Origin of the sequence: Lysobacter sp., from assembly GCF_035655815.1 — a bacterium.
GTDB lineage: Bacteria > Pseudomonadota > Gammaproteobacteria > Xanthomonadales > Xanthomonadaceae > Lysobacter_J.
Genome location: NZ_DASRTS010000018.1, coordinates 1 through 90,254, shown reverse-complemented (window position 1 = coordinate 90,254; position 90,254 = coordinate 1). Strand labels below are relative to the sequence as shown.

71 protein-coding genes are annotated in these 90,254 nt (G+C 67.5%); 37 read left to right on the top strand and 34 right to left on the bottom strand.

Translation table 11 applies throughout. The annotated features are described in order from the left end of the window. Together VFE83_RS04645 and VFE83_RS04640 are read left to right on the top strand one after the other, a co-directional pair. A partial coding sequence (locus tag VFE83_RS04645) for a murein hydrolase activator EnvC family protein (protein WP_324903715.1) occupies positions 1–427 on the top strand: 427 nt, incomplete at its 5' end. Between the two features lie 126 nt (positions 428–553). Continuing rightward, the gene (locus tag VFE83_RS04640; protein WP_414674687.1) at positions 554–1,888 is read left to right on the top strand and encodes a S41 family peptidase; all 1,335 of its coding nucleotides are present in this window, start codon (positions 554–556) and stop codon (positions 1,886–1,888) included. A gap of 86 nt (positions 1,889–1,974) precedes the next feature. Here VFE83_RS04640 and VFE83_RS04635 read toward each other — a convergent pair whose 3' ends face one another. Together VFE83_RS04635 and VFE83_RS04630 are read right to left on the bottom strand one after the other, a co-directional pair. Further along, a complete protein-coding gene (locus VFE83_RS04635; RefSeq protein ID WP_324903714.1) occupies positions 1,975–2,295 on the bottom strand; it encodes a DUF1820 family protein in 321 nt (106 codons plus the stop codon). Between the two features lie 71 nt (positions 2,296–2,366). Beyond that, positions 2,367–3,059, bottom strand: coding sequence for a rhomboid family intramembrane serine protease (locus tag VFE83_RS04630; RefSeq protein WP_324903713.1), 693 nt, complete (start codon positions 3,057–3,059; stop codon positions 2,367–2,369). Positions 3,060–3,301: 242 nt separating this feature from the next. Here VFE83_RS04630 and VFE83_RS04625 point away from each other — a divergent pair, with 242 nt between their 5' ends. After that, entirely contained in the window at positions 3,302–4,654 is a 1,353-nt protein-coding gene (locus VFE83_RS04625; RefSeq protein WP_324903712.1) for an OmpP1/FadL family transporter, read from the top strand. Between the two features lie 375 nt (positions 4,655–5,029). On the opposite strand, the gene putA is transcribed toward VFE83_RS04625, so the two are convergent. Beyond that, a complete protein-coding gene (gene putA / locus VFE83_RS04620) occupies positions 5,030–8,254 on the bottom strand; it encodes a bifunctional proline dehydrogenase/L-glutamate gamma-semialdehyde dehydrogenase PutA (protein ID WP_324903711.1) in 3,225 nt (1,074 codons plus the stop codon). A 350-nt stretch (positions 8,255–8,604) separates the two neighbouring features. On the opposite strand from putA, the gene coxB reads away from it, so the two are divergent. From coxB to VFE83_RS04595, 5 genes are all read left to right on the top strand, one after another. Next, entirely contained in the window at positions 8,605–9,546 is a 942-nt protein-coding gene (gene coxB, locus VFE83_RS04615) for a cytochrome c oxidase subunit II (RefSeq protein WP_414674686.1), read from the top strand. Positions 9,547–9,572: 26 nt separating this feature from the next. Continuing rightward, positions 9,573–11,189, top strand: coding sequence for a cytochrome c oxidase subunit I (gene ctaD / locus VFE83_RS04610; protein WP_324903710.1), 1,617 nt, complete (start codon positions 9,573–9,575; stop codon positions 11,187–11,189). A gap of 66 nt (positions 11,190–11,255) precedes the next feature. Continuing rightward, positions 11,256–11,390: a hypothetical protein gene (locus VFE83_RS04605; RefSeq protein ID WP_324903709.1), complete on the top strand. Its 135-nt coding sequence runs from the start codon at positions 11,256–11,258 to the stop codon at positions 11,388–11,390. After that, positions 11,387–11,986 (top strand): cytochrome c oxidase assembly protein, encoded by a 600-nt coding sequence (locus VFE83_RS04600; RefSeq protein WP_324903708.1) that lies wholly within the window; start codon positions 11,387–11,389, stop codon positions 11,984–11,986. Before VFE83_RS04605 ends, VFE83_RS04600 begins: the two co-directional genes overlap by 4 nt. Before the next feature lie 40 nt (positions 11,987–12,026). Further along, positions 12,027–12,905 carry a cytochrome c oxidase subunit 3 gene (locus VFE83_RS04595; protein WP_324903707.1) on the top strand — a complete coding sequence of 293 codons (879 nt, stop codon included), beginning with the start codon at positions 12,027–12,029 and terminating at the stop codon, positions 12,903–12,905. Positions 12,906–13,035: 130 nt separating this feature from the next. Here VFE83_RS04595 and VFE83_RS04590 read toward each other — a convergent pair whose 3' ends face one another. Beyond that, complete coding sequence (locus tag VFE83_RS04590; protein WP_324903706.1) at positions 13,036–13,251, bottom strand: twin transmembrane helix small protein; 216 nt, start codon at positions 13,249–13,251, stop codon at positions 13,036–13,038. Between the two features lie 66 nt (positions 13,252–13,317). Between VFE83_RS04590 and VFE83_RS04585 the strand changes: the two genes are divergently transcribed. The 5 genes from VFE83_RS04585 to VFE83_RS04565 all read left to right on the top strand — a co-directional run bounded on the left by VFE83_RS04585 (position 13,318) and on the right by VFE83_RS04565 (position 18,142). After that, positions 13,318–14,040, top strand: coding sequence for an SURF1 family protein (locus VFE83_RS04585; RefSeq protein ID WP_414674688.1), 723 nt, complete (start codon positions 13,318–13,320; stop codon positions 14,038–14,040). A 10-nt stretch (positions 14,041–14,050) separates the two neighbouring features. Beyond that, positions 14,051–14,647, top strand: coding sequence for a hypothetical protein (locus VFE83_RS04580; protein WP_324903704.1), 597 nt, complete (start codon positions 14,051–14,053; stop codon positions 14,645–14,647). Between the two features lie 69 nt (positions 14,648–14,716). Further along, positions 14,717–15,865, top strand: a complete 1,149-nt coding sequence (locus VFE83_RS04575) for a COX15/CtaA family protein (protein ID WP_324903703.1) — start codon at positions 14,717–14,719, stop codon at positions 15,863–15,865. An 11-nt stretch (positions 15,866–15,876) separates the two neighbouring features. After that, positions 15,877–16,800 carry a heme o synthase gene (locus tag VFE83_RS04570; RefSeq protein WP_324903702.1) on the top strand — a complete coding sequence of 308 codons (924 nt, stop codon included), beginning with the start codon at positions 15,877–15,879 and terminating at the stop codon, positions 16,798–16,800. Positions 16,801–16,825: 25 nt separating this feature from the next. Continuing rightward, entirely contained in the window at positions 16,826–18,142 is a 1,317-nt protein-coding gene (locus VFE83_RS04565) for an amidohydrolase family protein (protein WP_324903701.1), read from the top strand. A gap of 12 nt (positions 18,143–18,154) precedes the next feature. Here the strand turns inward: VFE83_RS04565 and VFE83_RS04560 are convergent, their stop codons facing one another. From VFE83_RS04560 to rpsU, 6 genes are all read right to left on the bottom strand, one after another. Next, positions 18,155–18,706, bottom strand: a complete 552-nt coding sequence (locus tag VFE83_RS04560) for a hypothetical protein (RefSeq protein WP_324903700.1) — start codon at positions 18,704–18,706, stop codon at positions 18,155–18,157. Between the two features lie 637 nt (positions 18,707–19,343). Beyond that, positions 19,344–21,329, bottom strand: a complete 1,986-nt coding sequence (locus VFE83_RS04555; RefSeq protein ID WP_324903699.1) for a prolyl oligopeptidase family serine peptidase — start codon at positions 21,327–21,329, stop codon at positions 19,344–19,346. Between the two features lie 72 nt (positions 21,330–21,401). Continuing rightward, a complete protein-coding gene (locus VFE83_RS04550) occupies positions 21,402–21,926 on the bottom strand; it encodes a hypothetical protein (RefSeq protein ID WP_324903698.1) in 525 nt (174 codons plus the stop codon). A gap of 117 nt (positions 21,927–22,043) precedes the next feature. Then, on the bottom strand, positions 22,044–23,810 hold the full coding sequence (gene dnaG / locus VFE83_RS04545) for a DNA primase (RefSeq protein WP_324903697.1): 1,767 nt from the start codon (positions 23,808–23,810) through the stop codon (positions 22,044–22,046). Between the two features lie 187 nt (positions 23,811–23,997). Continuing rightward, on the bottom strand, positions 23,998–24,444 hold the full coding sequence (locus VFE83_RS04540; RefSeq protein ID WP_324903695.1) for a GatB/YqeY domain-containing protein: 447 nt from the start codon (positions 24,442–24,444) through the stop codon (positions 23,998–24,000). A 204-nt stretch (positions 24,445–24,648) separates the two neighbouring features. Next, on the bottom strand, positions 24,649–24,864 hold the full coding sequence (rpsU, locus tag VFE83_RS04535; RefSeq protein WP_031371286.1) for a 30S ribosomal protein S21: 216 nt from the start codon (positions 24,862–24,864) through the stop codon (positions 24,649–24,651). 182 nt (positions 24,865–25,046) lie between these two features. On the opposite strand from rpsU, the gene tsaD reads away from it, so the two are divergent. The 4 genes from tsaD to VFE83_RS04515 all read left to right on the top strand — a co-directional run bounded on the left by tsaD (position 25,047) and on the right by VFE83_RS04515 (position 28,200). Further along, complete coding sequence (gene tsaD / locus VFE83_RS04530; RefSeq protein WP_324903694.1) at positions 25,047–26,087, top strand: tRNA (adenosine(37)-N6)-threonylcarbamoyltransferase complex transferase subunit TsaD; 1,041 nt, start codon at positions 25,047–25,049, stop codon at positions 26,085–26,087. Positions 26,088–26,191: 104 nt separating this feature from the next. Further along, the gene (gene folB, locus VFE83_RS04525) at positions 26,192–26,554 is read left to right on the top strand and encodes a dihydroneopterin aldolase (protein ID WP_324903693.1); all 363 of its coding nucleotides are present in this window, start codon (positions 26,192–26,194) and stop codon (positions 26,552–26,554) included. 72 nt (positions 26,555–26,626) lie between these two features. Next, positions 26,627–27,109 (top strand): 2-amino-4-hydroxy-6-hydroxymethyldihydropteridine diphosphokinase, encoded by a 483-nt coding sequence (gene folK, locus VFE83_RS04520; protein ID WP_324903692.1) that lies wholly within the window; start codon positions 26,627–26,629, stop codon positions 27,107–27,109. Between the two features lie 260 nt (positions 27,110–27,369). Next, positions 27,370–28,200 carry a DUF6159 family protein gene (locus VFE83_RS04515; protein ID WP_324903691.1) on the top strand — a complete coding sequence of 277 codons (831 nt, stop codon included), beginning with the start codon at positions 27,370–27,372 and terminating at the stop codon, positions 28,198–28,200. 788 nt (positions 28,201–28,988) lie between these two features. Here the strand turns inward: VFE83_RS04515 and VFE83_RS04510 are convergent. Continuing rightward, entirely contained in the window at positions 28,989–29,735 is a 747-nt protein-coding gene (locus VFE83_RS04510; protein ID WP_324903689.1) for a pteridine reductase, read from the bottom strand. A 58-nt stretch (positions 29,736–29,793) separates the two neighbouring features. On the opposite strand from VFE83_RS04510, the gene VFE83_RS04505 reads away from it, so the two are divergent. From VFE83_RS04505 to VFE83_RS04495, 3 genes are all read left to right on the top strand, one after another. Next, positions 29,794–31,026 (top strand): class I SAM-dependent methyltransferase, encoded by a 1,233-nt coding sequence (locus VFE83_RS04505; RefSeq protein WP_324903688.1) that lies wholly within the window; start codon positions 29,794–29,796, stop codon positions 31,024–31,026. Next, positions 31,023–31,436, top strand: a complete 414-nt coding sequence (locus VFE83_RS04500; protein ID WP_324903687.1) for a VanZ family protein — start codon at positions 31,023–31,025, stop codon at positions 31,434–31,436. The genes VFE83_RS04505 and VFE83_RS04500 overlap by 4 nt, the downstream gene beginning before the upstream one ends. A 138-nt stretch (positions 31,437–31,574) precedes the next feature. Continuing rightward, positions 31,575–34,211: a TonB-dependent receptor gene (locus tag VFE83_RS04495; RefSeq protein WP_324903686.1), complete on the top strand. Its 2,637-nt coding sequence runs from the start codon at positions 31,575–31,577 to the stop codon at positions 34,209–34,211. 1,283 nt (positions 34,212–35,494) lie between these two features. On the opposite strand, the gene VFE83_RS04490 is transcribed toward VFE83_RS04495, so the two are convergent. The 4 genes from VFE83_RS04490 to VFE83_RS04475 form a co-directional block, all read right to left on the bottom strand. Further along, entirely contained in the window at positions 35,495–36,721 is a 1,227-nt protein-coding gene (locus tag VFE83_RS04490) for a multifunctional CCA addition/repair protein (protein ID WP_324903685.1), read from the bottom strand. 1 nt (position 36,722) lies between these two features. Beyond that, positions 36,723–37,100: a PH domain-containing protein gene (locus VFE83_RS04485; protein WP_324903684.1), complete on the bottom strand. Its 378-nt coding sequence runs from the start codon at positions 37,098–37,100 to the stop codon at positions 36,723–36,725. Positions 37,101–37,211: 111 nt separating this feature from the next. Beyond that, complete coding sequence (locus VFE83_RS04480; protein WP_324903683.1) at positions 37,212–38,111, bottom strand: complex I NDUFA9 subunit family protein; 900 nt, start codon at positions 38,109–38,111, stop codon at positions 37,212–37,214. A 28-nt stretch (positions 38,112–38,139) separates the two neighbouring features. Then, positions 38,140–40,203 carry a lytic transglycosylase domain-containing protein gene (locus tag VFE83_RS04475; RefSeq protein ID WP_324903682.1) on the bottom strand — a complete coding sequence of 688 codons (2,064 nt, stop codon included), beginning with the start codon at positions 40,201–40,203 and terminating at the stop codon, positions 38,140–38,142. A gap of 138 nt (positions 40,204–40,341) precedes the next feature. Between VFE83_RS04475 and VFE83_RS04470 the strand changes: the two genes are divergently transcribed. After that, entirely contained in the window at positions 40,342–41,142 is an 801-nt protein-coding gene (locus VFE83_RS04470; RefSeq protein WP_324903681.1) for a sulfite exporter TauE/SafE family protein, read from the top strand. 16 nt (positions 41,143–41,158) lie between these two features. Here VFE83_RS04470 and VFE83_RS04465 read toward each other — a convergent pair whose 3' ends face one another. Next, entirely contained in the window at positions 41,159–41,548 is a 390-nt protein-coding gene (locus VFE83_RS04465; RefSeq protein WP_324903680.1) for a g-type lysozyme inhibitor, read from the bottom strand. A gap of 247 nt (positions 41,549–41,795) precedes the next feature. Here VFE83_RS04465 and VFE83_RS04460 point away from each other — a divergent pair, with 247 nt between their 5' ends. Continuing rightward, positions 41,796–44,699: a TonB-dependent receptor gene (locus VFE83_RS04460; protein WP_324903679.1), complete on the top strand. Its 2,904-nt coding sequence runs from the start codon at positions 41,796–41,798 to the stop codon at positions 44,697–44,699. A gap of 339 nt (positions 44,700–45,038) precedes the next feature. Here VFE83_RS04460 and VFE83_RS04455 read toward each other — a convergent pair whose 3' ends face one another. The 4 genes from VFE83_RS04455 to VFE83_RS04440 form a co-directional block, all read right to left on the bottom strand. Further along, positions 45,039–45,794, bottom strand: coding sequence for an endonuclease/exonuclease/phosphatase family protein (locus VFE83_RS04455; protein ID WP_324903678.1), 756 nt, complete (start codon positions 45,792–45,794; stop codon positions 45,039–45,041). A gap of 36 nt (positions 45,795–45,830) precedes the next feature. Further along, positions 45,831–46,652, bottom strand: a complete 822-nt coding sequence (locus VFE83_RS04450; RefSeq protein WP_324903677.1) for a thiol:disulfide interchange protein DsbA/DsbL — start codon at positions 46,650–46,652, stop codon at positions 45,831–45,833. A gap of 136 nt (positions 46,653–46,788) precedes the next feature. Next, entirely contained in the window at positions 46,789–47,436 is a 648-nt protein-coding gene (locus VFE83_RS04445) for a thiol:disulfide interchange protein DsbA/DsbL (protein ID WP_324903676.1), read from the bottom strand. 175 nt (positions 47,437–47,611) lie between these two features. After that, positions 47,612–48,478: a c-type cytochrome gene (locus VFE83_RS04440; RefSeq protein ID WP_324903675.1), complete on the bottom strand. Its 867-nt coding sequence runs from the start codon at positions 48,476–48,478 to the stop codon at positions 47,612–47,614. 183 nt (positions 48,479–48,661) lie between these two features. Here VFE83_RS04440 and yihA point away from each other — a divergent pair, with 183 nt between their 5' ends. Next, on the top strand, positions 48,662–49,276 hold the full coding sequence (gene yihA, locus VFE83_RS04435) for a ribosome biogenesis GTP-binding protein YihA/YsxC (RefSeq protein WP_324903674.1): 615 nt from the start codon (positions 48,662–48,664) through the stop codon (positions 49,274–49,276). Between the two features lie 926 nt (positions 49,277–50,202). Here the strand turns inward: yihA and VFE83_RS04430 are convergent. The 4 genes from VFE83_RS04430 to VFE83_RS04415 all read right to left on the bottom strand — a co-directional run bounded on the left by VFE83_RS04430 (position 50,203) and on the right by VFE83_RS04415 (position 57,153). Continuing rightward, the gene (locus VFE83_RS04430; RefSeq protein WP_324903673.1) at positions 50,203–52,968 is read right to left on the bottom strand and encodes a TonB-dependent receptor; all 2,766 of its coding nucleotides are present in this window, start codon (positions 52,966–52,968) and stop codon (positions 50,203–50,205) included. Positions 52,969–53,292: 324 nt separating this feature from the next. Further along, the gene (locus VFE83_RS04425; protein ID WP_324903672.1) at positions 53,293–55,050 is read right to left on the bottom strand and encodes an alpha/beta hydrolase-fold protein; all 1,758 of its coding nucleotides are present in this window, start codon (positions 55,048–55,050) and stop codon (positions 53,293–53,295) included. Positions 55,051–55,135: 85 nt separating this feature from the next. Further along, complete coding sequence (locus tag VFE83_RS04420) at positions 55,136–56,758, bottom strand: alpha-glucosidase family protein (protein WP_324903671.1); 1,623 nt, start codon at positions 56,756–56,758, stop codon at positions 55,136–55,138. Then, positions 56,755–57,153: a hypothetical protein gene (locus VFE83_RS04415; RefSeq protein ID WP_324903670.1), complete on the bottom strand. Its 399-nt coding sequence runs from the start codon at positions 57,151–57,153 to the stop codon at positions 56,755–56,757. The genes VFE83_RS04420 and VFE83_RS04415 overlap by 4 nt, the downstream gene beginning before the upstream one ends. On the opposite strand from VFE83_RS04415, the gene VFE83_RS04410 reads away from it, so the two are divergent. From VFE83_RS04410 to VFE83_RS04395, 4 genes are all read left to right on the top strand, one after another. After that, positions 57,148–59,214 carry a Six-hairpin glycosidase-like protein gene (locus VFE83_RS04410; RefSeq protein ID WP_324903668.1) on the top strand — a complete coding sequence of 689 codons (2,067 nt, stop codon included), beginning with the start codon at positions 57,148–57,150 and terminating at the stop codon, positions 59,212–59,214. The genes VFE83_RS04415 and VFE83_RS04410 overlap by 6 nt on opposite strands. 22 nt (positions 59,215–59,236) lie before the next feature. Further along, positions 59,237–60,733 carry an MFS transporter gene (locus VFE83_RS04405; protein WP_324903667.1) on the top strand — a complete coding sequence of 499 codons (1,497 nt, stop codon included), beginning with the start codon at positions 59,237–59,239 and terminating at the stop codon, positions 60,731–60,733. 11 nt (positions 60,734–60,744) lie between these two features. Beyond that, on the top strand, positions 60,745–62,403 hold the full coding sequence (locus VFE83_RS04400; protein WP_324903666.1) for an alpha-amylase family glycosyl hydrolase: 1,659 nt from the start codon (positions 60,745–60,747) through the stop codon (positions 62,401–62,403). A 65-nt stretch (positions 62,404–62,468) separates the two neighbouring features. Continuing rightward, positions 62,469–63,305 (top strand): arginase family protein, encoded by an 837-nt coding sequence (locus tag VFE83_RS04395; protein ID WP_324903665.1) that lies wholly within the window; start codon positions 62,469–62,471, stop codon positions 63,303–63,305. Positions 63,306–63,370: 65 nt separating this feature from the next. On the opposite strand, the gene VFE83_RS04390 is transcribed toward VFE83_RS04395, so the two are convergent. From VFE83_RS04390 to VFE83_RS04380, 3 genes are all read right to left on the bottom strand, one after another. Further along, complete coding sequence (locus VFE83_RS04390) at positions 63,371–65,314, bottom strand: S9 family peptidase (protein ID WP_324903664.1); 1,944 nt, start codon at positions 65,312–65,314, stop codon at positions 63,371–63,373. 65 nt (positions 65,315–65,379) lie between these two features. After that, positions 65,380–66,432: a LacI family DNA-binding transcriptional regulator gene (locus VFE83_RS04385; protein ID WP_324903663.1), complete on the bottom strand. Its 1,053-nt coding sequence runs from the start codon at positions 66,430–66,432 to the stop codon at positions 65,380–65,382. 153 nt (positions 66,433–66,585) lie between these two features. Further along, entirely contained in the window at positions 66,586–67,329 is a 744-nt protein-coding gene (locus VFE83_RS04380; RefSeq protein ID WP_324903716.1) for a VIT family protein, read from the bottom strand. A gap of 266 nt (positions 67,330–67,595) precedes the next feature. On the opposite strand from VFE83_RS04380, the gene VFE83_RS04375 reads away from it, so the two are divergent. The 5 genes from VFE83_RS04375 (at position 67,596) to VFE83_RS04355 (ending at position 71,736) form a co-directional block, all read left to right on the top strand. Further along, positions 67,596–68,960: a glutamate--cysteine ligase gene (locus tag VFE83_RS04375; protein ID WP_324903662.1), complete on the top strand. Its 1,365-nt coding sequence runs from the start codon at positions 67,596–67,598 to the stop codon at positions 68,958–68,960. A gap of 72 nt (positions 68,961–69,032) precedes the next feature. Continuing rightward, a complete protein-coding gene (locus VFE83_RS04370; protein WP_324903661.1) occupies positions 69,033–70,367 on the top strand; it encodes an amidohydrolase family protein in 1,335 nt (444 codons plus the stop codon). Positions 70,368–70,407: 40 nt separating this feature from the next. Then, positions 70,408–70,836, top strand: coding sequence for a hypothetical protein (locus VFE83_RS04365; protein ID WP_324903660.1), 429 nt, complete (start codon positions 70,408–70,410; stop codon positions 70,834–70,836). Between the two features lie 95 nt (positions 70,837–70,931). After that, positions 70,932–71,333, top strand: a complete 402-nt coding sequence (locus VFE83_RS04360; protein ID WP_324903659.1) for a hypothetical protein — start codon at positions 70,932–70,934, stop codon at positions 71,331–71,333. Positions 71,334–71,394: 61 nt separating this feature from the next. Beyond that, the gene (locus tag VFE83_RS04355; protein WP_324903658.1) at positions 71,395–71,736 is read left to right on the top strand and encodes a hypothetical protein; all 342 of its coding nucleotides are present in this window, start codon (positions 71,395–71,397) and stop codon (positions 71,734–71,736) included. A 614-nt stretch (positions 71,737–72,350) separates the two neighbouring features. Here the strand turns inward: VFE83_RS04355 and VFE83_RS04350 are convergent. Beyond that, a complete protein-coding gene (locus tag VFE83_RS04350) occupies positions 72,351–75,890 on the bottom strand; it encodes an autotransporter outer membrane beta-barrel domain-containing protein (RefSeq protein WP_324903657.1) in 3,540 nt (1,179 codons plus the stop codon). 411 nt (positions 75,891–76,301) lie between these two features. Continuing rightward, entirely contained in the window at positions 76,302–76,901 is a 600-nt protein-coding gene (locus tag VFE83_RS04345) for a hypothetical protein (protein ID WP_324903656.1), read from the bottom strand. Positions 76,902–77,244: 343 nt separating this feature from the next. On the opposite strand from VFE83_RS04345, the gene VFE83_RS04340 reads away from it, so the two are divergent. After that, positions 77,245–77,592 (top strand): RidA family protein, encoded by a 348-nt coding sequence (locus tag VFE83_RS04340; RefSeq protein WP_324903655.1) that lies wholly within the window; start codon positions 77,245–77,247, stop codon positions 77,590–77,592. Between the two features lie 92 nt (positions 77,593–77,684). On the opposite strand, the gene VFE83_RS04335 is transcribed toward VFE83_RS04340, so the two are convergent. The 4 genes from VFE83_RS04335 to VFE83_RS04320 all read right to left on the bottom strand — a co-directional run bounded on the left by VFE83_RS04335 (position 77,685) and on the right by VFE83_RS04320 (position 84,065). Continuing rightward, a complete protein-coding gene (locus VFE83_RS04335; protein WP_324903654.1) occupies positions 77,685–78,545 on the bottom strand; it encodes a hypothetical protein in 861 nt (286 codons plus the stop codon). A 33-nt stretch (positions 78,546–78,578) separates the two neighbouring features. Further along, positions 78,579–80,462 (bottom strand): ATP-binding protein, encoded by a 1,884-nt coding sequence (locus VFE83_RS04330; RefSeq protein ID WP_324903653.1) that lies wholly within the window; start codon positions 80,460–80,462, stop codon positions 78,579–78,581. Positions 80,463–80,488: 26 nt separating this feature from the next. Continuing rightward, positions 80,489–81,193: a response regulator gene (locus tag VFE83_RS04325; RefSeq protein ID WP_324903652.1), complete on the bottom strand. Its 705-nt coding sequence runs from the start codon at positions 81,191–81,193 to the stop codon at positions 80,489–80,491. Positions 81,194–81,464: 271 nt separating this feature from the next. Beyond that, on the bottom strand, positions 81,465–84,065 hold the full coding sequence (locus VFE83_RS04320; RefSeq protein WP_324903651.1) for a TonB-dependent receptor: 2,601 nt from the start codon (positions 84,063–84,065) through the stop codon (positions 81,465–81,467). A gap of 216 nt (positions 84,066–84,281) precedes the next feature. Between VFE83_RS04320 and VFE83_RS04315 the strand changes: the two genes are divergently transcribed. The 3 genes from VFE83_RS04315 to VFE83_RS04305 all read left to right on the top strand — a co-directional run bounded on the left by VFE83_RS04315 (position 84,282) and on the right by VFE83_RS04305 (position 86,973). Next, positions 84,282–85,301, top strand: coding sequence for a glycosyltransferase (locus VFE83_RS04315; RefSeq protein WP_324903650.1), 1,020 nt, complete (start codon positions 84,282–84,284; stop codon positions 85,299–85,301). A gap of 1 nt (position 85,302) precedes the next feature. Further along, entirely contained in the window at positions 85,303–86,271 is a 969-nt protein-coding gene (locus VFE83_RS04310; RefSeq protein WP_324903649.1) for a sulfotransferase, read from the top strand. 381 nt (positions 86,272–86,652) lie between these two features. Next, positions 86,653–86,973 (top strand): hypothetical protein, encoded by a 321-nt coding sequence (locus VFE83_RS04305; protein ID WP_324903648.1) that lies wholly within the window; start codon positions 86,653–86,655, stop codon positions 86,971–86,973. 27 nt (positions 86,974–87,000) lie between these two features. Here the strand turns inward: VFE83_RS04305 and VFE83_RS04300 are convergent, their stop codons facing one another. Continuing rightward, the gene (locus VFE83_RS04300) at positions 87,001–88,656 is read right to left on the bottom strand and encodes a hypothetical protein (protein ID WP_324903647.1); all 1,656 of its coding nucleotides are present in this window, start codon (positions 88,654–88,656) and stop codon (positions 87,001–87,003) included. Positions 88,657–88,786: 130 nt separating this feature from the next. Between VFE83_RS04300 and VFE83_RS04295 the strand changes: the two genes are divergently transcribed. Next, positions 88,787–90,254, top strand: a 1,468-nt coding sequence (locus tag VFE83_RS04295; protein ID WP_324903646.1) for a phosphoenolpyruvate carboxylase, incomplete at its 3' end; no start/stop codon positions are given.

Sequence of the window (90,254 nt, the reverse complement as noted above, 5' to 3'; positions counted from 1 at the left end):
CACGCCGGCGCGTCGTCCGGCGACCGTGGCGAGCGCCCCGGCGCCGCAGGTCGGCGGACTTGGCTGGCCGGTGTCGGGTTCGCTGCTGGCCGGCTTTGGCGCGACCATGCCCGACGGCCGCAGCAGCGACGGCCTGCTCATCGCGGCCGGTGCCGGCACGCCGGTGAAGGCCGTGGCCGACGGCCAGGTCGTGTATGCCGAATGGATGACCGGTTACGGCCTGCTGCTCATCGTCGACCACGGCAACGGCTACATGAGCCTGTACGCGCACAACGACGCGCTGATCAAGGACGTGGGCGAGCGCGTCAAGCGCGGCGAGACGGTCTCGACCGTGGGCAGTTCCGGTGGCCACGGCCGTCCGGCGCTGTACTTCGAACTGCGTCGCAACGGCTCGCCGGTGAACCCGGGCACGTGGCTGCGCCGCTGACGGCTGAACGCCGGCCGCGCGGCCGACGGGATTAACAAAAGCCTTCCATTGCGCGCACCCGGCATGCCCATAATCAGGAGCCGACGGCGCGTGCCGTCACCAGATCGCGCCGCCCCGGAGTCCTGCATGTCATTGCGTCACCTGCTTCCGTTCGCCCTCGCCGCCGCGGTCGCATTCCCGGCTGCCGCCCAGCAGGCCGGGGACGCGCAGGCGGAAGCGCCGATCGAGTCCCCCGATGCCGAGACCGCCGAGGCGAAGGTGCCCCTGGACGAGATCCGCCGCTACGTCTCGGTCTACAACGCGGTGAAGCAGGCGTATGTCGAACCGATCGACGACCAGAAGCTGATGCACTCGGCGATCCGCGGGCTCCTGTTCGACCTCGACCCGCACAGCGTGTACCTGGACAAGAGCGACGCAGAGAGCTTCGAGGAGCAATCGCGCGGCGCCTACGACGGTGTCGGCGTGGAACTGATGCGCCAGCCCGACGGTTCGCTGCGCGTGATCGCGCCGATCGACGACACGCCCGCCGCGCGCGCGGGCATCAAGGCCGGCGACGTCATCACCGCCATCGACGGCAAGCCATTCAAGCCGGACGAGGGCGACAACTCCGGCCCGCTGCGTGGCGCGGCGGGCAGCAAGGTCACGCTCACCATTGTGCGCGAAGGCAAGGACAAGCCCTTCGACGTGACGCTGCAGCGCGAGACCATCCGCGTGGCCAGCGTGAAGAGCCGCATGCTGGAGCCGGGCTACGGCTACGTGCGCATCAGCGCGTTCCAGGCCGACACCGCGGCGGATTTCGAAACCAAGGTCGAAGCGCTGAAGGCGCAGGCCGGCGGCAAGCTGCGCGGCTTGGTGATCGACCTGCGCAGCAATCCGGGCGGCCTGCTCACCTCGGCGGTGCAGATCGCCGACGACCTGCTCGACAGCGGCAAGATCGTCAGCACGCGCGGCCGCATCGCCATCAGCGACGCGGAATTCGGCGCCACGCCGGGCGATCGACTCAACGGTGCGCCGGTGGTGGTGCTGGTGGATGCGGGTTCGGCCAGCGCGTCGGAAGTGCTGGCCGGCGCGCTGCGCGACAACGCCCGCGCGCGGATCGTCGGCAGCCGCACCTTCGGCAAGGGCTCGGTGCAGACCGTGTTGCCGCTGGACAACGGCGACTCGGTCAAGCTCACTACCGCGCGGTACTACACGCCCAGCGGCAAGTCGATCCAGGCGCTGGGCATCACGCCGGACGTGGTGCTCAAGCCGGAGAAGGACGACGACAAGAGCATCCGCAACTTCAGCGAAGCCAGCCTGCCGGGCCACCTGCGTGGCGACGGCGAAGGCGAGGACGCGGACGAAGGCCAGCCGGGCGACAACGCCGGCGACGTGCTCGAAGGCGATGCACCGATCGCCGCGGCCCTCGTGGAGCTGAAGAAGCCGGTGGCCAGCGCGACGCCGTCATCCGTCAGGAAGTAACGCACCCGATGTAGGAGCCAGCTCGCTGGCGACCGGCGTGCAGAGAAACGGTCGCCCGCAAGCTGGCTCCTACGGCGATCGCTTGCTCAGCGCGGCTTCGCGGGCAACGGGAACGGCGTGACCACCTTCTCGCCGGTAGCCGCGTCGCGGATCGCAGACTGGCCCTTACGTTCGACTTCCTCGATGCGCACGATGCTGTGCATCGGCAGATGCAGGGCGCGGGTGTTGCCGAACTCGTCGCGCAGCCGCTCCTCGGTGGGATCGATCACCACGCCGTCGTGCACGTCGAACACCAGGTCGCCAACCTCGGTGAAGCCCCACAGCGCACCGGACGTCACATGGCGGGCGTACAGCTCGTACACCTTGCCGGCGTTGAGGAAGGTCACCTTGTAGAGCGGCTTGGACATGGGTGGCTGTTGCAGGCGATTGGCCTCGACACGATGGGGACGGTCGTGGCGGGACTCAAGCCATCGCAGCCTTACAGCCCGCGTCGACGCCGCATGCGCCGCGCGATGCCGGCGCGCGCGATCAGCGCGAACACGCCGCCGAACGCGAAGCCGGCCAGATGGGCCGACCAGGCCACCGCACCGAAGGCCGGGCCGATGAAGGTAAAGACCAGCTGCAGCAGCGCCCACACGCCGATCAGCAATGGCGCGGGCACCTTCACGAACTGCAGGAACAATCCCAGCGGCACCACCACGCCCAGCTTGGCCGCCGGGAACAGCGCCAGGTAGGCGCCGATCAGCGCCGACACCGCGCCGCTGGCGCCGATGATCAGCCGGTCCGGGGTGCCGATGGCGATGACGGTGGCCAGGTTGGCCACCGCGCCGCCCAGCAGGAACAGGATCAGCAGCCGCCACGGCCCCATCGCCCGCTCGGCGGGCAGGCCGAAGATCAGCAGGAACACCAGGTTGCCCAGCAGATGGGCCCAGTCCGCATGCAGGAACAACGCGGTGACCAGCCGCCACAGGCTGCCGGTGCGCATGGAGGTCCACCATTCCTCAGGCGAGGTCAGGCCGCCCGACAGCGCCCCCCATTCCACCAGCAGGCGCCGCTGCTCCTGGCCCGGCAGCAGTTCCACCGCGATGAAGCACAGCCACAGGGCCGCGAACAGGGCGGGGGTCGCCCAGCGCACCGGGGTGCGCTCGCGCCCCGGAATGGTCACGAACACCGCGCGGAACCCCCCGTGGATCGCCTCGCCGGGACCCCTGCCCAAACCGCCAGAAACAGCACGGAACAAGTGCAAACAGGCATGCCGGTGGTTGTTAGCCTCGGGTTAAAAGGCGGGTTATAGTGCATACGGCGTCGTACGTCGGGAGGGGTTTCCGGCGCGCACTGGCGTCCGGACCGGCCGGCTGCGAAGGCAATGACGGCCTCGGAAGACGAAAAAATACTCCAATGGAGACTACACGCATGCAACACGCTTCTCGCTTCACCCAGCTCACGGCGCTGGCTTTCGGCATCGCCGGCGCGCTGGCCGTTGGCCAGGTCCACGCTTCGGGCTTCCAGCTCAAGGAAAACAGCGTCAAGGGCATGGGTGCCGCCTTCGCGGGCGCCGGTGTCAACGAGACCGACTCCTCGGTGGTCGCCAACAACCCGGCCACGATGGCCCGTTTCGAAGGCACCACCATGCAGGTCGACGTCACCGCGATCGACCTGAGCTATGAATTCAAGGGCACCGGCACCGACGCCCTGGGCCGTCCGATGACCGGCGGCAACGGTGGCGACGCCGGCGACATCGCCGCCGTGCCGGCCCTGTCGGTGATCCACAAGCTCGACAACGGGCTGGCCTTCGGCGCCATGGTCAGCGCGCCGTTCGGCCTGAAGACCGAATACGACGACGGCTGGGTGGGCCGCTACTACGCCCATACCTCCGACGTCGAGATCATCGACCTGACTCTGGCCGCCGCGCTGGACATCATTCCGGACCGCTTCTCGGTCGGCGCCGGCATCATCTACTCGCGCGCCGACGTGACGCTGTCGAAGTCGGTGGACTTCGGCTCGCTGCTGTTCTCCAACCCGGCCACCCGTCCGCTGCCGTTCGCCCGCCCGCAGGCGGCTGACGGCTTTGCCGAGATCCAGGGCGACGACACCGGCTTCGGCTGGACCGTGGGTGCGAACCTGCGTCCGACCGACAAGTTCGCCATCGGCGTGAGCTACCGCTCCGAGATCGACTACGAACTGGAAGGCACCGCCGACTGGACCGTGCCGGGCAACGTCGCCGCCGTGTTCGGCGCCAGCCCGACCACCCGTCCGCTGTTCCAGGACGGTGCCGCGATGGCCAAGCTGACCACGCCGTCGGTGCTGAGCGTCGACATGCGCTACGACATCACGGACCGCTTCGCGATGATGGCCACCTGGGCCGAGACCGGCTGGGAATCGCTGCGCGAAGTGCGCATCGACTTCGCCAACCCGGATCCGGATTCGGTCGAGCCGTTCGCCTGGCGCGACAGCGAGTTCATGTCGCTGGGCGGCGAGTTCAAGCTCAACGAGGCGTGGATCCTGCGTGCGGGCGTCGCGTACGACGAGACCCCGACGCACATCGAGACGCGCACCCCGCGTCTGCCGGACGCCGACCGCATGTGGTACTCCATCGGTGCCACTTGGCAGGCCACGCCGGCGCTGGAAGTGAACTTCGGCTACACGCGCATCGAGCCGGATTCGCCGGAAATCGACCTGCACGCGGAAACCTCGCTGCAGACCCTGACGGGTCCGTTCGACGGTCACGCCAACCTGTACGGCGTCTCGGCGCAGTACAAGTTCTGATCGCCTGTTCGAACGCTGTAACGAAAAAGCCCCGCTTCGGCGGGGCTTTTTCGTTGGGCTATCGGCCCGGCAAGGGGGGGAGCAGTTGGACGCGGATGACGCGGATGACACAGAAAAACGCAGATGACGCAGAAAAGCGTCTTGCGAGTTCGACCGGCCGCCGGACTGGTGCCTTAAGCCATCGTGGAGAAACGATCCGGCACTGCTCTTTCCGCGTTCTCTGCGTCCTCTGCGTCAGAAACCGCTTGGGCGCTTCCGGTGCCAGCAAAAGACACGGGGCCGGGACGTCGAGCCCGCGGTCTGATCAGCACGGACAAAGCACTCAATGCTTTGTCCGTGTTCTCCGCGTCATCCGCGTCCAGGACGCTCCTGCGCTCAATCGCCCAGCGTCAGCAGCGAGGCGTTGCCGCCAGCCGCGGTGGTGTTGATGGTGATGGTCTTCTCGGTGGCGAAGCGCGGCAGGTAGTGCGGGCCGCCGGCCTTGGGGCCGGTGCCGGACAGGTTCTGGCCGCCGAAGGGCTGCACGCCGACGACCGCTCCGATCTGGTTGCGGTTGACGTAGCAGTTGCCCACCTTCACGCGCGAGGCGATCTTCTCGATGGTTTCGTCGATGCGCGAATGGATGCCCAGCGTCAGGCCGTAGCCCGTCGCGTTGATGGCATCGATCACGGCATCGAGCTGGTCCGCCTTCCAGCGGATCACGTGCAGCACCGGCCCGAAGATTTCCTTGTGCAGCTGGTCCAGCGACTTGAGCGTGTACGCGCGCGGGGCGAAGAAGCTGCCGTTGGCGGCATCGTCGTCCAGCGCGACTTCGGCGATCATCAAAGCTTCCGCGTCCATGCGCTGGGCATGCTCGCGCAGCATCTTCAGCGCGTCCTCGTCGATCACCGGGCCGACGTCGGTCGACAGCAGGCCCGGGTCGCCGACCTTCAGCTCGGCCATGGCGCCGGCCAGCATCGTGGTGACCTTGTCGGCGATGTCGTCCTGCACGAACAGCACGCGCGCGGCCGAGCAGCGCTGGCCGGCGGACGTGAATGCCGAGGCGATGGCGTCCTTGACGACCTGCTCGGGCAGCGACGAGGAGTCGGCGATCAACGCGTTCTGGCCACCGGTCTCGGCGATCAGCACGCCGATGGCGGCGTCGCGCGCTGCGAGTGCGCGGTTGATCGCGCGCGCGGTGTCGGTGGAACCGGTGAAGGCGACGCCGGCGATGCGCGGATCCTTCGTCAGTGCGGCACCGACGGTGGCGCCGTCACCCGGCAGGAACTGCAGTACGGCTTCGGGGATCCCGGCTTCGTGCAGCAGCTTCACCGCGTAATAGCCGATGAGGTTGGTCTGCTCGGCCGGCTTGGCGATCACGCTGTTGCCGGCGGCCAGCGCCGCGGCGATCTGGCCGGCGAAGATGGCCAGCGGGAAGTTCCACGGGCTGATGCAGACGAACACGCCGCGGCCCGACAGCTGCAGCGTGTTGGATTCGCCGGTCGGGCCGGGCAGGGCCTCGACGGCGAACTGCTTGCGGGCCTGCGCGGCGTAGTAGCGCAGGAAGTCCACTGCCTCGCGCACTTCCGCCACGCCGTCGGGAATGGTCTTGCCGGCTTCACGCGAGCACAGCGCGATGTACTGCGGCATGCGCTGCTCGAGCAGGTCGGCGGCGTGCTCCAGGATCGCGGCGCGGCTGGCGGCTGGCGTCATGTTCCAGGCGTCGTGCGCGGCGACGGCGTTCTGCAACGCCTTCTCCACCGTCGCGCTGTCGGCGGCCTGCCACTGGCCGACGATCTCGCGGCGATCGGCCGGGTTGGTCACGGCGATGCTCGGGCCGGCGACGGTCGCGCCCGGAACCAGCGGCGTCGCGCGCCATTCGCTGCCGGTGGCGGCGTTGACCTGGTCGGCGAGCGTGCGCAGTTGATCGTCGTTGGCGAGATTGATGCCCATGGAATTGGTCCTGTCGATGCCGAAGCTGCGGTACAGATCGAGCGGCTGCGGGATGCGCGGATGCGCGATGGATTCGAATGCGGAAACGATCTCGACCGGATCGCGTACGAGGTCATCGATGGCGATGTCCTCGTCGGTGATGCGGTTGACGAAGCTGGAATTGGCGCCGTTCTCGAGCAGGCGGCGTACCAGGTACGGCAGCAGGTCCTCGTGCGAGCCGACGGGCGCGTACACGCGGCAGGGCACGTCCAGGCGGTCGGCCGGGATCACCTCGGCGTACAGGTCGTCGCCCATGCCGTGCAGCTTCTGGAACTCGAAGTGCTTCTGGCGGCCCATCGACTTCGCGCGCTGGTGGATCGCGGCGATGGTGTGCGCGTTGTGGGTGGCGAACATCGGATAGATCGCATCCGCGGCTTCCAGCATGCGGCGCGCGTTGGCGAGGTAGCTGACGTCGGTGTTGGGCTTGCGCGTGAACACCGGATAGCCCGCGGCCTGGCCGTCGACCTGCGCGCGCTTGACCTCGCTGTCCCAGTACGCGCCCTTGACCAGGCGCACGGGGATGCGACGGCCGGTGCGGCGGGCGAGGTCGGCGATGAAGTCGATGACTTCCGGCGCGCGCTTCTGGTAGGCCTGGATCGCCAGGCCGTAGCCTTCCCAGCCGTCCAGCGCGGCGTCGGCGTACGCGGCAGCGATGACGTCGAGCGACAGCTCCAGACGGTCGGCTTCCTCGGCGTCGACGGTGAAGCCGATGCCGTACGACTTCGCCAGCTGCGCCAGTTCCAGCACGCGCGGGGTGAGCTCGGCCATCACGCGCTCGCGCTTGGCATGCTCGTAGCGCGGATGCAGTGCGGACAGCTTCACCGAGATCGACGGCGCGGCGAACACGTCGCCGCCCTTGAAGTCGCCGCTCTTGCCGATCGCATGGATCGCGTCGCGATATGCCTGCAGGTAGCGCAGCGCGTCCTTGGTGGTCAGCGCGCCTTCGCCCAGCATGTCGAAGGAGTAGCGGTAGGCGGCGTTGCCGTTCTTCTGCGAACGCGCCAGCGCCTCGCCGATGGTCCGGCCCATGACGAACTGGTGGCCCATGATCTTCATGGCCTGGCGAACCGCCAGGCGGATCACCGGCTCGCCGACGCGGCCGAGCAGGCGCTTGAAGGCGCCATGCACGTCGCGCTTGGTCTCGTCGGCCAGGTCGACCAGGTGGCCGGTCAGCATCAGGCCCCAGGTGGAGGCGTTGACCAGCACCGAATCGGACTGGCCCATGTGCTTCTTCCAGTCCGCATCGCCCAGCTTGTCGCGGATCAGCTTGTCCGCGGTTTCCTGGTCGGGGATGCGCAGCAGCGCCTCGGCCACGCACATCAGCAGCACGCCTTCCTCGCTGCCCAGGTCGTACTGGCGCATGAAGGCCTCGATGGCGCCCTGGTCCTTGGCCCGGGCGCGGACCCGGCGGACCAGGTCGGCCGCGGTGGCCTGAACCGCCGCGCGGTCGGCTTCGGGCAGGCGGGCGCGTTCGAGCAGGGCGCGGACGTGCGCGGCTTCGTCACGGACCCAGCCGGCGGTGATCGCGGCGCGGCGTGCGGAAGGCGGCGGGGGGAGTTCGGGGCTGATCAGCGCGTGCGCTGCCGGCGGGCCGTCGCTGGCGACGGCGGTGGCGGAATGGGTGGTCATCAAGGGGCCAGAAGACAGCCGTGGGAAGCCCAATAGTCTAGAGCCTCCGGTCCTTGCCGGTGTTGTGCGCTCGGTCTCTCCCGGCGCGCGCCTGGTGGCCGGACCCGCGTGCACGGCTGTGCGAAGATTGCGCAATCTGCCGACAAGTCCGTGTAATTTGATTGGCTCGGTTGTTGGGATTGTGAGCGGCAGGTAAAATGAGCGGTTCCGCGGGGCGGTTTTTGGTTCCCTGATCCTGGGTTCCGGTGGGGCTGGAAGCCCGGCGTCCCGAGTAGCGCATGAGCCCGCAAGCCAAGCCGAACGGCTCAGCCAGTCCAACACTTACAAGCTGATTTCTGGGGCTCGAACAGATGAAAGCCGGTCGTTTCAAGCAGTGGAGCGCGGGCATCGCCGCGATGGCGCTGCCGGTCCTTGCCAATGCGCAGGCGGCCGACCCGAAGCCGTGGCAGCTGAACATGGGCCAGGGCGTGACCGTCCAGTCCGCCAACGCCTACGGTGCGCACATGTTCGCCCTATGGGTGTGCGTGATCATCGGCATTCTGGTGTTCGGCGCGATGGCCGTGGCCATGTTCAAGTTCCGCCACTCCAAGGGCGCGGTGCCGGACAAGGACTTCACCCACTCCACCAGGCTGGAGATTCTCTGGACGGTGGTGCCGGTCGTGCTGCTGGTGCTGATGGCCTTCCCGGCCACCAGCAAGCTGATCGCGATGTACGACACCCGCAACGCCGAGATGACCGTCAAGATCACCGGCTACCAGTGGATGTGGAAGTACGACTACCTGGGCGAGAACGTCGGCTTCACCAGCCGCCTGGCGCGCAGGAGCGACGAAATCCGCCAGAGCGGCGTCGTGCCGACCATGGAGCAGGCCCCGCACTACCTGCTGGACGTGGACAACGTCCTGGTGCTGCCCACCGACACCAAGATCCGCTTCGTGATCACCGCCGACGACGTGATCCACGCCTGGTGGGTGCCGGCCCTGGGCTGGAAGCAGGACGCGATCCCGGGCATCGTCAACGAGGCCTGGACCGACATCAAGACGCCGGGCATCTACCGCGGCCAGTGCGCCGAGCTGTGCGGCAAGGACCACGGCTTCATGCCGATCGTGGTCAAGGCCGTGCCGAAGGCGGAGTTCCAGCAGTGGCTGGCCGCCGAGAAGGCCAAGAACGCGCCCGCTCCCGCCGCACCGGCCGCCCAGCCCGCCGCGCCGGAACCCGCGCAGCCGCAAGGCACCACCCCGAACACCGAAGCCACGACCGCAGCTGCTGAAAAGCAGGCTCCGGTCGCCGGCTGAACGTCCCGAATTCCTGAGGTAAGGCCATGGCCGTCACCCACGCTGACACGCATCACCACGATGATCACGCCCACAAGCAGGGCTTCATCGAGCGTTGGTTCTTCTCGACCAACCACAAGGACATCGGGACGCTGTACCTGATCTTCAGCTTCATCATGTTCATCATCGGCGCGGCGATGTCGGTGGTGATCCGCGCGGAGCTGGCGACGCCCGGCCTGCAGCTGGTGGAGCCGATGTTCTTCAACCAGATGACCACCGTGCACGCGCTGGTCATGATCTTCGGCGGTGTCATGCCGGCCTTCGTCGGCCTGGCCAACTGGATGATCCCGCTGCAGATCGGCGCGCCGGACATGGCGCTGCCGCGCATGAACAACTGGTCCTTCTGGATCCTGCCGTTCGCCTTCGCGATGCTGCTGCTGACGCTGTTCCTGCCGGGCGGCGCGCCTGCCGGCGGCTGGACGCTGTATCCGCCGCTGTCGCTGCAGGGCGGCAGCAACGTGGCCTTCGCGATCTTCGCCATCCACATGATGGGCATCAGCTCGATCATGGGCGCGATCAACGTCATCGCCACCGTGCTGAACATGCGCGCTCCGGGCATCGACCTGCTGAAGATGCCGATCTTCTGCTGGACCTGGCTGATCACCGCGTTCCTGCTGATCGCCGTGATGCCGGTGCTGGCCGGCGCCGTGACGATGCTGCTGACCGACAAGTTCTTCGCCACCTCGTTCTTCAACGCGGCCGGCGGCGGCGACCCGGTGATGTTCCAGCACATCTTCTGGTTCTTCGGCCATCCCGAGGTCTACATCATGATCCTGCCGGCGTTCGGCGTCGTGTCGGAGATCATCCCGACCTTCAGCCGCAAGCCGCTGTTCGGCTACCAGGCCATGGTGTACGCGACCGCGTCGATCGCGTTCCTCTCGTTCATCGTGTGGGCGCACCACATGTTCACCGTCGGCATGCCGCTGGGTGGCGAGATCTACTTCATGTTCGCCACGATGCTGATCGCCGTGCCGACGGGCGTGAAGGTGTTCAACTGGGTCACCACGATGTGGCGCGGCTCGATCTCGTTCGAGGCGCCGATGCTGTGGGCGATCGCGTTCGTGATCCTGTTCACCATCGGCGGTTTCTCGGGCCTGATGCTCGCCATCGTCCCGGCCGACTTCCAGTACCACGACACCTACTTCGTGGTCGCGCACTTCCACTACGTGCTGGTGACCGGCGCGCTGTTCTCCATCATCGCCGCCACGTACTACTGGTGGCCGAAGTGGACCGGCCGCATGTACAGCGAGCCGATGGCCAAGTTCCACTTCTGGTGGACGATGGTCTTCGTCAACCTGCTGTTCTTCCCGCAGCACTTCCTGGGCTTGGCCGGCATGCCGCGCCGCATCCCGGACTACAACGTGGTGTTCGCGGACTGGAACCTGGTCAGCTCGATCGGCGCGTTCGGCATGTTCGTCACGCCGTTCATGATGGCCTTCATCCTGTGGCGCTCGAAGGCTGTTGGCGTGAAGGCCGAAGCCCGCGCCTGGCCGACCGCGAAGGGCCTGGAGTGGACCGTGCCGAGCCCGGCGCCGCACCACACCTTCAGCACCCCGCCGGTCATCCGCGACGGCGACCTCGCCCACGGCGACATCACGCATTGATCGGATAGAAGTGGAAGGCGTCCGGCCCAGGGCGCCTTCCGCACTCATCCGGAGCACACCGCAACGATGATGCAACCCGACCACAACGCCGCCGACATCGCCGCACGCCGCAAGGCCGCGCGTCGTACCGCGCTGTGGATTGCCGCGGTGGCTGTCGCGATCTACGTCGTCTTCATCCTCAGCGGGACGCTCGGCCAATGAGCGTGCCGGAGCAGCCCGTGGTGGAGCGCAAGAGCGCCGGCCTCGGCAAGATGGTCGTGGTGGCCATCGGTGCGTTCGCGCTGACGTTCGCGCTGGTGCCGCTGTACCGCATCGCCTGCGAGAAGGTGTTCGGCATCCGCCTGGAGCGCACCGCCGTCGAGGGCGTGCAGGACGCGAAGGCGACCGCCGCCAAGCGCGTGATCACCGTGCAGTTCGACGGGGGCGTGAATTCCAAGCTGCCGTGGGACTTCACCCCCAACCAGCTCACCATGCAGGTGGTGCCGGGCGAGCAGTACGAAACCACCTACCACGCGCGCAACACGGCCGATCGCACCGTCGTCGGCAGCGCGGTGCCTTCCGTGGCGCCGGCGCGCGCGTCGGGCTACTTCAGCAAGACCGAATGCTTCTGCTTCACCGCGCAGACGCTCAAGGCGGGCGAAACGCGCGAGATGCCGGTGCGCTTCATCGTCGATCCGAACCTGCCGGCCGACGTGAAGACCATCACCCTGTCGTATACCTTCTTCAAGAACGATGCGCTGACCGCGCAGGCGCAAGGCGCGGCCCACGCCACGCCGGCGCTGATGTCCGCACCGTGATCCTTTCCCAGTAATCGCAGCACACAACCGGAACGCCGCCATGGCCCAAGCCCAATCGCCAGACGCCAACATCTACTTCGTGCCGCACAGCAGCCGTTGGCCGTTCCTCGGTTCGATCGCGCTGTTCACGACCATGGTCGGCATCGCCAGCTGGTTCAACGAGGTCAGCTGGGGCCGCCCGGTGTTCTTCATCGGCATCGCGCTGATGTGCGCCGTGCTGTTCGGCTGGTTCGGCGACGTCGTGCGCGAATCGGTGCGCGGCAACTACAACAAGCAGGTGGACACGTCGTTCCGCATGGGAATGATCTGGTTCATCTTCTCCGAAGTGATGTTCTTCGGCGCGTTCTTCGGCGCGCTGTTCTACGCGCGCCAGTACGCGATGCCGTGGCTGGGCGGCGAAGGCGACGGCGTGATGACCAATTCGCTGCTGTGGCCCGGCTTCAGCGCCGCTTGGCCGAGCAACGGTCCGGGCGCCATCGGCGGCGTCTACCAGACCATCCCCGCGTGGGGCCTGCCGCTGCTCAACACCATGATCCTGCTGACCTCGGGCATCACGGTGACCATCGCGCATCACGCGCTCAAGGCGGGCCACCGCAAGCAGCTGCTGACCTTCCTCGGCCTGACCGTGCTGCTGGGCGCGCTGTTCCTGTTCTTCCAGGCGGAGGAATACATCCACGCCTACAAGGAACTGAACCTGACGCTGGGCTCGGGCATCTACGGTTCCACCTTCTTCATGCTGACCGGCTTCCACGGCGCGCACGTCACGCTGGGCACGATCATGCTGGCGGTGATCTGGTTCCGCTGCCTGAAGGGCCACTTCACCAAGGACAACCACTTCGCGTTCGAGGCGGTGGCCTGGTACTGGCACTTCGTCGACGTGGTGTGGCTGGGCCTGTTCCTGTTCGTCTACGTGCTGTAACGCGGCGGAGCGGAATCGGGATTGGGGAATCGCCAGGAGCGAAAACCCCATTCCTCTCGCAAAGGCGACGGCGACCCCGTCGCTCTTTGCTTTTTACGATTCCCGATTCTCCGTTCCCGGTTCCCGCGACTTACGGCCCGCCGTGGAACTCGATCCAGCCCATGTAGTTGGCCAGTACCACCAGCAGGATCAGCGCGACGGACAGTGCGGTGCGGCGGGTCAGCGCGTTCACCGTGCGCTTGCTCTCGCCCTTGTCCACGAGCATGTAGTAGAGCCCGGCGCCCAGGTTCCAGAGGATGACGATCAGGAAGGCGATGACCAGCAGGGTCTTCAGCGAATCGTTCATGGCGGCTTCCGATCGGCCCCGTGAGGGGGCGTGCGCCCCATTATCGCAGCCGCGGGCGACGAAGTCGTGAGCCGTACGCGCAACCTCGTCGTCGGTTGGACCGCCGCGATCCTGGCGATCGCGCTGTTCGCCAACCTCGGCCTGTGGCAGTCGCGCCGCGCCGTCGAAAAGCAGGCAATGCTCGACGCGGCTGCGGAAGTGATGCGCACGCGCACGCCGCAGCCGCTGTCGCGTGCCGGCGATGCGCAGCGCGCGCGCGATTACGACTGGGCCGCGGGCAGCGGTTCGTTCGACGCACGCGACGCGCTGCTGCTGGACAACCAGCAGCGCAACGGCCGGGCCGGCGTGCGCGTGTACCGCATCTTCGTGCCGCAGCAGGGCGGCCCGCTGCTGGTAGACCTGGGTTGGCTGCCGCTCGGCGGCGACCGCAAGCTGCCGCAGGTGCTACGTCCGGAAGGCAGCCTGCAGCTGCGCGGCCTGCTGGTGCCGCCGCCGTCCACGGGACTGGTGATGGGCCCCGCGTTGAGCCGCCAGGACGATGCATGGCTGATGACGCGCGTCGACCTCGATGCGATCGCGAAGGCGACGGGACTGTCGGTGCCGCTGGCGCCACGCGTACTGCGCCTGGATCCGGAGCTGCGCATCGGCTACGAGCGCGACCTGGAACTGCTGCCCAACACGCTGCCGCCCGACCAGCACCGCGGCTATGCGGTGCAGTGGTTCGCACTGGCGCTGGCCGTGCTGGTCACCGCGTTGATCCTCACTTTCCGCAAGCGCCGTCGAACATAAGGAGCACGTCATGAGCGACGACCTCAGCCCGCAACACCGCAATCGCAACCGCTTCCTGCTGCTGCTCCTGTTCGCGATGTTCTTCGGCAGCATGCTGGTGGCCGGCCTGCTGCGTTTTTCCGGCTGGCGCCCGCAGGGCACCAAGAACCACGGCGAGCTGCTCGAACCGCCGGGCGACGTGCGCGCGCTGTCGCCGCGCCTGCTCGATGGCGGCGAGTACGTGTGGAAGTCGGGCGAACGCACGTGGCGCATCCTCGTTGCGCCGCCCGCCGATTGCGGCACGCAGTGCGATGCGCTGGCGCGCGAACTCGACACCGTGTGGCAGCTGTTCGGCAAGGACGCCGACGAAGTGCACGTGCTGTGGCTGTGCCCGACGGACGCGTGCAGCTGGCCTGCATCCGCAACCCGGCCGGGCGCGCTGAAACTGCTCGCGCCGGACAGCCGCCTGCGCGCCGGCCTGCCGCGCGTGGACGAGACCACTGCCAATGTGCGCGGCGTGCCGGCCTACGTGGTGGATCCCTACGGGTTCGTGATTCTGCGCTACCCTCCCGGCTTCGATCCGGCCGGCCTGCGTGCCGACGTGGCCAAGCTGCTCAAGGTGAAGTGACGCGGCGCAGCCACGTCCCTCGCCCGATCTCCGCCGGTCCCAACGCACCAGATCCATGAGCCGTATCGCATGACCACGCCGCACAAGCCCAGCCCGCACAGACACTTCCACCGGATCGCCTGGCTCGCCGTCGCGCTGGCGTTCGGCGTGATCGTGTTCGGCGCGTTCGTGCGTCTGTCCAATGCCGGCCTGAGCTGTCCCGACTGGCCCACCTGCTACGGCCGCGCCGCATGGCCCACCGTCGCGCACGAAGTGGTCGACCACGCCGCCACCGCGATCCGCCCGGTGGAAGTGCACAAGGCCTGGCGCGAGCAGTTCCACCGCATGATCGCCGGCGCGCTCGGCGTGCTGGTGCTGGCGCTGGCGCTGCTGGCCGCGCGCAAGCGCCACCGCGGCGTGTTGCAGGTGATCGCCGCCGCGGTGCTGGTGGGCATCGGCATCCCGCTGTACATGCACGGCGAACACGTCGCCGCGTCGGTGCTGGCCATCGCAGGCGAAGCGATCCTGCTGTTCGCCGCGTTGCGCTGGAGCAACCTCGATCTGTCGCGCGTGGCGGCGTTCACGCTGGCGGTGATCATCTTCCAGGCGCTGCTGGGCATGTGGACCGTGACCTGGCTGCTCAAACCGATCGTGGTGATGGCTCACCTGCTCGGCGGCCTGCTCACGTTCTCGCTGCTGCTGTGGATGGCCTGGCGCGCGACCAACCTGCCGATCCGCCTGGCGGAAGCGGTACTGGTGCGCAGGCTGGTCATCGCCGGCATCGTGGTGCTGGGCGTGCAGATCGCGCTGGGCGGCTGGACCAGCGCCAACTACGCCGCACTGGCCTGCGGCAACGATTTCCCCACCTGCGTGAGCCAGTGGTGGCCGCCGCACGATTTCCGCGAGGGCTTCGTGCTGTGGCGTGGCATCGGCGTGGACTACGAAGGCGGCATCCTCGACGGCGAGGCGCGCATCGCGATCCAGCTGGCGCACCGCATGATGGCGGTGGTGGTGTTCGTCTACCTGCTGTGGCTCGCGCTGCGGCTGATCCGCACGCCGGGCATGCGCGGCTGGGCCACGCTGCTAGGCCTGCTGGTGTTCGCGCAGGTCGGTTTGGGCATCGCCAACGTCAAGCTGAGCCTGCCGCTGTCGATCGCCGTGATGCACAACGCCGGGGCGGTACTGCTGCTGTTCGTGCTGGTCTCGCTGCTGGCGCGCCTGCGCTCGCCGGAACAGTGATGGGCACCACCATGCCAAGAGCCACCGCAAAGCAGTACTGGGATCTCACCAAGCCGCGCGTGGTCGCGCTGATCGTGTTCACCGCGCTGGTGGGCATGTTCCTGGCCGTGCCGGGCCTGCCGCCGCTGCGCGAGTCGGTGCTGGGCTTCATCGGCATCTGGCTGGCCGCGTCCAGTGCCGCGGCGATCAACCAGCTGCTGGACTCGCGCATCGACGCGAAGATGGCGCGCACCTCGTGGCGTCCCATCGTCGCCGGGCAGATCACGCCCCGGCAGGCGCTGGTGTTCGCGCTGATCCTGGCGACGCTGTCGATGACCGTCCTGGCGGTGTGGGTGAACACCATCACCGCCATCCTCACCTTCGCATCGCTGATCGGCTACGCGGTCATCTATACCGTGTACCTCAAGCGCGCCACGCCGCAGAACATCGTGATCGGCGGCATCGCCGGTGCCGCGCCGCCGCTGTTGGGCTGGGCCGCCATCACCGGCATGCGCGGCGAATGGGACTGGCCGCATGCATTGCTGCTGGTGCTGATCATCTTCGTGTGGACGCCGCCGCATTTCTGGGCGCTGGCCATCTTCCGCCGGGCCGATTACGCGCGTGCGATGGTGCCGATGCTGCCGGTCACGCATGGCGTGGAATACACGCGCTGGCAGATCCTGTTCTACACCGTGCTGCTGGTGGCGGTGACTGTGCTGCCATGGGCGGCCGGCATGAGCGGGCTGTTCTACCTCGGTGGCGCGCTGGTGCTCGGTGCGGTGTTCCTGGGTTACGCGTGGCGGCTGATGAATCCGCCCGACGAGATGTATGCGATGAAGGTGTTCAACTATTCCATCGTGTACCTGATGGCGCTGTTCGCCTTCCTGTTGCTGGACCACTGGCTGATGCCGCTGCTGCAGCCATCGCCCATGCTGGAACTGCAGCCGCAGCGCTGATCCTTTCAATCCACGAGAGCTGCCGATGCCGCGCAAGCACCTGAGCCTGTCCCTCACCGCGATCTTGCTGGCCGCATCGGCCGGCGTGACACAGGCCCAGACCCTTGCGGACGTACCGGCAACGCAGGGCGAAATGGTGATCACCGCGCAGCGGCTGCTCGACGTGCGCACGGGTCGCATGATCGACCAGCCGCAGGTGCGCGTGCGCGACGGTCGCATCGTCGAAGTCGCGCGCGCAGGTGCGGCGGTACCCGAAGGCGTGCGCCGCATCGACCTGCCGGGCATGACGCTTCTGCCGGGCCTCATCGACATGCACGTCCATCTGGACGTCGAACCCACCTACGGTGGCTACACCGGCCTGCAGTTCAACGACCGCTTCTGGTCGATGCTGTCGGTGGCGCACGCGCAACGCACGCTGATGGCCGGCTTCACCACCGTGCGCAATGTCGGCTCGGATGCGTGGAACGACGTCGGTCTGCGCCAGGCGATCGACGAGGGCAAGCTCAGCGGCCCGCGCATCGTCACGGCGGCATATTCCTTCGGTGCCACCGGCGGCCATTGCGACTCGACCTTTTTCCCGCCGTCGATGAACCAGCGCAGTCCGTTCAACGCAGACACGCCGGAAGAAGGCCGCAAGCGCGTGCGCGAACTGCGCAAGTACGGCGCGCAGGTGATCAAGATCTGCGCCACCGGCGGCGTGTTCTCGCGCAACACCGAACCCGGCCAGCAGCAGATGAGCCTGGCGGAAATGAAGGCCGTGGCCGACGAGGCGCACCAGTGGGGCCTCAAGGTGGCCGCGCACGCGCACGGCGCCGCCGGCATCAAGGATGCGATCCGCGCGGGCGTGGACACCATCGAGCACGCCAGCCTGATCGACGACGAAGGCATCCGCCTGGCCAGGCAGCACGGCGCGTGGCTGTCGATGGACATCTACAACACCGAGTACACGCAGGCCGAGGGTCGCAGGAACGGCGTGCTCGAGGACAACCTGCGCAAGGACCGCGAGGTCGCGGACATCCAGCGCGAGAACTTCCGCCGCGCGCACGCGGCCGGCGCGAAGATGGTGTTCGGCACCGATGCCGGCATCTACCCGCACGGCGACAACGGCCGCCAGTTCGCAGTGATGGTGCGTTACGGCATGACCCCGCTGCAGGCGATCCAGGCCGCCACGCTCAATGCGTCGCAGGCCCTCGCGCGCGAGGACGTCGGAGTGATCGAGGCCAACCGCTGGGCGGACCTCATCGCCGTGGCGGGCGATCCCACGCGGGACGTGGCGCTGCTGGAGCGCGTGCCCTTTGTGATGAAGGGCGGCGACGTCGTGAAGGACGAACGCGCGCGCTGATCGCGCACCGCGTCATTGCGCGGCGACGCGCGGCTCCATCTCCGCATCCAGCAATGGTGTCGCCGAGGGCAGGCGCGTGGGATCGAGCAGCGCCGCCATGGTCGGATCGGCCGGATAGGCCTTTCCGTCGAATTCCATCGCCACCACGCCGGCTTCGTCGCCGCTGCCGACGCTGACCAGCAGGTCGCGCCAGCCATGGCTGACGCGCGCGCCGACCGCGATGGGCGCGCGTACCGAGACCGATTCGCCGACCAGCTTCAGCCGGTCCTTCTCGCCGTGGAACACCAGCAGCGTGCAGCCGTCGGCCCGGCACCAGTTGGCGTCCTCCAGCAGCATCAGCACGTCCTCGGTTCCGTCGCCGTCGAGGTCGGCCCGCGCATCTCGATAAGCCGGCATTTCGCGGATGCTGCGGGACGCGAGGAACGCCGTGAGCGCATCGTCGGCGCGCTGCTTGTGGTTGACGGGCGTGGGCAGGGCCGCCTGGTCCTGCCCTTCGCCACGCGGCTGGGTACTGCACGCCGTGGCCAGGCAGGCCAGCGTGATCGCCGTGAGCAGGGTGCGCATGGAGGCTCTCCACCGAAGCTGGCGCGAGCTTGCTCCCGGGCGCGTGGTGGCGGAGTGATTGGAATTGCGGGCGGGCGTTTGGGGGGGGCGACGTCGCTGTCGGCGGTGGCGTTTGGGGATAGCGGAAGGGCTGCATTCCGGCCTGCCGGGCGCTCGCGGTGCGCGCAGAAGCGGCGAAGTTGCCCTTGCTTTCGGCCGTCATCCCCGCGAAGGCAGGGATCCATGCCGGCGCGATGTCACGGCTTAGGTGACGCAGGATCGTGTCGGACGAATGGATTCCCGCTTTCGCGGGAATGACGGCAAGGGGAGATGATGACGAGAAGGGGAAAGCAATGACGAACACGCGTTCGCTCACGGCTGAGCGAGCCCCCCGTTCCCCCACGGGGCACGAGCCCCTCCCGTTTTCAGCCGTCATCCCCGCGAAGGCGGGGATCCATGCCGGCGCGATGTCACGGCTTAGGTGACGCAGAATCGCGTCGGACAATGGATTCCCGCTTCGTGGGAATGACGAGCAACGAAGGCGACGACGGCTGCTTTCGTTGATCGGTTGTGCACGTCGCGCGCAAACGTAAGCTGGCTCGCCGAGGCGGCCTTCCGCCCCGGCTCGTGCGATCACGCGACCATGCACTCGCAGCAATCACTTCGCTCCATCGCCAATCAGGTTCTGCTGCCAGAACAGCATCGTCGCGGCGGTGAAGTAGTCGACGTTGGCCTTCTTCTTGAAGCCGTGGCCTTCGTCGTCGTACAGCAGGTACCAGACGGGCTGACCGTTGCCGCGCACCGCCTTCACGATCTGCTCGGCTTCGGTGTACGGCACGCGCGGATCGTTCTTGCCCTGGGCGACGAACAGCTTGGAGCGGATGCGGTCGGCATGGTTGAGCGGCGAGATCTCGTCGAACACCTTCGCCATCGCCGGGTCGCGTTCGTCGCCGTACTCGGCGCGGCGCAGGTCGCGGCGATAGCTTTCGGTGTTCTTCAGGAACGTGCCGAAGTGCGAGATGCCGACGATGTCGACGCCGGCCTTGATGCGGTCGCTGTAGTGCATCAGCGAGGCCAGCACCATGTAGCCGCCGTAACTGCCGCCATATACGCCGACACGGTCCGCATCCAGGCCGGGCTGCCTACCGATCCAGTCGAGCAGGGCGCCGATGTCCTTCACCGAATCCTCGCGCTTTTCCGCGTTGTCCAGGCTCAGATACGTCTTGCCGTAACCTTCCGAGCCGCGCACGTTGGGCAGCAGCATCGCCACGCCCAGTTCGTTGGCCAGGAACTGCGCAGTCGGGTTGAACGTCGGTAGAGACTGGCCCTCGGGCCCGCCGTGGATGTTGATCACCACCGGCACCTTGCGGTCGGCCGGCACGTTGGCCGGGCGGTAGTAAAACGCCGGGATCATGCGCGGCTTGCCATCGACGGTGTCGAACGTCGGGAAGTGCACCAGCGTCGGCGCGACGAATTTCGACGGATCCAGCCCGCCGACTTCACTGCGCGTCCAGCGGGCGAGCGCGGCCGACTTCAGGTCGATCACGTACACGTCGCTGGGCGAGGTCGCCGAATTCATCGTCACCGCCAGACGCTTCCCGTCCGGCGAGAAGCCGAGGTTCACCACCAGGCCGATCGGCAGCTCCGGCAGCTTCACAGGCTTGTGCGATGGCAGCGCCAGCACGTGCAGTTTGTAGATGCCGTCCTCGTTGGTCGTGTAGGCCAGGTGCCTGCCGTCATCGCTGATCTCCAGATCGACGACGTCCCATGGAGTGGAGGCGGTCAGCACCTCGAACTTCTTCGTCGACGGGTCGTGGTAACGCAGCGTGTGGAATTCCTGCGACCGGCCGTCGATCGGCTCGTTGGAGATGAAATAGACCGAACGTCCATCCGGCGCGAACTTGAAGCCGTTGAACGCGGCCTTGCCGCCATCCACCGGAAACATCGTCAGCTTGCCGCTGTCCACGTCGACGAGCCCCGGATACGACTCCGCCGCGGACACGTACTTCATCACCAGCAACTGCCGGCCATCGGGCGAGAAGTCCATCGCGTTCCATTGCCCGCCCTGCGTGACCAGCACGCGCGGCTGGCGCTGCGCGAAATCCATCACCCAGATGTCGGTGTCCTTGCCGTTGCGCGCGGTGCTGCTCCACGCGAAACGCTTGCCGTCGGGTGAGAACAGCGGTCCCTGGTTGCGTGCCTTGCCGTCGGTCAGCAGCGCCGTGTTGCGCGTAGCCAGGTCGAACCAGTGCAGCTGCCAGAACTCGTTGCCGCCCACGTCCTTGCCGAACACGAAGCCGTCGAGCTTCGACTTCGGCGGCGCGGTCTCCAGTGCGGACAGCGGCTCGGCGTAGAACGTGAGCTGCTCGCGCATCCCCAGCGGCTGGCACACACGGTGCGCCTGCGTGGTCTCGGCGAAACGCGTGCCGACCAGCATGCAGTCGCCCGACCAGCCGGCGAACGTGGCACCGCGCGTGTTCTGGTAGCGGTTCAGCCGCTCCACCAGCGCGGGCGGAATGGCCGGGATGTTCTCGCTGAGGCGGTTGCCGACCTGCTCGCGCGAGACGGCCGGCGCCTGTTGCGCGGCGGCAGGCAGCGAACAGCCCAGGAGCAGGGCGGACAGAAGGATCGTGCGACGCGACATGCGGCTCTCCCGGATGGAAAGCCCGAGCTTAGCCGCGATGCCTTGGCCGCGTCGGGCCGCTGTCGCGAAACCCTACGGCGTCCGGACCGCCGGTTCGCGCCGGACCCGGCGCAGCAGCGCGAAGAAGGCGAAGCGCACGGCGGCGGAGAACGCGGCAAACACCAGCGCAATCACGAACGGCAGCACCGCGCCGAAGGCGACGGTCATGCCGGCGACGAACCCGACCAAGCACTCGGCCCGATACACCGGAGCCAGCACGGCGAACGCGAAAAGCCCGAAGAACAGGCCCTGCGTGAGCGCTTCCGCGCCGAACTTGAAGCCGGTCGCCAGCGCCGTCCCGTACAGGAATGACACGACCAGGCCGGTCCACACGGCCGGCGTGAACCTGCCTAGCCTGCGCACGCGCAGCCCAAGGACGAAGCCGAGCAGGGGCAGGGTCACCAGGCCCAGCCAGTTCGAAACGGCGGGCAGGTCAGCCCGGTTGAGCAGGTGGTGGCGCTGCACGCCGCCGCCGAAATGCTCCAGCGCCAGGTAGACGCCGACGTAGATCAGCGCGAGTAGCGCCAGCAGGAGGGGCATGCGGAACCGGTTGGGCATCGTGCGCATTCGTTGCAGGGAGTGTCGCCACTGTCGCCGGCGGAGGGCACGGCTGCATATGCGGAAAGTGCAGGTGACCTCCGCCTGCGCCCGTCGCCGCGCTGCGACGGCGCCGGTTCAGCGGTTCTGCGCGCGCAGGCTCAGTAGTTCGCGAAGCTCGTGCTTCTCCGCGTCCTCGAGCATCGACATGCGCGACTGCAGCGCTTCGATGCGCTGCTGCAGCGCCTGCGCGTCCAGGCGTGCGATGGCGTCGAGAAACGCGCGCTGGCGTCGTTCCGAATCGTCCAGCACGCGTGCGTCGAGCGGCGTGGCCGCGGTGGTTTCCACTGCGCGGGCGGTGGCCAGCTTGGTGAGCGCGGGCGCCTCGCTGCGATCGGCGAAGTGCTCCAGGATCAGGCCGGTGGAAATGTCTGGCCGCTCGTGGACCAGTTCGATGATCTCCACCAGCAGGCCGATGCCCGGCTGGTCGAGCGATGCGAAATGCAGCGACGACGGCAGCGCCAGCGCGACGCCGGGCTGCTGCAGCAGCATGGTGATGGCGCTGCGGACCAGTGACGGCTTGTTCGCCTGCGCGGGCGGCGCGGAGCGCGCGCGCTGCGCCGGCACGTGCGTTTCAGGCGAGCTGGCGCGTGCGCCCACGCCGGTGAGTTCGGTCAGGCGCTGCTTCATCAGGTCGCCGAAGGCGCCGTCGGGAATCTGCGCGAGCAGCGGCTTGGCGCGTTCGGCCAGGCGGCCCTTGCCTTCCAGCGTATGCAGGTTGACGTCGCTGCTGAGCGAGTCGAAGAAGAACTGCGACAGCGGTGTGGCCTGCTGCAGACGCGCGTCGAATCCGTCGCGTCCCTCATGCCGCACCAGCGAATCCGGGTCCTCGCCGTCAGGCAGGAACAGGAAGAACGCCTGGCGTCCGTCCTTCATGCGCGGCAGCACCGATTCCACCGCCTTCCACGCCGCGCCGCGGCCCGCCCGATCGCCGTCGAAGCAGAAGTACACGTCGGGCGCATTGCGGAACAGCAGTTCGGCGTGGTCCGGCGTGGTCGCGGTGCCCAGCGTGGCCACGGCGGTGTCGATACCGTTCTGGAACAGAGCGATCACGTCCATGTAGCCCTCGACCACGATCAGCCGCGGGATCTTGTTGTGCGCCTGGCGCACCTGCCACAGGCCGTAGAGTTCGCGGCCCTTGTGGAAGAGTTCCGTCTCCGGCGAGTTGAGGTACTTCGGCCCGGCTTCCTTGTCGAGCACGCGCCCGCCGAAGGCGATGGTGCGTCCGCGCCGGTCGTGGATGGGGAACATCACCCGGTCGCGGAACTTGTCGTAGACGTGGCCGCGATCGTTCTTCGAGAACAGGCCGCCGCGTTCGAGCAGCTTCATGCGGCGCGGATCGGTGCCCAGCGCATCGCGCAGTGCATTGAACCCATCGGGTGCGTAACCCAGCGCGAAGCGCGCACGCGTATCGGCATCCACGCCGCGGCTGTCGAAGTACTCCTGCGCGCGCGCGTTGCCGGCCAGCTGCTTCTGGAAGAACTTCGACGCCGCTTCCAGCGCGTTGTACAGGTCCAGGCTGTCGGGGTTGGCGTTGCGCTGGTGCGTGTCGCGCGGCACCTCCATGCCTAGGCGCTTGGCGAGCTCCTCCACCGCATCGAGGAACTCGAGGCGGTCGTAGTTCATGAGGAAGCTCAGCGCCGTGCCGTGCGCTCCGCAGCCGAAGCAGTGATAGAACTGCTTGGTCGGCGAGACGGTGAAGCTGGGCGAGCGCTCGTCGTGGAACGGGCAGCGCGCCGAATATTCCTTGCCCTGTCGCTTCAACGGCACGCGCGTGCCGATCACCTCGACGATGTCGGTGCGCGCGAGCAGGTCGTCGATGAAGGCGTCGGGGATGCGTGCCATTCGAACTAGGATGCCATGTGCCCGGGGATCGGCGTCGCAGGTTTCCTGTCCCCTATGAGGAAGGCTGGGGGAGAGGAGAGCGGGCGACGGACAGGCGTCCGCAAGCCGTGCACACGGACAGCAATCCCCCTGTGTCCCCCTTTTTTCAAAGGGAGAGGAAAAGCAGCGTCAGGCAGGACGTGTAGCGTCAGCTGGTCAGCCGCTTCTTCACCAGCGCCGACACTTGGCCCATGTCGGCCTGGCCGGCGAGCCTGGCCTTGAGCGGGCCCATCAGCTTGCCCATGTCGGCCGGACCGCTGGCGCCGGTCTCGGCGATGGCGGCGTCGATGGCGGTCAGGATCTCGGCCTCGCCCATCTTGGCCGGGATGTAGCGCTCGATCACGACCATCTCGTCGCGCTCGACCTGGGCCAGGTCCTCGCGGCCGGCGCCCTCGTACTGGGACACCGAGTCCTTGCGCTGCTTGACCATCTTGTCCAGCACGGCGACCACGGCGGCATCGTCCAGCTCGATCCGCTCGTCGACTTCCTTCTGCTTGATCGCGGCATTGATCAGGCGGATCACGCCCAGGCTGTGCTTGTCGCCGCCCTTCATGGCGGCCTTCATGTCGTCGGTGAGTCGCTGCTTGAGGCTCATGGTCGTGTGCCGTGAATAGGGAACCGGGAATGGGGACTTGTAGGAGCGGGCGTGGGCTCGGACGTAGGCGGGCTTTGGACCATTCCCGACTCTCCGTTCCGGATTCCCGCTCCGGAAACACAAAAAGCCGGCAGCGCAGGGCGCGGCCGGCTCGTGTGATCGTTCAGCTACGGGTCGCGCGAGGCGCGGGCCCGTCGGGCGCGATCAGTACAGGCGCTGACGCTTGGTCACGTCGCGCGAGGCGCGGCGTGCCTGGCGCTTCACCGCGGCTGCGGCCTTGCGCTTGCGTTCCTGGGTCGGCTTCTCGTAGAACTCGCGCTTGCGGGTCTCGGCCAGGACACCGGCCTTTTCGCAGGTGCGCTTGAAGCGACGCAGAGCAAACTCAAAAGGCTCGTTTTCGCGGACTTTGACGCTGGGCATGTGTAATCTCGTTTCAGGAACCGGCCCGGGCACAGGCCGGGAGAGCCGCGCATTATAGCGACGGGCTGCTTGAAGGTGCAACATAGGGCCTCATCTCAGGGCATGTGCTGGACACAGGTCCTTGAATCCAGACGCTTCCGGCCCTCGCCGCAGCGTCGTCCGCCCCTCGCCAAACGCCCCCAGTGAAAGTCCTCGGCATCGAAACCAGCTGCGACGAAACCGGCGTGGCCGTGTACGACACGGCCACCGGCCTGCGCGCCCATACCGTCTACAGCCAGATCGCGCTGCACGCCGAATATGGCGGCGTGGTGCCCGAGCTGGCCAGCCGCGACCACGTCCGCAAGCTGCTGCCGCTGGTGCGCCAGACCTTGGCCGAGGCCGGGCTGGAGACGTCCGACTTGGACGGCGTGGCCTATACGGCCGGCCCTGGGCTGGTCGGCGCCCTGCTGGTCGGGGCAGGCGTGGCCCGCTCGCTGGCCTGGGCGCTGGACGTGCCGGCCATCGGCGTCCATCACATGGAAGGCCATCTGCTCGCCCCGCTGCTGGAGGACGACCCCGCGCTCGGCCGGCCCGAGCCGCCTTTCGTGGCGCTGCTGGTTTCGGGCGGCCACACCCAGCTGGTGCACGTGGAGGCTATCGGCCGCTACCGCCTGCTCGGCGAAACCCTGGACGACGCGGCCGGCGAGGCTTTCGACAAGACCGCCAAGCTGATGGGGCTGCCGTATCCGGGCGGCCCGCAGCTGGCCGCGCTGGCCGAACAGGGCACGCCCGGCGTGTTCAAGTTCGCCCGGCCGATGACCGACCGTCCCGGCCTGGATTTCAGCTTTTCCGGCCTCAAGACGCAGGTGCTGCTGGCGTGGCAGGACAGCGACCGCAGCGAGCAGGTGCGGGCCGACATCGCGCGCGGCTTCGAGGACGCGGTGGTCGACACCCTGTCCATCAAGTGCGCGCGCGCGCTGGACGCAGCCGGCTGCGACACGCTGGTGGTGGCCGGCGGCGTCGGCGCCAACAAGCGCCTGCGCGCCAGGCTGGACGAGATGACCCGCAAGCGCGGCGGGCGCGTCAGCTTTCCGCGTCCGCAGTTCTGCACCGACAACGGCGCGATGATCGCCTTCGCCGGCGCGTTGCGGCTGGCCGCAGGCCAGCATGGCGACCTGTCCGTGCGCGTGACGCCGCGCTGGGACATGGCGTCACTGGAAGCAGTGGAGAGTGCAGAGCAGTGAGAACAAGAGAAGGCTGGGCGGACTCTGCCTGACCCATCGCGGCGACATTCCATCCTGAATTGCTCGTACTCTTTCCTCACTTCTCTTCACTCTGCGCTGCTCCCATGGACCACGTCTTCATCGAAGGCCTCGAGATCGAGGCGCTGATCGGCATCTACGACTGGGAGCGGCGCATCCGCCAGACGCTGGTGTTCGACATCGAGATGGTCTTCGACAACCGCGTGCCGGCGGCAACCGACGCCATCGAAGACACGCTCAACTACAAGGCAGTGAGCAAGCGCATCGTCGAGTACGTGGGCCAGTCCGGCTTCGGCCTGGTCGAGACACTGGCCGAGCGCGTTGCGGAGATCATCCTGCGCGAGTTCGACGTCTCGCGCGTGCGGCTCAAGCTGAGCAAGCCTGGTGCGGTGCGCGGTGCGCGCGCGGTCGGCGTGCGCATCGAGCGCAGCCGCGAAGACCTGGCCTGACCCGGCGCAGCAAGCGCTTCCTCTTCCTCTCCCTTGCCCGCCGTTCCGGTGGGCGCAGCCGTGAATGGACCCATGTCGAAGGCCTATCTCAGCCTGGGCAGCAACGTCGATGCGATCAGACACCTGCGCATCGCCGTGCAGGCATTGCGTGAACGCTTCGGCGACGTCGTGCTGTCGCCGGTGTACCGCACCCGCGCGGTCGGCTTCGACGGCCCGGATTTCCACAATGCCGCAGCGGTGATCGAAAGCGACCTCGATCCGCACGCGCTCAACGCCTGGCTGCACGCGCTGGAAGACGCGCACGGCCGCGATCGTTCCGGCCCGCGCTACGGCAACCGCACGCTGGACATCGACATCGTGCTGTTCGACGACTGCGTCGTGGAGGGCGCAGGCAATCTGCGCATCCCGCGGCCCGAACTCAGGCACGCCTTCGTCCTGCGGCCGCTCGCGGAGATCGCGCCGGACGTCGTGGTGCCCGGCGACGGGCGCACGCTGGCCCAGCTCTGGGCTGCGCATGCGGAGTTCGGGCAGACGCTGGACTCCGTGAAGCTGTAGGACGGGAAGCGAATCCTCCCCGGCCCTCCTTTTCCAAAGGAGGGAGCACGGCTCGCGGCGACCACTTTCGATGTCCTCGTCACGCTCTCCCTTCGAAAGGCGAACAAAGCCCTTGTCACGCTCTCCCCCTTTGGAAAAGGGGGACACAGGGGGATTCGCATTTCGCGCCGGCCGTCGGGAAATCCGCATCGCCCACTTGCCCGTGCCCATCCCACCGTTGACCATGCCGGCCGGGGGATCGTCTCTTTGGGGAAATCGCGATGATCGAGAAGTTCTCACGCAGTTGGGAGCTGGTGAAGGCGAGTGCGGCGGTGCTGCGCTCCGACAAGGAACTGATGGTGTTTCCGGTGGTGTCGGCCATCGCCGCGCTGGTGGTGCTGGCGACATTCATGGTGCCGATGATCGGCTGGCGTGTGTTCCAGCATGGTTTCGGCGTCTCCGGCGCGGTGTGGATCTTCCTGTTCTATTTCTGCCAGTACACGGTGATCGTCTTCTTCAACTGCGCGCTGGTCGGCGCAGCGATGATCCGTCTGGAAGGCGGGGACCCGACGCTGGCCGACGGTCTCAACGCGGCCAAGGCGCGATTGACGTCGATCCTGGGCTACGCTGCCATCGCCGCGACGGTGGGCGTGCTGCTGCAGGCGATGAAGGACAAGGAGAACAACTTCCTGATCCGCCTGGTCGGCAGCGGCCTGGGCACGGCATGGACGCTGGCGACGTTCCTGGTGGTGCCGGTGCTGGTCCACCAGCAGGTCGGTCCATTCGACGCCCTGCGACGCAGCGCGAACCTGCTGCGCCACACCTGGGGCGAGAACGCGATCGGCAATGTCGGCATCGGCTTTGCCTTCGGGCTGGTGTCGTTCGCACTGATCGCCGTCGGCCTGCTGCTGGCGTGGCTTGCGGCGCAGCTGTCGGTGGCGCTGGGCGTGGCGATCCTGATCGTGTTCGTGATCGCGGTGCTGATGCTGGGCGTGTACCAGTCGGCACTGAGCGGCATCTATTCGGCGGCGCTGTACCGCTACGCGACGGAAGGCGAAGCGCCGCCGCAGTTCCAGGGCCTGCAACTGGAGTCGGCGTTTGCGGCGAGGTGATTGCCCTTGGCTCGTCATCCTCGCGAAGGCGGGGATCCATGGACTTCTCACGCTTGCCTGTTGCGCTTCACAGCGGCGCGATCAGCTTTCCGCTTCTGTCTTTGCGCGTCGTCGCGAAAAGCCGAGGTCTGATTGCCGTTGCTCTTGCTCGCCATCCCCGCGAAGGCGGGGATCCAGGGACTTTTCACGCTTTGCTGGTGCGATTGAACAACGAAAGCCAAGGCTTCCGTCCGTCTAAGCCGGCCGGGTCACTTTTCTTTGCTGACCCAAAGAAAAGTAACCAAAAGAAAGGGTCTTCCCCGACGAAGCAATCCCACGACCGGACACGGAGTCGGTGCCCCGCAAGTCGGCATCCATGCCTCCTTGCTTAGCGCCGCACATCCCTGTGCGGCGCCCTACGGGTCTAGTTATGTGGTTGGCTGGTTAGCAGCGACAGCGATGGCGATAACCGTTTAGGCGAGCACAGCGCACCGGCGACGAACGCCCACCAATCGGATCCCTGCTTTCAAGGCGATGGCCAAGACGGAAGCAAAAAGGTGATCGCGCTGCTGTCAAACACATCAGGCAAGCGTGAAAAGTCCCTGGATTCCCGCCTTCGCGGGAATGACGAGCAAGAGCGAAGTGCAACACCGAAGTGCAACACCGAAGTGCAACACCGAAGTGCAAGAGCGAAGTGCAACACCGAAGTGCAACACCGAAGTGCAACACCGAAGTGCACGCTGGCAGCGGTCACGATGGGGCTCGCAACTGCGCGCGATGCCGCGATGCCTGGAACCCGCCGACGCGGCTTACGCCCCCAGCAACCGCCCCCCGTCCAGATGCAGCACCTGGCCCGTGCTGTAACTCGCGTCCTGCAGCAGCCAACGGACCGCTTCGGCGACTTCCTGCGGCGTGCCGGTGCGGCCCAGCGGCGTGCGCGCGAGCATCGCGTCTTTTGCGGCGGAATCCTTGCCGTCCTGCGGCCACAGGATCGCGCCGGGCGCGACGGCGTTGACGCGTACGTGCGGGGCCAGTTCGAGCGCTAGCGAACGGGTCATCATCAGCAGCGCGGCCTTGGCCATGCAGTAGACGGTGTGTTCGCGCAGGGGACGTTCGGCGTACAGATCGGTGAGGTTGACGATGCCGCCGCGCGTGGCCTGCAGGTGTGGCGCGGCGGCCTGCGCGAGGAAGAACGGTGCGCGCGCACTGCTGTTGAACAGCGCGTCCCATTGCGCGGGTGTCGCCGTGCCGATCGGTGTGGGCGTGAAGCCGGAGGCGTTGTTCACCAGTGCATCGAGCCGGCCGAAATGGCCGACGCACTGCGCGACCAGTTCGGGAATGCGGTCGAAATGATCCAGGTCCGCCTGCAGCAGTCGCGTGCTGCCGGGGCGTGTGCGTTCCAGTTCGGCGGAAAGCGCCTGCGCGTCGTCGTGCGAGCCGCGGTAGTGCAGGGCGATGTCGTAACCGGCCGCATGCAGCGTGCGCGCGATCGCCGCGCCGATGCGGCGTGCCGCGCCGGTGACCAGGGCGACGGGTGCGCGTGCTGGGCTCGACATGACGGGACTCTCCGGGCCGTGACGTATCCTGAGCGCCAGTGTCCCACGCCCCCGCCGCATGTCCACCGACTTTCCCCCGCACCGTCCCGGCGCCGAAGAGCGCCAGCGCGAAGCCCGTACGTTGCCGACGCCCGATGCTGACGCATTGGCCCACAGCGAGCGGCTGCAGGCGCTGATCCGCGAGGAGATCGCGGGCAACGGCGGCGCCATTCCGTTCTCGCGCTTCATGGAGCTGGCGTTGTATGCGCCGGGCTTGGGCTACTACAGCGCAGGCGCCAGCAAGTTCGGCGAGAGCGGCGACTTCGTCACCGCGCCCGAACTCGGTCCGGTCTTCGCCGCCTGCGTGGCCGAAAGCGTCGCGCCTGTGTTGCAGCAGTTGGGCACTGGCGCGCGCTTCCTCGAACTGGGCGGCGGCACGGGCGCGTTCGCCGAGGTCGCGCTGAAGCGGCTGATGGAGCTGGACGCGCTGCCGGACCGCTTCTGCATCCTGGAACCGAGCGCGCAGCTGCGTCATCGCCAGCGCGAGCGCCTGCAGGAACGGCTGGTGCCGCCGCTGTTCGAGCTGGTCGAGTGGCTGGATGCGCCGTTCGCCGACGACTGGGACGGCGTGCTGTTCGCCAACGAGGTGATCGACGCGCTGCCGACGCCGCGCTTCGCCATCGAGGTAGGCGAGGTGTACGAGGAACACGTCGCGGTGGAGGCCGGGGAACTCGTGCGCGTGCTCCGCCCCGCCGATGCGTTCCTGGGCAACGCGGTGCGCCACCTGGAGCGCCAGCTGGGGCGACCGTTCGACAACGGCTACCGCTCCGAGGCGCTGCCGCAGCTTCCGTACTGGGTGCAGGCGGTGGCCGGCGGCATGCGCAACGGCGCCATGCTGTTCGTCGATTACGGCTATCCGCGCGGCGAGTACTACCTGCCCGAGCGCAGCGACGGCACGCTCCGCGCGTTCTATCGCCATCGCATGCACGGCGAACCGCTGCTGTGGCCGGGCCTGCAGGACCTGACGGCGTCGGTGGACTTCACCGCGCTGGCCGAGGCCGGCGTCGCGGCGGGCTTCGATTTCGCCGGCTACTGCTCGCAGGCCAGCTTCCTGCTGGGCAATGGGCTGGCCGGCGTGCTGGAGCGGATCGAGCGCATCGCCGACGAAGGCGAGCGCCTCAAGCGCACCACCGAGGTAAAGCGGCTCACGCTGCCGTCGGAAATGGGCGAACGCTTCCAGGTGATGGGCTTCGAGAAGGGCGTGGAGTTCGGCACGGCGTTCATGGCCGGCGACCTGAGTTTCCGCCTGTGAGTGCGGCATCAGTGCGTCCGCTGTTGCGCGATTTCCGCCGGCCGTGGCTGTGGCTGGCGATCTGGCTGGCGATGCTGGGTGCGGTCGCCGCGACCTCGCTGATGTCGGCCGACGACCTGCCGCCGGCCCCGTTCGACGGCTTCGACAAGGTCGAGCACTTCCTCGCCTACCTGCTGCTCAGCGGTTACGCGGTGATGCTGTTCGCGGGAAGGCGTGCGCAGGCGCTGGCCGCGGCCGGCGTGATCGCGTTGGGGGTCGGACTGGAGTTCGCGCAGGGTGCGCTGACGGCCTCGCGGCAGGCCGATTCCGCCGATGCCCTGGCCAATGCGCTGGGCGCGGCCGTCGGTCTGATGCTGGCCCCGACCCCGGTCGGCCGGGCGCTGCTGTGGCTGGATCGCCGGGTTCCGTGAGACTGATTGGCGAAAAGTTCGCCATGAAACCAAATTTGGCAAAGACTTGGTAGGTATTGCGTAAAGGTTAAAGCTTGGTTAAAGCTCAGGGCTGGGCTCGACAGGGGGAGTCCGCCCACCCTGCGCAAGGAAACCGCCATGCTTGCCGTGACCCGCAACCGACTTACCCAGGCCGTCGTCGCCGCCCTCATCACCACCGCCTCGCTGCCCGTCCTCGCCCAGGACACTACGCCGCAGGAGCCGACCACCCAGACGCCCGAGGCGACGACCTCGGCCCGGCAGCAGCCGGTCGAACTCGACAAGCTGGTCGTCACCGGCACCCGCGTGCAGGGCCGCTCACCGACCGAATCACTTTCGCCGGTGGACGTCTTCAGCCCGGCCGAGCTGGAGAAGCAGGCCTCGGCGGACTTCACCGACCAGCTGGCCACCGTGGCGCCCTCGTTCAACACGCAGCGCTTCCCGATCGCCGACGGCACCGCCTTCATCCGCCCGGCCAACCTGCGCAACCTGCCGCCCGACCAGACGCTGGTGCTGATCAACGGTAAGCGCCGCCACCGCTCGGCGCTGGTGAACCTGCAGGTCGAACCGTTCGGCACGGTGAACCAGGGTTCGCAGGCGGTGGACTACAGCCTGATTCCGTCCGCCGCGATCTCGCGCGTGGAAGTGCTGCGCGACGGTTCGTCCGCGCAGTACGGCTCGGACGCCATCGCCGGCGTGATCAACGTGCTGCTGGCCGACAACGCCGAGGGCGTGCGCGTGGACAGCCAGTACGGCTCGACCTACGCGGGCGACGGCGACAAGTGGCGCACCTCGCTCAATTTCGGCCTGCCGCTGGGCGATGGCGGCTTCTTCAACATGACGGCCGAGTACTTCGACAGCGAGTTCACCTCGCGCGGCATCCCGCAGGCCGTCGCGGCCGAGGTCGGCGCGTTCCGCGGGCGCGACCAGGTGCCGTTCGACGGCCTGGGCCAGCGCTGGGGTGATCCGGACGGCAAGGGCCTGCGTTCGTTCTTCAACGCCGAATACCCGATCAACGACAGCGTTAGCCTGTACGGCTTCGGCAGCTACGCGGACCTGGAATACGACTCGAGCTTCTTCTATCGCGCACCGGTCGGCGTGCCCGGCGTCACGCCGCGCAACACGCTGCTGGTGGACAGCGACGGCGACGGCCTGCCGGACCCGGTCGATCAGGCCATCATCGACGACATCAACGCGCGCGGGCTCAACCCGAACGATTTCGTTACCGCCGATCCGACCAGCCCGTCCGGGTTCGTCGCGCTCAATCCGATTTACGTGCTGTTCCCCGGCGGCTATGCGCCGTCGCTCGGCGCGGACGTGGAGGACTACGAGGGCGTGTTCGGCGTGAAGGGTGAGACCGGCGCCGGCCTGCGCTGGGATTTCAGCGTGCGCCAGGGCCAGAACGAGATGGTCTACACCATGACCAGCTCGATCAATCCGAGCCTGGGCCGCACCAGTCCCACCACGTTCCAGCCCGGCCACCTGACCCAGCTGGAGCGCGGCGCCAACCTCGACTTCGCGTATCCGTGGCAGAACGACGTGTTCGCCTCGCCGGTCAACATCGCCTTCGGTGGCGAGTGGCGCGAGGAAACCTACAAGATCGGCACCGGCGACCCGGCCTCGTACGCCGCTGGTCCCACCGGTCCGCTGTTCGGCATCGGTTCGGATGGTTTCCAGGGCGACGCGCCGGAAGCGGCGGGCAACTTCACCCAGTACAGCCGCGCGGCCTACCTGGACGTCGAAGCCGACCTGGTCGAACGCTTCACCGTCGGCCTTGCCGGCCGCTACGAGGACTCGTCCGAGTTCGACAGCACGTTCGACTGGAAGGTGTCCTCGCGCTTCGAGTTCACCGACGCCTTCGCCGTGCGCGCCACCGTCAACACCGGCTTCCGCACGCCCACGCCCGGCCAGATCAACACGCTGGACGTGACCACCACCGCCGACGCGAGCGGCGCGCTGGTGCCGCTGGGCACGTTCCCGGTCAACAGCGCCGCCGCGATCGCGCTGGGTGCGCAGCCGCTGGATGCGGAGGAATCCTTCGCCTACTCGGCCGGCTTCGTCTACGCGCCCAACGATGTCTTCAGCCTCACGCTCGACTACTACAACATTGAGGTCGAGGACCGCATCGCGCTGCAGACCATCAACATCACCCCGGGCTCGCCCGAGCAGCAGGCACTGATCGACGCCGGCGTGCCAGGCGCGGAACTGCTGGGCCAGGTGTCGTACTTCGTCAACGGCTTCGACAGCACCGTGCAGGGCGTGGACCTGGTCGCCACGTATCGCTCCGACTTCGGCAGCGCCGGCACCGGCGTGTTCGACCTGCGCCACAGCTACAACAAGCAGGAAGTCGACCGCGTCGCCACGGTGCCGGGCACGGGCGCGCCGGTGATCGATGCCGAGCGCGTGGCCGACCTGGAAAACCAGCTGCCCAACAACCGCAGCGTGCTGACCTTCGACTGGCAGTCGCCGTGGAATTTCGACGTGACCGCGCGTGCCAACTACTACGACAGCTGGGAGGACTTCACCTTCGGCGAGCAGGCGGAGTTCAGCTCGGAGTGGCTGTTCGACCTGTCCGTGACGTTCGACTTCCTCGACGACATGGCGCACGTCACCGTCGGCGGCAACAACATCTTCGACAACTACCCGGACCGCGAGACCAACAGCACGCTCAACTTCCTCGGCGTGAAGTATCCGGTGTCCTCGCCGTTCGGCTTCAACGGCGGCGAGTGGTACGTGCGGGTGACCTACCAGTTCTGACCCGTGTTTCCGTCGGTCGGGCGGTTCTGCCGCCCGGCCCGACGGATCGGTCCACCACTGCGATGGCGCTCACGTTTGCGCCAGACGCCCGGCTGACCGGCCGACGGGATGTCGACATCCTGTGACGGACGCACCGGTTCCCGCTCCGCCGCTCGGTTAACGTGCGCGCCTCGCCGAAGACGGCGACCACATCAAGCCAGACGGGACCGGTTCGACCGGTTCCGGGTGGCGCACGGAACCCACAGGGGGGAGAAACGCCGGGCGACGGGGAGGTCGCCCGGCGTTGCTTTTTTGGGGTTGGGTTCGCGGTTGCGCAATGTGGAGTGTGCCGGAGCAGGAACGTGGGGCCGGGCGACCTGCGGAGTTGCGCCTCCTGCTTGCTCTTCGACGCTATGGCTGCGGTCTGTCGTTCCGACACGCTCGCTTTGCCTCTTGCTCATCATCCCGGCGAAAGCCGGGATCCATGTGCTGTTGCTATTGCTTTTGGTCGTCAGCCTTTGCTCTTGCTCGTCATCCCCGCGAAGGCGGGGATCCATGGACTTTTCACGCCTTACAGGACGCGGGCCGTCGTGGAGCCGTTGCTGTTGCTCGTCATCCCGGCGAAAGCCGGGATCCATTTCGCTGTGCCTTGCTCGTCATCCCCGCGCAGGCGGGGATCCATGGACTTTTCACGCTTTACCGGTCGCATGTGAGAAGCGGAAGAGCCAAAGCTTCCGTCCGTCTAAAGCCGGCCGGGTCACTTTTCTTTGCTGACCCAAAGTCCGACTGGATTCCCTTCGGTCAAACGTAACCAAAAGAAAGGGTCTTCCCCGACACAGCAATCCCACGACCGGCGAGGGAGTCGGGGCCCCCGAAAGTCGGACGTGCCTTTGGCACGTGGCCCGCGCTTGCGGCGCGGGCGTTCGGAGGATGCGCGAGCCAGTGGCTCGCAAGCACGCATCGCCCTCACTCCCTGCCTCCTTGCTTAGCGCCGCACATCCCTGTGCGACGCCCTCCGGGTCTAGCGATGTGGTTGGCTGTTCACAGCAACAGCAACAGCAACCGGGGAATCGCACCGGCAAAGCGTGAAAAGTCCCTGGATCCCCGCCTTCGCGGGGGTGACGAGCAAGAGCAAATGGATCCCGGCTTTCGGCGGGATGACGAGCAAAAACGGGAAGCGAGCGGGTCAGAGCGATCGCTGTCGAAGCGTCGAAGACAAAGCAAGGGCATGCCTGCGAAAGACGCATGGGTCGACATGTCTGCCGAGCGCCCGGAACCGGCCGAACAGTCCAGCCGAGAACAGCCTACGGCCTCTTCCCCGTCGCCTGCGCGATCGCCTGTATGCGCGCGCGCTTCATCGCCTCGCCCACGTCGGGGCCGCTGAGCCCGCGTGCGACCTCGTCCGCGCGGACCGTCATCGCCGCAGCCAGCGCGTCCTGCAGCGCGCGGCCCTGTGGATACGGAACATCCTGCAATCCCGCGCGGCCGCGCTTGTCGGCTTCGCAGACGATCGCCATCTGCGCGATGCGCGCGGGCTTGCGGAAACCATCGCAGCGGGCGAGCAGTTCGTACACGGTGCGTGCGCGCAATTCGTCGAAGCGGTGCACGTTGAGGTGCTCGCGACACACGGCTTCGGCCAGTTGGCGGTATTCCGTCGGTACCTTCAACCGGTCGCACAGCCTGCGCAGCGGCGCGACGCCGGCCTGCTCGTGGCCCAGATGCTTGGGCAGCACGTGTTCCGGCGTGAGCGCCTTGCCCAGGTCGTGCGTGAGCGCGGCGAAGCCGATCAGGTCGTCGCCCGGCGCGAGCTGCGCGGCCATGTCGCAGACCAGTTCGATGTGCACGCCGGTGTCGACTTCCGGGTGGTACTCCGCGCGCTGCGGCACGCCGTAGAGCGCCTCCACCTCGGGCAGCACCGCGTCCAGTGCGTCCGCTTCGTGCAACGTGCGGATGAAGGCCGACGGCGTGCGGCATGCGAGTGCGCGGCGCAGTTCCTGCCAGACGCGTTCGGCGGTGAGCTCGGACAGCTCGCCCGACGCGGCCATCTCGCGCATCAGCGCCATGGTTTCCGGCGCCACGGTGAAACCCAGGTCGGCGAAGCGCGCCATGAAACGGGCGGCCCGCAGCACGCGCAGCGGATCCTCGGCGAACGCGGGGCCCACGTGGCGCAGCACGCGCGCCTCGATGTCGCGCGCGCCGCCATATGGATCGATGAGGTGGCCGTGCTCGTCCTGCGCGATCGCGTTGATGGTGAAGTCGCGTCGCTGCAGGTCTTCTTCCAGCGTCACCGACGGATCGGCGTCGACCACGAAGCCGCGGTAGCCGCGTCCGCTCTTCCGCTCGGTGCGAGCCAGTGCGTGTTCCTCGCCGGTGTGCGGATCCAGGAACACCGGGAAGTCGCGGCCGACGGCCTTGAAGCCGGCCGCTTCCATCGACGCCTGCGTTTCGCCCACCACGACCCAGTCGCGATCACCGGGCGGCAGGCCCAGCAACCGGTCGCGCACGGCGCCGCCGACTAGATAGCGCTTCATTTCAGCGCGGTGCGTGCTGCGCCAGTAGCGCCAGGATGTCCTGCGCGCCGCTGTCGCGCCCCAGCGAGCGCGCGATCGGCGCCGGCTGCCCGGACACCCACACGCGCAGTTCCGATTCCAGGTCGAAGTGGCCCGCGGTTTCGAGTGAGAACATCACGATGCTGCGATAGGGCACGCTCACGTATTCGACCTTGCTGCCGGTCACGCCCTGCTTGTTCACCAGGATCATGCGCCGGTCGGTGAACACGATCAGGTCGCGGATCAGGCCGAACGCGCGCTGCAGCGTCTCGCCGGGCGCGAGCAGCGGCGCGAAATCGGCGGTGAGGTTGTCGAGCGACTTCTCGCTGGCGTGGCCGAGCAGGGTGTCGAGCAGGCCCATGGCCGCCTCCGGGTGGGGTAGGGATGTGATCTTAAACGCGGCGCAGTGGTGGGCCGGTGTTGCCACACTGTCGCCGCTCCCGTCACCCATGCCGGACCAGGCGATCCCGCCTCAGCAACCCGCCAGGATCTCCGCCACCTTCGGTTCCACCGGCGTCGGCGTGACGCCGATGCGGCGCAGGCCGTCATCGAAGCTCACAGAGTCCAGTTGCAGCGAGCGCCAGTTGTCGCGGCTGATCGGCTTGCCGGGCAGCCATTCGCCCACGCCGGCCTGCAGCTTGCCGAGCGCGGGCGGCAGGCCCAGCACCATTCGATGCCGGCCGCGCGCGCGGGCCGACAGGCGCACGATCTCGCGCAGCGTCATCACGTCCGGTCCGACGAGGTCGTAGGTTTCGCGGAGGCTTCGCGGCTCGTCCAGCGCGCGGGCGAAGGCTTCCACTACGTCGCCCACCCACACCGGCTGGAACTTCGCTTCGGCGCGACCGATGGGCAGCACCGGCGCGTATCGAAGCAATCCGTCGAAACGGCAGAACAGGCCATCGCCCGGGCCTGCAATCACCGACGGACGGAACAACGTCCAGTCCAGGCCGCTGCTGCGCACGTGCTGTTCGGCGCGTCCGCGCGATTGCAGATAGTGGCTTTCGCCACGGCCGGCATTCAGCGCGCTCATCTGCAGCAGCCGGCGCACGCCCATGCGCGTCATCGCCTGGATCAGCGCGTCGGTGATGCCGACGAACACCTGCTCGAAGCCGTCGCCGCGGTCGCCCTTCTCGTTGAGGATGCCGACCAGGTTCACCACCGCGTCCGCATCGTCGAGCACGGCCGCCAGGAAGTCCGCATCGCTCACGTCGCCTTCGATCAGGCTTGCGCCTTGCGGACGCAACGGACGCTTGGCCGGATCGAGCCCGCGACTGAGCACGGTCACACGATTGCCACCCTGCAGCAGGCGCGCGACCAGATGCCGGCCTACGAAGCCGGTGCCGCCGAGGACCACTACATGCCGCTGTGCCATGCGCGGCAGTGTAGGCGAGCGGCGCGGTTCAGCGCTGTGATCGCGGACGGGATTGCGCGGCGGGCGGCACGGATGCGGGGTCGGTCGTCGGCGCAGCCGCCGGCGTCGGGCAGGCGAAGCGCTTGCGTGGTGCGTCCGTGCGGCCGCGCACGCGTTCGCTCAGGGTGAGTGCGTCGCCATACAGACGCCAGTCGTACAGCACGCTGAAGGCCAGCACGCGTGCCACGTAGTCGCGGGTTTCCTTGTAGCTGATGGTCTCGATCCAGAAGTCCGGATCCATGCCCGGTCGCTGCGACTGCCAGCGCGCCAGCGGCGTCGGACCGGCGTTGTAGCCGGCGATGACCTGGTACGGCTGGCCGCCGTACTTGTCCATCAGCTGCCGCAGGTAGGCGGTGCCCAGGATGATGTTGGTGTCCGGGTCGAACAGGCTTTCCGCGCCGCCCCACGGCAGGCCCAGGCGCGCGGCGACGCTGGCGCCCGTGGTTGGCAGCACCTGCATCAGGCCCATCGCGTTGGCGCTGGAGCGCGCGCGCGGCTGGAACACGCTTTCGGCGCGGATCTCGGCGGCCACCCATGCCGGGTCGAGCCGGTTGTTGCCGGCCTCGCGGCGGATCGTCGCCTCGTGGTGCAGCGGAAAACGCAGGCCGTACAGCCGCGATTCGTCAGGGTTGCGGCCCAGCGCGAACACCGCGCGGTCGAACCAGCCGTTGCCCTGCGCGACTTCCACCGCGATGCGGCGCTGCTCGTCGTTGTAACGCGACAGGGCGTCGTCCCACTCGTGCGTGGCCCACCCGATACGGTCGATCTGGAACAGGCCCATCGCGCGCACCATGGCGTCGTCGCGCGCGATCGCCTGTTGCGCGGCCGTCGACGTCACCGGCAACCAGGGGCACAGCGCATACGGCTGGTCGAGGCGATCCGCGGCGAGGAAGCCATGGAACTCCGGCTTCTTCGCGGCCTCGCCGTAAAGGCGCTGCGCGTCGCTGCGGCTTCCGGCCAGTTCGTTGAGGCGCGCTTCGAAGTAGGTCCAGCGCGAGTCGCCGCGCTGCTTGGCGCCCATCTTGCGGATGGCCGCGAGCGCGGCGTTCCAGTCCGAACGCGACAGCGCCTCACGCACGCGCCATTCGTGCAGGCGTTCGTCGTAGGAGGCCTCGGGCACGGCATTGAGCCGGCGCGCGGATTCGGGTTCGTACGAGGCCACCGTCCACAGCGCGATCTGGTACAGCGCGCGGCCGCGCTGGGCCTCGCTCAGGCCCAGCGCCTGCGCGTAGCGCGGCAGGATCGCCTCGGCGCCTGCCGGCGACGACTTGCCGTACTTCGCCAGGCCATGCGAGGCGATCTCGCGGCTGCGTTCGGTCTTCGGCCAGTTGAACGCGCGCTCGTGCGGTGTGTCGAGGAAGGCGGCGTAGTCCTGCGCCAGCGCCAGCTGATCGGCGGGCAGGCCGCGCGCGGCGGCGCGCATCACGCCCGGTTGCCACTTGGCGGCCGCCAGCTCGATGCGCTCCCAGCGCAGCTCGGGCGGCAGTCCGCCCTGCGCGGCCAGCGCCGCGATCGGTGCATCGCATTCGTCGGGAAGCGAATCGCCGGTACGCCAGATCGCCTGCGCGTCGCGCGTCCACTGCGCATCCGCGCGGCCTAGCTGCTGGCGCGCGTTCAACTCATGGCAGCGCAGGGTGACGTTCTTGATCTGCGGATCCCATGCGGCCAGCACCGACGGCCAGTCCTGGCGACGGCCGGATGCGGCGATCCATGCATCGCGGAACGTGGTGCCCGCGGCCTGGCCACGATGGCGCGACAGGTACGACTGCGCGCGATCGGGCGCCAGCGTGTCGATGTTGCGCCGCAGGTTGGCGTACTCGATCCAGGCATACAGCGGATGCTGCGCGAGATCGCGATATTGCGTGGCGTCGAAGCGGCCCGCCTCGGCATCCTCGATGGCCGCGCGCACGCGCGGCAGTTTCGGATCGGCCAGCGGCTTGGGCAGGGGCGGAATGACGACCGCAGGCGCGGCCGCGGTGGTCTGTGCGCAGGCAGTCGTGGCGACGGCAACGCTGCACGCAGCGAGTACGATGATGAATGGGCGGGGGACCATTGCCGGGACTATAGCCCAGCATCGTGAAGCGACCGTCGCCGCAAGGCGTGCCGCGGTCAGGCGGCGTTGCGCATCGCGCTTGGCGCGGCCACGCTGCGCAGGTTCGCGTCGTCCATCGCATTTGCATCAGGAGATTCCATGGCCGTTGCGCTGCTCGTCTTTCTTGCCCTGGGTGCGGTGGCCGGCGTGCTCGCGGGGCTGCTCGGCGTCGGCGGCGGCCTGGTGCTGGTTGCGGCGCTCGCGTGGCTGCTGCCCACGCTGGGCGTACCGCAGGAAGCGGCGATGCACGCGGCGCTGGCCAGTTCGCTGGCGAGCATCGTGCTGACCGCAGCCGCCTCGGCGCGCGCACACGCCTCGCGCGGCAGCGTGCTGTGGCCGACGGTGGCGTGGATGGTGCCGGGGCTGCTCATCGGCGGCTGGCTTGGAAGCGGGCTTGCCGTGCGCATCGACGACGACGTGTTGCGCTGGATCGTCGCCGGCTACTGCTTCATCGCCGCGGCGCAACTCACGTTCGGCGGCTCGCGCAGCGCCGTCGGCGACATCGTGCCCGCGCCGAAAGGCGTGCCGATGGCCGCGGCGGGCCTTGGCATCGGTGCGGTGTCCGCGGTGGTCGGCATTGGCGGCGGCAGCATGACCGTGCCGTTGCTCGTATGGCGCGGCGTCGCGCCGGTACGCGCGGTGGGCACGTCGTCCGCATGCGGTGTCGCCATCGGCATCGCCAGTGCGGTGGGCTATGCATTGCACGCGCCCGCCGGCGCATTGCCGCAATACGGCATCGGCTACGTCTATCTGCCCGCGGCGATCGGCGTCGCCGCCGCGTCGGTGCTGGCCGCGCCCTACGGCATGCGCCTGGCCCATCGCCTGCACGGCGACACGCTCAAGCGCGTATTCGCCGCCTTCCTCGCGCTGGTCGGAACCAGCCTGGTGCTGGGCGGCTGAGTGTCACGCATCCGCTTCAGCGGATGTCGATGCGCAGGGTGTATTTAGCGACCTGGTTGCGCCGTGCCTGCGCGCGCGGCTGATAGACCTCGATCCGGTAGTTGCCCGTTGCCGGCAGCTTGCCGGTGAAGCTCTGCCCGTCGGACTCGAGCGACAGCGATTCCTGTACGTCCGGCGCGAACAGATTGAAGTACGCGTTGGTCGTGCCGGACAGCTTGAGGCTGATGGTCTGGCCGGCTTTCGCGGCCAGCATGTACGCGACCGTGTCGTAACCCTGCACGCTCCCGCTGACCGTAGTGCCGGTGGCGCCATGGGCGAACTTCACCGGAACCGTCGTGATCTTGTCCGCAGCGAACGCGGGAGCTGACAGCAGCGCGATGAGCAACAGTGCGGCGAGCTTTCGCATGTGCGCGTCCCGGCAGTGATGGAGCCAAGTATCCATGGGGAGCCCGAGGCGCCGTGAAGGCAGTCGGCCCATACGCATGAAGCTCGATTCGTACGTTCTCACGGTCGCCAGCTATGCCGAAAGTGGTGCTGACTCTTTGCCGCTTGTGGCGGCTTTACGGATTGTTTACAACTTTGGGACGCCGTAGCCGGGGGGTGCGGCGCGAAGCGCTGTCCGCCACTTTTCGACTTTTAAGGGAGAGAGAGTGATGAAAGCCTTGCGCCATCAGACCCTGAGCAGAGCCATCCAGCTGTCGTTGTTGCTTTCGCTTCCGGGCCTTGCCGCCGCCCAAGAGGCAGCGGCGCCAGCCCAACAGCAGTCGCCGACCACGCTGGATACCGTGACCGTCACCGGTAGCCGCATCAAGCAGACCAACGCCGTCACCGCGCAACCGGTGTTCGTGCTCGATCGCAGCAAGATCGAGGCGACGGGCTTGCAGAGTGTGGGCGAGCTGCTGCAACAACTGACCGCCAGCGGCAAGGCGCTCAACGCCAAGTTCAACTCGTCCGGCAACTTCGGCTATCCGCCCGACGGCGGCGGCATCGGCGCAGGTTCGGCACAGGTCGACCTGCGCAACCTGGGATCGCAGCGCACGCTGGTGCTGGTCGACGGCGTCCGCTGGGTCAACGAATCCTCGGCTTCGGGCGTGAGCGGCAGCGCCGACCTCAACACCATTCCGCTGGCCATCATCGAACGTGTCGAAGTGCTGGAAGACGGCGCTTCGGCCATTTACGGCTCCGACGCCATCGCGGGCGTGGTCAACATCATCACGCGCAAGAGCTTCGACGGCGGTGAAGCGCACGTCTACTACGGCGAATACGAGGACGGTGGCGAAACCACAGAGGCCAGCATGACCCTCGGTGGCAGCGGCGAGCGCTGGTCGGCGGTGTTCACCGCCAGCTACTTCGAGCAGGAAGAGATCAGCTCGGCCGTGTGGGAGCAGTCGGCTTACCCGACGCCCGGCACCGGCGTGCTGGCCGGCAGTTCGGGCATTCCGCAGGGTCGCTTCACGTTCTGCGATCCTTCACGTCCGACCGATGGAGTGGGCGGCTGCGATGCCGACGGCAACAACTGGTACGACATCACGCTCAACGAGGGAACCACCACGCCGGTGTTCGATCCGGAGAGCCTCAGCGGCGGCACATTTCACCCGTTCGGAAACGCCGACCGCTTCAACTTCGCGCCGTACAACCTGTTGCTGACCCCGCAGAAGCGCAAGTCGATCTTCACCAACCTGTCGTACGACATCACCGAAAACACCCGGCTGCACATCAAGGGCCTCTACAACAACCGCACCTCGACCAATCAGGCGGCACCGGAACCGATCTTCGTCGGCCCGTTCGCGGGGACCGGCGGCATTGCCGACACCATCAGCATCAGTGCGGCCAATCCGTACAACCCGTTCGGCATCGACCTCAACGCCGACAGCAACCTGGGCTTCGTCACCCGCCGTCCGGTCGAAGTCGGCCCGCGCATCTTCAACCAGGACGTCGACACGCTGTACTTCAACATCGGCCTGGACGGTGTGTTCAACATCGGCGATCGCGGGTTCGGTTGGGACTTCAACTACGCGCATTCCGAGAACAAGGCCACGCAGGAATTCCTCAACGGCTACAACGTCGCCAAGTTGAAGCTGGCATTGGGAGATCCGGCGATCTGCGCGCTGGTGCCGGGTTGCGTACCGCTGGACCTGTTCGGCGGTCAGGGCCGACCGATGACGCAGGAGATGATCGACTACATCCGCACGCGCCAGATCGACTCCAGCAAGCAGGTGCTGGATCTGTTCTCGGCCAATGTCACCGGCGACATGTTCGATATCGGCGACCGCACGGCCGGCTTCGCGGCAGGCGTGGAGCATCGTCGCTATCGTGGCGACTTCAACCCCGATCCGCTGCGCCAGAGCGGCGAGTCGCAGGATTCCTTCGCCGCGCCGGTGTCCGCCTCCTACGACGTTGACGAGGTGTACGCCGAGTTCAACTTCCCGCTGGCGAGCACGCTGGAACTGTCTGCAGCGATCCGCTACTCGGACTACTCGACCTTCGGCGGCCACACCACCGGCAAGGCGGGTTTCCGCTGGCAGCCCATCGAGGACATCGTGGTTCGCGGTACCTACTCGCAGGGCTTCCGCGCACCGAATCTCGGCGAGCTCTACGGCCTGACCCAGTTCGGCGCGACGCTCGCCGACCCTTGCAGTTCATCGGACGGTGCGGGCCCCGCGCCCGAATACGCCGCGGGCTGCGCCGCGCAGGGAGTGCCGGTCAGCTTCGAACAGGCCAACACGCAGATCACCACGTTCACTGGCGGCAATCCGGACCTGGATCCCGAAGAGTCCGACAGCTACACCCTGGGCATCGTGTTCAGCCCGTCGTGGAGTGAGAACGTCGACTGGTCAAGCAAGATGGACTTCGAGGTCACCTACTACAACCACGAGATCGAAGACGCGATCCAGGCACGCGACATCCAGGAACTGCTCAACGCGTGCCTCCGCGCGGGCGGTACCGACCCGACGCTGTGCTCGCCCTTCAGCCGCGGCGCGGGCAGCAACCTCAATCCGCCGAACAACTTCCTGGACAACCTCGGCCACATCAAGACCGACGGTGCCGACTTCAAGGTCAACTGGTTGGGGCCGGAGTGGGGCTGGGGCCACATGACGGCATCGCTGCAGTCGACCTGGGTCAACGACTACGAGGCGGTCGATATCGACGGCATCGTGTCGCAGCGCGCGGTCGGCATCGAAGTGGACGACAGTGCGATCCCAGAATGGCAGACCAACGTGCAGGTCGGCTGGGGCAGGAACGATCTCAGCGCGAACTGGACGATCCGCTACATCAGCTCGGTCGAAGAGGATTGCACCAACATCGACTTCGATGGCTTCATCCCTGGCTGCGAAAACCCCGAGCGGATCAATACGCTGGGTTCGGTGACCTACCACGACGTGCAGTTTGCCTGGGCCAATGCCTTCACCGAAGGGCTCAGGCTGAGCGTGGGCGTGAACAACCTGTTCGGCAAGGAGCCGCCGGTCTGCATCACCTGCTCGCTCAACGGGTACGACGCGGGAACCTACGACCTGCCGGGTTCGTTCTGGTACGTCAGCGCGGATTACCGCTTCTGATGCCGTAAGGGTGATTGGTTAGAGGCGTGAGATGGACGGCCGGTGACTGCACCGGCCGTTCTCACTCGACACGCTGCCGGCTTTGCTTACGCCCTGCTCAAGCGGCCGGAACCTGTCTTCATCGCCTGATCTGTTCGTTGGCTCTGAATTCGCCATCACTGGCACGCCAGCGCGCGCGTCCAGCGTCTCTTCAGGCTCACCCGATGCCGGTGAGGAGCGGCGGCAAATAGTCATAGGCATCCTCCACGGACCAGCCGGAAGAGCGCCATGCACGGGCGCTGTCCAACAGGGCAGAGCGATTACGACGTGTGGACGATTTCGCCGGCGCGAAACGCCTGCTCAGCGCAACGCACTCTCCGGCACGTCCAGGTCGATCGACAGCGCCAGGTGATCCGAGGCGGCGGCCGGGCGCGCTCGCGCGTTCGAGACCTGCAGGCCGTCGCTGACCAGGATGTGGTCGATCGCGCGCTGCGGGCGCCAGCTGGGGAACGTGGGCACGTCGCCCAGCGGTGGCTGCAGGCGCGTGTTGCGGAACAGCGCCCGCATCTCGGGACGGTCGATGGGGCAGTTGAAATCGCCCATCAGCACGGCGTTGGGATGGTCCTGCAGGAGTTCGGCAATGAAGGCCAGCTGCGCGGCGCGTGAGGTCGCGCCGAGCGACAGGTGCGCGACCGCCACCAGCAGGCCCGAGGTGCCGTCGCCGTAGCGCGCCAGCAGCACGCCGCGCCCGGCGATGCGGCCGGGCAGGGCGTGGTCGATGACCTCACGCGGCTCCAGCCGGCTCAGCAGGCCGTTGGCGCTGGAGGCCACGCCGCCGACGCGGCGGTTGGGCTGGTGGCTCCAGTAGTCGAAGCCGGCGCGCTGGGCCAGGTAGTGCGTCTGGTTGGTGAAACCCGAGCGCAGGCTGCCCGGATCGCTCTCGTTGAGGCCGACGATGTCGTGTTCGCCGGCCAGTTGGGCGATCGCATCCAGGCTGGTCCGCTTGCCCGCCGGCAGCACGTGCGACCAGCTGCGCGCGACGTAGTCGTGGTAGCCGCGCGTGCTGGATCCCGCCTGGATGTTGGCGCTGAGCAGGCGGAGCCGACGGGTATCCATCCGGTTCTGGATCGTGCTCCCGGGATCGCCGCCCGATCAGCCGCCCGCCGGGGCCGGCGTCGCGCCCGCCGCCTTGGCGCGCTCGGCGGCGACCAGGTGGTCGGTGATGCGCAGCATGTCCTCGAAGCTCTTGCCGTTCACCTTGTACTTGCCGGCCACCACGATCGCCGGCGTGGAATCCACGCCGCTGCGCGCGATGAACTGCGTGGCGCGCTTCATCTTGGCGTCGATGGCGAAGCTCGACATCGTGCTGGCGAACTGCTTGGCGTCGACCCCGTGCTGGCCGTAGAAGGCGGCGATCTGGTCGTTGGTCGGCAGCGGCTGCACCGGCATCGTGCGGTCGACGTGGATCGCGTTGAACATCGCCTGGTGGGTCTTGTCGAGTACGCCCATCGACTGCGCGGTGTAGAACGCCTTGGCGTACGGCACCCAGTAGCCGCCGAACGGCGCGGCCAGTGCGACGAACTTCACGTCGGCCGGCTGCTTGGCCTTCCACGCCTCGACCAGCGGCTCGAAGTGCGCGCAGTGCGGGCAGGTGTAGCCGAAGATCTCGACCACTTCGATCTTGCCGTTGGCCGGCTCATAGGTCTGGCCGCCGGCGATCTCGACGAAGTCGGTGCCGGGCACGGGCGCCGGACCCTGCGGAGGCGTGGCGGCAGCGGCCGGAGCGGGCGCGGCGGCAGGTGCCTGTTCGGCTGGCGCCGTCGGGGCGGTCGTTGCCGGAGCGGCACGAGCCGGGGTGGTCGCGGCCGGAGCCGGCGTCGCGGTTTCGGCCGGCGCCGGAGCCTGCTTCGAGCAGGCGGAGAGGGCCAGCAGGCCGGTCAGGACCACGGCGAGATGAGGCAGACGTACGGTCATGGAGGCGTCTCTTGAAGAGGAAAAACGGTCCCGGCGCAGGCGCCGTGGAGGTGAGCACAACGATCGCGCAAGCATACCGGCCGGGTCCTGTACGCGGCGAGGCCGCGCTCACGGCCCGACGCGATACGGGCGCGGATCAGCGCTTGCCGCCCTTTTCCCGCGCGATCAGCGCGTCGGCGATGCGCAGCACGTCGTCGAAGCCACGGCCACCGATGATGCGGTACTTGCCGTTGACGACGAGTGTCGGCGTACCCTCCACGCCGCTGCGCCCGATGAACGCCCGCGCGTTGTCCATGCGGGCCTGCACCTTCGGGCCGTCGAAAGTCTGCGTGAAGCGGGCCGGATCGACGCCGTATCCGGCATAGAAGGTAGCCAGTTCGCCCACCGAGGGGTTGTTGCGCGGCAGCGTGCCGGTCTCGTGCACGGCCTTGAACACCGCATCGTGGGTGCGGGCGACCGCGCCCAGTTCCTGCGCCGTGTAGAAGGCCTTGGCGTAGGGAATCCAGTAGCCGCCGAACGGTGCGGCCAGCGGCACGAAGTTGACGTCCTTGCGCCCGGCGCTCCACGCGGACACCTGCGGCTGGAAATGTGCGCAGTGCGGGCAGGTGTAGCCGAACACTTCGACCACTTCGACCTTGCCTTTCACCGGCGGCGCGAACGGCTTGCCATCGGCGATGACGACGTAGTCGACACCTTCCTGCAGCGGCTGGCTGGCAGGCGCGTCGGCGGCCAGGGCCGCAACGGGAAGAAGCAGGAGCAGGGACAGCAGCAGGCGGCGGGTCATCGTGGCAGGACTCTCGGCAATGCTCGCGGTGGATGGGGAATCCGGTGACTGGAGTCCGGCGGCGGGATCACGCTTCCGGCACCCCTCAAAACAAAACGCCGGTCGTGGAGTCCACGACCGGCGCCAAACCAACAACCAGGGAGTACGGCCTCGGACCGTGCCCGCCTGTGAAAGTTCACGAACCGCTGGCAGGCGCCGCCGGCTCCTGTTGGGCCGGGGCCGGCATGGCGGCCGGAGCCGCGGCGGGGGCTGGAGCGGGCGCCGGTGCCGGGGCATTGGCCGCGGCCAGGTCGTCCTTGCTCGGGTGCAGGCCCTGCAGGTAGCTGGACACCGAGCCGATTTCCTCGTCGGTCAGCTGCTTGGCGATGCTGGCCATCACGTTGAACAGGTGCGGGTCGCGCTGGATGGTGGTGCCGGCGCGGTATTCCTCGAGGCGACGCTGGGTGTAGGCCGCCTGCTGGCCGGCGATGTGCGGGTAGGCCGGGCCGGGGTTCCCGGCGCCGTCCGGGCCATGGCACGCCATGCACGCCGGGATGCCGCGCGATGCGTCGCCGTTGCGGAACAGCTGCTGGCCGACCTCGAAGAACTTTTTGCCGGCGTTCGGGCCGGTGGCGATCAGGGTGTCGTCGGCGACGCCCGCGCCCGCCTTCTGCGTGGCGAAGTAGGCGCCGATGTCGCGTGCGTCCTGCGCGGTCAGCGCATCGGCGAACGGCTTCATCACCGCGGCCATGCCGGTGTTGCGCTCGCCGGTCTTGAACAGCGCGATCTGGTGCGCGATGTAGCGCTCGCTCTGGCCGGCCAGGCGCGGGTACTGCGGATCGGTCGGATTGCCGTCCAGGCCATGGCACGCGGCGCAGGTGCCGGCCTTGGTGGCGCCCGCCTTGGCGTCGCCCCACACGACCTTCTCCGGTGCGGTGTTCAGCGGCGCCGTCTGGACCGGCGCGTTGTCCGGGACCGGATTGACGGTGGTCTGGGCGTAGGCGACGGCAGCGGCCGCCAGTGCGGCAAGGCCGACAATGCCGAGGACGCGGGCTTGGCTCATGTAGCTGGGCTCCGAAACACAGATGAGGCGTGCCGCGCAGCGGACGCCGGAACCGCGGAATTATCGTCGGCGCTCCGGGGGCGGTCAACGCGCGCGCCGTGCCGGAGCGGGCCGCAAACGCGGCACATGCCCGTATTTGCGCGTCGCGGCCGACCGTTGGACGCGCCGTGCGATCCTATCGGCATGGCCAATCCCTTCGTCCGCGCCCGCTATCTGCTGTCGGCGCACAATCCCAAGCAGCTGCCGCCCGAGGGCGGCGCCGAGGTGGCCTTCGCCGGCCGCTCCAACGCCGGCAAGTCCAGCGCGCTCAACGCGTTGTGCCAGCAGAACGCACTGGCGCGGGTGTCCAAGACGCCCGGCCGGACCCAGCAGCTGGTCTATTTCGACATGACTCCGCCGGAGACCCAGCCGCCGCGCTACCTGGTGGACCTGCCCGGCTACGGCTACGCCAAGGTGCCGCAGGACCTGCAGGCGCACTGGCAGGCGTTCATCGAGCGCTATTTCCAGACGCGCGAGTCGCTCAAGGGCCTGGTGGTGGTGATGGACATCCGCCATCCGCTCAAGGATTACGACCGGCAGATGCTCGGCTACGCGGTGCAGCGCGGGTTGCCCGCACATGCGCTGCTGACCAAGGCCGACAAGCTGGGCCGCGGACAGCAGACGCAGCAGTTGCAGGCGGTGCGCAGGGAGCTGTTCAGCGCCTTCGGCGACACGGTGAGCGTGCAGACGTTCTCGGCGGAGTCGAAGCAGGGAGTGGAGGAGGCGAGGGGCGTGGTGGCGGGGTGGCTGGGGTTGTAAGGGGGTTGGGTTCGTCACTAGGCGTCAGCGTGCGCCCGGTTTCACGCGCGTTGCTCGACGCTCGCTCTTGCTCGTGATCTTGGCAAAGGCGGCATCCGTCTTGCCGTTGCCCTTGCTCGTCATCCCCGCGAAGGCGGGGTCCATGACCTTCACGCTTATCTGACGTGCAGCAGCGCGATCACCTTTCCGTTTTGCCTTTGCCGTCGTCGCGCAAAGGCCGGGATCCGATTGCCGTTGCTCTTGGCTCGTCATCCCCGCGAAGGCGGGGATCCATGGACTTTTCACGCTTTACCGTTGCCCTCTCAGGAGCAACGGCTAAAGCTTCCGTCCGTCTAAAGCCGGCCGGGTCACTTTTCTTTGCTGACCCAAAGTCCGACTGGATTCCCTTCGGTCAAACGTAACCCAAAGAAAGGGTCTTTCCCGACACAGCAATCCTGCGACCGGTGAAGGAGTCGGCGCCCCGCAAGTCGGTGCGGCCTACGGCCGCAGGCCCGCGCTTGCGGCGCGGGCGTTCGGACGATGCGCGAGCCAGTGGCTCGCAAGCACGCATCGCCTTCACTCCGTGTCTCCTTGCTTAGCGCCGCACATCCATGTGCGGTGCCCTCCGCGTCCAGCGATGTGCTGGGCTGTTCAACAGCAACAGCAACAGCAACAGCAAGTGCAGCTGCAACCGCAACGTTGCGCGCCAGCACCGGCGACGGGAGCGCATCCGCACATTGCTCGTCATCCCCGCGAAACGGGGATCCAGTGACTTCCATGGCGCATCCTCCGGGCTTCACGACAGCGAGCCCGCGGCACACGTCGATGCGGAAGAAATTCGGGCCACACAGCGCGGCTACGTCGCAGTCAGCGTCAACACACAACCCACAAGCAAAACCCCGCCGGATCGCTCCGGCGGGGTGCAAGGGCCGTTTTGGGAGGTCGGCTTAGAACTTGTAGTTCAGGCCGACCAGGTAGGTGCGGCCCCACTCGATGTATTCCAGCGGGCGGTCCTTCGTGCCGGCGTAGGTCTGGTACGGCGAGTTGGTCAGGTTGCTGGCTTCGAACAGCAGCGTCAGGCCGGCCAGGCTGCTGGTTTCGCCGAAGGTGTAGCTGACCTGTGCGTCCAGCTGGTCCTCGCCCACGACGTAACGAAGCGTGCGGTTGCCGTCGAAGTTGCCGATCTCGCCGATGAAGTCCGAGCGCTTGCGCTGGCTCACGCGGGCTTCGAAACCGGCGCGCTCGTAGTACGCGGTGAGGTTGTACACCTCGTCCGACAGGCCCGGCAGACTGATCGGGTCCGTGCCTACGCTGCTGGCGCTTTCCGGGTCCAGGATCTCGATGTCGCTGTCGGTGAAGCTGGCGCTGGCGACGATGCCGAAACCTTCCAGCGGCGCCCACAGCATGTCCAGGGGAACCGATGCGCTCAGCTCGATGCCCTGCAGCTTGCCGCCCTGCCCGTTGTACGGCGCGGTGAAGTTGCCGATGGTCTGCGTCGGCGGCTCGCCCGGCGCCGGCACGTAATCGGCGACGAAGGCAGAGAAGTCGTAGTTGTCGTTCGTCTGCGTGTAGATGTAGCTGCGCAGGTCCTTGTAGAAGTACGCGGCCGCCACATAGGCCTTGTTGCCGAAATACTTCTCGTAGGAGATGTCGAACGCGTTGGCGCGCCAGGGATCGAGCTCCGGATTGCCGCCGGAAGCGCCAGGACGACCGGTGCTGGTGTCGACACCGAACTCCAGCGATGCACGCAGCTGGTCAACGCGCGGACGCGCGACCTGACGCGCCAGCGCCAGACGCAGGGTCTGGTCGTGCGGGAACAGGAACGCGAGGTTCAGGCTGGGCAGGTAGTCGGTGTAGGTCGCGCCGTTCTCGTATGGCTGCACTTCGCTGCCGGCCGGTTGCGTGCCGTCCCAGTAGTTCGCGCGCGAGGACTGATCCGTGTGCTGGATCTGGATGCCGACATTGCCGCGCACACCGACCGAGCCCCACTCGGTATCGATGTTGGCTTTCACGTAACCGGTGGAAAGCTTCTCGTCGACCGTCCAGGCCTTCGGGATCAGGTACGAGAGGTTGTCGACCGGTTCAAACGTCATGTAGCGCGCGATCGCTTCGGGCACGTTCCATGCCGGGATGAAGCCCACGCCCGCGAAGTTCAGGTTGACCAGACCGTACTGCAGGTCACGCGCGATCGGCGTGTCGCCCTGCGGACCGAGATTGATGTTGCCTTCCGGCTGCGTCTTCTGCTTCTCGCGATCTGCGTAGTTCAAACCCACGTCGATGTCCGAGATCCAGCTCAACGCCTGCGGTGCGGGGATCGAAGCGGCCAGCGTGTAGGTCTTCAGCTCGTCCTCGACGCGCGGCACCTTGCCGTAGCCGGAGCCGTAGATCGTGTTGGTCAGGTACAGCTGCTGCGGATCGGAGTAATCCAGCTCCGGCACCAGCCGCGAGAAGTCCTTGCTGTTGTAGCCCAGGTGGATGTTGTCCAGCTGGGGACGCGGGATCATCTGCGTGTTGTTTTCCAGCAGCAGCTCCTCGCGCTCCGCGCGCGACCAGCCGATGTCCGCCTTCATGCGCACTGCGCCCACGTTGAAATCGTTCGCCCAGCCGGCCGCGTCGATCTTGTCCTCGCGATGGCGGTACATGCCGCGCACCAGCGGGTAAACGTTCGTCACGGTGCCGCCGGTGAAGGTGCCGTTGCCGTTGATCTGCGGGTTGACCGTCAGCACGTCGGGATCGTCGACACCGTTGTAGCCGCTCAGGTTCACCTCGAACTGGTTGGCGGTGTCTTCCTGCTCGGCCTTGGTGTGGAACAGGTCCAGCGTGCTGGTCCAGTCGTTGGACGGGCGGTACTGCAATGTGGCCATCACCGCATCGCGTTCGATGTCGCCGGTACGGCGCAGTGCCTTGATGCCGTCGGAGAAGTACGTGCCGGTCGGCACGCCGTTGCGCACGCGATCGGTGGTGTTGGTCGCGCTCCACGGCTCGTACAGGCCGACCTGGTTTTCCTGGATCGGCAGCTCGGTATGCGAGAAGCCGATCGACAGGCCGATGGTGCGGTCGGCGAACTGGCCGATGTAGCTGGCGTTGATGCGGTTGCCGTCGTCATCGGCGTTGGCCGCATCGCCCAGCGAGTTGCGCTGCAGGCGACCGCTTACCGCCACCACCGGCTCGCTGTAGTCCAGCGGGCGCACGGTGCGCATGTCGATGGTGCCCGACAGGCCCTGGCCGACCAGGCCGGCGTCGGGGGTCTTGTACACGGTCACGCCGCTCATCAGTTCGGCGGGATACTGGTCGAACTCGACGCTGCGGTTGTCGCCGGTGCTCACCATTTCGCGGCCGTTGAGCAGCGTGGTGGCGAAGTCGGGCGAGAGGCCGCGCACGCTGATCACCTGCGCACGGCCGCCTACGCGCTGCGCGGACAGGCCCGGCAGGCGCGCGATGGATTCGGCGATGCTCACGTCGGGCAGCTTGCCGATGTCCTCGGCCGACACCGCTTCGACGATGGAGGTCGATTCGCGCTTGGTTTCGATCGAGGTCTCGATACCGGCGCGGATGCCGGTGACGACGACCGAATCGAGCGTCTTGGTTTCGTCGGGCAACGACGGCTCCGATTCCGGCGCCTGCGTGGCCACCTGTGCCTGTACGCCGGTCGCCATCAGCATCGTCGCCGATGCCAGGGCCACGCTCAGCAGGTTGCGCTTGAGTTGCAACATCTCCCCTCCCACTCTCTCGGTTTTGTGACGGCCCGCATCGCCTGGCTCTGTGGCCGGTCGCATGCGCGGATCCGCGTGCGGACAAGGGGTCCGCAACGTAGGGCGATGGTAGAGGCCGATCCGCCTGCACAAATCGCTCTGCATACGTATTCATGGCTGCGGCGCGCGCTGCAGAACGACTGCAACCGTTTGCGGGCGTGAAAACGCGGTCGCGTTCGTGAACGGGTGGGCGGCCCACGCTGGTGCATCGTAGGAGCCAGCTTGCTGGCGACCGGGTGCCGACACATTGGTCGCCAGCAAGCTGGCTCCTACGCGAGGGACTTTTCAGCGACCGAGCAGGAACCGCAGCGGCACGTCCACCCGGTCGTGCCAGGCCCGTTCGTTGTGCTCGGCGCCCGGGAATTCGCGACTGACGAAGTCGCGGCCACGACGCCAGCCGGCGCGCTCCAGAACCTCGTCCATGCGTTTCTGGTAAGGCGGGTACGACGCGTCGAGCGTCGCGGTGCCGTGATCGAAGTAGAAGCGATGCGTGCGGCGATCCGGCAGGTGCGAGGCGAGGTAGTCGATGACGGCGCCATCGTTCGCGGGCCAGTGCGTGGACACGCAACCGGCGCCGCCGAACACCTGCGGATACTCCGACATCGCATACGCGGAGATCAGCCCGCCCATGCTGGCGCCCATCACGAACGTGTCCGCGCGGCCCGGGCGCGTGCGGTAGGCCGCATCGATGGCCGGCTTCAGTTCTTCCACCACGAAGCGCAGGTATTCGTCCGAGAGCAGCTGCGAGCGTGCCTGCACCGGTACCGCCTTCGCTGGCATGTACTCACGCCCGCGCAGCGGCGTGTTGGAGATGGCGACGACGATGGCCTCGCGCACCTTGCCCTCGCCGATCAGGCGCGTCATCGCGCCGTCAACGTCCCAGTCGATGCCCGTGTAGGAGAGTGCGGGATCGAACAGGTTCTGGCCGTCGTGCATGTACAGCACGGGATAGCGGCGCTGCGGATGTTCCGCGTAGCCAGGCGGCAGCCATACGTCCACGTTGCGCGCAGGCACATGCGCCGATGGCACGTCCTGGTAGCTTTCGACGCGGCCCGTCGCCTGCAGCGCTGGCGCGTGCACGGCATAGGCCCACTGCAGGAACTGCGGCAGCATCTGCGCCCAGCTCGCCTGTTCGTGGCGCCCGCCCGGCAGCACGTACAGCGCGACGTCCGCGCGCGTGGCGCGCCTGGCATGGTCGGCGTTGATGCTGTAGTTGGACTGTCGAAGACCTTTTAGTGCGTACGGCTTGCCGGTGTTCCAGCCGTCGATGAGGTCCCGGGTGTCGTCGATGGCGTCGTTGACGCCGTCGCCGTCGCGATCGTCCGTCTCCTCGTCGGTGCCCACCGCGAAGAACCAGCGCGCACCGTTGCGTGGCTCGCTGCGGTCGATCATCCGCTGCGCCAGGCGCGTGCGCTGCACGGCGTCCGCGTCGCCGTGCTCGCCCGAAAGCCAGAACGACGGCGAGAACGCACCGGCGCGACCGAACACCTCCGGATACTGCCAGCCCAGGTTGAACGCGTTCAGACCGCCCAGCGACCAGCCAAGGATCGCCCGTGCATCTGGCGTGGTGCGCGTGCGGTAGCGCGCATCGATCGCCGGCACCAGCGTATGCGCCACCCATTCGGAGTACGCGTGCGCATGCGTTCCGACCGGGCCGTACTTCGTCTGTGCGATCAGGCTCCTGCCGGCCTTTCGATCCGACAGGCCGTACGCGCCCATGCGGTCGCGTGGCATGTCGATGGCCACGACGATCGGCGCCCGAATCGCGCCTTCCCCGATTAGCCGTTGCAACGTCGTCTGCAGGCCGACCGCATCGCGGTCCTGGCCATCGTTGAGGTACAGCACCGGATGGCGGCGTTGCGAAGCCGCGTAGTCCGGTGGCAGGTAGACGGTGGCGCGCAGGCCTTCGGGAGCGAACGACGTCGGCTCCAGCGCCAGCGATTGCACCTGCACCTCGCCCTGCACGCGTTCCGGTACCAGCGGTTCGACCGCAGCGACCGGCCATGTCGCGATCAACAGGAGCGACGTCGAAGCGACCCGCAAGACCTCACCGATCGAGCGCCTGCGTCGGTGCCCCGCGCGTTCATCGGATCGACCTCGTACTGCGCGGGAGATCACCGGCTTGCGCTCAATCGATGTGCGCGTAGAACACGCCGCGTGGCGGCAGTTGCAGCACGCCATCGATCACTTCGCCGCCGAGCAGGCCGTGATCGGCCAGCACACGTGCGCTACCCAGATGCGCCGGCAGCGGCCAGCGCACCGCTTCGCCGGACAGGTTGAACACCGCCAGCAGCGCCTCGTCCGTATCGCGGCGCGTGAAGGCCAGCACCGGCTCGGGTGCGTCGAGGAAAGCGATGTCGCCGAGCACCAGCGCCGGGTGATCCTTGCGCCAGCGCAGCAGGTGGCGCACGCCGTTCAGCACCGAATCGGGCTGCGCGTCCTGGATCGCCACGCTGCGCTGCAGGTGTGCATCCGCGACCGGCAGCCAAGGCGCCGCGGCGCTGAAACCGGCCTGCGCATCGCCGTTCCACGGCAGCGGCGTGCGGCAACCGTCGCGTCCCTTGAAGTTGGGCCAGAAGGCGATGCCGTACGGATCCTGGAGCGCCTCGAATGGCACGTCCGCTTCCGGCAGGCCGAGTTCCTCGCCCTGGTACAGGCACACCGAACCGCGCAGCGAGCACACCAGCGCCACGAGCTGACGCGCCAACGTATCGCACAGCGGCGCGCCGGGATTCCAGCGCGTCACCGCGCGCTGCACGTCGTGGTTGGAAATGGCCCAGCACGGCCAGCCGTCGCGCATCTTCGCTTCCAGCGCCTCGACGGTGCCGCGGATGTACGCGGCGCTGAAATCGTCGGTCAGCAGCTCGAAGCTGTAGCCCATGTGCAGGCGTTGATCGTTGACGTACTCGGCCATGGTTGCCAGCGAGTCCTCCGAGGAGATCTCGCCCAACGTGGTCGCGTCCGGATAGCGGTCCAGCAGCGCGCGCAGTTCTTCCAGGAATGCCAGGTTTTCCGGCTGCGTGTTGTTGTACCAGTGGTACTGGAACGCGTACGGGTTGTCCGGGCTAAAGCCGCGGCCGGTGCGCAGTGCTTCCGGCTTGGGCGGGTTGTCGCGCAGTTGCGCGTCGTGGAAGCAGAAGTTGATCGCGTCCAGGCGCAGGCCGTCCACCCCGCGATCCAGCCAGAACCTCACGTTGTCCAGCGTCGCCTCGCGCACGGCCGGATTGTGGAAGTTCAGGTCAGGTTGCGAGGACAGGAAGTTGTGCAGGAAATACTGGCGGCGGCGCGGTTCCCAGCGCCAGGCCACGCCGCCGAACAACGACAGCCAGTTGTTGGGCGGCGTGCCGTCGGGTTTTGCGTCGGCCCACACGTACCAGTCGGCCTTCGGATTGTCCGCGCTCTCGCGGCTCTCCTTGAACCAGGCGTGCTCGATGGAAGTGTGGCTGAGCACCTGGTCGATCATCACGCGGATGCCGAGCGAATGCGCCTTGGCCAGCAGCCGGTCGAAATCGTCCAGCGTGCCGAACAGCGGGTCCACGTCGCGGTAGTCGGCGATGTCGTAGCCGAAATCCGCCATCGGCGACTTGAAGAACGGCGAGATCCAGATCGCGTCCACGCCCAGGCTGGCGATGTAGTCCAGCCGCGCGATGATGCCGGGCAGGTCGCCGACGCCGTCTCCATTGGTATCCAGGAAGCTGCGCGGATAGATCTGATAGATCACCGCGCCGCGCCACCAACGTGCCTTCGTCATCCCCGTCCCGCGTCCTGTTCAAGTCGAAATGAAAGGCGTGCCGCATGACCCGCCCGGGCGCCACTATTCCACGGCGCGCCGCGCGCGGCATTGCTGTCGCCCGACGGCGGGCGATGAATACGTATGCAGGCACGCGTGCGCCACGGCGTCGCGACTACCATGGCCGCATCCTGCCAACGGAGAACCCAGTGCGAGTGCGATCCGTCGCGCCCGGCCAGCGCAAGCTTCACCGACCTGCCGCGCTGGCGACACTGCTCGCTGGCTGCATGCCGCTCTCCGTTGCCGCTCAAGACGATGCTGCATGGCAGCACGAGATCGTTCTGGGCGACCGGCACGCGCAGGTATCGCGCACCGCCGATGGATTCAGCCTGCGCGACGATGGCGGCAGGATGCATTCGATCACTTCCGGCCGCATGCGCAGCGACACCGCCAGCGCGATTTTCGACGGCCTGTTCGCGCTGGCGCAGGACGAGCTGGAGAAGGCGAAGGTCGAGTCCATCACCGACAACGCGTTCCGCAACGGCCAGCCCATTCCCTGTCCGTGTTTCGAGACCGGCGAGAAGTGGCGTTACGTGTGGACGCGCGACCTGTCGTTCGCAGCCGATCTGGCATTGGCGAGGTTGGAGCCGCAGCGCACGCGCGATTCGCTGCGCTTCAAGCTCTCGCCCGCACGTGCCGGTGGCGTAGACGGACTGTTCGTGGCGCAGGACACCGGATCCGGTGGCAGCTGGCCGATCAGCAGCGACCGCGTGGTGTGGTTCCTCGCCGCGGAGCACCTGGTCGACGCGTCGGCCACCGAGCCAGACGCACGCCGCTTCCGCGACGAGGTGTGGCAGGTGCTGACCGCGACGCTCGCGCAGGATCGCCGGTACGTGTTCGACGATGCGGTGGGGCTCTATCGCGGCGAGACGTCGTTCCTGGACTGGCGCGAGCAGACGTATCCGCGCTGGACGGCCAACGACGTGGCCTTTCTCGCGCAGTCCTACGCGCTGTCTACCAACGTCCTGCACTACCGCGCGCTGCGCCTGGGCGAACGCATGGCGCGCGAGCGCAACGATGCACGTGCGAATGCGTACGCGGCGCAGGCCGACGCGCTGGCCGTCGCCATCGAGCGCCGCTTCTGGCGCGAGGATCGCGGCCTGTACATGAGCTACATCGGCACGGCCGCGCACGCCGTGCCGTTCGAAGCCTATGACCTGCTCGGCCTGTCGCTGCTGGTGGACAGCGGCATCGTGCCCGTGGATCGTGCGCGTCGCGCGCTGGTGAACTATCCGTGGCTCGACACCGGCAGTCCGGTGATCTGGCCGCAGCAGCCGGGTATCGCCATCTACCACAACCGCGCCATCTGGCCGTTCGTCAGCGCGTACTCGTTGCGCGCCGCGCGCAGGCTGGACGACGCGGAGCGCATCCCGCACGAGATCCGCTCGCTGATGCGAGGCGCGGCCCTGGCCGGTTCGAACATGGAGAACTTCGAACTCGTCACGCAGGCCGTGCACGTCGACGAAGGTCCACTGAGCGGCCCGGTGGTCAACTCGCCACGCCAGCTGTGGTCGGTGGCGGGCTACCTGGGCATGGTGATCGAGGGCGTCTTCGGCGTGGAGTCGGACGGCAGTGTCGCGCCGAAGATTCCGGTGTCGCTGGTGGCCATGTTGTTCGCAGACCGCGAGAGCATCCGCCTGGAGTTGCCGAAGCGGACCATCGTCCTGCATCGCCCAAAGCGCATGGAAGGCGATTTGTTGATCGCCGGCACGACGCGCAACGAGGGCGACGCCACGCACGTGCACCTCGTCCCAGCGCCTTTGACGCCACGGCTGCAGCGCGGTGGTCTCGACGCGGCCGCCTTCGCGCCGGAGTCGCCGGAAGCGCCCGCACTCCAGAGTGACAGCCAAAGCTGGCGCATCACGATTCCCGCGCATCACCGCCTCTACGTCGACGGCAAGCTGCACACGGAGGCGACGGCCAGGCCATCCACCATGATCCTGCCGCGCCGCGACGCACGGCAGTGCGCCAGCCTCACGCGTGTCGAGCGGGGAATCGAGTCGCTGCACAGCCCGGCACGTTGCGTCGGCAATGAGGTCACGGTTGAGGGTGCATGGCCACGTGCGTGGCGTGTGCCGGCAAGTGGCCGCTATTCGCTGAGCGTCGATTTCACCAATACGCACGGCCCCATCAATACCGGCATCACCGCGGCAGTGAAGACGCTGGTCGTGCAGTGCGATGGCGTGCCGGAGCAGGGCGGCACGCTGGTCATGCCGCATGGCGCGGGCGTGCAGCGGTCTAGCCGCGTCGTGATCGAAGCCAGGGCCGGCGGCGAATGCCGCGTATCGCTGCGCGATGGGTTCAACATGTCGTACCTGAGCCACTTCGCGCTCTACACCGGCGGCAAGGGCGGCGTCGACGGGCCGTTGAACCAGGCCGAGATCGCCACGCTCCGCATCGTGCCCGTCGCGCCGTGACCGTCTGGGGAGAACGCCACGCATGACCACCAAACCGCAGCTGACGTTCTGGCAGATCTGGAACATGTGCTTCGGCTTCCTCGGCATCCAGTTCGGCTTCGCACTGCAGAACGCCAACGTCAGCCGCATCTTCCAGACGCTGGGCGCGGAAGTGGACGACGTCGCCGGGCTGTGGATCGCCGCACCGCTGACCGGCCTGCTGGTGCAGCCGATCGTCGGCCATCTGTCGGACCGCACCTGGACGCGAATGGGCCGCCGCCGCCCGTACTTCCTGGCCGGCGCCGTCCTCGCGACGCTCGCGCTGCTGGTGATGCCCAACTCGCCAGCGCTGTGGATCGCGGCGGGCACGCTGTGGGTGCTGGACGCGTCCATCAACATCTCGATGGAGCCGTTCCGCGCCTTCGTCGGCGATCAGTTGCCACCGAGGCAGCGCCCGACCGGCTATGCGATGCAGAGCTTCTTCATCGGCGTGGGCGCGGTGGTCGCCAGCCTGCTGCCCTGGCTGCTGGCGAAGTTCGGCGTGGCCAACACCGCGCCCGACGGCGTCGTGCCGGACACGGTGCGCTACGCGTTCTACTTCGGCGGCGCGGTGCTGTTCCTTGCCATCGGGTGGACGGTGCTGCGCACGCGCGAGTATCCGCCGGACGTGCTCGAGTCCTTCGACGACGCCCGCCCACAGGAAGCGCGCGAGGACAGCATCGCGGGCCCGTCGTCGCGTGCAGGCCTGGGCTGGCTGGTCGTCGGCATCGCGGGTGCGGCGGCCATCGCCTGGTCCGGTTGGGACCGCATGCTGTACGTGCTGGCCGGCATGCTGATCGCCTACGGCGCGCTGCTGCAGCTGGCGCGCTTCCTGTTGCCGCAGCGCATGCTGGCGTCCATCGTGCACGACCTGCAGAACATGCCCGGCACGATGCGGCGGCTGGCGGTGGTGCAGTTCTTCTCGTGGTTCGCGCTGTTCGCGATGTGGATCTACACCACCTCGGCGGTGACGGCCGTGCACTTCGGCAGCAGCGACACGTCGTCTTCCGCTTACAACGAAGGGGCCAACTGGGTCGGCGTGCTGTTCGCGGCCTATAACGGCTTCGCCGCGCTGGCGGCCATCTGCATCCCGTGGATGGTGCGCCGCTTCGGACTTCGCGTGAGCCATCTGGTCAACGTGGTGCTCGGCGGCGTGGGCCTGCTGTCGTTCCTGTGGATCCGCGACCCGCAGTGGTTGCTGCTGTCGATGGTGGGCGTGGGTTTCGCGTGGGCGTCGATCCTCTCGCTGCCCTACGCGCTGCTGTCCGACAGCGTGCCTGCCGCCAAGATGGGCGTGTACATGGGCATCTTCAACTTCTTCATCGTCATCCCGCAGCTGGTCGCGGCCAGCCTGCTCGGATTCCTGCTCAAGCACTTCTTCGGCGGCGCGCCGATCCATGCACTGGCCATCGGCGGCATCAGCCTGATTTTCGCCGGCCTGTGCGTGCTGCGCGTGCGCGAGCCGCAGGTGCATGCCACGGCCGTCGCTGCCGGACACTGATCGGAGACTTCATGCGCAAGCTCGTCGTTCTGCCATTGCTGCTTGCCTGCCACGCCGCCTACGCCCAGGACTATTACGGCACGCTGGAGCCGTTCGCGAAGGAGGCGGTGTACTTCGTCGTCACCGACCGCTTCGTCAATGGCGATCCGTCCAACGACCAGCGTGACCAGGGCGGCAACGATCCGGCCAGACGCACGTTCGACCGGCCCACGCCCGGCAGCGAGGCGGGCGACAACATCGGCTACCTCGGCGGCGACTTCAAGGGCATCGTCGATCACCTCGACTACATCCGCGGCATGGGCTTCACCGCGCTGTGGATCACGCCCATCGTCGACAACCCGGACGAAGCTTTCACCGGCGGCAAGCCCGCGCAGAAGGGCGGCTTCCTCACCGACGGCGGCAAGACCGGCTATCACGGCTACTGGGGCGTGAACTTCTATCAGGTCGACGAACACCTGCCGAGCCCGGGCCTGGACTTCGCCGGCCTGGCCGATGCGGTGCACGCCAAGGACATGAAGCTGGTGCTCGACATCGTCGGCAACCACGGTTCGCCGTCGTATTCGATGCCGGCGCCGCAGCCCAAGTACGGCCAGCTGTTCGACCGCGACGGCAAACTCGTCGCCGACCACCAGAACCTGCCGCCGGAGAAGCTGGACCCGCGCAACAACCCGCTGCACCGCTTCTACAACACCAGACCGGGACTGGCGGAACTGTCCGATCTCAACGAGAACAACCCGGCGGTCATGGACTACCTGGCGGGCGCGTATTCGCAGTGGATCGAGCAGGGCGCCGACGCGTTCCGCATCGACACCATCGGCTGGCTGCCGCATCCGTTCTGGCATGAGCTGGTCGCACGCCTGCGCAAGCAGAAGCCGGGCATGTTCATGTTCGGCGAAGCCTTCGAGTACGACCCGAAGAAGATCGCCGAACACACGTGGAAGAAGAATGCCGGCGTCAGCGTGCTCGACTTCCCGCTCAAGGAAGGCCTGTCGAAGGTGTTCGGCCACGAGCAGGCGGGATTCGAGACGCTGGCCGATCGCCTGTACCTGCGCAGCGGTCCGTATGCCAATCCGTACGAACTGACCACGTTCTACGACAACCACGACATGGCGCGCCTGGATGCCACCGACGAAGGCTTCATCGACGCACACAACTGGCTGTTCACCGCGCGTGGCATTCCGGTCATCTACTACGGGTCTGAAGTCGGCTTCATGCGCGGCCGCCCGGAACACGATGGAAACCGCAACTACTTCGGTGCCGAACGCATCGCGGCCGCCGCGGATCACCCCATCCAGCGCAACCTGTCGCGCATCGCCCACGTGCGCGCCGCATCGCCCGCGCTGCAGCGCGGGTTGCAGGTGAATCTGGAACTGCAGGGCGACCACGCCGTGTTCTATCGCGTGTACCAGCACGACGGCGAGGCACAGACCGCACTGGTGCTGCTGAACAAGGGCAATGAACCCTCGAACTTCGAAGTCCGCAAGCTGTTGCAGGCCGGCAACTGGCGCGCGGCCATCGCCGGCGGCGAGGTCAACGTGGCGGAGGGGCAGCCGCTCACCGCCACCGTGCCCGCGCACGGCGTGGAGGTCTTCCTGCTCGACGCACCGGTCACGCAGCCGCAGCTTCGCGCCGAGCTGGACAAGCTGATGCGGGTGAAGCGGCCGCGCTGATCCTGCGCCGGGTTCCGTCGTACCCTTCGCGAGCCCCTCAATCTGGCGGGCGCGAAGGAGGTCCCATGCATCCGGATGAGAATGCAGTAGGTGGAAAGCCGCACTTCGACCTGTCGCTCGCCTTCGGGCAGTGGCAGGGATCGGGACGTCCTGAACACCTGCCGCGCGGAGCCGCCGCGACTGCGGCCGTCTGCGCCCGCCACGCGCCGCGCGTGGACGTTCCGCTCAGCGATGCGACCGGGTACGCGCATGGCGTGAATGCGTGGCCTGCGTTGTTCGCGCAGTTCCGTGCAGCGCACGATCTGCTGCGTCAGCACGCGCCCGAGCGGGTACTCACCGCGGGCGGCGACTGCGCGGCCGACATCGCGTCCATCGGCTATCTGGCCGAGCGCCATCCGGGACTGACCGTCGTCTGGATCGATGCGCATTACGACGCCAACACGCCGGCGACTTCACCCAGCGGAAACCTGCATGGCATGCCGGTGAGCGCGATCATGGGACATGCACCCGGTCCCATGCGCGAGCTGCTGCGCTCGCCGATCACCGCCGACCGCTTCTTCTATCACGGTGTGCGCGTGGCAGATCAGGGAGACCTGGATTTCCAGCGGGAGCACGGCCTGTCGCTGCTCGACGAGACCCGGCTGGTCGGCCGCAAACTGCACATCCACTTCGACCTGGACGTGCTCGACCCGGACGAGTTCCCGCACCTGGCCTATCGCGAGCCGGGCGGCCCGTCGGTGGCCGACGCGGTCGGGCTGGTCCATCGGCTCGCCACCACCAACGATCTCGTCGGCATGACCATCACCGAATTCGCGCCGGCCAGCGACGAAGCCGCGACGCACGGCAGCGCCGTCATCGAACGACTTTGCGAGGCGGCGCAGGCGGGCTCGCGCCAGCGGTAGTACCGAGTCCACGCGCGCCCTGCCGAGCGACAAGGCGCGATAAAAGTTGGCAGAACGCGAAAGACCTACTTCGCCTTCGCGCCACCCAGGTGTCGTCCCAGGAAGTCCAGCAGGCGCGAATGGAACTCGCGCTGGTGCTCCTGGGTGTAGAAGCCGTGGCCTTCGGTGGGGAAGTAGAGCGTCTCCACGGGAGTGCCTGCCGCCTTGAGCGCCTTCTCCATCCGCTGGCTGTGCACGATGGGCGCGATGTCGTCCTGGCCACCGGCTGCCAGGAACACCGGCGCCTTGATGCGGTCCGCCATGCGCGTAGGCGACTTGCCGGCCAGGCCTTCGCGTTCACCCATCCACTCGTTGGACCAGGTGCGCATCCACCGCGCTTCCTTCGAATTGTCCTGGTGCTTCTCGACCAGATCGTAGACACCGACATAGCCGACCGCACAGCGATACAGGTCCGGTTCCCGCGCGGCACCCATCAGGGCCGCATAGCCGCCGTAACTGGCGCCATAGATGCAGATGCGCCGTCCATCGGCGATGCCCTGCGACACGAGCCAGCGCGTGGCGTCGGTGACGTCGTCCTGCATCGTGCCGCCGAACTCGCGCGCGCCCGCGTGCAGGAACTCGCGGCCGTAGTTGCCCGAACCACGGAAGTTCACCTGCATCACCGCGTAGCCTGCGGCCGCGAGGATCTGCGTGTCGCGGTCGAAGCCCCACGTGTCGAACACACCGAAGGGGCCGCCGTGTGGAAGCACCACCGCGGGCAGGTTCTTGCCATCCGAGCCGGCTGGCAGAGTGAGATAGCCGTGCAAGGTCAGGCCGTCGCGCGCCTTGAACTCCACCGCCCGCACCTGCGCCATGCGCGAAGGTTCCAGCCATCCCGCACGGCTGAATACCACGTTGGCCTGGCGGGTCTTCTCGTCGAACAGGAGGAAGTCGCCCGGATTGCGGTCGTTGGAGGCCATCAGCATGTGCAGCCCGTCGCGCGTGCTGGACAGGAAACGGATCGCATGGTCCGGAATGGCCTTCTCCATCATGCGTTGCAGCTTCGCGCGGTGCGAGGTCTCGTCGAAGAACCGGCTCACCAGGCGATCCTTCATGAAGGACGCGCCCACCGGCACCATGCCGCCACTGTCGTAGAGGATGCGATACGGGTCCACCTTGTCGTCGCGCAGGATCTGCGTGCGCTGTCCGGTGGCGATGTCCATCGCGACGATGGCGTCCGGGCCGCTGGGCTGCTCCACCTGCAGGTACGCGATGGTGTTGTCCGCGGAGAACCCCAGCGGCATCTCGACGCGATGGCTTTGCGTCTCGTCGTTGATCAGGCGCCAGTCCGAGCCGCGTGCGTCGCGGTAATACAGCTTGCTGGCATTGTCGTTGCCCTGGCCGCGCGCGAATCGCACCTCCCCGACGTTGTCGGTGGTGAAGCTGGCGCGCCGTACCGGTGCGGTCGCGATGGTGATGCGCCGCCCTGTGTAGGCATCCATCCGCTCGATGCTGGTTTTCGGGTCGGAACTGAATGCATGTACCGAGATCAGGACGTTGCGGTCGTCGTCCGGGAGATCGTCGATCAGGAACCCCGCGAAGAAATCGCCGAACTTGATCGTCTGCTTGTTCACTTCGCGATCGTAGTGCGCCATCAGCGTGCGGCCGGCGGTGCCGTCGGCGTTGATCGCATGCAGCTCGCCGGTCGCCACCGGTTCCTCCAGCGTGGTGAGGCGCTCTGCGGAGCTGACGAGCACGCGCTCGTTGTTGATCCAGTGGAAGTCGGCGATGTCCGAACCCTTCACGCCCGAAATGCGCGCGGTCGGTTGCTTGTCCGATCGCCGGATCACGACCAGGATCGTGCGGTCTTCCAGCGGCACCGTCGCGGCGTAGTACTCGCCGGTCGGCGAGATCTTGATCTCGCGATAGACGTCCTGCTTCAGATATGGCGTCAGGTCCACCTGTGCGGCGACCGGCCACGCAGCCAACGCCAGCGCCGCGCCCACGGCGCAGCCCATCCATGCACTCATGCGTTTTCCCCCATACCCGCCTGGCGGGCCCCGGCGGGAGGATAACCGCTGGCCGCCGGCAGCGATCAGGCCCCGCTCGACTTCCTCACCACCAGTGAGGCGGGCAGGGTGATGCTCTGCGTCGTTTCGCCCGCGACCTGGCGCAGCAGGGTTTCCACCAGCAGTTCGCCGGCGCGCTTGGTGTCCTGGAACACGGTGGTCAGCGGCGGGCTGGCAAAACGCGCCATCGGAATGTCGTCGAAGCCGACCACGGCAATGTCCTCCGGCACGCGCAGGCCGGCATCGGCCAGCGCGCGCAGGGCGCCGATGGCGATGAGGTCGCTGGCCGCGAACACGGCATCGAAGCGGCCGCCGCGGGCGAGCAGCTCGCGTGCGGCCGCGTAACCGTCTTCCTCGGAACTTTCCGCGTCGACCTGCAGGATCGCTTCCATCGCGCCGCCGACTTCGCGCAGCGCGGCATCGCAGCCGCGGAAACGGTCGAAGAACTCCGGGCAGTGGCTCGATGCGCCACCGAGGAAGGCGATGCGCCGACGGCCCAGGCCGACCAGGTGCTCGCCGGCCAGGCGGCCGCCGTTGAAGTTGTCGCAACCGATCGACAGGCCCGGCTGGTCCGGCAGCACCGCGCCCCAGCGCACGAAGCGCGTGCCCTGCGCGACCAGCTTCTCGAGCTTGCCCTGGTAGGCCAGGTAGTCGCCGTAGCCCAGCAGGATCAGGCCGTCGGCCTTCATGCTGTCCTCGTAGTCCGCGTGCCAGTCGTCCGACAGTTGCTGGAACGAGATCAGCAGGTCCTGACCGGCGCGCGCGCAGGCACGCGTGATGGAACCGACCATCGACAGGAAGAACGGGTTGATGTGCGAGTCGTCCGGCGTCGGATCCTCGAACAGCAGCAGCGCCAGCGTGCCCGAACGCTGCGTGCGCAGGCTGGAGGCGTGGCGGTCGACCTTGTAGTTGAGCTCGCGCACCGCCTCCTCGACCTTGCGGCGGGTCTCGGCGTTGACCAGCGGACTGCCGCGCAGCACGCGCGACACCGTCGCCTGCGACACGCCAGCGCGGTGGGCGATGTCCAGCGAGGTGATCTTGGTCTTCTTGCTGCGACCGAGGTAATGCACTTGCGACATCAGGCCAGTGTAGTGACGCAATCGGGGCAAGGCATGCGGCAGCGCGACACGGGGCCCCCGCCGTAGGAGCCAGCTTGCTGGCGACCGTCGCCAGCGAAGCCGCCCGCCCGGGTCGCCAGCAAGCTGGCTCCTACGTGCAAGCGTGCGGGCGCTTCAGACCGCGACGTCGAACAGCTTGCCGACCAGCGACGACGCCGCCATCGCCAGCGCGCCCCAGAACGCCACCCGCAGCGAGCCGCGCAGCACCGGCGCACCGCCCGCACGCGCGGCCAGCGCGCCGGAGAGGAACAGGCTGGCGATCGTCACCGCGATGGTCACGGCCTGCACGGACTGCTGCGGCGACAGCAGCACCGAGGCCAGCGGCAACAGCGCGCCGGTGGTGAACGCGGTGGCCGAGGCCGCGGCGGCCTGCACCGGACGCGCACGCAGCGCCTCGGTGATGCCGAGCTCGTCGCGCGCATGCGCTGCGAGCGCGTCGTGCGCAGTCAGCTGCTCGGCCACCTGGCGCGCCAGCTCCGGCGCAAGACCGCGTCGTACGTAGATGTGGGTGAGTTCGTTGAGCTCGTAATGCGGCTGCGTTGCCAGCTCGCGGCGCTCGATGGCCAGATCCGCCTTCTCCGCATCGGCCTGCGACTGCACCGACACGTACTCGCCCGCCGCCATCGACATGGCGCCGGCAACGATGCCCGCCACGCCGCTGGCCAGCACGGCCGAATGCGGCGCGCCGCTGGCGGCCACGCCGACCACCAGTCCCGACACCGACACGATGCCGTCGTTGGCCCCCAGCACTGCCGCGCGTAGCCAGCCCACACGGCTGGAGCGATGCGTCTCGCTATGGCGCGTGGCGGCCAGGGGTGCGCGAGCGGCGGCCGGTTGCGGAGTGCGTTCGGCGGACATGGGGGCAGGGTAGCCAAGCGCGCCGGGCCGGTCGAGCGCGGTCACGCGGCGGCCCGCCAGTGGTTCCACCGGATTACTGCGTTGCACCGGCAACGTAGGTGCGTTCACGCCGCCTCGTTACACTGCCGTGATGGCCTGCACAGTCTGGATGGGATCCGGCGGCTGGCCCGCCGCGGTCCCAGGGGGATGCCGGCATCCGCGCGGGGAAGTTTCGCGCGAGCAGGGCATCGTGCCCTGCAGAAGGCATTAGTTGGTGCGAGGTGCGTGTGTCCGGTCCCAGCCAGGTCAAGGAAGTTGCCATCGAAGGGCGGTCGCAGCTCGTGGAGTTCCTCACCTCGGGCATCCGTCCGCGCGAGCAGTGGCGCATCGGCACCGAGCACGAGAAGTTCGGCTTCCGCACCGACGACCTGCGTCCGCCGACGTTCGACGGCGAGCGCGGCATCGAAGCCCTGCTGAAGGGCCTGACGCAGTTCGGCTGGCAACCGGTGGTCGAAGGCGGACGCGTGATCGCGCTGACCCGCGACCAGGCGTCGGTCTCGCTGGAGCCGGCCGGCCAGCTGGAACTTTCCGGCGCGCCGCTGGAGAGCCTGCACCAGACCTGTTCGGAGACCAACAGCCATCTGCGCGAGGTGCGCACCGTCGCCGAGCCGATGGGCCTGGGCTTCCTGGGCATGGGCTTCCAGCCCAGGTGGACGCGCGCCGACATGCCGTGGATGCCCAAGGGCCGCTACAAGATCATGCGCGAGTACATGCCCAAGGTCGGTTCGCTCGGCCTGGACATGATGACGCGCACCTGCACCGTGCAGGTCAACCTGGACGTCGGCTCCGAGGCCGACATGGTGAAGAAGTTCCGCGTATCGCTGGCGCTGCAGCCCATCGCGACGGCGCTGTTCGCCGATTCGCCGTTCACCGAAGGCAAGCCCAACGGCTATCTAAGCTATCGCTCGCACATCTGGACCGACACCGATCCACACCGCACCGGCCTGCTGGACTTCGTGTTCGACGACGGCTTCGGCTACGAGCGCTACGTCGACTACCTGCTCGACGTGCCGATGTACTTCGTCTACCGCGACGGCCGTTACATCGATGCCTCGGGGCAGTCGTTCCGCGATTTCCTCGACGGCCGGCTGCCGGCGTATCCCGGCGAGCGGCCGATGCTGCGCGACTGGGCGGACCACAGCACCACCGCCTTCCCGGAAGTGCGCCTGAAGAAATACCTGGAGATGCGCGGCGCGGATTCCGGCCCGTGGAACCGCATCTGTGCGCTGCCCGCGTTCTGGGTAGGCCTGCTGTACGACGACACCGCACTGGATGCGGCGTGGGACCTGGTCAAGGACTTCACGCTGGAAGAGCGCCACGCGTTGCGCGACGGCGTGCCGCGCCATGCGCTGAAGTTGCCGTTCCGCAACGGCACCGTGCTGGACCTGGCACGACGCGCGCTGGAGATCTCGGCACACGGTCTGCAGCGGCGCGAACGGCGCAACGCCAACGGCGCCGATGAGACGGTGTTCCTCGACCCGATGATGGAGTTCGCCGAGGCCGGCATCACGCCGGCCGAACGCAAGCTGGACCTCTACAACGGCCCGTGGCAGGGCGACATCGATCGCGTGTTCCGCGAGTTCGCGTACTGACGCAGGGCGGCCTTCCGCGCCAGCGGCCCGGACCGGTTAGGATCGGGCCACCCTGAGCCCGGGAGCCTGCACATGCGTCGTGCCGTATGGAGTGTGCTGTTGGGAATGCTGGTGACGGTGACCGCACAGGCGGGGCCGGTCACCGCGCTGGTCGGCGGGACGCTGGTGGACGGCACGCTGCGCGAGCCGATCCGCGACAGCGTGATCCTGATCGAAGGCGAGCGCATCACCGCGGTGGGCACGGTAGACACGCTGCCGGTGCCCGCAGGCGCCACCGTCATTTCCACCGAAGGCATGACGGTGCTGCCCGGGCTGTGGGACATGCACGTGCACCTGATGATCAACGGCCACGCCGACTACGACCATTGGGATCGCACCTACCCCGCGCGCTTCCGCGACACCATCATGCCGGCCTCGGCGCTGCAGTTGCTGCATGCCGGCGTCACCGGCGCGCGCGACCTGGGTGGACCGCTGGAGGACAGCATCGCGGTGCGCGATGCGATCAACGCAGGCAAGATTCCCGGGCCGACGCTCTTCGTCTCCGGTCCCTTCATCCAGAAGAAGCCGTATCCCGGAACCGAGCTGTTCCGCTGGGGCGTCAGTTCGCCGGGCGATGCGCGTGCCAAGGTGCGGCGCCTGGCGCAGGCCGGCGTGGACGTGATCAAGCTGATCGACCAGGACCAGATGAGCGAGGCCGAAGTGCAGGGCGTCGTCGACGAGGCCCACAAACACGGGCTGCCGGTGGTCGCGCATTCGCACCGGCCGGAGGAAATCCGGCGCGGCCTGAAGGCCGGCGTGGATTGCTTCGAGCATACCGGCCTTGCGGCGTCGCCCGAGTATCCGCAGGACATCATCGCGATGCTGCGCGAGCGCACCGCCAACATGGCGGCCGGCCCGCTGTTCTGGACGCCGACGATCGAAGGCCTCTACAACTTCCCGTATACGGTGAAGAACCACGAGCACATCGACGGCGAGGACTGGCACGAGGGCCTGCCCGACGACATCGTGGCCGACATCAGGCAGTCGCTGTCGCATCCCGAGCGCATCAGCTACTTCCAGCAGACTCCGCAGCGCTGGCCCACGCTGAAGCGCAAGTTCCAGCAACTGCGCGAAGCCGGCGTGCTGATGCTGGTGGGCACCGACTCCGGCATCCCGATGAAGTTCCACAGCGGCAGCACATGGAATGAGCTGGACGTCTGGGTCAACCAGCTGGACGTGCCCGCCATCGACGCCATCCGCGCCGCCACCTACTGGCCGGCGGTGGCGATGAAGGTCGACAAGGACTACGGCAGCGTGGTCGAAGGCAAGTACGCCGACATTATCGCGGTGAAGGGCGACGCACTGAAGCAGATCGCGCTGCTGCAGCGCGTGGACATCGTGATCAAGCATGGGCGGCGGGTGAAGTGATCGGCTGTAGTTGCGAGTGCCTTGACCCAACATCACGATCATGAAACGGCATCTCGAACTGCCACTCCTCATCGTTTGCCTGGCGCTTGCCGGTTGCGAAACCTATTTCGTCGAGAACCGGTATGCGACGCTGGCGGCCGCGAAAGCGGACCACCTGTTCGAGCGAGGATGGCTTCCCGACCTGTTGCCGCCTTCCTCTGTCGATATCCACACCGTCAACAACCTGGACGCGAGCACCTCGACTGGCGGTTTCCGTTTCGTTCCATCCGAAGGACCGCTGCTCTTCGGGAAGCTGGCCGCGGGGGCTCCCGCTGAAGCGCCAGTTTCCGACTGGCACGTTACGTTGGCGAATTACGAACAGCGCGGCTTCACCACGTGGAGCCATCGGGAAGACGATGGGCACTGGGTATTCTTCTGCCTCGCTAGCGCAGGCAAGTGCGAATACACCATGTGGGTGGCCCGTTGGTAACCCTGCGGCCATCCAGCCGATAGCCGTCATCGCGGCCGGCGGTGCGGCGCGAGTGGTGCTAATGTCCGCTTCCGACCCGAAGCGGACATGGGCGCATGCGTTTTGTGGCGTGCTGGAAAACGAGCTTCTTTGGTGTCGTCGCCGGACTCTTTCTGGGGAGTTTCATCGGCTGGCTCACCATTAGCAGCCTTGGCATGTTGCTGGGTCCAGGCGACCCAGGGCCCGCACTCGCGATGGGGCTGCTCATCACGTTCACAGCGCTCTGGGTCGGGACGATTCCCGCTCTGCTATATGGCCCGCTGGCCTACGCGCTCCTGCTCTATTACGAGCGTGCCAATGTGCTGAGTGTCATCGCCAGTGGAGCACTTCCCGCCGCAATTCTGTTTGTGGCGGAGCCCATATGGCCAGCGCTCGACGGGCTTGCCATGTGGGTGCTTGCGTACGGCGTGCCAGTGAGCCTTGCGACACATCTTGTGGTTCGCTTCGGCAGAATTTGAACGTTCGCTCCTGGCCGATAGCGCACATTCAGTGCCAGCGTCCTACCGACCCGAAGCGACCATGTTAGAACTCAAGGGGGAGCCCATGACGCAAAAACTAAAGACCACCGTTGCCGTGGTGGCAGCGCTCATAGTGGCAAGCGTTTCCTTCCACGTGTACTTGGCGAACTCAGCCATTTTCGTTGCGGCAGAGAAGGCTGCACGTGAACAGGATCGCTCACTTACCGGGGATGTTCGGCTCTGCGCGATGTGCAGGAAACACGTCTCATGCGGCAATAGCCAGTGCACTTACGACTTCAGCTTAGTGGTTGACGACGGGCGCCGCGTGCCGGTTGAGGTCACGGCCGACTCTTCCAGGGACAGGGAAACCTATACGGTCAACTTTGGTTCCGCGGAACCGTAAGTGTCCGCTTCTGGCCGATAGCGGACACTGGAGCAGTTCTCACGCCGGCAGCGCACTTTCGCTTTATGGCTCTCGATCCTAAGACTGGAGGATGCGAGCTTGAGAAGTAGAACTTGGATCGTTCTCGCCAGGTGCGTAGCACTAGGCATTTCACTGCCATTCTTGGCACGTGAGCTATCTGAATGGCTGATGCTTGCGTTCCCCCATCGCGCCGAGTCTCTACGTAAGGTCGTTGGGTTGTTACTTGTGTTTTCCCTTGGGATATTCGCCCTGAGACCCTTGTTCATGACCTTTGGGGCCAAAAAGCGCTGACGAGGACGAATGACGGGCCGCCACTCGCATCGAGTAGCTTCACCGCGTTAGTTCGTAAAGGGGCTTTAGCGCGTAGGGCGCAACAGCGTTACGCCAGCCCTGCCGCATTCCCGCAGTAGAGGCTCCACCGCGCCGTCTCCCGTTCGGCTCCGTTTGAATGTCCGCTTCTGGCCGATAGCGGACATCCAAAGGCACGCTGACATCGCCGCTGTTTGGGCTTTACGGCCCGCCAGAGTTCGCAGCATGCGAAACCGTTCTGGATCGCTCGATTTCGCATTCCACATCGGCCCAATCAAGCGGCATCACCAGTTCCAGCGCATGCCGATCTTCCCGTTCCATGCCGAATCGTCGCCGTCGAAGCTGCGGCTGTAGTCGATATCACCGAACAGGTAGCCGGCCTGCGAGATCTGCCACGTGCCACCGATGCCGATTTCGCCCCAACTGCCACCCAAGTCGACCGGGAACGGGACGAATCGCGTGTCGGCCTCGAACCGGGCCTCGTATTCGCCCTGGAATTCGCGCCAGACGTTCGTGCGCAGCCAGAGGCTGGACGCGCGGGGCTGGCCGTTGCGGTTCACGCGCGTTGCGCTGCGGTCCAGCTGGGCGCCGATGCGGGCCACAAGTGAATCGCCGTCGGCGAAGCGCACATGAAGCTCGTCGTCTTCAAGATCGTCCACCTCCACCGTCTGCCAGATCACCTGCGCCTGCGGCGACAGGCGCCAACGTGCAGCGGAACCTTCGGCGGTGAGGGAGAAGGGCCAGCTTCCCTCGACCGAGATGACGGTGCCCTCGGCATCGGTGAAGTCCTCGGCGAAGCGCGTGGACTGTGCGCGCAGGTCGTATGACGTGTACTGCGCCACTGCATCGAGGTAGGCACCGTTGGCGTTGAATGCGGTCCAATAGCCACCCAGCGTCATCGCCGTGAATTCGTCGTCGCCGGCGTGGAAGTCGTACTCCAGATAGTTGTGGCGGATTTCGCCCTTGGCCTTGCCGTAGGCGAGATAGAAGCCGGCGTGCTGGCGCAGGCCGGTGTCGGCGCGGGTGGCGCGGTAAAGATCCTGCCCGATCTGGATCGCGTCGAAGCGATAGTCGAAGCCGGGCCCGCGGTTGCCGTAGATGCCCAGGTTGCCGCCGTCGCGCTTGCCGTCGTGGCCGAGGTATCGGAGCCATGCGCCGTTGACGCCCGCATGCGCGGGATCGAAGTCGCGCTGGCGCAGCAGTTCCTCGTCGCCGACCCGTTCGTGCAGCGTGTCCACGAGTGTGCGCCCGTAGATGCTGGCCATGGCGGGGAGCGCCGCGATCAGCGAGACCTCCTGCCGGTAGGCAGGGGTGGGCGGTTCCGGTGGATCCGGGTCCGGGGCCGGTGGTGGCACTGGCGGCGGATCGGGCGGAGGTGGGGTCGGCGGCGGAGGATCCGGCGGAGGTGGGGGCGGCGGTGGATCAGGCGGCGCCGGACACGGCGGCACAGGGGCGCCGGGTAGCGAGCAGTCGATGACGGAGCGCAGGTACCAGCTGTTCTCCGTATCCGCGGTGGCGACCTGGGCCCCACCACGGTAGAGGAAGTACTCGTACGGCCCCGCAACCACGGGTGCAGCCAGGCTGAAGCTGCCCGGGTCCGTCGTGGAGTTGAGCGCCTGCACGACCAAAATGCCGTCGGTCTGCGTCAGGTCGCCTTCGCCGCCGCTGTTGCGGACCTGAACGCTGGTCGATCCGGTGCCGGAACCGTTGACGATGACGAGCCGGTCCGAGGGCGAATAGTCGCCGGCAAGATAGGTGTTGAACGCGATCGTGCCGTCGTTGCCGGCATAGGCGCCGTCGACGCGAACGGCTCTGTAGGAATCTGGATTCAACGGGTCCACACCAGACAGCAGTGCGGGGAACTCGATCAGGCTCGCATCGTTGGACAGGTTCGTTACGTTGGAACTGGCCGTGACCGACCACAGGCTGCCGTTGGAAAGATTGAGCGATGACGTACTGCCAGCCGCGGTGTAGACCCGCCCCTGCAGCGTCGAATCGCTTGCGTCGATCTGCGTTGTCGCTGGCAGGGCAGAACCGCTCACCGTACGCGCGGCAATGTTGATGGCCCAGCGATTGCCGATGAGGGTGGAACCCACGAGGTCCACCTGGGACATCCCGCCATTGAGCCATAGCGCGGCGCTGGTGTCGGAGGTCACCGTGGTGTCCGTCAACGTGAGGGCATTGCTGAGGGCTGCCGGTGCGAACGCCGCCGCTTGCGGCATCCCGGTGCCGGCCACGGCCGTCGATGGGACTACCGGTGTTTCCGGCGTTGTATCAGGAGTGGGGGTGACCTCATCCGCGATCGCCGGGGGCGGTGGGGGCGTTGTCGATGGCAGGTCCGGCGTCGTGGGCGGCAAGGGTGGCAGTGGCGCCGCGCCAACGCCGACGGGAGTGCTCGTCATGGTTGCCGGCGCATCGAACGCAACGCCGGCCGCGTCGATCCCATGCGCGTGGATGTCGGCTCCTACTGCGCTGAAACCACCCGCTTCGATTATCCGCACTGCGTGCGCAGCGCGTCCCGTCGTCGAGATGGACGATCCTTCACCGGCAGAATCCCGCAGGAGGTTGACCGTGCCAGATCTGGCATATACGGCGAACACGCTGTCAAAGCCGGTCGTGACGCTTCCGCCGGCGAAGTTCGTGGTGCTGGCAGTCCAGCCGTAGAGGCCGTGCGCTCCCTGCCCTTGGGTCGTAATGTCGAACCCGGAGAGGTTCAGCGTCGTAACGCCGGAACTGGTGCCCGCCAGAACGCCAAGCGCGTTCGCTCCGGTTGTCGTGCTGCTCCCACCGTTAAGGGTGAGGGTCGTGTTGTTCGCCGCCCACAACCCGTATGCGTTCGCCGCCGAGGTGGTGATGTCCACGTCGGAGCCGGTCACCGTGGAGGTGCCATGCACGTACAGCCCATACGCGCCTGATCCGCTCGTGTCGATGTCCAGGCGATTGAGTTGACCGGACCCGTAGTAGATGCGCACCGCGTGCCCGGAGATCCCGTCGGTAGTCACCGAGGCGCGCCCCGTAACCGCGGGATCGGTGTTGGTATTGAGGACTCCGTACGCCTGTATGTAGACCCCGTGAACGTAGTCTTCCGAGGCGCGAATGGAGGAAGTTCCGTTGAGCGTGAGTTGCGCGCCGTTGTAGAAGCGCGCACCAGCGATCGGGAAGTCGTCCGTCTCGTTCAGCTCGGTGGCCTGGTTATCCACGGCAGTGTTCACGAGCGTGACGTTTCCTCCCCATGCCATGAGTCCCATGTTTTCCGTGCCAGCCACGGAGATGGTCGAGTCCTTGAGCAGGATGCTGTTCTGAGCACCGTAAATTCGGATTCCGTCCGCGTTTCGGGGGCCGTTCATCTGGATGCTGACGTTGGACGCATCAAGGTAGGACGGCCCCCTGGTGGACTCGGGCATGTAGACCCCACGCACGGCGCCCGTTCCGATGAGCGTGACACCAAACGTGCTCGGCGCGATCCGCACCGTGCCGCCGGCCATCCAGATCACATCGTTGGGAGCGCCCGAGACGTAGTGCGAACGAAGCTCGATGTTGCCCGGTGTCGCGCCCTGGTTGGGGTCGATTGTCAGGAAGGCGCCGTTGAACACGTTCACGGTGCCGCCGTTCAGCACGGCAGGGTCGATGAGTACGCTGCCTTCGATCAATCCCTGTGGTTCGATGTTGCCGTCAAAGGACTGCGGTGTGTCCAGCACCGAACCGGACGGGATGATCTTGTCCGGTGTGCTCTGTGCGGTTGCCTGCGTGCACCAGACCATGGCGGCGATGGCCAGCGCTGTCCGATGGAATGAGGGGGTGCGCGCGAATTCCTTGCGAGACATCTGGTCCTCCATGACCGCGCCACTTGGCGCTGGCGCCGGGCTGCAGGTGGGTGCGGGACAACCCTGCCGGCCCCGCGGCCGACGCACCTCAACGACCGTTTACGCTGAGGTTCGTGACCGCAGTGTCAAATGCGGTCGGTGGACTGCGGAAGCTTCAGGGTGCGCGTCGCTACGTGTTGTACGCGCGGATTTGCCAGGCATGCGCTCTGCCCGCTGCAGGTTACTTTCGTGGATGGCGATCAATTCCGATGTCGAACGGAAAAGCACCGTGCCTCTGTCGCCTGCAGGAGCGGGTGCGGCGCGATGACGGGCAAGGGAACCTGCACGAGCGAGTGATTCAGGACTCGACAACCGCCAGCAATGGCACTGGGAGGCGACGGGACGCGCAGGCGCGCGGATTGCGCGACGCCGCTAACGCTTCGATTCGTCGATCCGCCTGTCGGTGGCGATCCAGTTCACCTCCCACGTCCTGCCCCCGTCCGCGGAGAACGCCTGCTCGAAGTGACACTCGTCCGGTGTCACGCAGGAGATCGTGAAGCGCACGAAGACGGTGCGGCCGTCGGCGAGCGTGTCCTGCCCGTGGAATTCGCCGCGGCCATCGCGGAATCCACCAACGACCGGCGGCGTCAGCGTGCCGCTGGCGTTGTTGGAGTAATGCAGGCTCCATTGTCGTGCCCGCGGGTCGTACAGGCGCAGCGACAGGCCCTGGATACGCCCGGCAGGACCCTGGACGTCGAGTGCCACCACGTTGGCCGGTCCCTCACCGATGCGACGAACGACGCTGCGGCCCTCGTAGTCGACCCACTCGGTGGAGCCCGTCAGCGGGCGCAGGCGTCGCGTGACCCGCGTCTGCCAGGTACCGATCTCGAAATCGAAATCCTCCGGTCCGTCGTGCAGGTCCTCGCGAGGCGGCGGCGCGGGATGTCCGGTTGCCTGCGCCGCGGCAATGGGAGGCGCGATGACTGGCGCAAGCAGGCATGCGAGAAGCGCTGCACGGGTCGCGGAATTCATCACGGCTCCCGATGGTTCCATGGTGACTCCGCGACTCTACCTGCGGCCGCAGGTTGGCGCAGGAACAATGGCACCGGTGAACGCCACAGGATTGGTCCTTGACGCAGGCGCGGCTGCCTGAGTCCAGCGCGTCGCGCCGACGCAGGGACGGTCCGGGCATTCATGCATGCATTGCCGAGAACCGCGGATCTCGTCGAGCTGCAGTCGCCCGGGCCGAGGTGGCGCGCGTATGCCGCCAGTGCGACACAGCGTGTCACGCGCCCGTATGTCGGCGCGTCCTGGCCGTGGCGAAAGTAACGGCACGACCGCGCTTCGCGTCTCTCCCTCACACAACAGGCATCCGATGAACGCATCCGCTCACGCTTCGCTCGTCACCCTCACGAACCCCGTCGGTCTCTACGACCCGGCGCCCAACGGCTACTCGCACGTCGCCAGCGTCCAGGGCGCGTCGCGCTGGTTGCTGATTGCGGGGCAAGGCGGCGAGACCGCCGACGGCCGCCTGTCATCGGACTTCCGCACGCAGGTGCGGCAGGCGCTGGACAACCTGGTCGCCGCGCTGGCATCCGCCGGTGCCCGTCCGGCCGACGTCGCCAAACTGACCGTGCTGATCGTGGACCACGACGAATCGCGCCTGCACGTGTTCGGCGCCGAACTGGAGGCTTCGTTCGGCACGCACCGGCCGGCACGCTGATCCCGGCGCCGCGGCTGGCGCTGGACGGCATGCTTTTCGAGATCGAAGCGATCGCGGCGCTGGCGTGACCCTGCTGCGCGTGCGACGCGCCATCAGCGATTCGCCGGTGGCATGTCGCGCAGGCCCATAACGCACCGCGAGGGCGTATCGCCGCAGATGCCGCGCACACTGTGCAGCATGTGACGCAGATGACCTTTCGGCAGGTCGCGACAGGTCTCGGCACGCTGCGTCAGCGTGCCGTCGGGCATTGCGTGTTCGCAGACGCGCAGCGTCGGTACATCCAGCGAAGGCCACTCGTCGTACGTCGCGTAGTGCAACAGCAACGCGGCAAGCACCGACGCGTCAGCGCCTGGATGCACACCGTCCGATCCCAGCCAATCCCAGCGGGGCCGGCGCTGCATGAGGCGGTGTTGCACCTCGCCCAGCCGTATGACGGCGTCGGCTCGTACCTCTGTCGCCACGCGGGCCTCGGCGCGGTCCAGTGACGCCTGGGCATCCTCGCTGGCTTGCCAGGTGCCCAGCAGGATGAAACGCACGCCGCGCTCGTGCGCGATTGCGGCAAGCCGACGCGTCGCGTCCAGCAATGCATCGCAACGCGCGTCGGGCCGCTTCTTCAACACGCACAGCAACGCGCCACCCTGTTCCTGCAGCACCAGTTGCGTCCAGGGCTGCTCGCGCAGCGCGCGCATCGCCTCGCCGCTAGCGAGATGGTCCGCCGAAGTAGCGCCGGGCGCGGCGATCATGCGCGCCTGCAACGACCTCCCGTCGCCGGCGGCCACACGCTCGGCCAGGTCAGGAACGTCGTAGAAGTAGATCAGGCTGTTGCCGACATACAGCGCCTGCACCTGTCCGGAGATTGCACCGTCCGCATGCGCCGCAGTGACTGGTGTTGGGGCGAACGCCAGCGAATACGCCAATGCCAGGATCGTGTGAGCGAATCGCCGCGCCGCCATCGTGAACTCCGCGGGTGATGGTCGGATGCGACTTTACACATCCCCGCGCCGCTCCACCTGCCTCGTGGCGATGCGCGGCGACGGCCGCCGTGCCGGCGCGCCGCGCGGCAGCATCACGGTGGCCCGTAATCCACCCTGCGGACGGTTGTGCAGGTGGATGTCGCCGCCATGCGCGAGTGCGATGCCGCGTGCGGTGGCCAATCCCAGACCTATGCCGCCGGTCTCGCGATTGCGCGACGTCTCGCCGCGCACGAAGGGCATGAACAAGTGATCGCTACGCGAGGAATCGATGCCCGGGCCGTCGTCGTCGATGTGCAGCGCATAGCCCGCATCGTCCGCGTCGAGCGACAGGCGTGCGCACCGGCCGTACTTGAGTGCGTTGTCGACGAGGTTGGCGACCAGGCGCCGCAAGGCCAGCGGATCGCCACGCAGCGGTGCGGGCCGGCCGGGCGACAGCATCGCGTCTGCGCCGACATCGGCCAGTTCGTCCACGACGCTTTCCGCCAGCAGGCGCAGGTCGAGCTGTTCGCGCGTTCCGGTGCGATGCTGGTCGCGGATGAACTCGAGCGCGGCTTCGATCATCTGCGACATCTCGGCGATGTCGGTGGAGGCCTTCTCGCGTGCGTCGGGTGGCAACTGGTCGAGACGGAAGGACAGGCGTGCGAGCGGCGTGCGCAGGTCGTGCGCGATGGCCGCGACCATCTGCGTGCGTTCGCGCACCAGGCGATTGATGCGTGCCTGCATCGCGTTGAACGACGCAGCCGCGCGGACGATCTCGGCCGGGCCCTCCAGTGGCACCGGCGAGGCGTCGGCGTCCTGGCCCATATGGTCGGCGGCGACGGCGAAGCGCCGGATCGGCGCGGCCAGCGCACGGGAGAACCACCACGCCAGCGGCAGCAGTGCGAGCAGGCCGAGCACCGCCATCAGCGCGAGCTGTTGCCCGAGCCCCGCTCCGGTGCGCACGCGTTCGACGACGCGCCAGCGACCGTCGGTCTGCTGGGCGGCGGCGACAAACGTAAATGCCAGCGACGAATCGGGACGCCAGCGCGGTTCGGGCGATGCGGGCAAGGCCAGCGCCTGGGGCTCGCCCACGCGCACGGCGGCGTCCCCGGTGGCCGTGCGTTGGGGTGAAGGCGCAGGGCGTGGCGGCGCGGGCGACGCCTCAGTGGCAGCCTGGGCGACAGGTTCCGCCGCTGGCGCAGCAGCCGGCGCGATGCGCGCGTAGGGAGGCAGGTACTGGCGCAGATAGGCGGTGGCCGGATCAGGCGGCGGCCGCGCCGGCCACGGCTCGTCGACCGCGGCGGTGACCGGCTCCTCCACGGGCGGCGTCGGCGTGGACCGCTGCGGTGACGGTGCGGCGTCCGCGGACTCGCGCAGGCTGCGCGAGCGCCAGGCTCCGCTTTCCCGGTACGGATCGCGGGATCGCATCAGCGGCCCGCGCTGGTCGAACGTCGGACGCACCGCGCGCCGCATGATCACCGCCCCTTGGCCGGGTGCGGGCTGCGCAGCGCCGGGCGGCATCGGCTGCGCCATCGCGGAAGGCACGAGCAGTGACAGCATGTCCACGCCCGTAACGCCGGCGGGCATCGGGTCGTGTTCGCGGCGCAGCGGCGGCAGCATGCCGGGACCGGCCACGTAGAACCGCACGCGTTCTTCCGGCAGGTCCAGCCACTGCGCCAGCAGGTCGCGCAGGGGTGGGGGGCTGATGTACCCCGGTTCCGGCTGCGGCTGCGCGTCCAGCTCGCTGACGCGCAGCAGCGGATTGCTGGAAGGCATGCGCGAGGAGAGCAGGGCGACCACTTCGGACAGGCGCACCGCCGGCGGCGGTTTGCGCAGCAGCAGCGGCACGATGCCCACCGCGTAGGCCACCACCAGTGCGACCAGCAGCAGGCCGAACGTACGCGCGAAGATCGGCAACGTACGTCGGCCGCCCCCGTGCGTGCTCACAGCCGCGTGACCGCGGGCAGCAGCATGTAGCCTTCGTTGCGCACGGTGCGGATCAGCTCGGCGGGCGTGCGCTCGTTGATCTTGCGGCGCAGCCGGCTGATCTGGCTGTCGATGGCGCGGTCGAACACCTCGCTGTCGCGGCCGCGTGCGTAGTCCAGCAACTGGTCACGGCTGAGCACCCGCTGCGGATGCTCGACGAAGGTGCGCAGCAGCGAGAACTCGCCGTTGGACAGGTTGATGAAGGTGCCGCCCGGGTCGCGCAGGTCCCGCCGCACCACGTCCAGGTGCCAGCCGGCGAATTCGTACAGGTTGCCGCTGGGCGCGCCGGCCGACTGGCGGCGGCGCAGCACCGCGCGCACCCGCGCCAGCAGCTCGCGCGGATTGCAGGGTTTGGCCAGGTAATCGTCCGCGCCGATCTCCAGGCCGATGATGCGGTCGGTGTCGGTGCCCAGCGCGCTGAGCATGATCAGCGCCGGGCCGGCTTCGGAGGCAAGCCGCCGTGCAGCGCTCAGCCCGTCCTCGCCGGGCATCATCACGTCCAGGATCACCAGATCCGGGCGGTGCTCGTCCAGCATGCGCCGCATCTGTGCCGCATCCTCGGCGGCGATCACCCGGTAGCCGTGCTCGCCCAGAAAGCCGGAAATCAACTTGCGCAGGTCGGGATCGTCGTCCACGACCAGGATGAGCGACTGCAGGTCCATGCCGGGGGAAAGCGGAAACGGGTTCCGGAGTGTAGGGACCACGCGCACGGGATGTGTCAAGGGAATGTTCGGCAGAAAAACAGGCCGCCGCCGGCGGGGCCGACGGCGGCAAACGAAGGGCCCGGGGTGAACCGGAGCCGATGCTGGAGGCTCGATGTTGCCCGTGCATGCCGGTTTGTGTCGGCGCTGACACAAACCATGCGACACGCACAACGAAGCCGCCGCCGGCCTGCGTCCCCTGCGCAGACCGGCGGCGCTTCTCCCCAGCCGGTCAGAAGTTCTGCGTGTAGCGCAGGTACACCTGGCGTCCGTAGCCGTTGTAGAGGTAGTCGTTGAAGCCCTCGGTGTAGGCGGCGTCGTACACCGGATCCTTGTCGGTGAGGTTGACCGCGCCCAGCGCGATCTGCGCATTCCACGGTGCGCGGTACGAGAACTGCAGGTCGTGGGTGATGTACGGGCCGCTGCACCGGCTCGCGTAGCCCTCGGCCACCAGGTCGGAGCAGCTCTCCTCGCCGGCGTAGTAATCGACGTAGTACGCCGGCTCGTAGCCGATCACGTTGACGTTCCAGGCCACACTGAAGTCGCCGATGTCCCAGCGGTTGCTGACGATGGCGCGCCATTCGGGATAGCCGTCGGTGCCGATGTACTCGTCGCTGCCGTACGGGCTGCCGATCTCGTAGCTGTTCACCCAGGTGCCCTGCAGCGAGCTGCTCAGGCTGCCCCACGTACCCAGGCCGAACTTCGCGCGCACGTTGAGGTCCAGGCCGTCGGTGTTGACCTGGCCTTCGTTGCCGTAGCCGGCGTAGACGGTGTTGATGGAGCCGTCGTCGTTGCGCACCACGTACAGGTTGGACGGCAGGTACTGGCCGGCCGCGGTGCGGTCGAGCACGTTCTGCGAGGTGAAGAACTTGATCTGGTCGTCGATCTGGATGTTGTAGTAGTCCAGCGTCAGGTTGAGCCAGCTCGTTGCGTCCCACGCCACGCCCGCGCTCCACTGCTTGGAGGTCTCGGCCTTCAGGTCGGGATTGGCCACGTGGTATGCGTTGATCTGCAGCGAGGTGCTGGCGGCCAGGCCGTACGCGATGGCGGTCGCCGGGTCGGTCACGGTGTCGGCCGAGAACCCGGTCTGCTGGTTCAGTGCCTGCAGCGTCGGTGCCCGGAAGCCCTCCCCGTACGACGCGCGCAATGTCACGCGGTCGATCGGCTGGTAGCGCAGCGACAGCTTGGGCGAGGTGGCATCGCCGAAGTCGGAGTAATGGTCGTAACGCACGGCCAGGTCCGCTTCGAAGTTGCTGAGGAACGGCACGTTCCACTCGGCGTAGACCGAAGACACGTCGCGGCCGCCCCACGCGGAATTGCCCGCCGATCCGCCGACGTTGCCGGCCTCGGACTGCTGGTCGTAGAGGTCCTGGTAGTCCTCCTGCCGGTACTCGGCGCCCACGGCCAACGCGGAGGTCCCACCGGCCATGCCGAACAGGTCGGTGTTGAGCAGGGCGGTCGCTTCGCGCTGCTTGAAGAAGGTGTTGCGGCCGGTGGTTGTACGGATCGCGTCGAGTACGTCCTCGGAGTTGGCGTACGGGTCGAACGCGTTGTACAGGCCGCTCTCGAAGTACTGCTCGGCCACCGGGATGTTGACGTAGTTGTAGCCCGTCTCGACCGCTCGCGCCTGGCTGTTGCGCACGCCGATGTCCAGGGTGGTGGTGTCGCTGAGCTGCCCGCGCACGCCGGCGGCCAGGTCGTAATCGTCTTCGTACTGGTAGGTGATGCGGTTGCCGAGTGCCGCAAAACGATGCTTGATGTAGGCGTCCTCCCCGGTCACGTTGTTGGGGCTGTCGGCGGAGACGAAGATGTACTCGGGCACGGCCGCGTACACGCCCATGCTGTCCTTCTTCGTATAGAAGCTGTCGAAGTAGGCCGACCACCCGTCGCTGAGCTGGTATTCGCCGCGTGCGAACAGGCCCTTGATGTCGGTGCTGGCGGTGTCGGCCATCGCCGGGGTGAAGTCGTAGTAGCAGCGCGTGCCCGAGGCGTTGGTGTAGAAGTTCTCGTCGTCGCAGCCGTTGGGCAGCACGGAGCTGCCGGTGCCGGGAACGCTGAGGTACGCGCCCGGCGTGCGCTCGCCGGTTTCGGCGTTGGTGGCCACCCGCACGTAGTTGTTGGAGTAGGTGGACGCGCCCTGCTGCACCCACGGGTAGTCCCGCACGTAGGTCAGGTCGCGGCTGGAGTACGAAACACCGGCCGTGAGGCGGCCGCGGTCGGAGGCGATGCCGATCATCGCCGAGCCTTCCTCCGTGCCACCGCCGTGCTCGCTCTCGCCCATGCCGACGCTGACCTGCACGCCCTCGAAATCCTTGCGCGTGATGATGTTCACCACGCCGCCGATGGCGTCTGCGCCGTAGATGGCCGAGGCGCCGTCGCTGAGGATCTCGATGCGTTCGACGGCGGCCAGTGGCAGCGAGTTGAGGTCCTGGCCCTCGCCTGTCAGCGGCGACACCGGCGCGCGGCGCCCGTCGATCAGGATCAGCGTGCGTCCGTCGCCCAGGCCGCGCAGGCTCAGGCCCGAGTACGACTGCGCCGAGCTGCCGGAGCTGGGCGTGAACGAGCCGAACGAGTTGAAGGTGGAGCTTTGCAGCACGTCGGCCACGGTGGTGCGGCCGCTGAGGTCGATATCCTCGCGCGTGATCACGGTGACCGGCAGCGCGCCTTCGATGTCGGCGCGCTTGATGCGCGAGCCGGTGACCTCGATGCGGTCCAGCGTGGTGGCGTCGTTCGACTCCTGTGCGATCGCGGCGGGGGTGCCGCCGTAGATGCACGCGCCCACGGCGACGGTCAGGCCGGCGCGGCGCAGAAGATGGGTGGAAGTGGCTTTCATGGAGTTCCCTGTTGCTTGCGAGAGGGCCCGCGATGCGATGCCGCGGGTCGATGGCCAGCGCACGCCGGATAACGCGAGCGGAACGAAGGCTTAGCGGGACGCTAACGAGCGTGTTTGGCCCGCATTTTTCGTCGCGTGTCAGCGCCGCCACACGTCGGCATCGCCGTGCGAAATCGCGCGCGGAACATCGCGCCCGAGCCCCCACGCACACTTCGAATGCCCCGGCCATCCCTCCGCCTGCTCAGCCGCGACAACGGCGTCGGCCTCAGTCGCGACCTGCGCCTGCTCGCCGACGTGGCCGCCTCGGTGGGCCTGTTCGCACACGCCGTCGACCTGCCCGCCGACCGCGATGACTGCATGAAACGCGAGGCGCGTCTGTGGCGGGATCGCCTGCTGCACGGTCGCGTCGACCTGCAGGTGTTTTCCGAACGCGTCTACCGGCGGTGCCTGCCGCTGGCGCGCTGCAACGTGCTGATCCCGAATCCCGAGTGGCTGCTCGACAAGTGGCGGCCGCTGCTGCCGCGCTTCGACCTGATCCTGTGCAAGACGCATCACGCGCAGCGGATCTTCGAGGCGCTGGGTTGCCCCACGCATTACATCGGCTTCACCAGCGACGATCGCCTGGATACCACCGTGCCGCGGCAACGTGCGTTTTTCCATCTGGCGGGTGCCAGCTCGCTGAAGGGCACGCAGGTACTGATGGAAACCTGGGCGCGCCACCCCGAGTGGCCGCGTCTGACCGTCGTGCAGAGCCCGCGTGTGGCGAACGCGACCGTGCGCGCCGACAACATCGAGCATCGTGTCGGCTATCTGGATGATGGGGAACTGCGCCATCTGCAGAACGCGCATCGCTTCCACGTGTGCCCGTCGGAGACCGAGGGTTTCGGCCATTACCTGATGGAAGGTCTGAGCGTCGGCGCGGTGGTGCTGGCCACCGATGCGCAGCCGATGAACGAGCTGGTGGACGCCACGCGCGGCGTGCCCATCCGCGCCCATGCCGCCGGACCGCTACGACTGGCACACCGCCATGCGGTGTCGCCGGAATCGATCGAGGACGCCGTGCAGCTCGCGCTGGAGTTGAGCGCGTTGCAGTGCGAGGACCTGGGCATCGCCGCGCGCCAGTTCTTCCAGCGCCATCGGCGCATGTTCCTGTCGCGGATGCGGGCCACGTTCGAGGGATTGCTGAAGCCGGCCGGCATGCCGCTGGCGCCCGGCGACGCCGCATGGCCACCGTGACATGGTGCCGCGCCGCCAGGCAAACAATCGCACGCTGGCCGCCGCGCTGAGCGGACTCGCACGCGAGCCGCTCACGGACGCCGGCGTCGTGCGACGTCGTGTGTTCGTAGTCGGCTGTCCGAGATCCGGCACCACGCTGCTGCAATCGCTGCTGCACGCGCATTCCGACATCCACTCATTGCCGGAGACACACTTCTTCCAGCATCTGCTGGCGAGCGAAGAGTCGCGCATGTGCGGCGCGGACGACGTTGAGCCGCGGCGGCACCGGCGCGAATGCAGACGCCGCACGCTTGCGGCGGCCGGCTGGGTCGTTCGGCGCAGGGCGCGTCGTGCGTGGCAGGCGCTCGCCGCTGCGGGCCTTGCGATCGAGCCGCCCCGCGGCATCGAGGCGTGGCGGCTACGTGCACACGCACGGGCCTTCACGGCGGCAATGGATCGCGCCTGCCGTGCGCGGTGCACCTCGGTCTGGGTGGAAAAGACACCGGATCACCTGTTCTACATCGCCGCCATCCAGGCCCTGATACCCGATGCGCGCTTCCTGCACGTCGTTCGCGATGGTGCCGAGGTGGCCGCGTCGTTGCACCACGCTGCGCGCCAGTACGCACCGTGGCGGCCGTTCCTCGACGTTGAGCGTTGCGTGGATCGTTGGGAGCGCGCGACGACGGAGAGCCTGCGTTGGCTGGACGATCCGTTGCACCGGCTGGTGCGTTACGAGGACCTGGTCGCCTCGCCGCAATCCACGCTGCGTGGCGTTCTGAATTTCATCGGTTGTCGTGATGATGCCGGTTTATGGCAGCGCTACCCGCGTTCGGCGACCGAGCTGATCGCCGCGGACGAACCATGGAAGCAGGGCAACCTGCAGCCGATCACGCCGCGGCGGCAGTTCGAGGCGGTCTTCGATGACGCGCAGCAGCAGCGTGTCCATGAGCGGCTTGCGTCGTTCGCTCCGCAGATCACGCGACTGCGCTAAACCGGTGGTGAACACGCACGCAAACGTGTCGTGTTCGACATGGAGCGCCAATCGCAGGCAATGAACGACGCGCAATCTGGTCGCGTTCCCGGCGAGGACGCCATCGCTTCCCCCTCCGCGATGGCGTCGTCACCGGCCCGGATGACCGTGACATCCGAGCGCCGGACCCGTCGGGAACGTTGGTGGTTGGGCAGGAAGGCGAAGTCTGAAAGCTTGAGGTTCTCTCTCTCTCTCCACTTCGATCTTCCGCTTCGTCTTCCTGTCCTCTTTTCCCTCACGCCATGTGTCGGCGCCGCCACGCGGTGGCAAACGCCGACAACGTCGAGATGACAGCCTGCGCGCCGTGCGAATGGGCACGGCCGGACCGAACGAGGAGATTCCATGCTTCACACCGCAATAGCCTGGCGGCGCACCTGCGTGCTGGCGCTGCTGTTCGCCGTCGCGGCCCCGGCCGCCGCCGCCGACGATCCGCCGCCACCGCCGGGCGACCATGCCGGTTTCGACGCCGCGTTGCGCGACTGTGCCGCCGAGCAGGGCTTGCCGCCGCCGGCACGCGGCTCGGGCGAGAAGCGTCGTCCGCCCACGGACGGCAAGCGTCCCGATCGCGCAAAGATGGACCAGTGCCTGAAAGCGAAGGGCTTCGAGCCGCCGCCGCATCGCGACCGTCCGCCGCCGCGCGCCTGGGACGACGAGGACGAATAGCCCTCGCCATGCCGCCCGGAACGGATGCTAGAAGCGAGACGCGGTCAGCGTGACGTCGGCCCACTGCCACGCCGCCTGCCGGCGGCGTTCGGTGTCGGCGGCGGCGTCGGTCTGCTTGAGCTTCTTCTGCGCCTGCGCCAGTCCGTGCAACGACCAGCCGTTGTCCGGGAACCGCTTCAGGTCTTCCTGATACACGACGAGGGCTTCCCTGGCGCGGCCGGCGTCAAGCAGCGCCGCGCCGAGGTACGGCCGCACCGGCAACGGCCAGTCGGGCGGTTCGTTGTAGTTGAGCCGGTCCTCGGCCTCGACGGCCGCGCGCAACGCGGCGATGCCGGCCTTGCGGTCGCCACGCGCCAGCGCGATCTCGCCGCGCAGCATGTTTTGCGCGACCGCCAGCACGTGGTCGGCGCGATTGATGTCCCACAGCACCACCTTCTGCATCGCCGGGTCCTCGGCGATGGCCTGCAGCTTCAGGTATTCCTTCTGTCCCTCTCCGGCCTTGCGCTGGCGCACCAGTGCCATGCCGCGCGCGAAGTGCCAGATGGCGCGCGGGTAGGGCAGGTCGGACGGCGGCTGGTCGCTGGCAAGGATCGCGTCCCACTCGCCGAACCGCACCTTCGCGAACAGCGGCGCGACGACGAACTGCTGCATGAAGTTCATCGCCTCCATCTGCTGCGGGTCGACGCGCTGCGCGGTCTGCTCTGCCGCCTGCATGGCCAGCGTGCGCGAGCCGTGCAGCGCCGCGGTCATCGCCGCGAAGTGCCAGTTGTGCGGCACGTAACCCAGCGGGTACGCGCCGTTGCTGCCGCGGCAGACGGCCAGGAAATCCTTGTCGGCGGTGCTGGCCGCCAGGTTGCTGAGCGTGGCGTCGTGGTAGCGCCCCACGCGGATGTACACGTGCGCGGGCATGTGCACCAGATGGCCCGAGCCCGGCGCCAGCGATGCCAACCGATCCGCGTACGGTTCGGCGCGCTCGGGATGTTCGGAAGCTTCGACCGCGTGGATGTAGTAATGCGCCGCGCCGATGTGGCGCGGGTTGCGCTTGAGCACGGTCTCCAGGGACGAAACGATGGCGTCGGTGTACTGCGTCGGCTCGCCCTGCGCGTTCCAGTACGCCCAGGGCGTCAGGTCCATCAGCGATTCGGCGTAGAGCGTGACGATGTCGTCGTCCTGCGGGAACCGCTTCGCCGCGTCCGCCATCGCCTTCGCATAGGCCTCGTCCAGCGGCTTGCGGTCCTGCGGTGCCGGCGTGACGTAGCGCCTGGTCAGGGCGGCGATCAGCGCCTGGTCGGCCGGCCTGGCGTTGGCCGAAAGCGATTGCGCGCGCAGCGCCAGCGTCGTGGCATCGGCGGCCAGGTCCGGCGACATCGGCAGGTTGATGTTGGGCCCCACCACCAGCGCCTGCCCCCAGGCGCACATCGCGCACTTGGGATCCAGACGCTCCGCCTCGGCGAACGCGCGCGCGGCGGCCTCGTGGTTGAAGCCGTACGCCAGCCGCAGGCCTTGGTCGAAGTAGCGCTGCGCCTGCGGCACGGACGTGCCGATGTCGCGGTGCAGGTCGCCGAAAGTGTCGAACAGCGGCGGGGCGGCCGCCGCGCCGCTGTCGTCGCGCGCGGAAGGCCGACAGCCGGCCAGCAGCGCCAGCACGATGAATGCGGAGAGGAGACGGGGCGAGGATGTCATGGCGGAACCCCGGTACGAAGGGCATCAGGTCAACCAACGCGAATCGTCCATTCCCACGGTCATCGACGGGGCAACCGTTGCGCCTGCAACCGTTTCGCCGCGCGATGTTGCAGTGCGGTAGGCTCGACGGATGACCGCACAGACCGAGCCCGCCGCCCAAGCCGCTGCCGCCGAAGAACCGCTGCGCGTGGTCGATTTCGCCCCGCACGATGCATTGCTGCGCGAGGACGTCAAAACCGTTGGCGCATTGGTAGGCGAGATCCTGGCCGAACAGCGCGGGCCGCAGTTCCTGGCCGAGGTCGAACGCCTGCGCCGCGCCGCGATCCGCCGCCGCGAGGCCAACGCGCCCGTCGGCGAACTTGCGCAGGCGCTGGGCAACGTCGAACTGGAGCACGCCGGCGATCTGGTCCGCGCCTTCGCCACGTACTTCCAGGCGGTCAACGTGGCCGAGCGCGTGCACCGCATCCGCCGACGCCGCGACTACGAACGCCAGGGTGAGCACCTGCAGCCAGGCGGCCTGCGCGAGGTGCTGGCCACGCTGGCGGCGCAGGGCGTGGGCCTGGACGAAATCGTCGCGCTGCTGCGACGGCTGCGCATCGAGCCGGTGTTCACCGCGCACCCCACCGAGGCGGTGCGGCGCGCGCTGCTGGAGAAGGAACGGCAGATCGTCACCTGCCTCATCGACGACATCGACCGCACGCGCACGCCGTACGAGCACCGGACCGACCTGGAGCGCATGCGCCTGGCGCTCACCGCCAGCTGGCAGACGGCCGAAGCACCGCCTGCGAAGCCGAGCGTGGCGGACGAGTTCGAGCACGTCGGCTTCTACCTGTCCGACGTGCTGTATCGCGTGCTGCCGGTGTTCTACGAACTGTTCGAGGACGCCCTGCGCGAGACCTACGGCGAAGGCCTGCCGGTGCCGACCGTGCTCGGCTTCGGCACGTGGGTGGGCGGCGACATGGATGGCAACCCGAACGTCGGCGCCGACACCATCGCCGCATCGCTGGCCGGGCAGCGTTCGCTGGTGCTGGCCCGTTACCGCCAGGATGTGGCGTCACTGGGCGAACTGCTGAGCCAGTCGCTCAGCCGCGTCGGCGTGGCGGACGCCGTGCTCGCGCGCATCGAGGAGTATCGTTACCTGCTGCCCAAGGCCGCGGCCGCGCTGAAGCCGCGCCACGCCGACATGCCCTACCGCAACCTGCTCAGCCTGGTCGGCGCACGCCTGCGCGCGACCGCCGAGGAGCACGTCAACGGTTATCCGGACGCGACGGCGTTCCTGGCCGACATCACGCTGATCGAGGACAGCCTGCGCGTGCACCACGGCGAGCACGCTGGCGGCTTCGCCGTGCGTCGCCTGCGCCGGCGGGTGGAGTGCTTCGGCTTCCACCTGGCCAGCCTGGACCTGCGCCAGGATTCCACCACCCACGACGCGGCGCTGGCGGAACTGCTGGGCGACCCGCAGTGGGAATCGCGCCCGCGCGAGGAGCGTGCCGAACGCCTGCATGCGCTGCTCGACGGCAGCGCGCCTGCCCCGAGCACCGGCAACGGCACCGCGCGCCCGACGCTGGACGTGTTCCGCGCGGTCGCACGCCTGCGCC

What these genes read in the sequence shown, in the direction of transcription:
- VFE83_RS04335 (WP_324903654.1), bottom strand. Translation starts at nt 78,545, where the DNA reads ATGGCGGCGCGGCGATTCGCTCACACGATCCTGGCATTGGCGTATTCG.
- VFE83_RS04415 (WP_324903670.1), bottom strand. Translation starts at nt 57,153, where the DNA reads ATGCATCCTGCCGCCATCGTCGCGCAGGCTGAATCCATCGGCGGTGCG.
- VFE83_RS04385 (WP_324903663.1), bottom strand. Translation starts at nt 66,432, where the DNA reads ATGTCGCAAGTGCATTACCTCGGTCGCAGCAAGAAGACCAAGATCACC.
- VFE83_RS04300 (WP_324903647.1), bottom strand. Translation starts at nt 88,656, where the DNA reads ATGACATCCTCGCCCCGTCTCCTCTCCGCATTCATCGTGCTGGCGCTG.
- VFE83_RS04390 (WP_324903664.1), bottom strand. Translation starts at nt 65,314, where the DNA reads ATGAGTGCATGGATGGGCTGCGCCGTGGGCGCGGCGCTGGCGTTGGCT.
- VFE83_RS04575 (WP_324903703.1), top strand. Translation starts at nt 14,717, where the DNA reads ATGACCACGCCGCACAAGCCCAGCCCGCACAGACACTTCCACCGGATC.
- VFE83_RS04450 (WP_324903677.1), bottom strand. Translation starts at nt 46,652, where the DNA reads ATGACCGTACGTCTGCCTCATCTCGCCGTGGTCCTGACCGGCCTGCTG.
- VFE83_RS04360 (WP_324903659.1), top strand. Translation starts at nt 70,932, where the DNA reads ATGCGTTTTGTGGCGTGCTGGAAAACGAGCTTCTTTGGTGTCGTCGCC.
- folK (WP_324903692.1), top strand. Translation starts at nt 26,627, where the DNA reads ATGTCGAAGGCCTATCTCAGCCTGGGCAGCAACGTCGATGCGATCAGA.
- VFE83_RS04465 (WP_324903680.1), bottom strand. Translation starts at nt 41,548, where the DNA reads ATGCGAAAGCTCGCCGCACTGTTGCTCATCGCGCTGCTGTCAGCTCCC.
- VFE83_RS04625 (WP_324903712.1), top strand. Translation starts at nt 3,302, where the DNA reads ATGCAACACGCTTCTCGCTTCACCCAGCTCACGGCGCTGGCTTTCGGC.
- VFE83_RS04570 (WP_324903702.1), top strand. Translation starts at nt 15,877, where the DNA reads ATGCCAAGAGCCACCGCAAAGCAGTACTGGGATCTCACCAAGCCGCGC.
- VFE83_RS04560 (WP_324903700.1), bottom strand. Translation starts at nt 18,706, where the DNA reads ATGCGCACCCTGCTCACGGCGATCACGCTGGCCTGCCTGGCCACGGCG.
- VFE83_RS04350 (WP_324903657.1), bottom strand. Translation starts at nt 75,890, where the DNA reads ATGTCTCGCAAGGAATTCGCGCGCACCCCCTCATTCCATCGGACAGCG.
- VFE83_RS04455 (WP_324903678.1), bottom strand. Translation starts at nt 45,794, where the DNA reads ATGGATACCCGTCGGCTCCGCCTGCTCAGCGCCAACATCCAGGCGGGA.
- VFE83_RS04510 (WP_324903689.1), bottom strand. Translation starts at nt 29,735, where the DNA reads ATGTCGAGCCCAGCACGCGCACCCGTCGCCCTGGTCACCGGCGCGGCA.
- VFE83_RS04605 (WP_324903709.1), top strand. Translation starts at nt 11,256, where the DNA reads ATGATGCAACCCGACCACAACGCCGCCGACATCGCCGCACGCCGCAAG.
- VFE83_RS04475 (WP_324903682.1), bottom strand. Translation starts at nt 40,203, where the DNA reads ATGGTCCCCCGCCCATTCATCATCGTACTCGCTGCGTGCAGCGTTGCC.
- putA (WP_324903711.1), bottom strand. Translation starts at nt 8,254, where the DNA reads ATGACCACCCATTCCGCCACCGCCGTCGCCAGCGACGGCCCGCCGGCA.
- VFE83_RS04310 (WP_324903649.1), top strand. Translation starts at nt 85,303, where the DNA reads ATGGTGCCGCGCCGCCAGGCAAACAATCGCACGCTGGCCGCCGCGCTG.
- folB (WP_324903693.1), top strand. Translation starts at nt 26,192, where the DNA reads ATGGACCACGTCTTCATCGAAGGCCTCGAGATCGAGGCGCTGATCGGC.
- coxB (WP_414674686.1), top strand. Translation starts at nt 8,605, where the DNA reads ATGAAAGCCGGTCGTTTCAAGCAGTGGAGCGCGGGCATCGCCGCGATG.
- VFE83_RS04410 (WP_324903668.1), top strand. Translation starts at nt 57,148, where the DNA reads ATGCATTCGATCACTTCCGGCCGCATGCGCAGCGACACCGCCAGCGCG.
- ctaD (WP_324903710.1), top strand. Translation starts at nt 9,573, where the DNA reads ATGGCCGTCACCCACGCTGACACGCATCACCACGATGATCACGCCCAC.
- VFE83_RS04355 (WP_324903658.1), top strand. Translation starts at nt 71,395, where the DNA reads ATGTTAGAACTCAAGGGGGAGCCCATGACGCAAAAACTAAAGACCACC.
- VFE83_RS04490 (WP_324903685.1), bottom strand. Translation starts at nt 36,721, where the DNA reads ATGAAGCGCTATCTAGTCGGCGGCGCCGTGCGCGACCGGTTGCTGGGC.
- VFE83_RS04600 (WP_324903708.1), top strand. Translation starts at nt 11,387, where the DNA reads ATGAGCGTGCCGGAGCAGCCCGTGGTGGAGCGCAAGAGCGCCGGCCTC.
- VFE83_RS04305 (WP_324903648.1), top strand. Translation starts at nt 86,653, where the DNA reads ATGCTTCACACCGCAATAGCCTGGCGGCGCACCTGCGTGCTGGCGCTG.
- VFE83_RS04380 (WP_324903716.1), bottom strand. Translation starts at nt 67,329, where the DNA reads ATGTCCGCCGAACGCACTCCGCAACCGGCCGCCGCTCGCGCACCCCTG.
- VFE83_RS04400 (WP_324903666.1), top strand. Translation starts at nt 60,745, where the DNA reads ATGCGCAAGCTCGTCGTTCTGCCATTGCTGCTTGCCTGCCACGCCGCC.
- VFE83_RS04565 (WP_324903701.1), top strand. Translation starts at nt 16,826, where the DNA reads ATGCCGCGCAAGCACCTGAGCCTGTCCCTCACCGCGATCTTGCTGGCC.
- VFE83_RS04595 (WP_324903707.1), top strand. Translation starts at nt 12,027, where the DNA reads ATGGCCCAAGCCCAATCGCCAGACGCCAACATCTACTTCGTGCCGCAC.
- VFE83_RS04405 (WP_324903667.1), top strand. Translation starts at nt 59,237, where the DNA reads ATGACCACCAAACCGCAGCTGACGTTCTGGCAGATCTGGAACATGTGC.
- rpsU (WP_031371286.1), bottom strand. Translation starts at nt 24,864, where the DNA reads ATGCCCAGCGTCAAAGTCCGCGAAAACGAGCCTTTTGAGTTTGCTCTG.
- VFE83_RS04635 (WP_324903714.1), bottom strand. Translation starts at nt 2,295, where the DNA reads ATGTCCAAGCCGCTCTACAAGGTGACCTTCCTCAACGCCGGCAAGGTG.
- VFE83_RS04590 (WP_324903706.1), bottom strand. Translation starts at nt 13,251, where the DNA reads ATGAACGATTCGCTGAAGACCCTGCTGGTCATCGCCTTCCTGATCGTC.
- VFE83_RS04370 (WP_324903661.1), top strand. Translation starts at nt 69,033, where the DNA reads ATGCGTCGTGCCGTATGGAGTGTGCTGTTGGGAATGCTGGTGACGGTG.
- VFE83_RS04640 (WP_414674687.1), top strand. Translation starts at nt 554, where the DNA reads ATGTCATTGCGTCACCTGCTTCCGTTCGCCCTCGCCGCCGCGGTCGCA.
- VFE83_RS04340 (WP_324903655.1), top strand. Translation starts at nt 77,245, where the DNA reads ATGAACGCATCCGCTCACGCTTCGCTCGTCACCCTCACGAACCCCGTC.
- yihA (WP_324903674.1), top strand. Translation starts at nt 48,662, where the DNA reads ATGGCCAATCCCTTCGTCCGCGCCCGCTATCTGCTGTCGGCGCACAAT.
- VFE83_RS04550 (WP_324903698.1), bottom strand. Translation starts at nt 21,926, where the DNA reads ATGCCCAACCGGTTCCGCATGCCCCTCCTGCTGGCGCTACTCGCGCTG.
- VFE83_RS04580 (WP_324903704.1), top strand. Translation starts at nt 14,051, where the DNA reads ATGAGCGACGACCTCAGCCCGCAACACCGCAATCGCAACCGCTTCCTG.
- VFE83_RS04320 (WP_324903651.1), bottom strand. Translation starts at nt 84,065, where the DNA reads ATGAAAGCCACTTCCACCCATCTTCTGCGCCGCGCCGGCCTGACCGTC.
- VFE83_RS04495 (WP_324903686.1), top strand. Translation starts at nt 31,575, where the DNA reads ATGCTTGCCGTGACCCGCAACCGACTTACCCAGGCCGTCGTCGCCGCC.
- VFE83_RS04555 (WP_324903699.1), bottom strand. Translation starts at nt 21,329, where the DNA reads ATGTCGCGTCGCACGATCCTTCTGTCCGCCCTGCTCCTGGGCTGTTCG.
- VFE83_RS04430 (WP_324903673.1), bottom strand. Translation starts at nt 52,968, where the DNA reads ATGTTGCAACTCAAGCGCAACCTGCTGAGCGTGGCCCTGGCATCGGCG.
- VFE83_RS04325 (WP_324903652.1), bottom strand. Translation starts at nt 81,193, where the DNA reads ATGGACCTGCAGTCGCTCATCCTGGTCGTGGACGACGATCCCGACCTG.
- VFE83_RS04440 (WP_324903675.1), bottom strand. Translation starts at nt 48,478, where the DNA reads ATGAGCCAAGCCCGCGTCCTCGGCATTGTCGGCCTTGCCGCACTGGCG.
- VFE83_RS04485 (WP_324903684.1), bottom strand. Translation starts at nt 37,100, where the DNA reads ATGGGCCTGCTCGACACCCTGCTCGGCCACGCCAGCGAGAAGTCGCTC.
- dnaG (WP_324903697.1), bottom strand. Translation starts at nt 23,810, where the DNA reads ATGGCACGCATCCCCGACGCCTTCATCGACGACCTGCTCGCGCGCACC.
- VFE83_RS04345 (WP_324903656.1), bottom strand. Translation starts at nt 76,901, where the DNA reads ATGAATTCCGCGACCCGTGCAGCGCTTCTCGCATGCCTGCTTGCGCCA.
- VFE83_RS04505 (WP_324903688.1), top strand. Translation starts at nt 29,794, where the DNA reads ATGTCCACCGACTTTCCCCCGCACCGTCCCGGCGCCGAAGAGCGCCAG.
- VFE83_RS04515 (WP_324903691.1), top strand. Translation starts at nt 27,370, where the DNA reads ATGATCGAGAAGTTCTCACGCAGTTGGGAGCTGGTGAAGGCGAGTGCG.
- VFE83_RS04460 (WP_324903679.1), top strand. Translation starts at nt 41,796, where the DNA reads ATGAAAGCCTTGCGCCATCAGACCCTGAGCAGAGCCATCCAGCTGTCG.
- VFE83_RS04420 (WP_324903671.1), bottom strand. Translation starts at nt 56,758, where the DNA reads ATGACGAAGGCACGTTGGTGGCGCGGCGCGGTGATCTATCAGATCTAT.
- VFE83_RS04315 (WP_324903650.1), top strand. Translation starts at nt 84,282, where the DNA reads ATGCCCCGGCCATCCCTCCGCCTGCTCAGCCGCGACAACGGCGTCGGC.
- VFE83_RS04365 (WP_324903660.1), top strand. Translation starts at nt 70,408, where the DNA reads ATGAAACGGCATCTCGAACTGCCACTCCTCATCGTTTGCCTGGCGCTT.
- VFE83_RS04470 (WP_324903681.1), top strand. Translation starts at nt 40,342, where the DNA reads ATGGCCGTTGCGCTGCTCGTCTTTCTTGCCCTGGGTGCGGTGGCCGGC.
- VFE83_RS04540 (WP_324903695.1), bottom strand. Translation starts at nt 24,444, where the DNA reads ATGAGCCTCAAGCAGCGACTCACCGACGACATGAAGGCCGCCATGAAG.
- VFE83_RS04480 (WP_324903683.1), bottom strand. Translation starts at nt 38,111, where the DNA reads ATGGCACAGCGGCATGTAGTGGTCCTCGGCGGCACCGGCTTCGTAGGC.
- VFE83_RS04395 (WP_324903665.1), top strand. Translation starts at nt 62,469, where the DNA reads ATGCATCCGGATGAGAATGCAGTAGGTGGAAAGCCGCACTTCGACCTG.
- VFE83_RS04445 (WP_324903676.1), bottom strand. Translation starts at nt 47,436, where the DNA reads ATGACCCGCCGCCTGCTGCTGTCCCTGCTCCTGCTTCTTCCCGTTGCG.